Annotated in this window: 106 protein-coding genes and 2 pseudogenes (2 of these 108 cut by a window edge); 31 read left to right on the top strand and 77 right to left on the bottom strand. The window is 46.6% G+C overall.

Going from position 1 to position 115343, the window contains the following annotated elements; genetic code table 11:
* Together EHQ17_RS13050 and EHQ17_RS13055 are read right to left on the bottom strand one after the other, a co-directional pair.
* Window positions 1-105, bottom strand: partial view of a hypothetical protein gene (locus EHQ17_RS13050; RefSeq protein ID WP_135592038.1) — the 5' end (the start) only. The gene continues 723 nt to the left of window position 1, outside the view; the window shows 105 of its 828 coding nt (coding positions 1-105); its start codon is at window positions 103-105; its stop codon lies beyond the left edge, outside the window.
* 3 nt (window positions 106-108) lie between these two features.
* The gene (locus EHQ17_RS13055; RefSeq protein WP_135592040.1) at window positions 109-1173 is read right to left on the bottom strand and encodes an LIC10775 family protein; all 1065 of its coding nucleotides are present in this window, start codon (window positions 1171-1173) and stop codon (window positions 109-111) included.
* A 441-nt stretch (window positions 1174-1614) separates the two neighbouring features.
* Here EHQ17_RS13055 and EHQ17_RS13060 point away from each other — a divergent pair, with 441 nt between their 5' ends.
* A complete protein-coding gene (locus EHQ17_RS13060) occupies window positions 1615-3063 on the top strand; it encodes a lactonase family protein (protein WP_167882480.1) in 1449 nt (482 codons plus the stop codon).
* A 354-nt stretch (window positions 3064-3417) separates the two neighbouring features.
* On the opposite strand, the gene radA is transcribed toward EHQ17_RS13060, so the two are convergent.
* Both radA and EHQ17_RS13070 read right to left on the bottom strand, forming a co-directional pair.
* Window positions 3418-4797, bottom strand: coding sequence for a DNA repair protein RadA (gene radA, locus EHQ17_RS13065; protein WP_135736193.1), 1380 nt, complete (start codon window positions 4795-4797; stop codon window positions 3418-3420).
* Window positions 4794-5432: a ribonuclease D gene (locus EHQ17_RS13070; protein WP_135592046.1), complete on the bottom strand. Its 639-nt coding sequence runs from the start codon at window positions 5430-5432 to the stop codon at window positions 4794-4796. Before EHQ17_RS13070 ends, radA begins: the two co-directional genes overlap by 4 nt.
* Before the next feature lie 117 nt (window positions 5433-5549).
* Here EHQ17_RS13070 and EHQ17_RS13075 point away from each other — a divergent pair, with 117 nt between their 5' ends.
* From EHQ17_RS13075 to EHQ17_RS13085, 3 genes are all read left to right on the top strand, one after another.
* Entirely contained in the window at window positions 5550-7490 is a 1941-nt protein-coding gene (locus EHQ17_RS13075) for a glycoside hydrolase family 36 protein (RefSeq protein ID WP_135592048.1), read from the top strand.
* 60 nt (window positions 7491-7550) lie between these two features.
* Window positions 7551-8036 (top strand): putative lipoprotein, encoded by a 486-nt coding sequence (locus EHQ17_RS13080; protein WP_135592050.1) that lies wholly within the window; start codon window positions 7551-7553, stop codon window positions 8034-8036.
* Window positions 8037-8119: 83 nt separating this feature from the next.
* Window positions 8120-9874 (top strand): hypothetical protein, encoded by a 1755-nt coding sequence (locus EHQ17_RS13085; RefSeq protein ID WP_135592052.1) that lies wholly within the window; start codon window positions 8120-8122, stop codon window positions 9872-9874.
* An 87-nt stretch (window positions 9875-9961) separates the two neighbouring features.
* Here EHQ17_RS13085 and EHQ17_RS13090 read toward each other — a convergent pair whose 3' ends face one another.
* Genes EHQ17_RS13090 through EHQ17_RS13100 form a run of 3 tightly spaced genes read right to left on the bottom strand, consistent with a single transcriptional unit; the run spans window position 9962 to window position 12796 of the window.
* A complete protein-coding gene (locus EHQ17_RS13090) occupies window positions 9962-11071 on the bottom strand; it encodes a SpoIIE family protein phosphatase (RefSeq protein WP_135592054.1) in 1110 nt (369 codons plus the stop codon).
* Between the two features lies 1 nt (window position 11072).
* Window positions 11073-11888, bottom strand: coding sequence for a hypothetical protein (locus EHQ17_RS13095; RefSeq protein WP_135592056.1), 816 nt, complete (start codon window positions 11886-11888; stop codon window positions 11073-11075).
* 2 nt (window positions 11889-11890) lie between these two features.
* Window positions 11891-12796, bottom strand: coding sequence for a histone deacetylase family protein (locus EHQ17_RS13100; protein WP_135592270.1), 906 nt, complete (start codon window positions 12794-12796; stop codon window positions 11891-11893).
* A gap of 102 nt (window positions 12797-12898) precedes the next feature.
* On the opposite strand from EHQ17_RS13100, the gene pyk reads away from it, so the two are divergent.
* Together pyk and EHQ17_RS19980 are read left to right on the top strand one after the other, a co-directional pair.
* Complete coding sequence (pyk, locus tag EHQ17_RS13110; RefSeq protein ID WP_135592058.1) at window positions 12899-14326, top strand: pyruvate kinase; 1428 nt, start codon at window positions 12899-12901, stop codon at window positions 14324-14326.
* 225 nt (window positions 14327-14551) lie between these two features.
* Complete coding sequence (locus EHQ17_RS19980) at window positions 14552-16540, top strand: DUF1554 domain-containing protein (RefSeq protein ID WP_210412906.1); 1989 nt, start codon at window positions 14552-14554, stop codon at window positions 16538-16540.
* Window positions 16541-16763: 223 nt separating this feature from the next.
* Here EHQ17_RS19980 and EHQ17_RS13120 read toward each other — a convergent pair whose 3' ends face one another.
* From EHQ17_RS13120 to EHQ17_RS13180, 12 genes are all read right to left on the bottom strand, one after another.
* Window positions 16764-17582: an Lp29 family lipoprotein gene (locus EHQ17_RS13120; RefSeq protein ID WP_135592060.1), complete on the bottom strand. Its 819-nt coding sequence runs from the start codon at window positions 17580-17582 to the stop codon at window positions 16764-16766.
* 76 nt (window positions 17583-17658) lie between these two features.
* Window positions 17659-18540, bottom strand: a complete 882-nt coding sequence (locus EHQ17_RS13125) for a mechanosensitive ion channel domain-containing protein (RefSeq protein WP_135592062.1) — start codon at window positions 18538-18540, stop codon at window positions 17659-17661.
* A complete protein-coding gene (gene aroB / locus EHQ17_RS13130) occupies window positions 18540-19631 on the bottom strand; it encodes a 3-dehydroquinate synthase (protein ID WP_135592064.1) in 1092 nt (363 codons plus the stop codon). The genes EHQ17_RS13125 and aroB overlap by 1 nt, the downstream gene beginning before the upstream one ends.
* Window positions 19628-20092: an NUDIX hydrolase gene (locus EHQ17_RS13135; protein WP_135592066.1), complete on the bottom strand. Its 465-nt coding sequence runs from the start codon at window positions 20090-20092 to the stop codon at window positions 19628-19630. The genes aroB and EHQ17_RS13135 overlap by 4 nt, the downstream gene beginning before the upstream one ends.
* A 55-nt stretch (window positions 20093-20147) precedes the next feature.
* Entirely contained in the window at window positions 20148-20891 is a 744-nt protein-coding gene (gene rnc / locus EHQ17_RS13140) for a ribonuclease III (protein WP_135592068.1), read from the bottom strand.
* Window positions 20892-20944: 53 nt separating this feature from the next.
* Window positions 20945-21178 carry an acyl carrier protein gene (acpP, locus tag EHQ17_RS13145; protein WP_000753030.1) on the bottom strand — a complete coding sequence of 78 codons (234 nt, stop codon included), beginning with the start codon at window positions 21176-21178 and terminating at the stop codon, window positions 20945-20947.
* 423 nt (window positions 21179-21601) lie between these two features.
* A complete protein-coding gene (gene fabG / locus EHQ17_RS13150; RefSeq protein WP_135592070.1) occupies window positions 21602-22366 on the bottom strand; it encodes a 3-oxoacyl-[acyl-carrier-protein] reductase in 765 nt (254 codons plus the stop codon).
* 240 nt (window positions 22367-22606) lie between these two features.
* On the bottom strand, window positions 22607-23884 hold the full coding sequence (locus EHQ17_RS13160) for a circularly permuted ATPgrasp domain protein (protein ID WP_135592074.1): 1278 nt from the start codon (window positions 23882-23884) through the stop codon (window positions 22607-22609).
* On the bottom strand, window positions 23881-24087 hold the full coding sequence (locus EHQ17_RS13165; RefSeq protein WP_135592076.1) for a hypothetical protein: 207 nt from the start codon (window positions 24085-24087) through the stop codon (window positions 23881-23883). Before EHQ17_RS13165 ends, EHQ17_RS13160 begins: the two co-directional genes overlap by 4 nt.
* Window positions 24084-24461, bottom strand: a complete 378-nt coding sequence (locus tag EHQ17_RS13170) for a hypothetical protein (protein WP_135592078.1) — start codon at window positions 24459-24461, stop codon at window positions 24084-24086. The genes EHQ17_RS13165 and EHQ17_RS13170 overlap by 4 nt, the downstream gene beginning before the upstream one ends.
* 7 nt (window positions 24462-24468) lie before the next feature.
* Window positions 24469-24912: an arsenate reductase ArsC gene (locus EHQ17_RS13175; protein WP_135592080.1), complete on the bottom strand. Its 444-nt coding sequence runs from the start codon at window positions 24910-24912 to the stop codon at window positions 24469-24471.
* On the bottom strand, window positions 24912-25256 hold the full coding sequence (locus tag EHQ17_RS13180) for an ArsR/SmtB family transcription factor (RefSeq protein WP_135592082.1): 345 nt from the start codon (window positions 25254-25256) through the stop codon (window positions 24912-24914). Before EHQ17_RS13180 ends, EHQ17_RS13175 begins: the two co-directional genes overlap by 1 nt.
* Window positions 25257-25373: 117 nt before the next feature.
* Between EHQ17_RS13180 and EHQ17_RS13185 the strand changes: the two genes are divergently transcribed.
* A complete protein-coding gene (locus EHQ17_RS13185) occupies window positions 25374-25691 on the top strand; it encodes a hypothetical protein (protein ID WP_167881208.1) in 318 nt (105 codons plus the stop codon).
* 17 nt (window positions 25692-25708) lie between these two features.
* On the opposite strand, the gene EHQ17_RS13190 is transcribed toward EHQ17_RS13185, so the two are convergent.
* The 25 genes from EHQ17_RS13190 to thrS form a co-directional block, all read right to left on the bottom strand.
* Entirely contained in the window at window positions 25709-26227 is a 519-nt protein-coding gene (locus tag EHQ17_RS13190) for a hypothetical protein (protein ID WP_135592086.1), read from the bottom strand.
* A gap of 171 nt (window positions 26228-26398) precedes the next feature.
* Complete coding sequence (locus EHQ17_RS13195) at window positions 26399-26872, bottom strand: DUF4303 domain-containing protein (protein ID WP_167881209.1); 474 nt, start codon at window positions 26870-26872, stop codon at window positions 26399-26401.
* A gap of 466 nt (window positions 26873-27338) precedes the next feature.
* The gene (locus EHQ17_RS13200) at window positions 27339-28925 is read right to left on the bottom strand and encodes a YceK/YidQ family lipoprotein (protein ID WP_135592090.1); all 1587 of its coding nucleotides are present in this window, start codon (window positions 28923-28925) and stop codon (window positions 27339-27341) included.
* Window positions 28926-29030: 105 nt separating this feature from the next.
* Window positions 29031-30038, bottom strand: coding sequence for a phosphate acyltransferase PlsX (gene plsX / locus EHQ17_RS13205; RefSeq protein WP_135592092.1), 1008 nt, complete (start codon window positions 30036-30038; stop codon window positions 29031-29033).
* Window positions 30039-30043: 5 nt separating this feature from the next.
* Window positions 30044-30244: a 50S ribosomal protein L32 gene (gene rpmF, locus EHQ17_RS13210; protein WP_100765565.1), complete on the bottom strand. Its 201-nt coding sequence runs from the start codon at window positions 30242-30244 to the stop codon at window positions 30044-30046.
* 406 nt (window positions 30245-30650) lie between these two features.
* Window positions 30651-31268: an ATP phosphoribosyltransferase gene (hisG, locus tag EHQ17_RS13215; RefSeq protein WP_135592094.1), complete on the bottom strand. Its 618-nt coding sequence runs from the start codon at window positions 31266-31268 to the stop codon at window positions 30651-30653.
* Entirely contained in the window at window positions 31268-32017 is a 750-nt protein-coding gene (locus EHQ17_RS13220; RefSeq protein WP_135592096.1) for a YfgM family protein, read from the bottom strand. Before EHQ17_RS13220 ends, hisG begins: the two co-directional genes overlap by 1 nt.
* Before the next feature lie 24 nt (window positions 32018-32041).
* On the bottom strand, window positions 32042-33724 hold the full coding sequence (locus tag EHQ17_RS13225; RefSeq protein ID WP_135592098.1) for a 30S ribosomal protein S1: 1683 nt from the start codon (window positions 33722-33724) through the stop codon (window positions 32042-32044).
* Between the two features lie 51 nt (window positions 33725-33775).
* A complete protein-coding gene (gene cmk, locus EHQ17_RS13230; RefSeq protein WP_135592100.1) occupies window positions 33776-34468 on the bottom strand; it encodes a (d)CMP kinase in 693 nt (230 codons plus the stop codon).
* Window positions 34461-35783 carry a 3-phosphoshikimate 1-carboxyvinyltransferase gene (gene aroA, locus EHQ17_RS13235; RefSeq protein ID WP_135592102.1) on the bottom strand — a complete coding sequence of 441 codons (1323 nt, stop codon included), beginning with the start codon at window positions 35781-35783 and terminating at the stop codon, window positions 34461-34463. The genes cmk and aroA overlap by 8 nt, the downstream gene beginning before the upstream one ends.
* Window positions 35764-36681 carry a prephenate dehydrogenase gene (locus EHQ17_RS13240; protein ID WP_135592104.1) on the bottom strand — a complete coding sequence of 306 codons (918 nt, stop codon included), beginning with the start codon at window positions 36679-36681 and terminating at the stop codon, window positions 35764-35766. Before EHQ17_RS13240 ends, aroA begins: the two co-directional genes overlap by 20 nt.
* Window positions 36678-37769, bottom strand: a complete 1092-nt coding sequence (gene pheA / locus EHQ17_RS13245; RefSeq protein ID WP_135592106.1) for a prephenate dehydratase — start codon at window positions 37767-37769, stop codon at window positions 36678-36680. Before pheA ends, EHQ17_RS13240 begins: the two co-directional genes overlap by 4 nt.
* Window positions 37762-38325 (bottom strand): SMC-Scp complex subunit ScpB, encoded by a 564-nt coding sequence (scpB, locus tag EHQ17_RS13250; RefSeq protein WP_135592108.1) that lies wholly within the window; start codon window positions 38323-38325, stop codon window positions 37762-37764. The genes pheA and scpB overlap by 8 nt, the downstream gene beginning before the upstream one ends.
* Complete coding sequence (locus EHQ17_RS13255; protein WP_100746016.1) at window positions 38292-39077, bottom strand: segregation and condensation protein A; 786 nt, start codon at window positions 39075-39077, stop codon at window positions 38292-38294. Before EHQ17_RS13255 ends, scpB begins: the two co-directional genes overlap by 34 nt.
* Before the next feature lie 16 nt (window positions 39078-39093).
* A complete protein-coding gene (locus EHQ17_RS13260; protein WP_100746017.1) occupies window positions 39094-39456 on the bottom strand; it encodes a response regulator in 363 nt (120 codons plus the stop codon).
* A 1-nt stretch (window position 39457) separates the two neighbouring features.
* Window positions 39458-40525, bottom strand: coding sequence for a protein-glutamate methylesterase/protein-glutamine glutaminase (locus EHQ17_RS13265; RefSeq protein ID WP_135592110.1), 1068 nt, complete (start codon window positions 40523-40525; stop codon window positions 39458-39460).
* Between the two features lie 5 nt (window positions 40526-40530).
* Window positions 40531-43833 carry a chemotaxis protein CheW gene (locus EHQ17_RS13270; protein ID WP_135592112.1) on the bottom strand — a complete coding sequence of 1101 codons (3303 nt, stop codon included), beginning with the start codon at window positions 43831-43833 and terminating at the stop codon, window positions 40531-40533.
* A complete protein-coding gene (locus EHQ17_RS13275) occupies window positions 43833-44327 on the bottom strand; it encodes a chemotaxis protein CheW (RefSeq protein WP_135592114.1) in 495 nt (164 codons plus the stop codon). Before EHQ17_RS13275 ends, EHQ17_RS13270 begins: the two co-directional genes overlap by 1 nt.
* 158 nt (window positions 44328-44485) lie before the next feature.
* The gene (locus EHQ17_RS13280) at window positions 44486-45016 is read right to left on the bottom strand and encodes a 5-formyltetrahydrofolate cyclo-ligase (RefSeq protein ID WP_135592115.1); all 531 of its coding nucleotides are present in this window, start codon (window positions 45014-45016) and stop codon (window positions 44486-44488) included.
* A 69-nt stretch (window positions 45017-45085) separates the two neighbouring features.
* The gene (locus EHQ17_RS13285; protein WP_135592117.1) at window positions 45086-45403 is read right to left on the bottom strand and encodes a cell division protein ZapA; all 318 of its coding nucleotides are present in this window, start codon (window positions 45401-45403) and stop codon (window positions 45086-45088) included.
* Window positions 45404-45410: 7 nt separating this feature from the next.
* The gene (locus tag EHQ17_RS13290; RefSeq protein WP_135592119.1) at window positions 45411-46097 is read right to left on the bottom strand and encodes a coiled-coil domain-containing protein; all 687 of its coding nucleotides are present in this window, start codon (window positions 46095-46097) and stop codon (window positions 45411-45413) included.
* An 86-nt stretch (window positions 46098-46183) separates the two neighbouring features.
* Complete coding sequence (gene rplT / locus EHQ17_RS13295) at window positions 46184-46537, bottom strand: 50S ribosomal protein L20 (RefSeq protein ID WP_002726297.1); 354 nt, start codon at window positions 46535-46537, stop codon at window positions 46184-46186.
* Window positions 46537-46740, bottom strand: a complete 204-nt coding sequence (gene rpmI / locus EHQ17_RS13300) for a 50S ribosomal protein L35 (protein ID WP_002765180.1) — start codon at window positions 46738-46740, stop codon at window positions 46537-46539. The genes rplT and rpmI overlap by 1 nt, the downstream gene beginning before the upstream one ends.
* A gap of 33 nt (window positions 46741-46773) precedes the next feature.
* Window positions 46774-47313, bottom strand: a complete 540-nt coding sequence (infC, locus tag EHQ17_RS13305) for a translation initiation factor IF-3 (protein ID WP_135592121.1) — start codon at window positions 47311-47313, stop codon at window positions 46774-46776.
* A gap of 479 nt (window positions 47314-47792) precedes the next feature.
* Window positions 47793-49709 (bottom strand): threonine--tRNA ligase, encoded by a 1917-nt coding sequence (thrS, locus tag EHQ17_RS13310; protein ID WP_135592123.1) that lies wholly within the window; start codon window positions 49707-49709, stop codon window positions 47793-47795.
* A 133-nt stretch (window positions 49710-49842) separates the two neighbouring features.
* On the opposite strand from thrS, the gene carA reads away from it, so the two are divergent.
* From carA to EHQ17_RS13330, 4 genes are all read left to right on the top strand, one after another.
* Window positions 49843-50931, top strand: coding sequence for a glutamine-hydrolyzing carbamoyl-phosphate synthase small subunit (carA, locus tag EHQ17_RS13315; RefSeq protein WP_135592125.1), 1089 nt, complete (start codon window positions 49843-49845; stop codon window positions 50929-50931).
* Between the two features lie 4 nt (window positions 50932-50935).
* Entirely contained in the window at window positions 50936-51124 is a 189-nt protein-coding gene (locus tag EHQ17_RS13320) for a hypothetical protein (RefSeq protein WP_100747064.1), read from the top strand.
* A gap of 399 nt (window positions 51125-51523) precedes the next feature.
* Window positions 51524-53071 (top strand): tetratricopeptide repeat protein, encoded by a 1548-nt coding sequence (locus EHQ17_RS13325; RefSeq protein WP_135592127.1) that lies wholly within the window; start codon window positions 51524-51526, stop codon window positions 53069-53071.
* Between the two features lie 199 nt (window positions 53072-53270).
* Complete coding sequence (locus tag EHQ17_RS13330) at window positions 53271-54131, top strand: hypothetical protein (RefSeq protein WP_135592129.1); 861 nt, start codon at window positions 53271-53273, stop codon at window positions 54129-54131.
* Between the two features lie 324 nt (window positions 54132-54455).
* Here the strand turns inward: EHQ17_RS13330 and EHQ17_RS13335 are convergent, their stop codons facing one another.
* From EHQ17_RS13335 to EHQ17_RS13355, 5 genes are all read right to left on the bottom strand, one after another.
* Entirely contained in the window at window positions 54456-57218 is a 2763-nt protein-coding gene (locus EHQ17_RS13335; RefSeq protein ID WP_135592131.1) for a 2-oxoglutarate dehydrogenase E1 component, read from the bottom strand.
* A gap of 28 nt (window positions 57219-57246) precedes the next feature.
* A complete protein-coding gene (gene lpdA, locus EHQ17_RS13340; RefSeq protein ID WP_135592133.1) occupies window positions 57247-58650 on the bottom strand; it encodes a dihydrolipoyl dehydrogenase in 1404 nt (467 codons plus the stop codon).
* 13 nt (window positions 58651-58663) lie between these two features.
* Window positions 58664-59917, bottom strand: coding sequence for a 2-oxoglutarate dehydrogenase complex dihydrolipoyllysine-residue succinyltransferase (odhB, locus tag EHQ17_RS13345; protein ID WP_135592135.1), 1254 nt, complete (start codon window positions 59915-59917; stop codon window positions 58664-58666).
* Window positions 59918-60020: 103 nt separating this feature from the next.
* On the bottom strand, window positions 60021-62459 hold the full coding sequence (locus tag EHQ17_RS13350; protein WP_135592272.1) for a penicillin-binding protein 1A: 2439 nt from the start codon (window positions 62457-62459) through the stop codon (window positions 60021-60023).
* Window positions 62459-63415 (bottom strand): MBL fold metallo-hydrolase, encoded by a 957-nt coding sequence (locus EHQ17_RS13355; RefSeq protein WP_135592137.1) that lies wholly within the window; start codon window positions 63413-63415, stop codon window positions 62459-62461. The genes EHQ17_RS13350 and EHQ17_RS13355 overlap by 1 nt, the downstream gene beginning before the upstream one ends.
* A gap of 106 nt (window positions 63416-63521) precedes the next feature.
* On the opposite strand from EHQ17_RS13355, the gene EHQ17_RS13360 reads away from it, so the two are divergent.
* The 6 genes from EHQ17_RS13360 (at window position 63522) to glyA (ending at window position 68767) form a co-directional block, all read left to right on the top strand.
* Window positions 63522-64340 (top strand): rhomboid family intramembrane serine protease, encoded by an 819-nt coding sequence (locus EHQ17_RS13360; protein WP_135592139.1) that lies wholly within the window; start codon window positions 63522-63524, stop codon window positions 64338-64340.
* Between the two features lie 194 nt (window positions 64341-64534).
* Window positions 64535-64759 (top strand): hypothetical protein, encoded by a 225-nt coding sequence (locus tag EHQ17_RS13365; protein ID WP_135736195.1) that lies wholly within the window; start codon window positions 64535-64537, stop codon window positions 64757-64759.
* A gap of 14 nt (window positions 64760-64773) precedes the next feature.
* On the top strand, window positions 64774-65373 hold the full coding sequence (locus tag EHQ17_RS13370; RefSeq protein WP_135592274.1) for a GNAT family N-acetyltransferase: 600 nt from the start codon (window positions 64774-64776) through the stop codon (window positions 65371-65373).
* Between the two features lie 53 nt (window positions 65374-65426).
* Complete coding sequence (locus tag EHQ17_RS13375) at window positions 65427-66545, top strand: SH3 domain-containing protein (RefSeq protein WP_167881210.1); 1119 nt, start codon at window positions 65427-65429, stop codon at window positions 66543-66545.
* A gap of 51 nt (window positions 66546-66596) precedes the next feature.
* The gene (locus EHQ17_RS13380; protein ID WP_135592143.1) at window positions 66597-67478 is read left to right on the top strand and encodes a lipoate--protein ligase family protein; all 882 of its coding nucleotides are present in this window, start codon (window positions 66597-66599) and stop codon (window positions 67476-67478) included.
* A gap of 41 nt (window positions 67479-67519) precedes the next feature.
* On the top strand, window positions 67520-68767 hold the full coding sequence (gene glyA / locus EHQ17_RS13385) for a serine hydroxymethyltransferase (protein WP_135592145.1): 1248 nt from the start codon (window positions 67520-67522) through the stop codon (window positions 68765-68767).
* Between the two features lie 179 nt (window positions 68768-68946).
* On the opposite strand, the gene EHQ17_RS13390 is transcribed toward glyA, so the two are convergent.
* Window positions 68947-69726 (bottom strand): hypothetical protein, encoded by a 780-nt coding sequence (locus EHQ17_RS13390; RefSeq protein WP_135592147.1) that lies wholly within the window; start codon window positions 69724-69726, stop codon window positions 68947-68949.
* A 521-nt stretch (window positions 69727-70247) separates the two neighbouring features.
* Window positions 70248-70373 carry a hypothetical protein gene (locus tag EHQ17_RS20280; RefSeq protein WP_281276582.1) on the bottom strand — a complete coding sequence of 42 codons (126 nt, stop codon included), beginning with the start codon at window positions 70371-70373 and terminating at the stop codon, window positions 70248-70250.
* A 102-nt stretch (window positions 70374-70475) separates the two neighbouring features.
* Between EHQ17_RS20280 and EHQ17_RS13395 the strand changes: the two genes are divergently transcribed.
* The 3 genes from EHQ17_RS13395 to EHQ17_RS13405 are packed head-to-tail and all read left to right on the top strand — an operon-like array spanning window position 70476 to window position 73795.
* On the top strand, window positions 70476-71120 hold the full coding sequence (locus EHQ17_RS13395; protein ID WP_135592149.1) for a P-loop NTPase family protein: 645 nt from the start codon (window positions 70476-70478) through the stop codon (window positions 71118-71120).
* A gap of 1 nt (window position 71121) precedes the next feature.
* The gene (locus EHQ17_RS13400; protein WP_135592151.1) at window positions 71122-71391 is read left to right on the top strand and encodes a DUF8156 family protein; all 270 of its coding nucleotides are present in this window, start codon (window positions 71122-71124) and stop codon (window positions 71389-71391) included.
* Entirely contained in the window at window positions 71384-73795 is a 2412-nt protein-coding gene (locus EHQ17_RS13405) for a DNA polymerase domain-containing protein (RefSeq protein WP_135592153.1), read from the top strand. The genes EHQ17_RS13400 and EHQ17_RS13405 overlap by 8 nt, the downstream gene beginning before the upstream one ends.
* A gap of 68 nt (window positions 73796-73863) precedes the next feature.
* On the opposite strand, the gene EHQ17_RS13410 is transcribed toward EHQ17_RS13405, so the two are convergent.
* On the bottom strand, window positions 73864-74400 hold the full coding sequence (locus EHQ17_RS13410; protein WP_246057547.1) for a Pycsar system effector family protein: 537 nt from the start codon (window positions 74398-74400) through the stop codon (window positions 73864-73866).
* Window positions 74401-74955: 555 nt separating this feature from the next.
* Entirely contained in the window at window positions 74956-75657 is a 702-nt protein-coding gene (locus tag EHQ17_RS13415; protein ID WP_135592155.1) for a LytR/AlgR family response regulator transcription factor, read from the bottom strand.
* 412 nt (window positions 75658-76069) lie between these two features.
* Here EHQ17_RS13415 and EHQ17_RS13420 point away from each other — a divergent pair, with 412 nt between their 5' ends.
* The 3 genes from EHQ17_RS13420 (at window position 76070) to EHQ17_RS13430 (ending at window position 79500) form a co-directional block, all read left to right on the top strand.
* A complete protein-coding gene (locus tag EHQ17_RS13420) occupies window positions 76070-77575 on the top strand; it encodes an Lcl domain-containing protein (protein WP_167881091.1) in 1506 nt (501 codons plus the stop codon).
* Between the two features lie 13 nt (window positions 77576-77588).
* The gene (locus EHQ17_RS13425; protein WP_135592159.1) at window positions 77589-78092 is read left to right on the top strand and encodes an Lcl C-terminal domain-containing protein; all 504 of its coding nucleotides are present in this window, start codon (window positions 77589-77591) and stop codon (window positions 78090-78092) included.
* A gap of 223 nt (window positions 78093-78315) precedes the next feature.
* Window positions 78316-79500: an LB_137 family protein gene (locus EHQ17_RS13430; RefSeq protein ID WP_135592161.1), complete on the top strand. Its 1185-nt coding sequence runs from the start codon at window positions 78316-78318 to the stop codon at window positions 79498-79500.
* Window positions 79501-79568: 68 nt separating this feature from the next.
* Here the strand turns inward: EHQ17_RS13430 and EHQ17_RS13435 are convergent, their stop codons facing one another.
* Together EHQ17_RS13435 and EHQ17_RS13440 are read right to left on the bottom strand one after the other, a co-directional pair.
* Window positions 79569-79979: an STAS domain-containing protein gene (locus EHQ17_RS13435; RefSeq protein ID WP_135592163.1), complete on the bottom strand. Its 411-nt coding sequence runs from the start codon at window positions 79977-79979 to the stop codon at window positions 79569-79571.
* Between the two features lie 105 nt (window positions 79980-80084).
* Complete coding sequence (locus tag EHQ17_RS13440; RefSeq protein ID WP_135592165.1) at window positions 80085-81026, bottom strand: sensor histidine kinase; 942 nt, start codon at window positions 81024-81026, stop codon at window positions 80085-80087.
* 197 nt (window positions 81027-81223) lie between these two features.
* Here EHQ17_RS13440 and EHQ17_RS13445 point away from each other — a divergent pair, with 197 nt between their 5' ends.
* The 4 genes from EHQ17_RS13445 to EHQ17_RS13460 all read left to right on the top strand — a co-directional run bounded on the left by EHQ17_RS13445 (window position 81224) and on the right by EHQ17_RS13460 (window position 87321).
* Window positions 81224-83416 carry an EAL domain-containing protein gene (locus EHQ17_RS13445; protein ID WP_167881092.1) on the top strand — a complete coding sequence of 731 codons (2193 nt, stop codon included), beginning with the start codon at window positions 81224-81226 and terminating at the stop codon, window positions 83414-83416.
* On the top strand, window positions 83413-84522 hold the full coding sequence (locus EHQ17_RS13450) for a FecR domain-containing protein (protein ID WP_135592169.1): 1110 nt from the start codon (window positions 83413-83415) through the stop codon (window positions 84520-84522). The genes EHQ17_RS13445 and EHQ17_RS13450 overlap by 4 nt, the downstream gene beginning before the upstream one ends.
* A 128-nt stretch (window positions 84523-84650) precedes the next feature.
* Window positions 84651-85379 carry a sterol desaturase family protein gene (locus EHQ17_RS13455; RefSeq protein WP_135592171.1) on the top strand — a complete coding sequence of 243 codons (729 nt, stop codon included), beginning with the start codon at window positions 84651-84653 and terminating at the stop codon, window positions 85377-85379.
* 256 nt (window positions 85380-85635) lie between these two features.
* Window positions 85636-87321, top strand: a complete 1686-nt coding sequence (locus tag EHQ17_RS13460) for an Ig-like domain-containing domain (protein ID WP_135592173.1) — start codon at window positions 85636-85638, stop codon at window positions 87319-87321.
* A gap of 143 nt (window positions 87322-87464) precedes the next feature.
* On the opposite strand, the gene EHQ17_RS13465 is transcribed toward EHQ17_RS13460, so the two are convergent.
* Complete coding sequence (locus tag EHQ17_RS13465; RefSeq protein ID WP_135592175.1) at window positions 87465-89039, bottom strand: flavin-containing monooxygenase; 1575 nt, start codon at window positions 89037-89039, stop codon at window positions 87465-87467.
* A gap of 393 nt (window positions 89040-89432) precedes the next feature.
* Complete coding sequence (locus EHQ17_RS13470; RefSeq protein WP_246057549.1) at window positions 89433-90638, bottom strand: phospholipase C/P1 nuclease family protein; 1206 nt, start codon at window positions 90636-90638, stop codon at window positions 89433-89435.
* 653 nt (window positions 90639-91291) lie between these two features.
* On the opposite strand from EHQ17_RS13470, the gene EHQ17_RS13475 reads away from it, so the two are divergent.
* Window positions 91292-91843, top strand: coding sequence for a hypothetical protein (locus EHQ17_RS13475; RefSeq protein WP_135592177.1), 552 nt, complete (start codon window positions 91292-91294; stop codon window positions 91841-91843).
* A gap of 480 nt (window positions 91844-92323) precedes the next feature.
* Window positions 92324-92923 (top strand): hypothetical protein, encoded by a 600-nt coding sequence (locus EHQ17_RS13480; RefSeq protein ID WP_135592179.1) that lies wholly within the window; start codon window positions 92324-92326, stop codon window positions 92921-92923.
* Between the two features lie 151 nt (window positions 92924-93074).
* On the opposite strand, the gene EHQ17_RS13485 is transcribed toward EHQ17_RS13480, so the two are convergent.
* From EHQ17_RS13485 to EHQ17_RS13545, 13 genes and pseudogenes are all read right to left on the bottom strand, one after another.
* Entirely contained in the window at window positions 93075-93509 is a 435-nt protein-coding gene (locus tag EHQ17_RS13485) for a DUF4345 domain-containing protein (protein WP_135592181.1), read from the bottom strand.
* A 156-nt stretch (window positions 93510-93665) separates the two neighbouring features.
* Entirely contained in the window at window positions 93666-94760 is a 1095-nt protein-coding gene (locus EHQ17_RS13490) for a helix-turn-helix domain-containing protein (protein WP_135592183.1), read from the bottom strand.
* 4 nt (window positions 94761-94764) lie between these two features.
* A complete protein-coding gene (locus tag EHQ17_RS13495) occupies window positions 94765-95577 on the bottom strand; it encodes an Lp29 family lipoprotein (protein WP_135592185.1) in 813 nt (270 codons plus the stop codon).
* A gap of 197 nt (window positions 95578-95774) precedes the next feature.
* Window positions 95775-98584: pseudogene (locus EHQ17_RS13500) on the bottom strand (TonB-dependent receptor plug domain-containing protein).
* Between the two features lie 699 nt (window positions 98585-99283).
* On the bottom strand, window positions 99284-100117 hold the full coding sequence (locus EHQ17_RS13505; protein ID WP_135736197.1) for a hypothetical protein: 834 nt from the start codon (window positions 100115-100117) through the stop codon (window positions 99284-99286).
* Window positions 100118-100251: 134 nt separating this feature from the next.
* Complete coding sequence (locus EHQ17_RS20430) at window positions 100252-101055, bottom strand: Lp29 family lipoprotein (RefSeq protein ID WP_425460712.1); 804 nt, start codon at window positions 101053-101055, stop codon at window positions 100252-100254.
* Window positions 101056-101168: 113 nt separating this feature from the next.
* Window positions 101169-101648 (bottom strand): E-cadherin-binding lipoprotein adhesin Lsa16, encoded by a 480-nt coding sequence (lsa16, locus tag EHQ17_RS13515; protein WP_135592191.1) that lies wholly within the window; start codon window positions 101646-101648, stop codon window positions 101169-101171.
* An 11-nt stretch (window positions 101649-101659) separates the two neighbouring features.
* Window positions 101660-102883 carry a hypothetical protein gene (locus EHQ17_RS13520; protein ID WP_135592193.1) on the bottom strand — a complete coding sequence of 408 codons (1224 nt, stop codon included), beginning with the start codon at window positions 102881-102883 and terminating at the stop codon, window positions 101660-101662.
* 5 nt (window positions 102884-102888) lie between these two features.
* A complete protein-coding gene (locus EHQ17_RS13525; protein ID WP_246057548.1) occupies window positions 102889-103551 on the bottom strand; it encodes a c-type cytochrome in 663 nt (220 codons plus the stop codon).
* Between the two features lie 14 nt (window positions 103552-103565).
* Window positions 103566-104117: a DUF3341 domain-containing protein gene (locus tag EHQ17_RS13530; protein WP_135592195.1), complete on the bottom strand. Its 552-nt coding sequence runs from the start codon at window positions 104115-104117 to the stop codon at window positions 103566-103568.
* Window positions 104117-105484, bottom strand: coding sequence for an NrfD/PsrC family molybdoenzyme membrane anchor subunit (nrfD, locus tag EHQ17_RS13535; protein WP_135592283.1), 1368 nt, complete (start codon window positions 105482-105484; stop codon window positions 104117-104119). The genes EHQ17_RS13530 and nrfD overlap by 1 nt, the downstream gene beginning before the upstream one ends.
* 25 nt (window positions 105485-105509) lie before the next feature.
* Window positions 105510-108575 carry a TAT-variant-translocated molybdopterin oxidoreductase gene (locus EHQ17_RS13540; protein WP_135592197.1) on the bottom strand — a complete coding sequence of 1022 codons (3066 nt, stop codon included), beginning with the start codon at window positions 108573-108575 and terminating at the stop codon, window positions 105510-105512.
* Window positions 108576-108593: 18 nt separating this feature from the next.
* Entirely contained in the window at window positions 108594-109100 is a 507-nt protein-coding gene (locus EHQ17_RS13545; RefSeq protein WP_100747902.1) for a cytochrome c3 family protein, read from the bottom strand.
* Window positions 109101-109397: 297 nt separating this feature from the next.
* Between EHQ17_RS13545 and EHQ17_RS13555 the strand changes: the two genes are divergently transcribed.
* Window positions 109398-110261, top strand: a complete 864-nt coding sequence (locus tag EHQ17_RS13555) for an endonuclease/exonuclease/phosphatase family protein (protein ID WP_135592199.1) — start codon at window positions 109398-109400, stop codon at window positions 110259-110261.
* Window positions 110262-110440: 179 nt separating this feature from the next.
* Window positions 110441-111121, top strand: coding sequence for a DUF1554 domain-containing protein (locus EHQ17_RS13560; RefSeq protein ID WP_167881221.1), 681 nt, complete (start codon window positions 110441-110443; stop codon window positions 111119-111121).
* Window positions 111122-111198: 77 nt separating this feature from the next.
* Here the strand turns inward: EHQ17_RS13560 and EHQ17_RS13565 are convergent, their stop codons facing one another.
* From EHQ17_RS13565 to EHQ17_RS13595, 7 genes and pseudogenes are all read right to left on the bottom strand, one after another.
* Window positions 111199-112017 (bottom strand): hypothetical protein, encoded by an 819-nt coding sequence (locus tag EHQ17_RS13565; protein ID WP_135592285.1) that lies wholly within the window; start codon window positions 112015-112017, stop codon window positions 111199-111201.
* Window positions 112018-112268: 251 nt separating this feature from the next.
* Window positions 112269-112946, bottom strand: a complete 678-nt coding sequence (locus EHQ17_RS13570) for a M24 family metallopeptidase (RefSeq protein WP_135592202.1) — start codon at window positions 112944-112946, stop codon at window positions 112269-112271.
* A 55-nt stretch (window positions 112947-113001) separates the two neighbouring features.
* The gene (locus EHQ17_RS13575) at window positions 113002-113415 is read right to left on the bottom strand and encodes a hypothetical protein (RefSeq protein WP_135592204.1); all 414 of its coding nucleotides are present in this window, start codon (window positions 113413-113415) and stop codon (window positions 113002-113004) included.
* 195 nt (window positions 113416-113610) lie between these two features.
* A complete protein-coding gene (locus tag EHQ17_RS13580; RefSeq protein WP_135736198.1) occupies window positions 113611-113799 on the bottom strand; it encodes a hypothetical protein in 189 nt (62 codons plus the stop codon).
* A 72-nt stretch (window positions 113800-113871) separates the two neighbouring features.
* A pseudogene (locus EHQ17_RS13585) lies at window positions 113872-114213 on the bottom strand (type II toxin-antitoxin system PemK/MazF family toxin).
* Window positions 114200-114448, bottom strand: a complete 249-nt coding sequence (locus EHQ17_RS13590) for a ChpI protein (protein ID WP_135592206.1) — start codon at window positions 114446-114448, stop codon at window positions 114200-114202. Before EHQ17_RS13590 ends, EHQ17_RS13585 begins: the two are co-directional and overlap by 14 nt.
* 152 nt (window positions 114449-114600) lie before the next feature.
* Window positions 114601-115343 carry the 3' portion of a hypothetical protein gene (locus EHQ17_RS13595; protein WP_135592208.1) on the bottom strand. It continues 391 nt past the right edge of the window, so 743 of the gene's 1134 nt are visible here — the last part of the coding sequence; the start codon falls outside the window, past its right edge; the stop codon is at window positions 114601-114603.

The following is a 115343-nucleotide window of genomic DNA, read 5'->3' on the forward strand; positions in this document are numbered from 1 at the left end:
CCCGTTCATCAACGCGAGTCCTAAAAATAACAACTTCCAAGGAGAATCGGAGGAAAATTCGCCCGGAAATTGACGATCTCCCGTTTTAACCAACGCGATTATCATACGTCACTCTACGATCAACTTACGATTGAGATGAGACCAAAGGTTTTTCAGTTCTTCAATCCGTTTTTCCGGACCGGAAATCGAAAACAAAAGTCCGCGGTTGTCCCGGAGAAAATATTTTTCCAACACGACCATAGGGACCTTGCGACCTTCGGGATGTACGAGAACGAAACGCGACACGTACGAATCCTCTTCTTTTTTCCTCCGGAAGTCGATCTCCCGCATGGTCCGCTGATTGATTCCGCGTTTTAGATCCCAGAGTTGGAAATAATTTTTTGAAGAATAAACCGCCGCGACGGGATGATAGGACATTCCAACCGAAAAGACGATCCGATCCGGACGAAACCGGAGAAGTTTTTCGGAACCGCTCCGATAAACCCTTTCCCATTCGTCGGAGTCCGTTTCGTCGGGAAGGGTTTTATAAAAACGTCTCAATTTCCAAACGTGATCTTCTTCGTTTCCGCTTTCAGGTGCGGAAGGTTCCGGAAAAAGGTGTTTCCAATCCTTTACGGTTTCCAAGGAAAAACGAAACGAAACGCTTTCCAATTTGAGAATATCCTTTTCGGAACATCCGAACGGATCGGTAAGATCCTCGGTCTCTTTGCTTTTATGCGCCATATGACGGATGAGACGGTTCAATGTTTGTGCAGCGACCGTTGCGCTTCCGGGAAGAGATTTTCCGAAACGCATCCGATAACAAAGACCGATCCCTTTTAATAAACGAATCGCGGAAAACGGTTCTCCGTGTTTTGCAAGAGAATCGGCCTCGCTCGTATGTACGTCCAATTCGGAAACGTCCGGAAAAACCTCCGTATAATCCCGGTCGATCAAAAATTCCACACGGCCGTCTTTGTAAAAACGGTAATTCCTTCCGTGAAGGTCCGTCTTCCATGTGAAATGGGGAACCGTTAGAAAAAATCGATTCACTTTATTGTGAAGGATTGCCTCTTTCTCTTCCTGATCGGCAAACCAAGAACCGCGCAACAGAGGATCCGTCGTTTGCGCACGAGCGAAATCGTGGAACGGCGATACTACGAATAAAACGAAAATGAAAAAAAAGACGCACATTAGAATCCCAAGTTTACTCGAAAGGAAAAGGAAGTCACTTCACTTTCCCGCGTTCTCGCCCTCCTCCAAACATCGGAGGATCCCGTAAACGGCGCGGTTTTCCGTACGATCAACCCGACCGAATTCGAAAAACGTTTTCAAAGGACGTCGAAAAAAGGCGCGTCTACGACCACGCTACTTATGTTTTAGAATTTCCTAATTTAGAATCGGGATTCGAATTATAAGTTAAAATTTTTCCTTCCCCGCGGGGAGATTCGATCGTCTTGACTTATCGAAACGAATGAAGATCCTCATACAAGAATGAAACGGGATCGAAAAACTGAATTATACATTCAAAAAATAGAATATAAAACAAACTTAACTCAATTTTTTTCAGTTAAATTTTTTTCCATATTTTTGGTAATTCATAGTTTCTGCATACCATATTTCAATTGTAAACCGTTGGATCTACGCAATTCGTGCGATCCTTTCGGAGAAAGTTTTAAAACCACATTCGCACTGAAGATGGCTCTCGGAGATTCGAGCGGAATCTGCGGGATATCGCGGGGAGTAAGCGTCGATCTCAAAATCATTTCGCAAGTTCCCGAGGACGGACTCGTTTCCGTTTCCAGGGCGAGCGTTTTAGAGTTCACTTTCGGCGAATCGATGAACCCTACCACATTGGTCGCGCAGGAAGTTTCCGGAATTTGTTCGGGTTCGATTCAGGTCAGTTCCGACGATTTTTTATCCTGCGTCGGAGGAAGTTTGGATACGAGCGCGAATCCGAAAGTGGTTTTCACCCCGGCGCGAATTCTTTCCGGCGGAGTCCGTTATAAACTGAGAGTTACACAAAACGCGCTGAACCTACGAAACGAAAGTATGGCTTCGGTTTATACCAGCCCGGTCGGTTTTACGACGGGCGGCTCCTGGGTGTATGTTTCGAATTATACGAACGGTCAAATCTGGGGTTTTACTCTGGATCCGTCTAACGGGACTTTGGCGAGTAACGGGCTTCCGGTGACGAGCAATCTCGGGACCGTTTCTTTGGCGGCCCATCCTTCCGGTAAATTCTTATACGCGGCGAACGAAACCGCGGGAACGATTACCTTTTATTCCATCGATGCCGGGACGGGCCGACTTACGTCGATCGGTTCGATTCCTTCCGCAGGCGCGAGGACCTTATTCGTGGAACCTTCCGGAAAATTCGCCTTTGCGACCGGATCGACAGGGAACGTGATTTTTCAATATAAGATCGATCAGACTTCCGGCGCTCTTTCGTTTAACGTCGTTTCTACGTATGTTCTTTCCGGAACTCCCATCGCGATGACTTTGGATCCTACGGGAACGTTCGCGTTTGTTTCCGCGTTCACCACGGGCACGATTACCTTTTTCGGAATCGATTCCGCCGGATTCTTAAACGCGCGTTCGAATACCCCCTCCACTTCCGGGACCGCTTTTTTAAAGACCGATCCTTCGGGTAGATTTTTGTATTCCGTGAATTCGAGTGCGAGTGTCGTGGATATTTTTCAAATCGATTATACCCTCGGTCTTTTGACTTATATCGGAAATTTTACGACGGGAACAACTCCTTCGAACATGGACTTTGATCCCGCTGGTGTTTACGCGTATATCTCCAACAATGCTTCGGTAACGAATCACGTTTCGATCGCGCGGTTGGATCCGATCACAGGAAGTCTGACCGCCACGGGAGCGAGCCTTATGGCGAGTATGTCCACGAGAAACGTGATCGTGGATCCTTCCGGTAAATATGCGTTTACGACCGAATCTTCCGGTAGTACGGTTTATATGTTTGTCGTAGATCCTACGACCGGGGCGATGCTACCGAACATTCCTTCCTTTATCGGCGCGGGAACGGGAAATCCGGGGCCGTATGCAATCTTGATTTTTTGAGGATGCGTGTGAGTTCCCACATTCGTTGCACGGCCAAACGATTCACTCCGCGTGTGAGTTCCCACATCCGTTGCACGGCCAAACAATCACTCCGCGTGTGAGTTCCCACATTTGTTGCACGGCCAAACAATCACTCCCGCGTGTGAGTTCCCACATTTGTTGCACGGGAAAACGATCACTCCCGCGTGTGAGTTCCCACATTTGTTGCACGGGAAAACGATCACTCCGCGTGTGAGTTCCCACATTTGTTGCACAGGAAAACGATTCACCCCGCGTGTGAGTTCCCACATTTGTTGCACGGGAAAACGATCACTCCCGCGTGTGAGTTCCCTCATTTGTTGCACGGGAAAACAATCACTCCACACCCGGAAACAAAGAATGCAAATCCTGCAAAGAACGAATTCCTTGCACCTGAATCTCCGCGCTTCCATCCAACTCCGCCAAATTACCTTCCGGCAAAAGGACCTTCTTCATACCGACTCCGGCCAATTCCTTGACGCGAAGATTCGCCTGTCCGATAACGCGCACCTCACCGGAAAGACCTACTTCCCCTAAAACGCAGGTCCCCTTCGGCAAAGGTTGATCCAAATAACTGGAAATGATGGAAACACAGATCGCGAGATCCAGCGCCGGCTCGTCCGCATTCAAACCGCCGGCGAGATTGCTGAATATATCACATTCCCCTAATTTAAGTTTTATGAATTTTTCGATCACGGCCGCGAGCAGAATCAACCGTCTCGTATCGGGACCCTCCGCCATTCTCCTCGCCTGGGTAAAGCCGGACTTACTCACCAGCGCCTGCACTTCCACCGTAAGAGCCCGACTTCCTTCCAAAACGGCGCTGATCACCGAACCGCTTCTTTCCTCGGAACCGGCGTTGACGAAAATTCGATTCCTATCCCCGACCTCGCGCAAACCGCCCGCGAACATTTCGAAAATCGCGAGATCGCCCACGGCACCGAAACGATTTTTCACCGCTCGTAACAGACGATAATAGTTGAGTCGATCCCCTTCGAAGTACAAAACCGTATCCACGAGATGTTCCAAAATTTTCGGACCGGCGATCGCACCCTCTTTGGTGATATGGCCCGTCATCAAAATCGGAATCCCGGAACGTTTTGCGGTTTCCAAAAGAATCTGCGTACATTCACGAAGTTGAGTAACGGTGCCCGCTTGATTGGGAAGCGCTTCTCTCGCGATCGTTTGGATCGAGTCCACGAACACGACCGCGGGCCGTTCTCCTTCGATCATCTCCGAAATAGTTTCGGCAAACGTCTCGGAAGTAAGAAACAAATGAGCGGTCTGCAACCGCATCCTCTGCGCCCTCATCCGAATCTGGGAAGGGGATTCTTCTCCCGAAATATACAGAACTTTTTTACCGGCCTGTGACAGATAACGTGCAATTTCCAGAACCAACGTTGATTTGCCCACTCCCGGCTCGCCTCCGATCAACGTGAGAGAACCGGGAACCAAACCACCTCCGAGAACGAGATTCAATTCCTTCAAACCGGTATCGATCCGCGAAAAGGATTCTTCTTGCACCCGATCCAAAGGAGTGGGCTCTTTGTAACCTTTTTGTTTTTGGGAATTTCCGTTCGAAGCGGCAAAACGTTCGGAACCGACCTCTTCCACGATCGTATTCCAGTTCCCGCAGGATTCGCATTTACCGGCCCAACGGGAAAAATCCTGACCGCAGGATTGGCAGACGAACGTTCTGGAAAGTTTTTTCTTCAATGTTCGAAAAGCGCCGGCATCTCGAGCCAATCGATCTGGTTGAAAACGGGAAGACAACGAAACGCGTCTCTCGCCAAGGACTCCCTACCCTCTCTCGCGAGAATTTCGGTGAGTTTCTGTTCGAGCGAAATGAGATACTTCACGTCCCCGCTCGCGTAATCCACTTGATCGTTGGTGAGAATTTTTTTCCCCCAATCGGAGGATTGATTTTTTTTATCCAATACCTCGTCGTAGAACTCCCTAATCAGGTCCTTAAGACCGTGTTTGTCCGTGTATGTCCTCGCGAGTTTACTCGCGATCTTAGTGCAGAACGCGTTTTGCACGGCGATCCCCAGTCGATAACGGAGAAACAGGGTGTCCATCCTTGCGAAATGAAAGATCTTAACTATTTCAGGATTTTCGAATAAAGACTTGAGCAGAGGGGCTTCGGACTGATCCGGAAGAATCTGAACCAGACTCACGTTGTTGGAGGAATCGCAGATTTGCACGACACAAAGTCTGTCCCTTCTGGGATTGAGCCCCATCATTTCGCAGTCCACCGCAAGGCGATCGTCGGTCGAATATTCTTCAAATCTTTTTTGAGTGAGGTCCCCCGGAAAAAGCTCCGGTTTTATAGTTGAACGTTTTGGAGGCATAATTTCATAATAATCCGTACCGCGCGGATTCGGGAACTAAAAATACAAAACAGGCCCTCCCGATTTTTAGAAAAGTTCCCTCCGCAAAAATAAAAACATCGTGAACCAAAGAGAAATATGAGAGCCGTTCTAAATTACAAAATCTACGAGGATTCCTTTACGTCTTACTTTACCGTTTCCGAAAGAGAAACCAAAACCCCGAGCGACTGCGGAAACTTTTCGCTCTCTCTGGGAAAGAAGAAAACGGGAAAGAACGAAACATACAAACCGATCTTGGAATGGATCGGAGAACAAAGACCCAAGGCGGGAACGGAACTTCTCACTTTGGAAATCGAGTTGCCTCCGCATTCCTTAAACGATCCGAAACTATTCCAACACGGATATCAGTCCTGGAGTCTTTCCGCAACACATTCACTCAACGGGATCGATCAATCGCCGGGTTTGGATTTTTTACAATATTCTCAGGAGAATGTTTACACGCGTTCTGCGGGAGAAAACGGAGATTGGCACAGCGAAGGAATGACCCTATTGATTTCGGACGGAACTTCGCCGCATTACTTCGCGGGCGCGATCGGACCGGGGGAACAAGGGGTAAAGTTCCGCGTATTGTCTCGGGAAAGAAAGGAACAACTCTCCGCCTCCAAAAAGAAAACCGAATATCCGGAATCCGGCGTATCCCTGATCTACGACTTCTACCGATATGAGGATTTTCGCGGAAATAAACTTTCGCTGACTCCGATCCTAGTATCCCGATTTACTGCATCGCCCGAAAGTTATCTGAAAAAATACTGGGGAGAATTAGGAAAAGCTCATAAAGTAAAACTCTCCACGACGACCGTCCCGACGGGATGGTGTTCCTGGTATCATTACTACACCAAAATATCGGAAAAAATCATCCTCAAAAATCTGGCCGAGGTAAAGACCAAAAAACTACCGATCCAGTTTTTTCAGATCGACGACGGATATCAGAGGGAAATCGGAGATTGGCTCACGACCAACGATAAGTTCCCCGGAGGAATGCGACTTCTCGCGGAGGAAATCCGAAGGGAAAAACTCACACCGGGAATCTGGCTCGCGCCGTTTTTGGTTCGGAAAAAATCCGAATTCTTCCAAAAATATCCGGAGGCTGTGTTAAAAGATCGGGACGGAAAACCGGTACCCGCGCTTTGGAACCCTCTCTGGGGAATGGACTACACCTATTGTATCGACGTAACACATCCTACGTCCAGGGACTTTCTCGAGAAGGTTTTCAAAACCCTCGTAAAAGAATACGGATATCCCTATCTCAAATTGGATTTTTTATACGCGGGTCTTCTGCCCGGATGGACGTACGATCGGAGCGTCTCGCCTCACAAGCGTTATGCGGATACGATACGATTCATACGGAAGGTAGTGGGAAAAGACGTCTTCCTTTTGGGATGTGGAGCTCCGATTTATCCGTCGATCGGATTGTTCGACGCGATGCGAATCAGCTGCGACGTGGCGCCGTTTTGGGGAAGGGAGAAAAAAAGAATATTGGTTCACGACAAACACGCGTTATGTACGGAGCGCGCCCTGATCAACGACGTTACGCGCGCTTCTATGCACAGAAATCTTTGGTACAACGATCCGGATTGCCTTCTCGTTCGGGAAAGTAAAAACGCAATGAACGCGGAACAGACCAAACTGATGGCCAGCGTAATGGCGGTCAGCGGAGGAATGATTCTAGTAAGCGACGACCTTTCCCTCATATCCGAAGAACGGTTGGAACTCCTCAAAAAAACGCTCGAACTCGCCGGCAAATGTAAAAACAAAACTCCTCTCCCCGTGGGAATCGGCGCCGGAATGTTTCCCAACGCACTTTATAACCCGGCAGGCTTTTTAGGAATTTGGAATCCAAGCGAAGAGGAAAATACGATCGAAATCCAAACTCCGTTCGTAACGAAGGCCAAACGATTTTCGGATTATTGGACGGGAACGGTTCCGGAATCTTTGGATTATTCTCCGAAAACCGGAAGCCTGAGAATACGATTGCCCGCATACGGCTCGGTAATATTACAAACCGGAAAAGTTGTTTGACTTGATTTCGATCCGGAATAAACTTCCAACCCGAATCAAAACAAACGGAGACGTAAGTCGATGAGACGCATTCAAAAACAAATTCTAATTCTCGTAACCGGATTTCTTATCGTGGGACTCAATCACTGTTTCCTGTTCGAGTCGATTTCGGCGGGAGTCAATTCTCTCAGTAAATCTTCGGATTCTTTGGAAAGTCTTTCCGGTTCGGTAAAATCGATCTCCGGATCGGTAAGTTCCCTATTCTCCTCCTCTTCGAGCGACGACGAAAAAAAGGAACGGGCTTATTTCAAAGACGTGCGCGATTTGACCGCGATGCACATGGAAAACGGATTTCAGGAAATAGAATTCAAAAACGATTTATCCACGCTGGCGTTGCAAAACGGAATCACGAACTGGAAGGCGATGCGCGTAACGTATCTAGGAATCGGAAGCGGATTAAAAAAAGCGGGAGTGGACGAAAGTAAATTCACTACGTTCGTAAAACGTCTCGGCGGATCCAGACCGGAAGTGACCGAATCGATCCGCAAAGGATTTTTCCAACTCTGATTTATTTCCTACTCTTCTGGATCACGACCCTGTTCTTCCCGACCGGGTCGTATTCCTCTCCCGCCACGGCGGATTTCATCTACGTGGATTCCAATACGGGACAATCCAGCGGAGGACATACCGGAATCCGGATCGGGAACAAAGTCTACCACTATCAATATTTTCCGGACGACGTATTTCATCTCGTACGGGAATCCTACGACGACTTCGCCTTCAACTACAACGTGTTATCCAATCGAACGAGCGTATTGACACGACTCAAACTGACTTCGAAAGAAATTTCCGTTTTGGAGTCGGAGCTCAATCGATTGTATCTCGTACAATTTCGTCATCTGCAGAATTGGGAGTTCCTCAAAAGGGAAACCAAACTTCTCGAGGAATTGAACTCGCCGGAAAAAAAGATCGGACTCCGCGCGACTGCCTATTTCGAAGCGAACAAAACCTCTCCGATTTCAGGAAATTTAAAATCGGAACTGGCTCGTTCTTTAGGAAAGGGTTATATGGAAAAACTGGAATCGGAATTGAACGAAAGCCTGTTAACCGAAAACAACCTACTCGATAGAATGGAATTCTCCCCTTTGCCCGAAACGATACGAAAAGACCGGTTTCCGTTTTTAAAACCGGGAACATTCCTTCCGCTTCGGGACTCGCTCGAAGGGATTTTATTCTGCAAAATCCTCAGAGAAGAATGGGGACTCGACAATACTTTCATAATTTCGAATATACAAGAATCATTAAGCTCCAAAGAGGAGGAACTTTTCCGGGATTTTTTCCGGGCACAAACCGGACAACTTATCGGCATACTTTCCGAGCGGGATCCCGGCTGGGCCTACGCCGCGTTAGTCGTATTGGGAAGATTACACGCCATCGAGGAAAGCCTACGTATCGGATCTCCCGTGTTCTTATCCAGCTTTCCGGAGGACGCACCGATCGTTTTCAAAAAAAACGAAGACGATGAAAACAACCTAAACCGTCTTTCCGAGGAAAGTTGGGCCGTCGTGTCCTTGGCTCGAAAAAAAATTTCCTCCCTGGAGGAACTTTCGGAGAAGGAATATCAGATCTGGGAGGACGCGACCAACCGCGCTTTCGAACTCGAAACTGGAATCGGAACCGCGATCCCCGTGCGCGTCGCGGTCGGGAAGCTGGTTCCGCAACGGGAAAAAAAATTCCTGATCCCCATGTATTTTCCGGACGAGGGAACGATCGCCTTACGCCTGGAACTCTCCAAAAAAAGAGAACAAGAATATCATAAAATTCTAAAAAACTTATATCCGTTCCATCTTCTGTACGAAAACTGTACGACGGAAATACTCAAAAACGTACAGGACTCATTCGACCGCGGGGAAATCCCCTTTCCGGGAGAAAGGATCGATTTCCCCTTTTCCCTCTCTCTGATACCGTTTTACGCCTCTTACGCGGTGACCAAAAAATGGAACAACGAAGGCGAAACGACGGCGCTTTCCTTTCGTAAAAAAAAGCTCTCGGAACTAAAACGAAAAGATCCCGGGTTTTGGACTTCGCTCCGGGAAATTTCTCCCCTCACTTCCTCTTTTTACAAAAAAAACCGCGAAGATCATTTTTTTCCGTTATATACGGACGACGTATTCTGGCTGAGACCGGTTTACGGAACGATCAACTTAGGCGCGGGTATAGGCGCGACCGCGATCGGAATTTTTTCGGCGCCTTTGGACCGCGGAGAAAAGTTTCAAAAAGGATTTCAGTCGGCCTTTTTCAGCCTACCCGAATTAGTTTTTTTTAATATACGAAAAGGGACGTTTCCCTACGTTTCCGTTTTGGATCTTCCCGAGGAATTGTTCCTTTTCCGGGACGAAGAATAAAAAGACCCGCCGCAAAACGCGGACTGCAAAAAATCCACGTTAGGCGGAATTTCACGACTACCGACTCGGCGATCGTGTTAGTTTCGTTCAACGGATCTGTAGAAGAATATAGGAGGCGTCGTCCCTGTATTCCCTGGAAGGGATAGCGGAACGGATATACTGATCCAAGGATGCCTTCATTTCGTCGATCGGATCGGGACCCTCTTTGTGGATCCGGTTCAGATCCTCTATGAGTGGATGATTGAGGTTGTTTATGATCCCGTCCGAGAACAAAAAGACAACGTCCCCGGGTTTTACGGAAACCTCGTGTCCCGGAAATTCTACGTCCTCCAAAATCCCCATAAGCTGCCCCGACTTCTCCTTCAAAAAGGAAAAACCGTCGTCATGAAAGACCACCGGAAACGGATGACCGCCGCGTGCGTACACGAGTTTGTTTTTTTCCGGAAATAAAACTACACAAGCCGCCGTCATACTGTGTGTTCCGATGCCGAGACAAAGCTCCTGATTCATCCGTTTGAGGATATCCGAAGGGTGGTCGGTATTTTTGAATTCCTCTCTGGCCAGCGCGGTCATCAAAAGGGCGATCAATCCGGAGGTCACACCATGATCCTCCACATCGCCTAACAAAAGTAAGATGGAACGTTCCTTTTTGATAAGCACGTTGAAATCTCCGCTTACAAAAGAAACCGGTGTGACGTCCGCGGCTAACTTATACGGCGAAAGATCCGGAATCGAAAATATTTTTCCCTGCAGTCGGGACGCGAGTCGAAGGTCGCGCATGATCACTTCTTCCCTAAGATCTTTTTCCTTGAGAATCGAATAATAATCGTGGGCCCTTTGGATCGCGATCTGGACAGTCTGGATCGAAAAAGGTTTGAGCAGGAAGTCGCTTGCCTTATGAGTCAAGGAAGTGACCACGCTGTTGATGTCCCGTTCCCCGGTCATCATGATCACTTGGGTTTTTGATTCCAAATTCTTAAAATAAGGAAGAATATCCAAACCGCTCATACCGGGCATATGAATATCCAGAAATACGATCGGGTTGAGTTCTTTTTCGAAATACTGTTTTCCCTGTTCTACGGAATCGAAAAAAACGCTTTGATAACCGAGTTTGGATAGGATCAGCTCGAGTGTCTCTCCGACGTCCCGATCGTCGTCCAAAATGATGATCTCCGGTCTGAGCAAAAATGCCGACATATTAAAATTTCCTAATATAACGGGTTCCTGAAACGATCTTTTTCACTTTTTTGTAATATTCCTCGTCGAAAAGAGCGGACTCGAGATAGGAACTGATACAAGAAACCATTTCTCCGTATTTCCACGAGTAAACTTCTCCAGTTTCCCCGTTTACTATCTTTTCTCCGTGGATATGATCGCTCAATTCCCTGAGATTGTTTCTGCTGAATGACTGAAGGATTGCCCGAAACTTCCCTTCCTTTTCCGGATCCACGAATTGGAACGATTTATGAAAAAGCACAGCGTCGTGAAAGTATTCGGGAATGTTAAACGCTCCGTAGGCGCCCATCTTAGTGGCAAGAACCCTGATAAAACCGGTGATCTCGTTCATCACGCTCAACCCGGGATATTCCTGTCCTTGGTGGAGTTTTTTTTTGGTCTTTAGATTTTTCATCTTTAGATTTTGGGTCAAGAGCCAGTCAATATAAACGAGCTTATAGGATTGATCCAGCTTTTTAAACTGAAAGTCGGAAAATTTTAACCGCATATGGACTAATACACCGCCCGAAGGATCCTTGATATAAATCCGGTTGTCCATATCCGAAATTCCGTCCAAACTCACCTCGAACTCGACGTAACCTCTCGCCTTGAGAATCCGGAACATACCCGCCTCTTCCATCATAGCGTTGACTTCTTCGATGGAAAAACGGTTGAAGAGGCTATTTTCGATCCCGAGGGAAGTTTGAAACTCCCGGGAAATGTCGATCATTCCCAAATCCTGGCCGTCCAAAAATCCGGGATTACCTTTCTTCTTATCCGAATCTGAAAAAATGTTCATACTCAATCAGCCGCAAATATTTTGATCGTATTGTAATGAATCGTGACCGTATCGTGAAAATCCTTCGCATAACCTCCGGCCGGAAGAATCACCGCCCGTGCGTTCGTTTTTAATGCGAAATCACGGATCGCCTTATCGCGTTTCCTCAAACCCTGAAAGGTAAGTTTCAAATCTCCGAGTGAATCTCCTTCGAACGGATCCGCTCCAGCGATATAAACGATTAGATCGGGTCGAAACGAGGAGACGATCCTCTCGAGAGAATTCTCCAAAAGTTGTAGGTAGGTTTGATCGTCCGTACCTTCCTCCAAAGGAACGTCCATTCCCGAGGTTTCCTTTTTCGGATATAAATTCTCCTGGTGCATGGAGAACGTGAATACGTTCGGATCGTTTTGAAACACGACGGAATTTCCGTTTCCCTGATGTAAGTCCAAATCGACGAACAATATCTTTTTTCCGGGATTCCGTAGTTGATACAGTTTTACCGCGATCGCGGCATCGTTGAGATAACAAAAACCTTCGGCTCGGTCCGGCATACTGTGGTGAAAACCACCTCCGATATGATACACGAATCGATACTTCTCGGTGAGTTCCGTCGCCAAAATCGTTCCTCCGACCGCCAAAACGAAACTCTGTACGATCTGCTTCGTCAGCGGAAGTTCGGAATACTGCGTTCTTTCGGTCAATTTGAGTCCGAAAAAATCCCGCAGAAATTCTTCTGTATGCACCAGAGCCAGATCTTTTTCCCGAGCGGACTCGGGTTTATAAATATAAAGAGACGCAAGTTTCGGATCTTGTTTTACAAGATTGTACACCATCTGATATTTCCTCGCAGGAAATACGTGAGGCCCCAAATCCATGTTATAATCTGGGTGATAAACCAAACCGATTCGTTCTAACTGCTTCTCCAAGGAGGGGACGCCTTTTTTTGGTTCATTCTATTTTCCCGTTTCCGTTCGTAAAGAGGAAATATTCGCTGGAACCGTGAAGGGATGTATCTACAATAGCCAGCCATGAAAATTCCAAACGGGAAAAAAACCAAAATCGTATGTACCATCGGTCCTGCCTCCTCTTCCGAAGAGACGATTCTTTCGATCCTAAAATCCGGAATGGACATCGCTCGGATGAATTTTTCCCACGGTTCGCACGAATCGCACAAACGAGTCTACGATACTCTTCGCAAATGCGAACAGATCTCCGGTTCTCCTCTGGGAATTATGGCGGACCTGCAAGGACCGAAGATTCGCACCGGAAAACTGAAACTCAATTCGATCCTGCTGCATAAGGACCAGGAAATAGAAATCGTTCCCGACGCGGAATTCCAAGGAGACGAACACAAAATCGGTTGTACCTACCCCAATCTGATCCAAGACATTCAGGTCGGAGATCGGATTTTGATCGACGATGGAAAACTCGTTCTTCGTGTACTTTCCAAAACGGAACAATCCGCGATTCTTAAAGTAAACGTAGGGGGAATTCTCTGGAGTAACAAAGGGATCAATCTCCCGGGAACTCCGATTTCCGCTCCAGCGCTTTCGGAAAAGGACAAAGAGGATCTGAAATTCGCATTGTCTTTGGGAGTGGATTATATCGCTCTCAGTTTCGTACGATCCGCTGCCGATTTGGAACTCGCAAGAACTATGTTACAGGGAAGCGAGACCGGTCTGATCGCGAAAATCGAAAGACCCGAAGCCCTAGACAACATAGAATCCATCATCGAACGCGCGGACGGAATCATGATCGCAAGAGGCGACTTGGGCGTAGAAATCGAAACCGAAAAGGTTCCGATTTTGCAGAAGGAACTCATCTATAAACTCAACCAAGCCGGGAAACCGGTCATCACCGCGACGCAGATGCTCGAATCGATGATCGAAAATCCTCGACCGACCCGGGCGGAGGCGAGCGACGTCGCCAACGCGGTGATGGACGGAACCGACGCGGTGATGTTGTCTGCGGAATCCGCGAGCGGTCATTATCCCGTGGAATCCGTGGAGATCATGTCCCGCATCATTCAAGAAACGGAAAGTATCGATCATATCTACGAAATCCACTGGAACGTAAAAAAAACGTTTTTAGAATCGGAACGTACCGCACTCGGACACGCGGCACGCGAAATCGCGCACGAGATCAACGCCAAAGCCATCGTTAACTTTACGAGGAGCGGTTACTCTTCGCTGATCACTTCCGAAATGCGCCCCAAGGTTCCGATTTATTCCTTCACTCCGTTTATGGCTACCGCAAGAAAAATGAAACTCTATCGCGGAGTGGTCCCGTTTGTGATGCCTTTTTTTACGAGATTGGAGGATATGCTCGCCCATATGAATCAAAAACTCAAAGAGGATGAACTCCTCTATCCCGGAGACAAGCTGGTGATTTTGTCCGGAGCGCCGGGAGCAAACGTTCGAAGCGTGGATTTTTTACAAATCTACAGGATCCACTGACGGAAAAAAGATCCGTTCCTTTTGTAATATGAAATATTTATTTTATTCTAATATTCAAGCTCAGCTTAGATAGGGAATAGAATTCAGATTCTTTTTTCTAAAATTCAGTCTCGATTCTCCTGTGATATTTTTTTAATGAGCAACATTCAAAATCTAGAATGTTGCTAAGGAACTCCCGAAACCAAACGTTTCGGGGAGTTCAAATTTTTATCCAGGAAAACCATTATGAAACGATTTTGTTTATACCTGACAATACTGTATTCTTTGTTAGGTTGTAATCCAAAGGATCAACGGGGGGATACGTTCGCGCTCGTTGCCGAAGGTGCGGATTCGATTTTGAGTTTGATCACCGATCAACCCAGAACCGATCTACGGATTCCCGATTGTGCGGTTTATGATCCGTCCAAGGGTTACGTTCATATCTTAGAAGCCCACGGAGGCTCGGGATGTATTCCCCTATCCCAACCTTCCGGGACCTCTCTTACCTTACTGTTATATCCGCCGGCAGGCGCGCGGTTCACGGGATACGTACAAATTTGGAAGGATCTCACCGCTCAAGAATTGTCTTATTTTCTCAGTAACCAAAAGGTTCCTCCACAAACGAAACACATGGATTCGGTCGATATTCTCGAAACATCGGATTTGATACCCGAAGACACACAATTTCAGATTGTATTGTCCACCCTCAACTGGGCGCCGGGAACCTATTCGATTTTCGCCGAAGGAACACCCGCGGCCGATTTTCCGAACGTCGTCGATACCGTCACCATCACAGCCCCGGAAAATGCCACTGCTTTAGATAGGGTTCGCGATGAAATGATCGTAAACGGCCGGAGCGTTTATCTTTATAATTCCTATGGAACTCCGATTGTGGACATAGGCAGCCTTTATCGAGGAACCCCGTATATTTTAGCCGTGAACCTAAACCAATTGCAGACGTTGAACAATTCGGTAGAAGTAGATTTAAAAAAATTGAATATAACTCAAACAAGCTCCATTCTTTCTATAAAACTAATCCCTAATACGACGAAACAGAGAATCAGCACGACCTGTTCCACAACGAACGACTACCCCATTTCTCTGTCCAACTACCCGCAGGGAATCCTGACGGTTTGGATCACCACTCCTAGTTCCATTAAATTTCAGCATTCAACGGATGAATCGTTGAACTTTAAAATTTTACACACTCTACCGGGGAATTGTACCAGTTTCGTTCAAACCAAACAACTTTCTAGAAAACTGATCGATACTCTCGCCGCCAGAACCCCGATTCCGACCAACACGAGCGCCCCCGTGGATACCATTAAGGTTCGTCTCGTACGATTTGGGGACACTCAGTTCATTACGACTACTTCCTTGAATTCTTGGGCCAATACGTTTAAGACCGCTTTCAATAGCGGAACGAAGCAGTATTTTAAGTTGGATGTTCAGGGTGTACATCGGTTTTCCATGATACAACCGGAACTGAATCAGTCTCTAGTGACCGATTGGTACAACTCCCTGCCCAAAACACCGGGCAAAACTCCTCTCAACTTGAATAACGCAAACGAACGTTTGCTCGCCACGATGTTGTATTACGAAGAAAACCCAAGTATGATGAAGAATCACTTAAAAGAATTGTATCCGGAACGCCAAAACGGAGAGGATGTGACGATCTATCTCGTAGACCTACTTGGACTCAATGGAGTGGAATCCCAAATACTCGGGAGCGCGAACCCGGTAAACGGAAGCACTTTGTCTTCCATAACGGATCTTTTTCTCGGTTACGCGAATACGAATCTAGACGCGTTTCGAACCGAAACGTCCGGAGGAAACTTCACCTATCACTTCGACGCTTCTCTAGTTTCGAATTGTAACGGCTGCTCTCTTCCGATCGCAAATTCGACGGAATACGTTCAGGCATTGAGACAAAACACTTTGGACAACAGCCAATACAACATAGCCCTTCACGAATTGGGGCACGCCGCTTGGTATCATAAGGCTGGAAGAATCGAAGTCAGAGATTTTTCTTTGGGCGGTCAGCCATTCAACCTGCGTTTTCAGGGAGCACAACTGCAAGGGGCCAGTTATATAGACGGTTCCCAGTCGTATTATAGAAAAAATGAATATATGTCTTACGATCGTGATCGAAAATCATTGACCTTAACCTATGGAGACATACTGATCGAACGATTGCTTGAAAGATATAAGTTCCATCTCCAGGAACAACCCTAAGCGGAAAAATAAATCGTTCTTAAATTCTCGCGGAATATTCGAATCGGCCACCCTTCGAATATTCCGTTTTCCTTATAGAATCTCTCAGCTCCGGAACCCATTCTCGATTCCGGATTCGGCCGATTTCAACCATACAAAAAGTAATCCGGATCCTCCGCCGAATTTAGCGGACATTTCTTTCTATCAAATGTATATACGCAAAACTCGATGAAGATTTCGAAACTCACCAAGTAGGATTTTTTTTCGGATCCGACTTGGCCAAGAAACCGATGAACTCGTTCGTAAAGTCCGCGAGATCCGGAATATAAAACCTTTCCTTCCTTTCGTTTTTGATATCCAGCACTTGGATCGAACCTTCTCCTGTGTTTTTGTTCCACCACGCGAGAGTGCCGTTATACACGCTTTCCCGCTTCCACGTCTTGATCAGATTCAGCTTGCTGTCGAAAACGTAGATCGTGGATTCCACCCTGTTGTCCATCCACCACGGAATCGTAAAAAGAGTGGCCAAACTGATGTGAGCCGTACCCAGAAATTTCAGGATATAAAAATCTCCTCCCGAAAGAAACGGCGGCCCGGGAATTCCCAGCACGTAGTAATCCACATCCCGTTTTTTGAGCGTATAAACCAAGTTAGACGGATCTCCTTTTTTGATCTCTCTGGTTTCGAATACCTGTTTCAGTTCGGGGATTCCGGTCCATTTCACGGAATCCAAATACAATTTCGTAAACGCTTCCACTCTTTCTTTCGGGATCGAAGTATCCACACCTCTCGCCGAAATCGATTCAACCGGAACTCCCACATCCTTAAGATTTTTTCTGTAATCGAGGTCGTAGTTTACGATCGCCTCGTAATGGAGGGTGTTCCCCGTTTGACCTTTAAAGATCGTGGCGAACGGACGAAATCCTACCAAGGCAACGCGTTTCGGATTAAATTTTGCGGGAAGTTTTTCCTTTTCCACGGGCGCCGCGTCCCGGACGTAATAGTTCACACAACCGATTCCGAACCAAACGGAAATCGAACTCAGAATAAGAATTTTTTTCATCGACATATCTATCCATATCCCGCCGCGAATCGGAGTCGGACGTTTATAAACTGGAAAATCGAAGAACGGTAGAATTTTATAAAATTCTTATCCCAGGAAAGTGTTTGAATTCCTTGAGAATCTGATGAGAGATTTTGGTCTTCATATCGCGACGTTCTCGTACGTGGGTGAGATAGCGGAGCGAAAAAAGAATTCCCCCTTCCTCCAGGGACAGATATACGATGGGAGAAGTTTTGCCAAGACGAACGAGATAGTTTTTGGAAAGTTCCTGAAGCGTATAATCGATTTCATCCTGATCGATGATCGCGTTGTTTCGGATGATTCCGTTCAGAAGTTCCTCCGCCTTTTCGAAATCGGAGTCGTACGGAATTTTGATCCTCATCTCGTCCCAGACGTAATTCATCTTATCCTTAACGACGATGAGTTGTTTTAGGATGACGAAGTGATTGGGAAAATGAACGAGACGGTTGGTGGATTGATCCGACTTCGGGTCCGAGGAAATCTCCATCAGAGTAAAACGATTCACACCTATATTGATGACGTCGCCCCGCACTCCGTCGATCTCTATCCTATCCCCGACTTCGAACCCGTTGCTCCCGTGGATAAAAAACCAACCCACGAAATTGAGCGTAATATCCTTGAGAGAAATGACGATACCGGCGCCCGCGAGCCCCATCACCGTGGGAAGATAGGACAAACCCGAAAAAACCACCGGTAAAAGTATGATCAAACCCAGAATGATAAACGACATCCTCGCCATTTTTCTTCTGTTGTAACGGGCGGTTACGTCTAACGTCGGTCGAAAAAAATCGAGGACCAAGATGATAACCTTGTAGGAAACCACCAAAAAAACGATGAAATAGACGATCAAAATCAATTCTTCCGAAAGTCCGCGATCCTTTGCGCGAAGCAGAACGAACGGATTGAGATTTTTTAGGAAATCGATTTCGAAACCCATCAAAGAGCCTTTTGTCTGCGGATATTCCGGACGATTTCCTCTGATTCCACGGGAACGTCGAAAACGGGAGATCCCGGTTTTTCCAAAAGAACGAAACGGATCGAACCTCCCACGTTCTTTTTATCGTGTAACATGTGTTTGGCGAGTTCCTTGGATTTCAGCCGTGTAGTAAACGGAAGCCCGTATCGTTTGAGACAATCCACCGTTTCCAAAGATATCTTAGGATCCAATCCGGCCTTTTCTTCGCTGATAAAAAGCGCCGTGATTAGGCCGACGGCCACCGCCTCCCCGTGGGAAAATTTTTTGTATTTCGTTACGGACTCGATCGCGTGAGCGGTGGTATGCCCCAGGTTGAGGATTTTTCTCAGACCGGTTTCCTTTTCGTCGCTGGAAACGACCGCGGCCTTAAACCGAACGGACTCGGCGATCAGATACGGAAGAATCGGAGCGTTCGCGTTTAAGTCGGAAAGAGAATGTTCCTTTACCTTTTCCCAATATTCCCCTCCGGAAAGAAGCGCGTGTTTTACGATCTCCGCCTGACCGCATCTCCATTCCCGATCGGGAAGAGTGGAAAGGGCGATCAAAGGAGCGAAGACGAACTCCGGTTGATAGAACGAGCCGATCATGTTTTTACCGAGGTCCGCGTTAACCGCAACCTTACCTCCCACGGAGGAATCGACACACGCGAGAAGTGTGGTCGGAATCTGAACGAATCGGATTCCGCGCAGATACGTGGAAGCGATAAAACCGGCGAAGTCCCCTACCACGCCGCCGCCGAACGCAAGGACCAAAGACTTACGATCCGCACCGAACTCGATGAGTTTATTATATACTTCACCGGTACGATCTATGTGTTTGGATTTTTCTCCGCCTTTGACGTAGATCACCCGCACTTCTTTTCGCAAAGAAGACAATTCCTTTTCGAGATATTTGGAATAAAGGGAATGAATCGAACGTTCGGTGATCAAAAAGACGGAAGTGACGCCGGGAAGTTTCGAAATCTCTTCGGATAAACCGGAAAAATCCGTGTGAAGTTGTACGGGAACCGATTTGTGTTCGGTGACTACGTTGATTGTTTCTAAATGACTCATTTTTTTTCGGAGACCCAGACGCTTTTGATGAACGGAGCGGAATGAAACTTTCCCTCCGAAAGAAACGATTTTATATCCGGTCGTAAATCCATTTCCCGGACCGCGGCGGGAGAAAAATATCCGAAACCGGTGATCGCCTTTTCGTTTAAGTTCAATTCGGGAATTTCCTTTTTTACGTTCACCGAAAAGACCAGTTGAATGAGATGCCTTTTCCCACCGGGTTCGATGGATTCGTTTAACAACAAAAAGGTGGCCGACTTCATATCTAGGGAAAGTTCTTCCGCCAATTCGCGGCGTAACGCTTCCTCGGCGCTTTCCCCGAATTCGATTCCGCCTCCTGGCAAAAGCCAATAGTAGGAATCCTTTTTCTTTTGTTGAATGAGAAGAATCTCGTTTCTGGAATTGAAGATCAAGGCCGCGACCCTGACCCGCATTCCTTTCTTTTTAAAGAAAAAATCCATTCTTAATCGATCGTCGTCCTTTCGACGGAGCTTTTGAAGAGGAAAAAAAAATCCTTTAGGATTCCCGTTTGATCCGAAGAAACAATTCTTTGGCGGCGTTTTGTTCCGCCGCTTTTTTGCTGACTCCGGAGCCGACGGCTTCCCATTCGTCCCGGATTTTCACGGAAACACGAAAAATCTTCGCGTGATCCGGACCGGTTTCACCTTTCATCCGATACACGGGAAGCACCTTGAAGTGTTTCTGTGAATATTCCTGAAGCTGCGTTTTATAATCTCTGACAGATTCCACCTTTTCCGGATTTTCCGCAAATTCAATTAGATGTTTGAGGATGAATTTTTCGACGGTTTCAAAACCCAGATCGAGGTAGATGGCTCCGATTAAGGATTCGAAAAGATTGGCCGAAAGTTTACGGCGTCCCTTGCCCTGGGACTTCGATTCTCCTTTTCCCAAAAGAAGAAACTCGGAAAGAGAAAGTTTTTCGCTGATCGAATTTAGGATCGGAGTAGAAACGATCCTGGATTTGATGCGGGATAATTCTCCTTCATTTGCATACGGATGTTTTTTGAAAAGATAACGCGCGGCCACCAGACCGAGAACCGAATCCCCTAAAAATTCGAGACGTTCGTTGTCTTCCTCGATTTCGGGCGTTTCGTTTTTGTAGGAACTATGAATGAAAGCGATATGATAGAATTCGAAATCCGAAAATTGGATTCCTATTTTTCGGGAGAGTTTTTTGAGAGTTTGAACCCGTTCCGGATTCCGAGCGATGAAAGAGGATTGTGTTTTTTTAAAAATCAAAGGAAGAAAAAAGAATTCCGAGTTCCGCGAAGAACCCGGAAAGTCTCAAACGATTAGGACTTGAGGTTGTCGATGAACTTAGTTACATCCCCGACAGTTTGAATTTTCTCAGCGTCTTCGTCGGAGATTTCGATTCCGAATTCCTCTTCGAGAGCCATTACTAATTCTACAGTGTCCAGAGAGTCCGCACCGAGGTCGTCGATGAAGTGCGCCTCAGGTGTAACTTCAGATTCATCCACTCCAAGTTGTTCTACGATGATAGATTTAACTTTTTCAAAGTCTGCCATTGTTTCCTCCGTACCACATTTGGTGGTATGATGATTTTTTGTTAGATTTGGTCAGGCGGATATAAAATCCACCGAATTTTATAGATTTAATTCAGAAAATATTTGGCAAGCCAATATACTTTTTTTCGGGAAAAAAACTCCTTTCGCATCGTATGTTCGTATTCTTTTTTGAATCGTTTTCTGCGTCGAAAAAATTTTTGAAACGAATGAGGTTTGGATCCATAACCGTTTGTCTCATTAGAATCGAAGCGTGAAATTTTTGTTTGGAGTGAATCGGATTCTAAACTTCGAAAACCGAAACGATACGAATCGAAAAAAAAAGACGCGTTGAAAACGGTTCTTTTTTCGAACGAATGAATGGAAATAGAGGGAAAACTTCTTCCACTCCCAAAGAAAGGAGCGAAAGAAGCGGAAGTGAATTGTTTATCCTTGGGCGCCGGGGAGAAATCCTCCGCCGTTCACCTCGATTACCTGACCCGTGATAAAAGAGGAAATATCGGAAGCGAGAAACGCGATCGTATTCGCGATATCTTCCGGAAGTCCAGCTCGTTTCAGTGGAATTGCGGCAACCATGGCGGTTCTAATTTTTTCGGGAATCGCGTCCGTCATTTCGGTGGCGATAAATCCGGGAGCGATCGCATTACAACGAACCTTACGCGAAGCCATTTCCAGAGCGACCGCTTTGGTAAAACCGATCACGCCTGCTTTGGACGCGGAGTAGTTGGTTTGTCCTATGTTTCCGTTTACACCCGCGATAGAGGAAAGATTGATTACCGATCCTCCGTTGGGGTTTTTCATCATAAACTTAGTAGCCGCTTGCGTGCAGTTGAACGTTCCCGTCAAGTTAACGGCAATCACCGCGTCCCACTGTTCTTTTTTCATTCTCATGAGAAGAGTGTCTTTCGTGATTCCTGCGTTGTTCACTAAAATATCGATGGTTCCGAATTCGTCCACACAGGCTTGAATCGCTTTTGCGGCGGATTCAGAATCCGCTACGTTGGTTCCTACGCCGATCGCTTTTACGCCGGTTTGTTTTGCGATTTCTTCCGCGGTAGCTTTGCTGGATTCCTCGTTGAGGTCGGCGATAACGATGTTCGCTCCCGCTTTTGCAAGAGTCAAAGCGGTCGATTTTCCGATTCCGCGCGCGGCTCCGGTTACGACTGCATTTTTACCTTTTAAATCGATCATAATTCTTTCCTATTCGGGTTCTCTGCGGCTAAAGTATTTCGGTCGAACGGAGGGTCAAGGGAGTTTTACGGCGGGAATGGCGATCGAACAGAACGCCCGTTCTGTTTTAATTGTAAGGGAAGTGATTCCCTGCTTTTTTTAGGAATTTAGTAACCAGCAATGAGCGCGGGCAAACCGCGAACACGCGAAACGTGGGAACTCTCACACGCAAACAAGGAGTTCGACGAAAAGAGCCTCAATCTACCGACCCAAACTATAAACCGGTGAAAAGCCGCCGCCGGGAGTTCTAAAATTCGTAGTTTGTCCCTGATACAAACGCGCGGCTAAAAGTAGGATCTCCTCCCTAAAAACGTACGCACGAAGATCCATTTTATAAGGAACCCGTTGCGACTCCGCGTTGAGAAGAATTCTTTCCGAAGGAGGAACGAGTTCCTGAATCAGATAATTCCCGGAAAGAATTTCCTGAAACGTCCCTTTGGTGAGTTTCTCACCTTTATAAACGGCCTTGCTTCCATAACCGGAAATCGGTTTAAAAAAGAATCTTTTTCTTTCGGCCCAAAGTTTATCCGGCTCGACCTCGTTTGCGTAGCCGGTGAAAGGAACGATCTGAGATAACATCTTTCGATCCTCTTCTTGGATGCCGGCGGTTTTCAAAAAAGTTTCTTGATTCCAAAAAATCAAATTCGTTTTCTTCGCATACAGTTCGTAGTCCAGAGGATTGGGAGTTACGACGACCGTTTGTTTTTCCCAAGCGTCTCGGATCGGTTGATTTCCGGGCTCGCTAAGATAAAAATCCGTCATTCGATTGTAGATAAGATCGACCTTCTTTCCGTTCGAAAAAAGAGAACCGTCTTCCATCGTTTGAAACGAATCGGGAGATAAAATTTCGGAATCGATGCCGTGACTCAGAAACAAATCGCGGAATAGAAGAAATTCTGGATAAAGAAATTGTTCCTCGGGATGTTCATCCACGATGGCGATAAAGCGCGGAAAACCGTTTCGGTCGGCGTCCTTCCATTCTTGGAAAAAGGTACGCAAAAAAGAAGGTTCGATTGCGTCGATTTCATCTTTTGTAGGAAGCGCGTCCTTTACTTCTAAACAACATTCCCGCTGAGCTTCCACCAATTTTTTTTGAAGAAAAGCACCTCCCGCGTTCGTATTGATTTCGATCAATTTCGGACCGAAGTCGGTAAGGTGAAAATCAAAACTCAAAAAAACGCCTCCTTCTGAAAATCGCTCCTTCAGCCGTTCCGGAAATTCACGGAGAAGTTCACGGCGAACGGATTCGTTTTTCAGAACTCTTTGAAACGTTGAAACGCTGTTTCGTATAACGTTTAAGTCCTTAGGATCCAAAAATGAGGCACTCTGAGAAAAAAAACGTTCGGACAAAACGGCCGCGTCCAGACGTTCCGCACCTTTCGTATTTAGAATTTTGGAATGAAATACCTCTTCCAAAACCGTTTTTTCCAGGGTAACACACTGGCATTCCCGATTCATAAATTTTGAGATGGTGGTCATAATTCGGCCTCCGAAGACGTGAAAAACCATTTTTTACGAAACATAATTGCGCCCCTGACCAAAAGAATCAGAGCCGGAACTTCGATCAAACGTCCGATCATCCCGAAGAATGTTTGCCCGTTTGCGATTCCGTAAACACTTCGATTGACGGAAACGGTGAGTTCTAGATAATTTCCTGCCGAGGAGAACTCGATCGAAGTCATATTAAATATTCCAGATTCATAATATTCCCGATTTCGAAACTGATCAAAAACGGGATCAAGAAGCAGAAAACCGAAGGAACCGCAACGATGAATGTGTCGGCGGGAGTTATAAAAACCGGTTTTTCTTCGGGAATAAACGTAAAAAAAATCGCGAACGAAAACGTGATCAAGGTCATCGGAAAAACGAACGAAGTCAATTCCTCTTGACTCCATTTTTTTCCTCGATATAGAATCAGGGAAAACCGCGCCGGAATCGACGAAAAAAAAGGATTTCCTAAATAGGGGAGAATTTTTCCGAATACGATCCCGACATCCATGAAAGTAAAAATCCAAAGAGTAAGATAAGGACTTACGAAACCGAATTTCCGTTTCACTCTTGACTCAATCCTGAACCGGATCGGAGATTAAATTCAACTCTCGAAGTAAATTCAAAGAATATTCTCGAATCATTTCTCGAACGGTTCTAAATTCGTTTTCGATTTGCGCTTCCGAACCGACTACTTTGGCCGGATCGGGAAAGTTTCGATGAAATCGCAAGGCTTTGGAAGGGAAATACGGACAATTCTCCCTTGCGTGATCGCAGACGGTAAGAATATAATCGAATTCTAAATTACGATATTCGTTTATATGATTGGAAGTATGACCGGATATATCGATTCCGGCTTCTTTCATCGTGGCAACCGCGCGAGGATTCACCCCGTGTGTTTCGATTCCCGCGCTGTAGATATCCGAGGCTGCACCCGCATAATGCCTAAGCCAACCTTCGGCGATTTGACTTCTACAACTATTGCCCGTACATAGAACTAAAATTTTGGATTTTTTCATCAGCAACAATCCTCGACCAAAGGCTTCTTATAACGTTTTAAATTTTCCAAAAAGGAAAGAAGGGCCGTTTCCAACTCTTGTAAACGAGCCCAACGGACGCAGTAACACGACTTTTTACCTTCGATTTCGCCTTGGATCAAACCGATCTCTTTCAATTCGCGAAGGTGTTGCGAGACCGTAGCTTGCGCCAAGGGCAAAACGTCCACGATCTCCCCGCAGATACATTCGTTCCGTTCCGCAATCGTCTGTAGAATCGCCAAACGAGCCGGATGCGCGAGGGCTTTCGAAAATTCCGCGAGGACTCTTGTGTCTTCCGAAAATTCCGCCTTTTTATTGAGTGCCATATTGTATATCGTAAATATACGATAATAAATGCAACTGTTTTTTAAGCGCTGCCCCTCGTTCCCCTTCTGCTCACGGGAATTGAAATTCGAAAAACGCCTTCAAAAGAGCTGTTTTTCTTGGGATCTTGTAAAAACTGGGGAGAGCGGAATGCGTGGGAACTCACACGAATCCAACCCACTTACAACGAAACGTGGGAACTCACACAAATCCAACCTGCTTACAACGAAATGTGGGAACTCACACGAATCCAACCTGCTTACAACGAAATGTGGGAACTCACACGAATCCAACCTGCTTACAACGAAACGTGGGAACTCACACGAATCCAACCCACTTACAACAAAACGTGGGAACTCACACAAATCCGGCCCACTTACAACAAAACGTGGGAACTCACACAAATCCAACAGGGGCTCCTCAATCCAGGCCAATGACTACAAAACGATTGCAGTCAACGCAAAGAAAAAACGCTCTTAGCCCAAAACCAATTCCAGATAAGACGAATTGCGGTTTTTACGAAAATAAAAACCAAAACGGCCCCCGATAGAATCTGTCGTAATTCCGTTCGAAAGCCTTCCCAGCCAGGTCCCGCCCCCTCTTCTAAACTCTCCGAGGCTCTTTGAAACGTATCCCAAAGAAAAACGATCCACCGGGAAAGACCCGCCAACTCCAAAAAGATTTCGAATAAAACCAAAATTACAACGAGCAAACGAAACGGACGCGGGGCAGGTTTTTCTAAAAGAAGCCAAACATCGACGAAGGTAAAACATAACAAAAGTATAATAGAGATCGGAAGCAACCAAGGCAAACCCAGTCCGTCCTCCGAAACGGAAACGACTCCCCAAAATCGATGAAATAAAGCGATAAACGAAAAGTTAACGTATAAAAAGACAAGGTCTAAACCAAAGATGCGCGTCGAACGGGGAGCGAGTTCGCCCGGGACGGAAACTGGATCGGGTGGTGGGTTCAAAAAAATACCTACATTAGAATTCGATTTTCGTATCCGGCAAAGCCGGCAAACGTCCGTCTTCGAATTAAAACGGCGGATACCGACGGATAAAAAATTCGCTTCGGCAAATGCCGCCTAATAATTGTTAAACGGCATTTTCGAAAATTCGAAATAAAATCGCTGCTGTTTCGTCTAACGGAAAATAAGGGTTTTAGAATCCAATTCCGCTCGTCCGATCTTAAAATCCTTCGTGGTGTTCAATGTGTCGAAAACCCCTCTGCTTTGCAGAATGTTCAGAACCTCATCCATAGCTTTCGCGTATGCGCTCTCCTGACGAGCCCCCTCTTCCAGACGACTGTGTTCTTCGAAAAGAGTATCGTCAAAAGGAGCTTGAAATCCCCTGTTTAAAGAACGGAAGCAGGAAAAACCGTGATAGGCCCAGCGATAGGGATTATTCCGAAGAGTCATGATTTTTTCCGGAGAGTCGTAGTATCGAGGAGACTGCACCGCAAGCTCCTTCAGTGCTTTTTCAAAATGACCCACGGAATTCAGACAAAGCCTGCTTTCATCGATCGCAAACGCGTAAAAAATTTCTCCTTGGTGTTCCTGCGAGAATCTTTCGATTTCCGCTTGTGCAAAGTCCGCCAATTTCTTTACGTCAAACATAGAGCCCATCCTGCTTTCAGTTCTTTTGTTTTCTACAAGTGGCGGTATAATTTTTGATTCTTTTTTACGGAATTTCGAATAACGTGTATTTTATTTTATAATTCACTCGAAACCCTCCCTACTTTTTTTGCAACGCGCAGACGTTAGACGCATCGAACGGTCGCGCCTGAAAAAGGAACGTTATACGTCTTTGACCATTTTTTGCATCGCATAAAAAGGGAAAATTCAACGAGGAACTTCCATCGCGAACAACGTTCGAAAGAACGCCCTACTCGAATCAAAATATAGAATCGGAACTCGCTGAATGAAAAGAGAGACCTCCTTCACTGCGGACCGGAAATGCTCCGAAAAAATCGGAACCGATACGAGAAAGGGCAGAGAATAAATCGTATCCCCGATTCGCCAGAGCCGTTCGTGGACCGACGTTCGGCGCCTGTGAACACAACCAAACCTCGATCCGTTCTACTCACCGCGTAATCGCGGCTTTCCGACCTTCCCAGAGTTTCTGTTTACGCCTCATGATTTTAGAAGGAACGGAAGACGCAGGAAACAAAACATTTCTCGGATAAAAGACGAACTCGTGTCCGTCCCAAGAATCGTATCGGCGCACGCCCAAGTCTAAGTCGGCGCCGTAATTTAATAAAACCCGGAACGATTCGACGGAAGCGTCCTCATCCGCCGTATCGAGAAAGTTAAGAAAAAGCAAAGATTCTTGTTCTTCGAGTTCCGTTTTTTGACCGTCTCTTACCAAAGTTTTTTTTGATTTTAGGATGAGATTCGGGTCCAACCCAACTTGAATCAGTTTTTCCAGAATTTTCGGATACCGCAGAATCAAAACCAAGTCTTCTCTATCGATGATGAATCCTTTGGATTCTCGGATATTTTTTTCGATGAGATTCATCGTAGAAATATCATCGAGACCGGAGGCCTCGCGAAATAAAATGCGAATCGACTTTTGGGTTTCGGAAGGAAAATCCTGAAAAGCCATCCGTAAGGCCGGAAGAGAGTGAACGATCAGACCGGAAGAAATAGCCTTCTTCCAAAGTTCGTTCTTAAATTTTTCTCTCGTCGCGTTTAGATCGGCGGGAATTTTATGATACAATTCCAATAACAGAAGAAGCCGATCCTGCCAGAATTTATGATCCCTGGTTAACGAGTTTTTTTCGAAAATCCTACGATCCAGTAAATCGTAAAACTTTTCCCTGTCGTCGAACCGCTGCGAAAGATTGTGAATCACGGAAGGATCATATGAAATGATCTCGGTAGAAAAAAAAGGCTTCCAGACCTTCTCGTAAAATCGTTTTTCCAAACTCGCTTTTTTTTGAAACTCGCCGTAGAGTAGACTTAAAGTTTCCACTCGATTCGACTGTCTCCGAATATCAGCTTCTTTACTATAAAAGACGCTCGGCGAATATTCAATGATACTAATCTGATTCCAGGAATAGTTTTTCCATCGAGAATCGGGATCCCCTTGCGGAAGGAACCAAGATTCGGGATTTTTCAAGTTAGAATCGATATGCGCGTGCGCACCGGGAAGCGAATTATCTTCCTGCAAACTCTGAATTTTTTCCTCCAAGGAAACTATGTCCGAAGAATCCAAAATTTTTCGTAAAACGATCGGATCGTTATTTCTGATGGCGGATCTCAGATCGTCATACGCCGGATTTTCATTTCTGAAGGTGAATATTTTTTTGTTCCATTTTTCATAACGCGCCTTTTGCGAGCCGGGACTTCCGGAGTGAACGTAAAAATAATAGGGAATGATTCCTGGTAATAACAACGTATCCAACACTAAGGAAAACGGCAAATCGATGAAGACAAAACACCAAATCAGCCAACTTCCTTCCCTACCGGAAAAAACCTTACCCGTAGGTCCGAAGAAAATTATGGCCACATCGGTGAGACTACCTTGATAGGGAAAAATAACGTCGTCCCTTTCGACGGCGTGAAGGACGACGGACGTCGTCATACAACTTGTATGCAGAACGATTAGGATTGTGACCGTTATCTTTAAAAGGAAACGATTCAAAAATGGAAGAATCGAGCGGATCATCGTATCTTACGTTACAATGATTTTACCGAGTATCTCTTCAGATTATAATCTTATTTCGAAAAAGAAAACACGGAAGTTTTCGAACCGATTCGGTTTCGAAATCGATCAGATATTGTATTTTTTAAGATCCGCCGCGATCCGTTCGTTGATCTGGCGTTCGGCGCATTCGATTACGACCCGCACCGCGCTTTGAACAGCGAGCGCGTTGGACGAACCGTGACCGATTAAACAAATTCCGTCTACGCCGAGCAACAAAGCCCCGCCGTATTCGGCGTAATCGAGACGCTTTTTAATCGCACCGAACGTAGGTTTTAAAAGAAGCGCTCCGGTTTGAGCCAGACTGGATTGTTTGATACTTTCCCGAAGAACGTTGAAGATGGATTTGGAAAGACCCTCCGTGGCCTTAAGGACGATATTTCCTACGAAACCGTCGCAGACGACCACGTCCACGTCCTTGCCGCTCCCGTAAAGATCCCTTCCTTCCACGTTTCCGACGAAGTTGATCGGAAGTTTTTTGATCATCTCGAACGCCTTAAGAGAGACGGCGTTTCCCTTTTTATCCTCTTCTCCGTTGGAAAGGACTCCGACTTTAGGATTAGAAATATTGAATATTAGCTTTGAATAAATTTCTCCCATTACGGCGAACTGAGCCAGATAATCGGGTTTACAATCGACGTTTGCCCCGGCGTCCAACAAAAGCATGGGAGGACCGTTTTCTTGCGGAATCGGGGCGGCGATCGGCGGACGCAAAACCCCGGGAATTCTTCCGAGATACAAAAGCGCCGAGGCCATGGTCGCTCCCGTGTTTCCGGGAGAAAACATTCCCACGCAGGTCTTATCCGCTACGAGTTGTGTTGCTTGGACGACGGAAGAATCCTGAAGAGTTCGCACCGCGATCGACGGAGAATCGTTCATATCGATGATTTCCGAAGCGTGCTGGATTCTTATTTTATTTGTGTCGTATTCGAATTTAAGGAGAATTTCCCCGATCTCTTCTTCTTTGCCCACCAGTACGACGTTGGCCCCATCCTGGTTTACGGCATTTACGGCGCCTTCGATGATTTTCTCCGGCCCGTAATCGCCGCTCATTACATCGACGGCGACCCACATCATAAGAATTAATTTTCTTCTTTAGGCTTTTTAACTTTCGGCTCTAAAACGACTCCGGTTTTATAAAATCCGCAAGTTGGGCAGATTCTATGGGGAAGTCTGTAGGATTGACAGTTAGGGCAAGGCACCAAATTCGGCTTACCGATGGCATGATGGGCCCGTTTTGTTCTAACTTTTGATTTCGATTTTCGTCTTTTCGGAACTGCCATTGCTTTCCTCTTGGGAAATTGAATTGTTAGACAATAGTTTTTTGAGGAGGTGAATGCTCAACCATTATTTCGCTGATACGGCAAGAACGGGGAATCTTTTGGACGAAAAGCGAAGTTTCGTTGTATCCGAGCCTCCCTCAAAGAACGAACCCTCCCCGAGAAATCGTTTTTTATTCGGCCGGGCGATCGAGATCGTTTGTCCTTTGGGAAGTTCGTTTTTTCCTGGATCGGAGTCAGTCGTTTCTCTGGTTATTTTTGCGTGAGTTCCCACATTCGTTGTGGTCGATTAGAATCCCCGTTTCAAAAAAAGGGAACTTCCCTCCGATCCGTGTCCCAGGCGGAAGTCTTCTTCCTGGATTGCGCACGAGGAAACCGTCGGCGCAACGCCTCCTCCGATTAGGAGCCGTTAGCCGTTGGACAGAGATTCCATAAAGTTCACCGCTTCCGTTCGTTTTCCGTACAAAGAAGAACGATTCCAGACAAGACGGGCCGAAGATTCTAAAATTATGTCCAACTCTTTGAGCCCGTTTGCCTTCAGAGTTCCGCCGGTGGAAACCAAGTCCACGATACAATCCGAAAGTCCCACGAGCGGCGCCAATTCGATGCTTCCGTAGAGTTTGAAAATCTCACAGGATAATCCCTTATGGAAGAAAAATTCCCGTGCCAAATTGGGATATTTGGTCGCCACGCGTATCTTTCGATGACGGGCTTCGAGCGTATATCCTTCCGGAGCGGCGAGCGAAAGTCTGCATTTTCCGATTTTTAAATCCAAGGGAGTCGCGAGATCGTAACCGCCTTCCTTGAGAACGTCCCAACCGCAAATTCCCGCATCGGCGGCGCATTGTTCCACATACGTGGCCACGTCCTGGGATCTTACGAGAAGAATTCGAATTCTTCCCATCGGATCATTGTAGATGAGTTCTTTGGAATTGTGATCCGGTCTGGAAGACAACCAACCCTTGGAAATCATCAGGTCGATGCTTTCCTCGGCGAGTCTTCCTTTCGGCAAAGCCAGCGTGAGCATCAGCCCTTCTGATTGAGTTGTATGAGGAGGAATGTGGCGTATTGTTTTACGGTGTTGTAATCGCTGGCCGGAGTTTTTATTTCCTGATCCAAAACCTTCTTCAACGATTCGGCTGCCTCGACCTTTTTCCCGTTTTTCATCTGCATCCTTCCGGTTTGATACAAACTCCACGCCAGAAATCCGTTGGCTTCCCTCGTATTCGCAAGCAAAGCGGAAGCGGTTTGAAAATCGGTTTCGGCTAACGTGAAATTCCCTTCTCGCTCGCGCAAATTCCCCGCGAGATAAAAATAATACGCCTTAATGGGAGCCGGTTCGTCGATTTTTTTGCCGGCCCATTCCATCTTGTCGGCCGCTTTTTGGAATTCTCCGTTGCGCGCATACAAATCCGAGAGGATCTTCGCCAAACGAAGTTGCAACTTGTTCGAAGAATACTGCGCCGCAACTTCCTCATAGGATTTGATTTTTTCCTTTAAGTCGATGGTCGGATTGGTTCGAAATTTTTTATCCAACGCTTCCAAGGCGATCGTTCCCGCTTCGAATTGCGATTCCTGGTATTGAACGTAAACGACAAAGGCGAGAACGATTACGAAAATCGCACCCGCTCCGATCAAAACTTCCTTGATCCGGGACGAAATCGCTCTGAAAAATCGAATCAAAGCCAATTCCATTTTACTACCTTGGAAGTCCGCGTACGGATCCACGTTCACTTCTTTGGCCGTCGTCCGAGCTGCTGCGTCGTAGCGTTTCATACCCAATCCTTCGTTCTAAGATTCTTAACGGAGAGAAGTATTCAGGAAACTTCCCAAACTTTCGCGCGAAGGAGCGTCGGAAGTTTTGAGATATTTGGACATTTCCTCTCGTTCCAGAGCCTTATCGAAGTCTTTGATGGACAAAGAGATTTTTTTGTTCTTCACGTCCACTTTGATGACTGCGGTTTTCACGATTTCGTCCGGTTTATAAAGCTCGAGGAGATTGGCTTCTCTTCCGTTCGGAACTTCGGAGATATGGACCAATCCTTCGATTCCGGGTGCGACTTCCACGAAAATTCCGAATTCTTTGATGGACTTGATTTTTCCTTCCACGATGGTTCCGATCGGATGTTCGTTGCGGAAGATTTCATACGGATTTTCGAGGAGCTGCTTGAGCCCGCAGGAAATTCTCTGCGCGTCCAAGTTTACGTCGAGGATCATGTATTTTACGGTGTCGCCTTTTTTGAGTTGAGAAGTAGGATTGCTCGCCTTCTCGTCCCAGGTGATATCGCTGATATGGATCAGACCTTCGATTCCGTTTTCCACTTCAACGAACGCACCGTATTTGGTAATACCTGTAATCACACCTTCGAGAACGTTTCCTCTACGGATTTCGGGACTCAACTGATCCCAAGGGTTCGGTTGAAGTTGTTTTAAGCCGAGAGAAAGTCTTCTGTTTTTGAAGTCGATGTCCAAAACCAGAGCTTCTACTTCTTGCCCTTTTTTTAATATATCTTTTGGTTGAGGAGGTTTTTTGGACCAAGCCAACTCGGAAGTATGGATCAAACCTTCCAGACCTTCTTTCAATTCGACGAATGCTCCGAACTTCGTAAGAGAAGTTACGGTTCCGCGAATGACCATCTCTTTTTCCAGGGAACGTTCTGCCCAAACCCAAGGATCTTCGTAGAGTTGTTTTAGACCCAGAGCGAGTTTGTTGTTTTCCTTATCGAGTTCGAGAACGACTAATTCCACTTCCTGACCGATTTGGAAATACTGTTTAAAAGGAGCGTATTTTTTGTAAGAGATATCTCTTTGACGGAGAAGCCCGGTAACACCGTCCACTTCGCAGAAAACGCCGAACGAAGCGATCTTGCTTACGACGGATTTTACCTTATCTCCGACTTTGATCGTAAGAAGAAGAGCGTCCCATTTCTCTTCGTTGACTTCGTCTAAAAGTTTTTTTCGCGAGACCACTCCGGAACGGGTGCGGTCGTTGAGTTCGATGATCTTGAATTCGAGCTCTTTATTTTTGAAGGTTTCCCCTTCCTTGAATTTATAACTGAGCTGAGAAGCCGGTAGAAACAATTCCACCCCTTCCACATTTACGATATATCCTTTGCCTTTGATCTCATTGACCAAACGGCCGGTGACTTGATAACTATTTTTGAAGGCTTCCTTTACGATTTCCCAACCTTTTCTTTGGTCGGCTTCTTTTTTGGAAAGAATACAGCCTGAATCCTGAGATTCCTTTCTTTTTACGATTGCGGAGACATAATTTCCGCGTTCCGGAGTTTCGTCGAAATCCCCTCTCGGAATACGGCCTTCTTGTTTGAGACCTTCGATTGCCACATAAACGTAGTCGTTGTCTACGGAGACGATTTTTCCTTCAACGACTTGATCTTTCCGGAGTTCCGGTTCTTCGTGTATTGATTGTTCCCACTGTTTGAATACTTCTGCAAAAGTGGACTTCTCTTCCTTGTTTGTCATGGGGCGTAGGTTACTCGGCTAATGTATTGGATCCGTCTGGAAAATTGGGGGTCATCGATCCAGAATTTCGAGGATCTTGCTGATTACACTATTTTTGGAGAGTAGATCAGTGTCAATCAGGAATGCGTCCTTTGCCTGATAGAGAGGTGCGATTTCACGTTCCATGTCCGATTTGTCGCGAAGAATGATCTCCCGTTCGATCTCGTCCCGGTCCGCGGGAATTCCCTGTTCTTGTAATTGTAAAAACCTACGATCCGCCCGCACTCGGGAAGAAGCTGTCAGATAAAATTTAAACTTCGCATCCGGAAAAACTTCGGTGCCGATGTCCCTTCCGTCCATAATCAATTTATGAAGTTTGGCGAGCGAATGAAGTTCCTCGTTTACGAAATCCCGGTAAATCCTTCGGTTTGCGATATGTTTGATTTCCCTCGTAATTTCGGGGGTTCGAATCGACAAGGAAACGTCCTCTCCGTTGAGGAAAATTTTGTTTTCTTTTCCCGCGGAAAACTCGCAGAGGATTTTCACCTCGGAAAGTCCTCGTTCCGCTTCGGGGGTTTTGACCCACTCTTCGAACGAACGATTGTTAGGCGATTTTTGGTAGGATCGAAAAAGAGAAAGAGTTAGGGCCCGATAAAAAGCTCCCGTGTCCAAATAATTGAATCCGATCGTTTCGGCGATTTTACGCGCCACCGTACTTTTGCCCGAACCCGCCGGACCGTCGAGTGCGATCACATTCTCATTCATAAAGACATCCTCGAAGTAAGGTTTCGAATCCGGGAAAAGAAGTTTCGATCCAGGAAGTTTCGTCGATTTCGAGCGAAAACCCCGAAAGGCTCTTAAGAATCAAAAAGCTCATCGCGATCCTATGATCCATGTGGGAAAGAATGGAAATCTTTTTTCCTTTGGAAAGTTCGGCCCAAACGATTTCGGATTTCTTAGAGGTTCCGTCTAACGCGTATCCGTCAGGATATTCCTCCACTTCGATTCCGAGCGCGCGGAAATTGGAAACCATCGTATGAATCCGATCCGATTCCTTGGCGCGCAATTCCTCCGCGTGACGGATTTCAAAACCGCCTTCGGCAAAAAGACCGGCCACGGACAAAATCGGAATCTCGTCGATGATCGACGGGATTAAGGATTCCGGAATATTCGCTTTTTTTAATACGGACGGATACGTTTTGAGATCGCCGACCGGCTCCCCGCATTCGATTCGGCGGTTGAGAATTTCCACCTTCGCTCCCATCAGTTCGAGCGCGGTGAGAATTCCGGTTCTGGCCGGATTGAGTCCTATATTGGAGATAACAAGATTTCCTTCTTTTGCCAACACTCCGAGCACCAAAAAGAAAGCCGCCGAGGAAATATCGCCCGGCACTTTGAATTCTCCCCCGTTCAAAATATACGGAGGTTTGATTTTAAAACGAAGAGGTGTGATCCGTTCGATCTCGTTTCCCAAAAACCGAAACATGTTTTCGGTGTGATCGCGGGATAGTATGTTTTCCGAATATTCCAATTCCGTTTCGGACGCGATCGCCGCGAGCATCAGACAGGATTTGATCTGCGCGCTCGCGATCGGACTTTCGTAACGGAACGCGCTCAATTTTCTCCCTTCGATTTTCAGCGGAGCGGTTTCCTTTTCTCCGAGCCCGACGATCGAGGCGCCCATGGCCGTGAGAGGTTTGATAATTCTTCCCATCGGACGTTTTTTGAGAGAATCGTCGCCTGTCAAAGTCGCGTTCACTCCCCGCAGTCCGCAAATCAGTCCCGCCGAAAGACGGATTCCCGTTCCGGCGTTTCCGAAATCCAATTCCACGTTAGGCGAAACGAGAGATTCCTTTCCCGGACTTTCGAATTCGTATTCTCCGGGTGCGATCTTTTTTGCGTTTAATCCGAGTTTGGTGAACGCGGACATCGTGTTCAACGGATCTTCCGCTTCGAGAAATCCCGTAACTTTGGACCGTCCTTTGGAAAGAGCGGCGAATAAAACGGAACGATGGGATAACGATTTATCTCCGGGAACGGTAATTTCCCGGGATTTGAGTTTAGTGTTTCTTGGAATCATCCTGGTTCTTCAAAATATAATCCCTGGATCTGCGGGAAGTTTCCATAAAACCCTCCCATTCTTTCGGATTCAGAGTGTTTTTCGGATTCAATTTTTCTAATATAATATCGAGACGGTCGCGGTAGTCCAAAAGGGATTTGTAGATTTCCTCCTGATTCGAGGAAAAAATCGCGGCCCACATCTTCGGATTGGAACCCGCGATTCTGGTCATATCCCGGAACCCTCCTCCGTTCAAAGGAATCGGAGAAATGTCCGTATATCGTTTTACGATTTTTTGATTGGCGGCCCAATCGGCCATGATGGAGGAAAGTATATGAGGAGAATGTGATAGATACGAGAGAATGGAGTCGTGTTTATCCGCCGGAATTTCGATCGTTTCCATTCCGATACGTTTCCAAAACGTGTCCAAACTAGACCGCACTTCCGCCCTCGCTCCGTCGGGAGAGGTCAAGATACAAAGCCTTCCTTCGTATAACGAAGCGTTGGCGAACTCGAGCCCCGATTCCTCCGATCCGCACATGGGATGCGAGGAGACGTAATTGTGCGGGCCCGAAAACCTGTCTTCGACCGCGTGAATGATTTGATTTTTCGTGGAACCGAGGTCGGTGATCACTCCGGAATAATCCAGAGGAAGTTGCGCTATGAGTTTGACCGTGAGATCGACAGGAACTCCGAATATGATAAAATCGTAATCTTCCCAACGTTTGGCGGAATGGAATTCTTCCGAGGTAAGAATCTCGTCCGCGGAACCGAGCGTTTCCCCCTTTGCCTTGCTTTTAGAGGAACTGACGACGCCCGTGACGCGTGTGGCGATCCCCTTCTTTTTGAGGGCCAAGGAGAGGGAGGCTCCCATGAGCCCCAATCCATAGATTAGAATATTAGAATATTCGGATTTCACAGGTTTTGCGGAGACATCGGATAAGAACCGAGCACTCTCAGAAAAATGGTATTTTCCTTCAGACTTGCCAGGACGTTACGGATCGATTCGTCCTTTTGATGACCGTTAAAGTCGATGAAGAAGTTGTATTCCCATGAATTCCGTCTCGTGGGTCTGGATTCTATCTTTGTAAGATTGAGTTGATGATCAAAAAAGGGTTTGAGCACGCGATACAAGGCCCCCGGTTTATCCGGACAGGAGAATACGACCGAAGTTTTATCGTTTCCGGTCGGAGGACATTGATTTTTTCCGATGATCAGAAACCGGGTCGTGTTGTCCGCGAGATCCTCGATCGATTCGCGGATCAGATTGAGTCCGTAAATTTCGGCGGCGATGGAGGAAGCGACCGCCGCGCATCCGGTCTTTTTCTCCGCTACGATTTGCGCCGCTTTGGCGGTGGAGGAAGTTTCCACGATTTCCACGTGCGGCAGGTTTGCCGCCAGCCAATTTTTACATTGTGAGTTGGCGATCTTGATCCCGTACAACGTTTTGATTTTGGAAAGATCGTGTTCGAATCCCAAAAGACTGATGTTGATTCTAAGATAATGTTCCGAGTAGATGAGAAGATCCGAAACTAAAAATTGATCGAGTGTGGAATTGACCAAACCCTCGCTCGAATTTTCCACGGGAACCACCCCGTAGTCGATTTTATCCGTCTCCACGGCGCGGAACACGTCCGGAATGGAATTGAATTCCAACGCGTTGATGGAGGATCCGAAACGAGCGCGAACCGCCTGATTGGAAAAGGAACCCGCGGGACCGAGATACCCCACTTCCAATCCTTTTTCCACGGAAATCGATCCCGACATGATCTCGCGATAAATCGCAAGCAGAACCTTGTCTGGCAAAGGGCCTTCGCTCAAAGACTTTATCTTTTCGTAAACTTCCTTTTCCCGATCGGGTCGGAACACCGGCTCGTTTCGTTCCCGTTTGATTTCTCCGATCTTGGAGGCAAATTCGGCGCGGTTTTGGATCGCTTTTACGATATCGCGATCGAGAGAATCGATTTGGTCGCGGAATGTTTTCAGTCTTTGATCTAAGTCACTCATTTTCGAGCAGATCGTCCAGGTTTTCGAATTTCAGCTCTTTCACTTCTACGGGAGCCGGAAGATCCGATAGTTTATTCAATCCGAAATGAATCAAGAATTCTTTCGTGGTTCCGTACAGGGCCGGTCTTCCCGGAACTTCCTTGTTTCCGATCGGTTTGATCAATTTTTTGGAAATGAGAGAAGTGACCATCGCCCTCGAAGAAACGCCTCGAATCTCGTCGATTTCGGGAAGAGTGATGGGTTGTTTGTAGGCGACGATGGCGAGCGTATCCAAACTGGATTTGGAAAGTTGTTCTCTTCTTTTTTCTTTGAAGATATTTCCGAGAAGTTCCGCGAAACTTTCGTTCGTTACGAACTGATAGGCTCCGGCGATTTCCTTTAAAAGAAACCCTCCGCTTTTTTCCGAGTAATCCAGAACGAGTTCGTCCAAAATTTCCCGAGCTTCCGTTTTTTCGATTCCTGCCGACTTGGCGATACTCGCCAATTTTAAGGGTTCACCGGAAACGAAAAGTAAGGCCTCGATCAATCCTTTGAGTGCTGCTCTGTCCCGTTCCACTGTCCCTCTACCAGAAATAAACGGATTTCCCCGAACAGTTTGTGCTGTTTGGCTCGGAGAATCCTCTGCTTACTTAGTTCCAGCAATGCCAGAAAAGTGGCAACGATTTCTGCTTTTTCGGGTTGTTCCTTCTCGAATAATTCCGGAAAAGAGACTTCTTTTTTTTCCCGAAGAGAAGAAAGGATTTTTTCCATTTTTTCCTCTACGGTGAACCGATGCGGCGCGGTGAGTAAGGTGGGAATTTCTGCTTCGGAAGTTTGGGATTCCAAAACTTCATGGAATGCGGAAATCAGATCCAAAAGAGAAACGTCCAACCAGTTGTCTTCCTCGTCCAAGGTGACGTTGGATTCTCTGCGAAAAACGCCCGATTGCGTTTGGTCGATGTCCGAAAGTCGTTTAGCGGTAAGTTGGAATTTTTTATGTTCTAAAAGTTTTTCCACAAGCTCGGGCGGAAGCGGAGGTTCATAGTCCTCCTCTTCAAAACCCGGATCGGGCAACAAAGCCTTGGATTTAAGATAAATGAGATTGGCGGCCATCAGGGCGTATTCCGCGCTGAGTTCCAAAGAGAGAGTTTCGGAAATGCGCAGAAAACTTAGAAAATCCCGGGTGATGCGAGAGAGAGAAACATCAAAGATATCTACTTTGTAACTTTCGATCAAACTCCAGAGAACGGACAAGGGCCCTTCGGTCAAACCGCCTTCGGAATTGTTCCATTGAACTACAAAGGACTTACCGGAATCTTCGTTCTCCATTCAAAAGAAATCTGCCTTAGGAATTGAGCGCTTTGTCCGCCGCTTGTTGCAGTCGTTCCGGAGAAAAGGGTTTTACCACGAAATCTTTCACGCCCATTTTGATCGCCTTAGCGAGTAGATCTTCCTGGCCGAGAGCGGTAACCATGATGATTCTCGCCTTCGCGTCCATTTTGAAAATCTCCTGCGCCGCTTCGATTCCGTCTTTTTCCCGCATCGTAATATCCATCGTGACTAAATCGGGTTTGAGAGACTTGTATTGCTCCACCGCGATATTTCCGTTTTCGGCTTCGCCTACGATCTCGTGACCGGTTTGGGTCAAGGCGTCTTTTACCATGGTTCTCATGAATTTGGCGTCATCCACAACGAGAATTCTGGCCATATTAAATTCCTCTCTCTTTCAAAATAATTTGAATCCTATTGATAATATCGGTAACAGGCTCGATATATTCGACGCCTCCCATTTCAACTGCCTGACGGTTCATTCCATAAATTACGGAAGTTTGTTCGTCCTGAGCGATCGTGGAACCGCCGGCCTCTTTCACTTTCACCATGGCCGCCGAGCCGTCTTTTCCCATCCCGGTCATAATTACGCCGATGATGCCGCTTTTGTATTCTTCAACCGCGCTGTTTAGGAGAACTTCGATGGAAGGTCTGTGTCCATTTACCGGAGCTTCCCTGTTCAGGGCAATCCATTTCCTCCCGCCTCTCGATTGAATCGAAAGATGCAGGTCTCCCGGGGCGACGTAACCCACACCGGATTCGATCGGTTCTCCGTCCTCGGCTTCCTTCACTCTGATTTTCGAATGATCGTTGAGTCTCATCGCGAAGGCCTTGGTAAAACCCGCGGGCATATGTTGAACGACGAGGATCGGAAGAGAAATGTCCTCTGGGATTCTGGAAAAAACTTCCTGAAGCGCGCGCGGACCTCCGGTAGAGGTTCCGATACAAATCACCTGAATCGGAGTCTTTTTGGAGGTAGGCGCGGGAAACGCGGTGACCGGAATTTTTTTACCGCCCGAGATGGAAGGAACGGGGATTTTACTTTCGAAATAGGCGATAATTTTGGACTTGAGAATGTTTCCGATCTCTTCCGGATCGAATTGAAACGCGCTCGAAGGTTTCGGGACGAAGTCGATCGCTCCGTATTCGAGCGCCTTAAACGTGGCTTCCGCTCCGTTTTGGGTCAGAACGGAAAGCATGATCACCGGAATTCCGAGTTTCTTTTTTTGAAGTTCGTGAAGAGCGGTCAAGCCGTCCATCACCGGCATTTCCACGTCCAGAATGATGACATCCGGTTGTAATTTTTGTGCGAGTTCGATACAATCCACGCCGGTTTTACCGGTGGCGACGACCGAAATCTTGGAATCTTTTTGGATCTGATCGGAGATGATGTTTCTCACCAAAAGGGAATCATCCACGATGACCGCTCGAACCGGATGCGGAACCATCGAAATCAGAACCTCGGAATCAACTGCATCAATTCGTCGAAATCCGGAAGAAACAACAACACTCCTAAGAGATCGTTTCCTTCGTGATTGAACTCGGTGAGCATACTGAGGAATTTGGTCCGTTCCGGTTTGACGACGTCCAAAACCTGCATAAAGGTTCCTTCCAAAAATTCCGGAACCGAGGGCATAACGCTGGCTTTCGCCTTGTTGGAGATCGAGTTCATCACGGAAGAACAGACGATGTTGGAAATCTCGCTTAACACCGATTTTGCGTCGTCGGTCAGTTTTTCTCCGGGAATCGTTTCCGAACCGAGGAGTTCTTTGGCGAGGTTTCCCGCGTTCTCTCTCGAAAACATCATCAACAGATTTCCGTTCAATTCCCCGTTCATACGGATTTTCAAACCGTAAAAATGATCTTCGGAAAAACGGATCTCTTGTGCGAGACCTTCGCGGTCGTTCATGATGATTTCGGGTATAAAAAGATCGATGTTCTTTTTCAGAAGTTGGGAAAGCACCATCCCGGCGTTCATCATCCCGGTATTGATGACGTTCTCCAGTTTTTTGAGTTCTTCCTTAGAAAGTGCGCCTTTAAAATCCTTGGAAGGAGCGACCGACATCGTACGTTCCTTCTTTTGGGAAAGAAAACTGTCGATGATCGCCTTGGCGCGTTTTTGTTCGTCGTCGCTCGCGCTTTTATCCAGGGCGATGTCCGTGATATGAGAGCGGTATTCGTCTTCGGAGGAAACGAACGGTTTCCGGAAAGAAGAAGTCGAGGAAGGCTCCGACGAGTACGAGGTGATCGTAGGGTTTTCGATCGGAGAATGAGGAGAATCGGGGGACGCGATTCCGTGATCGGAAGGAAGTTGTCTTTCCGCCGGAGCTTTCATTTCTACGTTGAGCGCCGCGGCCAATTCTTTTTCTTCTCGGAAAACTTCCTCTTTTTCCGCGACGACCCGTTTGGTGTCTCGGGTTCGATCGGTCTTTTTCTTTTTGAGACGTTCGCGATTGGTGATCTCGTGCAGCTTATGATTGTAGACGTTCGTCGGGTTGGTCGTCTTTTGGATATAGAGTTCCTCTTCCCGTTCCGCGGAATGGATCGAACTGATCCTTTGCATCGTTTCGAGATGATAGTGGACGATCGTATCCGAATCTTCGAGTTCGGAAGCGATCTCCACGATTCCCGGAATATCCAAAACCATAATGATCGTGCCGTCTCCCATAATGGAAGCGCCGGTAAGACCGTGGACGTTTTTAAAATTTTTGCCGAGGGATTTGATGACGGTTTCGTGTTTACCCACGAGTTCATCCACCATAAATCCCAGTTTACGACCCTTGTATTGAACGATAACGACCGGAAATTCGTCCCGATCCGTTTTATCCTGAAGACCGATGATACGGTTGAGTCTGTAGATCGGGAGAACCTCGCCGCGGAGATTGATGATTTCGTTCCCTTCGAGAGTGGTGATCTGATCGTTGTGGATTTTGATCGTCTCGTTGACTTCGGAAAGAGGGAAAGCGTATACTTCCTCTTCCATCAAAACGAGAATGGAAGGAATGATCGCGAGCGCCTGCGGGAAGGAAAGAACGAAAGAAGTCCCTTGTCCTTTGACGCTGTTGATGATGATCTTACCTTTGAATTCCTGAATCAGATTGTTGACCACGTTCATGCCCACGCCGCGGCCGGAAATATCGGTGATTTTATCCGCGGTCGAAAAACCGGCTTGAAAGATGAACTGAAAGATTTCCTGTTCGGAAAGGTTGGAAGCCTCGGTCGCGCTCACGAGTCCTTTTTCGATCGCTTTTCTGAGAATTTTCTCCGAATCCAGACCGCGGCCGTCGTCCCGGATTTCGACCATGATATTACTTCCGCCCTGATACGCGTTGAGTTCCACCGTGCCCGTTTCCGATTTTCCCACGGCGGCACGTTCGGCGGGAGGTTCGATTCCGTGATCGACCGAATTGCGGATGAGATGAAGCAAAGGTTCGCCTAACGCGTCTATGACTTTCTTATCCAGCTCCGTGGATTCTCCGCTGAGAATCAGATTCACTTTCTTGTTGGTTTCAAGCGAAAGGTCGCGCACAAGACGGGAAAATCTACGGAACACGGTGGAGATCTGAACCATCCGGATGTTCATGATTCCCGACTGAAGTTCCTTGGAAATACGGTTGATGAGATCGATTCTGGATTTGAGGTCGTTAAAAAGCTGATCCTCGCCGAAGATACGGACCAGATCGTCGTAGATACGTTGAAAGCCTGAGTTGGTGATGATCAATTCCCCGACGTTGTTCATCAACTGATCCAGTTTATCCGAAGAGACTTTGATACTTTTGAGCGTAACCTTGGACTCGGACGACGCCATATCGTCTTCCATCTTAAAATTCGAGGTAACGACTTCCTCGTAAACCACGGGGACGTATTCCTGAACTTCCAGAAATTCCACCATATCCACGTTAGCCGCCGTTCGAATCTGTTCCAAGGACTCGGAGGAAAGAAACAAAAGCGCGATCGAAACAACGTCCGCTCCCTTTTCCAATTCTTCGAGATCGGGAACGGCCTTATAGATGACGCCCAAGTTTTTAAGATTTTGAAGAATCAGGGAAAAGCGCAGACCTTTCATCGGAGAATCCTTCCCCAAGGAAACGGAAATTTTCCAGCAATGACCGGTCTTTTGGATTTCCTCTTCGAGTTCCCGAACCTCTTCCGCCTCGAGACGCACTTCCAGACCGTTACCGTTAGACGAAACCGCCATCGGGGTCGCGGGCGATTTTGAAACCGAAGAAGCAGCGGAAGACCCCGACTCCTCTCCGGAAGGACGGGACGAATGTGGAGCGGAAGAACCGGTGTTCGCCGAAGATTGTGTAGACGCGGAAGGAGAAGCCTGACTCGACGGCGCGGAAGCCATGGAAGAGGAAAAAGATCCCGGATCTTTTTCGTACGCGTCCAACTTTTGGATCATATCCGTAAAGGGAGTATCGATCTTTTTTCCTTGGCTCACGTTTGCGATCACGTATTTGATCAGATCGAAACATTGAAAGAGAAGATTCACAAGAGGAAGTTTGACTTCCAGTTTACCGTCGCGTATGAGTTGGAGAAGATTCTCCATCTTGTGGGCGAGATCGGAAAGATTGTACAAACCCACGAATGCGGCGGAACTTTTTAGGGAATGCGCAGCGCGAAAGATATCGTTGATGATGGAAAGATTCTTATGATCCGATTCCAATCGAAGTAGATTGGCGTTTAGTTCTTCGATCTGGTCTTCGGATTCCTCCAGAAAGAGTTCTGTGTATTCTCCGAGAATTCCGGGCATCAATTTGCCTCCTGTTCGAAGTTGATCAGGACGGAAAGATTCAGGTTGAGAATCAGGGTTTCGTCCGCTTGGCTGACGGATTCGATCAGAGAACTATAGTTTAAGGTCAAATCGTCGGTCGCTTTACTGATTTTATCCTGTTGAACCTTGACCACTTGTTTCACCGTATCCACGAGAATTCCCGCGCGTTTTTCGTCGTGAACGACCACGATAATCCTCGTCGAAGAGATGATCTCGCTGTAGCCGATTCCGAAAACCTGCTTTAGATCTAATATCGGAATGATCTCTCCCCGAAGATTAATCACACCCAAAATATAATCCTCTCCGTTCGGAATTCTCGTAATCGGGACCGGTTTTAGAATTTCGTGAATTTTCAGGATATCGATCCCGAAAATCTCGTCCTCCACACTGAACGTTAGGTATTCCTTCTGAGATTCGGTCGTTTTATCCGCTTCGAGGGATTCGAGATATTGTCTGTTATCGAATGAGGCCATTGTGTTTTCCCTGACGGTTCTCCCTACAAAATCCAGGATCAATATATGAAACAGAGAGCGATTTGTTTTTCAAGAAATTTCGAAGAAACGGAATCCACAATTCCGAAAAATCTACGGATGGATCGTTATTTGAAAATAGACAGTATTTTACGGTATTTTCAGACGATTTGATAGATTTTTTTCTCCGTAATCACTTGGCCCACTCTTATGTCGTGCTCTTCCTTATCGAAACGCGCGGGGAACAATTCCTCGTAGGTAAGCCCGATCAATCGGCTCGGATTCGCGTCGTAGAGGGTGCGATCGTAAAAGCCCGCGCCTCTTCCCAACCTATAACCTTGTTCGTCGTAACCGAGCGCGGGAACAATGATCCAATCCGCTTCCCGAAAGTCCAGCGTTCGAATTCCCTTCGGCTCTAAAATTCCGAACTGTCCCGATTCCCAATCCTCGGGAAGAATGAATTCCAGGGTTTGTTCGGACATCTTCGGGAAATAAATTTCTTTTTCGGCCGAATCCCATCCGAGAAGTTTAGGATCCACTTTGACTTCCCATTTATCCGGAGCATACGCGATGATTTTTCCGGCGCCTTTTGTGACTTCTTTTAAGAATTGCAGGATTTGTTTGTCTTTTGTGTCTCTTTCTTCCAGAAGAGTGAGTAGGGTTCGAAGCGCGTTGCGGGATTGAAGTTTCAAGGAGCGTTTTCTTACGGGGAATTTTGAGAGAAGTTTATTCTTTGGGACGTCGAAACACAAAGTTCAACGTCAAAGATCTCCGATGATTCCCTCTTCCAATAAGGTAATCAGCCTGCGGGTTTTTTCCTCGATTTCTCCGGTACCGGCGACTTCTTTTTGAGAAATCGATTCCCGTTTGGATTCTCGAATTTGATTCAATTCGTCCGCGAAATTGAGAGCGGCTAAGATGGCGAGTTTTTGTTTGGAGGCCCCGGGCATTCCCGCTCCCAGTTCTCTGAGTTTGCGATCTACTTCGTCCGCGAGAGAATAGATATATTCTTCTCCCGTCTCACCCAGGATCGTGTATTCCTCCCCGAGGATTCTGACCTTTACACGACGAGGTTCCATCGGTCGTTTAGGCTTTCGGATCGTCTTCGATGATCAAAAAGTCGTCGTCTTCATCCGCGTCAAAAACGCTGATCGCATCGTCGTCGTCCTCGATGATGATATCGTCTTCTTCGGCTGCAGAAAGAGGACTGAAATCTTCCACCGCTTCGTCTTCGGTGATTTCCAGAGTGTCCTCTTCTTTGTCTGGAATTTCGGTGATGAGGGAAATATCGTCGTCGTCTTCGTCGAGAAGGATGATTTCGTCGTCTTCTCCGAACTCGTCTTCCGCAGATGCGTTTTCTTTGACTACGTTAGACGACGCAGCGGCGGTCGTAGCGGCGGCGGCCGTCGTGGTTGCTGCGGCAGCGATCGGAGCCGCGCTGGAAGAAGAGTTTCCCGATGCGGAAGAAGCGGTCGTGCCTCCGCTCACAGGGAGAGAATCCAATCTGCCCAGAAGCTGGTTGATTTTTCCTTCCAGCTTTTGTTCTCTTTCTTTGAGTTCGCTGAGTTCGTTTGTCGTTTTTTGAAGTTGGGCTCGTAAGGAGGAAAGTTCCTTTTCCTTTTCTTCCATTGCCAGCTTCATCTGGTCGTTTTCCGCACGGAGAGTTTCGTTTTCAGACTCTAAGCGACCATTTTCAGCGCGAAGATCACCGATGAGTTCTAGGGCTTTAATGACCTTGCTTTCTAATTCTTCAATGGTCTCCATCGTGAGCATACCTACTTCTCCTTAAAAAACGTTCTCGGAAAACGCAAAAGCCCTGTAAACATACAGGGCCGACGATTCTGGTCAAGCAGGATTGATTATCCGGCTACTTTGATTTTTTCCACCAGGGCGTTGAACACTTCCCGGTCGTTAAACGCCAGTTCCGCGAGGGATTTGCGATCCATGTTGATTCCTAATTTTTTTAGGGAATTCATAAACACGGAATAAGACAAACCATTTTCTCTGGCAGCAGCGTTAATTCTGATGATCCAGAGTTTACGAAAATCGCGTTTTTTCGCTCTACGATCGCGGTAGGCCCATTGGCCCGCTTTCATCACCGCACTTTTTGCGGTTCTGTAAAGTTTGGAGCGAGCTCCGCGGAAGCCTTTCGCATCCTTAAGGACTCTTCTTCTTCTATTTTTGTGAATAGTTCCGTTAACCGCTCTAGGCATTATCGTACTCCATAAGGCATGAGTCGAACGATGGATTTCCAGTCGGAGTTATTGACCAGGGTCAAACCGCGAAGACGTCTTCTGCGTTTCGGTCCCTTTTTGGTCAAGATGTGACGGGTATTCATACTCTTGCGTTTGATTTTGTTGTTCTTTGTGAACTTGAATCGCTTCGCAGCGGCCCGGTTCGTTTTCAACTTTGGCATCTTCTCTACCTTAGATTCCCTATCTTCCCAAAATTACTTAGGATTAATGATTACTACGATCTGTTTTCCGTCCTGAATCGGATCCCGCTCTGCGGTACCGTGTTCTTTCAGGTCTTCCACCATTCTATAAACTACTTTCATTCCGAGGTCGGAGTGCATCATCTCCCTACCGCGGAAGCGGAGACTGATTTTTACCTTGTCCCCTTTGCCGAGAAATTCCTGCGCGTGTTTCTTTTTAATATCGTAATCGTGACTTTCGATTCGAGGGCGAATCTTAATTTCTTTTACGTTGATTACGTGCTGTTTTTTCTTCGCTTCCTTACTTTTTTTGAGTAATTCGAACTTGTATTTGCCGTAGTCGATGATCTTGCATACGTGCAGCTCTTGATCGGCGGACACTTCCACAAGATCCAGATTTTCCTCTTTCGCCTTTCGAAGCGCTTCTTCAAAAGAAACGATGGCGACTCCGTCGTCCGAAACCAAACGAACCCGGGAAACTCCCGTGATTTTCTCGTTGATTCGGTGATTGAAGAGTTTATCTGTTCCTGATTTTTGACTCGGTTTTCTCTGCATTCATTCTCCGGCTAGATTTCCAAGATTTTATCCGGGAGCTTGTTTTCAAGCGATTTTTGACTCCGCTTCGTTGGAATTTGCCGTGCTTTGCGCGAAACAGCCGCGAAAACTCGAGGATCGGCTTGGGAAATCCTCTTTGGCTTCTCCGATTTGAAAATCCGTCGGAAAACCGGAACGAGGCGGGGTATGATGAGACAGCAGTTTTTATTGTTTCAGTTTTTGGTGTGAGTTCCCGCACCAGTTTGGCTGCCAAAGGAAAGCCGAACCACCGAAGAACGCGTATCTCGTGTGAGTTCCCACGTAGTTCGTGCTCAAAAGGAATACGAAACCGCCCGATGTGTGAGTTCCCACATCACTTTGCTTTCCAAAGGAAGACATTCCTCTTCAGAAAACCTCTTCAGAAAAATCGTTTCGTGTGAGTTCCCACAAACCGAAACGGCGGCCTCTTCCACAAACCGCCGCCGTACCGATCCTACAACTTAGCCGGCTAAGATCTCTTCTTGAAGGTTGGAAATAAACCCGGAACGAGTCAGAGTTTTCGTATCTTCCTGCCCCAATTTTCTCACCGCGAGAGTTCCCGATTCCATCTCCTTTTCCCCGAGTATCAAAAGATAATTCGCCTTTTTCAAAATTCCGTCGCGGATCTTCGCGCCGATCTTTTCATTGCGGACATCCATCTCCACCCGAAAACCGGCGCCGACTAACTCGCGATAGACGTCCTTTGCGTAATCGCCCACCTTTTCGGTCACCGTCAAAATTCTCACTTGGTTGGGAGAAATCCAAAGAGGAAATTTTCCTTCGTAGTGTTCGATGAGAATTCCGATGAAGCGTTCCAAAGAACCGTAGATCGCGCGATGAATCATAACCGGTCTTTTTTTCTGACCGTCACTGTCGGTGTAATCCAACTCGAAACGTTCCGGCATCGAAAAGTCCACCTGGATCGTTCCGCACTGCCAAAGCCTTCCGATCGAATCCTTGATGTTGAACTCGATCTTCGGTCCGTAAAACGCGCCCTCGCCTTCTTTGATTCCGTAGGGAATTCCTTTTTTTTCGAGAGACTTCTTGAGCGTTTCAGTCGCAAACTCCCAGTCCTCGTCGCGGCCCTGCGATTTTTCCGGACGCGTCGCGATGAAGGTTTTGAATTCTGAAAATCCAAATTTCTTATATACGGTAAACGTAAAGTCGATGATGTCCATCACCTCGGACTCGAGATGATCCAACGGAGCGTAGATATGCGAATCATCCTGAGTGAAAGCCCTTACTCTAAAAAGTCCGTGAAGGACTCCGTGCAATTCGTGACGATGTACACTTCCGAACTCCGCGAAGCGAAGCGGCAACTCGCGATACGAATGCAGATGATGTTTGTAAATCAAAGAACATCCGGGGCAGTTCATCGGCTTGAGGGCGTAATCCTCTTCGTCGATGTCCGTGAAATACATGTTCTCGTGGAAGTTATCCCAGTGACCCGACTTCTTCCAAAGTTCGGAGGAAAGAACCGCGGGGGTTTTAATTTCCTGATAACCGCGTTTGTTACATTCGGATCGAAGATAATCCGCGAGAGAATTCCAGAGGATCGTTCCTTTCGGATGCCAAAACGGAAAACCCGGGCCTTCCTTTTGAAAAGAGAAAAGATCCATTTCTTTTCCGATTTTTCTGTGATCTCGTTTTTTGGCTTCTTCGATCTGAAATAGATACGCATCCAATTCCTTTTTGGAGGGAAACGCGACTCCGTAGATACGGGTCAACATCGCGTTGTTTTTATCCGCTTTCCAATACGCTCCCGAGATCGCAGTTAGTTTAAAAGATCTTAATATTCCCGAATTCGGAACGTGAGGGCCCCGACAAAGATCGAACCATTCTCCCATTCCGTAGATGGAAACTTCCTCGCCCGGAATTCCTCCGATGATTTCGATCTTGTATTTTTCTCCGAGTTTTTGGAAGGTCTCGATGGCCTCTTTTTTGGGAACGACCTTTCTCCAAACGGGGTGATCGGCCTTTACGATCTTCTCCATTTCGGCTTCGATCTTGGGAAAGTCTTCGGGTGTGATCACCTCGCCTTGAAAATCGATGTCGTAATAAAAAAATCCCGGACCGTTGTCGATCACGGGACCGACGGTGAGGTTGGCCTTGTTGTATAAGTTCTGCACGGCCATTCCGAGCAAATGCGCCGCGGAATGTTGGAAGGTGTCCCAACCGCCTTTTTCCGCGTACGTCAATACTTCCAAGTTCGCGTTCATCGTCACCGTTCGGGATAAGTCCTGGATATCCGTACCGTTCAGGCGTACGGCGAGAGCCTTGTTCTTTAAAAAGGGTAATTCTTTTTCGATGAATTCGCGGAAGGTGCTTCCTTCGGCGACTTCCTTTACGGATTGATCCGGCAGTGTAAGCCTATACATTCTTCTTCTATTCCAGGAACGAATTTGGGTTTCCCCTTCTCCATTCGCGAAAATCGGACATATTTTTCAACCGATTTGCATTTGCCGGGGAAAAACCTTGACTACGCCTAAGGCCCCTTCGACGCTGTAGGAGATGAAAGCGTTCTTGGTTCTCGACAATGGTACGATCCTAGAGGGAGAATCCTTCGGTTATGAAACGGAATCGGTCGGCGAAGTCGTCTTTAACACTTCGCTCGCGGGTTATCAAGAGATACTAACGGATCCTTCCTACTGCAATCAGATCATCACTCTAACGTATCCGATGATCGGAAATTACGGGATTCATCCGGATAATATGGAATCCTCGAAAATCCAAGCGAGCGGATTGATCGTAAAAGAATACGTCGATCGTCCTTCGAACTTCAAATCCGAAAAAACCCTATCTCAATTCTTAAAAGAATATAAAATTCCTGCGATCCAAGGGATCGATACGCGTAAGCTGACGCGTTATATCCGAACCAACGGCTCACCCAATGGAGGGATTTTCACTGCTCCGGAATATTCTCCAAAGTTTTTGGAAACGGTAAAATCGTTTCCGGGAATCGTGAATTCCGATTTGGCCAAGGTGGTGAGCACGCGCTCCCGGTACGTATTCGGAACACACTCCGGAAAAAAATACAAACTCGCTGTGTACGACTACGGTGTGAAAACGAATATTCTCCGTCTTTTGGACGCGTCCGGTTTTGCGGTGACCGTTTATCCCGCGCAAACTTCCGCGGAAGAAATCATGAAGGAAGGAGCCGATGCGTTTTTCCTTTCCAACGGACCGGGAGATCCGGCACCGCTCGACTACGCGATCGATGCAACTCGCAAAATTATGGAAAGAGGGTATCCTCTTTTCGGAATTTGTCTCGGCCATCAGATCATCGGACTTTCCCTCGGCAAAAAAACGGAGAAGATGAAATTCGGACACCGGGGTGGAAACCAGCCGGTCAAAAATTTATCCACCGGTCAGGTCGAGATCACTTCGCAAAACCACGGTTTTGCGGTCATCGACGATCATAAAACCGACGAGCCGGTTTCCTTCATCAATCTCAACGACGATACCGTGGAAGGAATCTTAAAATCCGGATATCCCTTATTGACGGTCCAGTATCATCCGGAAAGCGCTCCGGGTCCGAACGATTCCCGTTATCTATTTCAAAAATTCTACGATCTGGTAGAAAAAACAAAACGAGGTTAGACTCATGGCAGAATTCCCGCAACTCCCCGATAGACTTTTAGGACTTCCCGTTGGAAAGGATTTTTCGATCGAAGCTCTGGTGAAAGACGTATGGAATCCGGAAACGGACGATCTTTTTCCTCCTAAGAATTTCTTGGGTCTCGGATACGGTGTGAATTTTTACGCGATCGCGAGAAAAACCGGACTTTTGTAAACCGCGAAAAACACCACGATCCTGTCGGAATTCCCGCGGCTCTCAAAAAAAATCTTCTTGAGAATAGTATGATTTTCTGATACGAAAAAATTGCCGGAGGTTTTCCCACCACCTCTCCTCCACCACCCAATCAGGGTGGGGCCGCCGCGTTTCACGGACGGATCGTCGGAATTACGGCGCAATCCCCGTCCTAAAACGGAACATCCTTCCGAGTTCACGCCGGCCACAATCGAAGATTCCGCGTGGATAAATTATAAATCGCTTAGAAATTCTTTCGATCATCGGATATACTTCCCTTCGCATTTTTTGAATCGAATTCGGAGAAATTCGCCGCCTGTCGAAGTCGGTGGAAACCTGAAACCTCGAAGCCGATTGTATCACCGCCAAAACGGAGAAAATATGAAAGAAAATTATAATATTCTAAATCTACCTCGAGACCTTCGGGAGGATTTAATCGGACGAAAAAGAATCGAAACAAGACAAGGTTGGTTTGATCTTGCATCTATCCAAGAAGTCCACTTCAGCTCCGTAAAGATCGGTCCGTTTGCAAATGACGAATTAGGACAATATTACACCAATTCGGTCGGCCTTATAAAAAATTCGGAACACTATGGGGAAGATCCGGAAATTCTTATCTGGCTACCGCGAATCGGGCTCTACGGGACATGGGATTCCAGTCACGACGAACTTCATATTTTTCCGGATGGAAATTGGAACACTATGAAATCGAATCTGACTCCATTCATCGAAGCACAGTGGGGATACGAGGGCGACGACAAGATAGAACACATAACCTTGGAAGACGCAGAGCGATACCCGACGGCCTTCGACTTTATCCCTTACGACCTGGACAAAACAGTACACAACCTTTCCGACGGAGAATTGAACGCTTTTTTGGAACGATACGAAGATGCGATTCTTCGACATCCGGACGTCTCTTCGTTGGACGACGCCTATTTCGCGTTAGCCGAAACTTATTATCGTCTCGGAAAAAAAGAATCGGATCGGATCGATTTCTGGAGGAAAAAACTTCTGCGAATTTTGGATTACTATCCCGAGGGTGAATTTCATCGGGAACGGGAAGGAGCCGAAATCTGTGTATGGGCTTCCTCCGATCTGGGACTTTCCCTGTTTCGCAATCTATTGGATAAGGACGAAAAACAACCGGAATACGCGGGAGGCGCCAGCCTGCTTTCCGCGTTTTTGATTCACTTTGCGGATCGATCGGAATCTATTTTAGAAATTTCTAAATCGCCGAAATATACGACCGCCGTACTTCGTTCTCTGGAGACCGCCAAACGATGGGCGCTTACGGTCGTAAACGACGAACTTGCCGCCAAACTCAAACAAAACTCCGCCGCAATGGAAACGATATCCACACTCGTTGACAGGATCGGCGAAATCATACTTACAAACCCGGAAAACTATTCCAAAGAGGAAGTCCACTCGATTCGACACAAAAAGGTGGTGGATAGATTGGTGAAAGGCTGGGAGCACTTAAAGAAAAAGGAATATACCCAAACGGAAGAATTACTTCGTTCCATATTCTCCGAGTATGCGGAAGACGCGGAAGCCTTATTTTTAGACGCAAGACTACATTGGTTGAAAACGGGATCCCCGGAAGAAGGAATCAAACGTGCGGAAAAAAACCTACTAACGGCCGCGGAAGGCGATTTTGCCGGACGAGGAAGGCTTTACAATCTAGTAGGATGCGCGTTAGACGAAATGGGAAAGCTGAAACAATCCTTGGACGCCTTCGGAAAAGCCGCGGAACTTTGTCCTAGGGAATCCATGTACGCAGCCAACCTCGCCGAAATCTATTGGAAAATGGGGGACCAAAAGCAAGCCGCCCAATACGCCAAAAAAGCCAAAAGTATGGGGGACAAATCCTCGATCGTGGAGGAAATATTTCAATCGACCCGAAGCGGCTCGAAACAATCGGAATAAGAAGACGGACATTTTAGAAATTATGAATGCGGATCGATTCCATCCGGAGATCGAAAATCCTGAGCACAAATCGAGGCGTCACTCTTAAAAGAAATTTCCATTCGATTTCCAATCAAACTTGTTTGAAGTTATAATTTGGACGGAATAAAGTTTACAATCCTTTACTGTTTGTTTGAAACAGATGAAGAGGAGATGACCGATGAAAATTAAAAAATCGATTTTTTTCGCCGTAATTTTATTGGGAAATATGTGTGTTTCCGTTCCCCGGCAAACGCTTTCTACGGAGAATCCCGAAGTAAATCGACATAGAAGCGCAAAGTTGCTCTCCGCATTTTTCGGATTGGACAATGCACTTCCGTTCCGATCCGTCGCTCTTTGGCGAAGCGCACCGGGTCAGGATGGAATGCCTTTGGTATTTTCGCACGAGATCGATCCGAAAACTTTGGACATTTCCGACTTTCAAATCCTGACGTCAAAAGGGGAAATCCATTTTCCCTCGTTCGCTACGTTTGCTCCCGCATTGGAAGCGTTCGAACTAAGAACCGTTCTTTTGATCGGCGAATTCGGAAATTTTCCAGAAAACGAACCGAAGGAAATAACGATCGTCGGGGAACTCAAAAGTCGGGACGGACAAAATTTTATCGGACAAAAAATCCGAATAACACCCCTGAACGAAGGACCCTATATTAGTTATGCTGAATATTTCGATTTTGGTCGTTCGTATCCTTACAACGAATCGGAACGAGGAAACGATTGTCCTCGTTCCCGGACCGCTCTCGTTGTCCGAATCGTTTGGGCCGGAGGAGTAAGAGCTTTGGACGGTCGGGAACTGGGGAACAACGATCTGAAAAAATTTCGAATCCAAATGACTTCCGGCAAAAAAAACTGGGTCACTTCCCCGTTCCAAATCGCCGACACAGACGACAACGATAATAACGTGGATCTGTGTATTTCGGAAAATGGAATTCCTAAATCCGTGGAAGTGGATGCAAACACCGCAATCGATCCGAGAGGAGACGCAAACCCGTTCACCAAAAAGGAAATTTTAAGCCGCTGGTAAATTTGGATCGGGAATCCGAATCCATAAAAACACGTTTCGTCGAATCGATACGACACAACCCGAGTCGTCCTTTAAATAAGAACCCGCATCTTAACCCGGGTTTTTATTTTTAAGAGCGAACGTTCGAATCCAAGAACGGCCTCGTGCGTCTTTTATTGTTAAATTAGAAAATTCTAAAATACAAAATCTGAACCGCTTTTCAAAAACAAAAAAGCCCAGGACACACCCCCAGGCTTTTTATGATTTTCCGGGCTCTCAACAAAACCGCGGAAACTTTTTCTTTTAGAGAGAATTCCTCAATCGAAGGATTCTCTCCGTAAGATCTTACGCCTGAAACGCGTCCAGAACGAGTTGATCCTGTTCCTGCAAATGCAGCTTCATATGGCCTGCCGCTGGACTAGGAGATTCGTGTCTTCCCGCATATGTAAGTCTTACGTTGGAAGGAATCAAATCCTCGATCCTTTCGCGAACGAAAAACCAAGCCCCTTGGTTTTTCGGTTCTTCCTGACACCACACGAAGGATTTAGCGTTCTTGAATTTTTTGAGAGCCGCCTCGATTTCCTTCGCGGGAAACGGATAAATCTGTTCCACTCGAACAAGCGCCGTATTCTGGATCTTATTTTCGTCGCGGTATTTCATTAAATCATAATATACTTTACCTGCGGAAAAAATCACTTTTTCGATCTTGTCGGGCTTGGAACCGCCGTCGTCTACGAGAATTTCGCGGAACGCGCCTTGCAGAATATCCTCCACGGGAGAAAGAGAAGCCGGAAAACGGAGCAAACTTTTCGGGGTTACGATCACGAGAGGTTTACGGTAATTCCTGAGCATTTGTCTTCTCAAAAGATGAAAATACTGGGCCGCGGTCGTAAGGTTACAAACCTGCATGTTGTTGAGGGCGCAGAGCTGTAAAAATCTTTCGAGTCTTGCGGATGAATGTTCCGGTCCTTGACCTTCGTATCCGTGCGGAAGAAGCATAATCAAACCGGAAAGTCTTTGCCACTTCACTTCCGAACTGGAAATAAATTGATCGAAGATCACCTGCGCGCTGTTCGCAAAGTCTCCGAACTGAGCTTCCCACATCACGAGGGCGTTCGGGTCGGCGAGAGAATATCCGTATTCAAAGCCCAACACCGAAAACTCGGAAAGCGAAGAGTTGATGATCTCCGCCTTCGCCTGCTTAGGCGAAATGTGGTTGAGGGGAATGTATTTCTCGTTGGTGTTCGTATCGACCAACACCGCGTGACGATGCGAGAACGTTCCTCTCTGAGAATCCTGTCCGGAAAGACGGATTCTAAATCCGCTTTCGAGAATCGATCCGAAGGAAAGCGCTTCCGCAAATCCCCAATCCACGGGAATTTTTCCTTCCGCCATTTCCTTTCTGCTCTGGAGAAGTTTTACGAGTTTTGAATTCGGAGTAAATCCTTGCGGAACGCTCGTCAAAGCCTGAACGATTCCGTGCATCTGCTCCGCGAGAAGTTTGGTAGCGGGTTCGGAATCCAAAGAAACCTTGGAGAACTTGGACCAAACTCCCTGCATGGTATCGACGCGGATCTTTACGTCCTGTTCCTTGGCTCTTTGGAAAGAATCCTCCAGCCCGTGCATGGACCCGTTTTTGATGAAGTCCAAATCTTCCTGAGCAATGTCGCCTTCTTCCACGAGACGTTTCTCGTAGAGATTGACGGTCGGAGGATGGCTTTTGATCGTCGCATACATCTTCGGCTGCGTGAACGCAGGTTCGTCGGTTTCGTTGTGACCGAGTCTTCTATAACATACGAGGTCGATGATAAAATCTTTTTTGAACTTCTGACGGTATTCCATCCCGAGTTTAACCACTCGATATACGGCTTCGGGATCGTCCCCGTTTACGTGGATGATCGGGATTTGGAATCCTTTCGCGAGATCGGTTGCATACAACGTGGATCTGGATTCGTCCGGAAGTGTGGTGAATCCGATCTGATTGTTGACCACGATATGGAAGGTTCCACCGGTTGTATAACCTTCGAGGTTCATCAGGTTGAGAGTTTCCGCGACCACACCTTGACCCGCAAACGCCGCATCTCCGTGAATCAGGACCGGCATGTATTTCGCACGATCCTTGTCTCCGATCAGAGTTTGACGCGCACGCACCGAACCGGTTACGACAGGATCCACACACTCCAAGTGACTCGGGTTGAACGCCAGAGAAAGTTTCACTTCTTTTCCGGCTGCGGTCATTCTGCTGTTCGAATAGCCGAGGTGATACTTCACGTCCGCATAACTCAGGTTATCCTTGTCGGTTTTTTCTTCGAACTCGGCAAAGATGAGAGACGCGGGTTTTTCGATGATGTTCACGAGAACGTTGAGTCGTCCTCTGTGCGCCATTCCGATCACAAGTCCGTCCATTTGGTGATGTCCGGCTTCTTCTACGATCGTATCCAAAAGAGGAATGAAGGATTCTCCTCCTTCGAGAGAGAATCTTTTTTTACCCACGTATTTTTTCGCGAGAAACGTTTCGAAGTAATCCGCTTGGAATAATTTTTCGAAAAGTCTCAGCTTTGTATTTTTAGAAAGCGGCGCTAAAAATTCGGGAGATTCCATTTGTTTTTGAAGCCATTCGCGTTCTTCGTCGTTTACGAGATAAAAGTGTTCGGCTCCGATCGTGTTACAATAAACCTTTTCGAAAAGATCCACGATCTCCGCGAGTTTCACTCTTCCGAGCGTATCGCTGTCCACGACGGTTTCCAAATCCGAAGGTGAGATGCTATGCAATTTGGAATCGATGAACGTTCGGTTCGGTTGTTGAATTCCCAACGGATCGAGTTTTGCCGCAAGGTGACCTTGTCTTCTGTAAGCGTTCAGAAGATTGATGACTCCCATTTCTCGAATCGAACCCGCCTGTGCGTCGGTAAAGGAAGTGGCGACCGCGGACTTACCGTTGCCGTTCGAATATCCGTTTCCGTTGGCAAGACCGTTGGAATCCACTTCTTGAAAGAAGGATTTCCATTCTTTGTCCACCGCTTCGGGGTTGAGTTTGTACTGATTGTAAAGTTCTTCGAGGAGTGCGCCGTTCTCCCCGTAAAGCGCCATGAGTTTTTCGATCTTCATTGTTGAAACCTACCTAATACGACCGCGCTCACGCGTGGATCGCCCACTTATCCACCGCCATCGCCGCTTCTTTGATTACTTCCGCCAAGGTCGGATGTGCGTGGAAACTTCTTGCGATGTCTTCCGCGGAAGCTCCGAATTCCATCGCCACCGCCAATTCCGCAACCATGTCCGAAGCCCTCGGTCCGAACACGAACGCACCGAGAATTTTATCCGTTTTTTTATCCGCTAAGATTTTGACTTGTCCTTCGGCTTCGTTCATCGCTTTTGCGCGTGCGTTCGGTCGAAAGAGTGATTTTCCGGTTTTGTATTCGATTCCTGCCGCTTTTAATTCTTCTTCGCCCTTTCCTACCCAAGCCATTTCCGGCCAAGTATAGATGACGTAAGGAACCGCGTCGTAGTTGACGTGACCGGATTGTCCCGCGAGAAGTTCGGCGAGGGCTACTCCCTCTTCTTCCGCTTTGTGCGCGAGCATCGGTCCGTCCACCGCGTCCCCGATCGCGTAGATTCCGGGAACGGACGTTTTAAAATGTCCGTCTATTTGAATTCGTTTGCGAGGTGTCAATGCGACACCCGCTTCTTCCAAACCCACACCTTCGAGAAAGGGTCTACGACCGACCGCAACGAGCACGACGTCCGCTTCGAGTTCCTTGGCCACACCTTTGGAATCTTCGATCTGAACTTTGACTCCGCCCTTAGTCGTACTCGCGCCTTTGACCTTGTGTTCGAATAAGAATTCCATTCCCTGCGCGGTCAAAGAACGTTCTAACAACGAGCCCATCTGACGATCCACGTTGGATATGAGTCCCGGCATAAATTCGACCACGGTGACCGCGGCTCCGAGTCTGGACCAAACCGATCCGAGTTCTAGTCCGATCACTCCGGCTCCGATGATGATCATCTTTTTGGGAAGTTTGCGGATATCGATCGCGTGATCGGAGGTGATGACGTTTTTTCCGTCCACGGTCAACCCGGGAATATCGATCGGAACCGATCCGGTCGCCACTACGATATGTTTTGCGTTGAGGGTTTCCTTGCTTCCGTCGTTTAATGCGACTTCCACTTTTCCAGCGGATAAGACCTTGCCGAAACCTTCGTAACGTTTGATCTTATTTTTATTCATCAGAAAGTCCACTCCGTCGGTGACTTCCTTTACGATCTGATCTTTGCGGTTCATCAGTTTGTTCAGATCGAGATCGACCTTGCCGACGGTGATTCCGTGGACGTCGAGTTTATGGAGCGTTTTGTGATATTCTTCGGAAGAATCCAAAAGCGCCTTGGAAGGGATACAACCCACGTTGAGGCAAGTGCCTCCGAGGGTTTTTCTTTTTTCGATGATTGCGGTTTTTAAACCGAGTTGTGCGGAGCGGATGGCGCAAACGTAGCCCCCCGGTCCCGCACCGATCACGACTACGTCATATTCTGCTGACATGATTCCTTTTTCCTTAAAGTTCCAGTAAAAGACGGCTCGGATCCTCGATCGCTTCCTTGACCTTCACGAGGAATGTAACAGCCTCTTTTCCGTCCACGATTCTGTGGTCGTAGGAAAGCGCGAGATACATCATCGGACGGATCACGATCTGATCGTTGACCACCACCGCACGTTTTACTATATTATGAAGTCCTAAAATTCCACTCTGAGGAGGATTGAGGATCGGAGTGGACATCATCGAACCGTAGATTCCCCCGTTGGAGATCGTAAAGGTTCCGCCTTCCATTTCGGCGAGTTCGATCTTTCCGTCTTTGACACGATTTGCCAATCTGAGAATTTCCTGCTCCACTCCCGCAAAACTCAAAAGGTCCGCGTCCCGTACGATCGGAACCACGAGCCCCTTCGGTCCTCCGACCGCGACTCCTACGTCGTAGTAATTTTTATATACGATGTCACTTCCTCGAATTTCTGCGTTGATGGCGGGAATCGTCTTAAGAGCGTGAATGGCGGCCTTCGTGAAAAAGCTCATAAAACCGAGACCCACGTTATGCGCTTCTTTGAACTTATCCTTATAACGGTTCCTGAGTTCCATCACGGCGCTCATATCGACTTCGTTGAACGTGGTCAAAATAGCCGCGTTGTGTTGTGCGGACACGAGTCGTTCCGCGATCACCTTGCGAAGACGGGTCATAGGAACCGTAGTTTCTCTCGGAAGATCCGTTCTTCTCGAGACCGGAATCGCTTTCGGAATTTCGGGAGAAGGCGTAGAAGTCGGAGCCGCTTTGGCCGTAGTAGCAGTTCCTACGTTTGCGGAAGATTTGGATTCGATCGCTTTGAGTACGTCTTCTTTTGTGATTTGTCCGTTTTTACCGGTGCCGGATATCGAAGTCGCACTCAGTCCGTTGTCCTCGATCAATTTGCGGACCGCGGGAGGAAGTGTTTCGTTGCTGGTTCCGTTGTTAGAAGATTGTGTAGCTTGAGTCGAAGTTGCGGAGGGAGAAGAGGAAGGGGACGGTGCGGAAGCGGTGGCCGCCGCGTCGATGAGCCCGATGATTTCCTTCACCTTCACCGTTTCTCCGGCCTTTTTGTGTATTTTTTGAAGGACTCCGGAAGAAGGGGCTGGAACTTCCATGGTCGCCTTGTCGGTTTCCAACTCCAGCAGGATCTCGTCTTGTTTTACCGCTTCTCCTTCTTTTTTGACCCAGTTTGCTATGGTCGCTTCCGTAATCGATTCTCCCATTTCGGGAACCTTGATTTCTACAGACATGAATGATTCCTTTTCAAAGCCTTAGGATGCGCGTTTTGCGCCGACTTCGGTTTCAATCCTTATAAACGAAAAAATTCTGTAAACGAAATTCTCCAAAACGCGATTATTCCGTTCTAGGTTTAAACTTTCGATCGGTTTTGCCTAATTCTTCATCACTAATCTGATATTCTTTTTGTAGGAACTCCCTAAAATCCATGGACTTAAAGTGATCCCTTTCTCCGTCGCATTGACGATTTCCCATGACGGCTTTCGTAACTCCCGCAACCGTGATCGGTTTCAAGGTCAGATTTTGTGTGACGGGACATACTCCCGGTTTCGGAGACAATCCGTTGTAGGCGCAGGTTCCTCCGCCTTGGACTTCCTCGGGCATTGTGTCCTCTCCAAAGGAAGGATAATTCTGACCGCCGTAAAAACGATTGTACATCCTACCCCAGATCGGAACCGCAAGAACCGAAGCCGCCTGTCCTCTTCCTAAGGAGATGGAACTTTTATCAAAACCGAGCCAGATCACGGTCGTATAATTCGGATCGAATCCGCAATACCAGGCATTCGTAAAGGAAGACGTAGAACCGGTTTTTCCGGCGGCGGTTCCTCTGTAGTTTCCCTTGTCCGGATCGCGAAGTCCCATGGCGGCGGTCCCCGCCATCGCCACGTTGGTGAGCATTTTTTTGAGAATGTAGGCGGTCCCTTCCGAGATCACCTGAATGCTTCCGTCCTTGGCCTGTCTTTGTAATTCTTCTTGAACCTTGATTTCTTCGTTATAGATGACATTCCCACTCTGATCGATGACGTAACGCACGGAAAACGGGATCACCCTTCTTCCGTTATTGGCGATCGTTGCATAACCGAGCGCCATTTCCAAAGGAGTGAGTTCCGCGATCCCGAGCGCAAGCGCCGGACTCGGTGGAAAACGGGTCGGATTGACCCCGAGTAAACGGGAAGAGAAATCGATGACCGCATCCGGACCGGTGCGTAGGAACACCTGCACCGAAACGATATTGAGGGAAAGAGAAAGTGCGCGGGAAAGCGGAACCATTCCCAAAAAGTCTCCGTCGAAATCCTGAGGCGACCACCCTTCTCCTTCTTCCGTCAAAGTGGTCAAAGGAGCGTCCATAATTCCGGTTCCGCTTCCTACGACTCGCTCCTGAATGGCGGCTCCGTAGACGAACGGTTTGAACGCGGATCCGGTTTGTCGTCTCGCCATCGTCGCGCGGTTGAATTGGTTTTTCGGAGTGAATTCGTATCCTCCTACCATCGTCTGAATGTAACCGGTCGAAGGTTCGATCGTAATCGCCGCCCCTTCTACGTGTAAATTTTTACCGAAAACCGCCGATTGTTTTTGAAATTCGGAAATCGCCGCGGATTCGTTTTCTCCCGGAGTCAAAATGGTAAGAATATCCGCCGCATCGATGAGCTCACGTTCCAGAGCAACTCGGAAGTTCGCCTTCTCATCCAGCTTACTGACGAAAGGCATTCCCACCGGAAAGATGGAGCCCATAAGATAATACAAACCCACGAGACCGCGATCCGCTCCCCCGGAATAATTGACCGTAACTCCGGAAACGAGATCGTCGTGTTTTTTGATCGCCTTGGACAATTCCTCCTGAGCGATCTCCTGTTTACGCGCATCCAAAGTTGTATAAACCTTCAAACCGCCGGTATAAACCTTGTCTTCTCCGAGTTCCTTTTCCAATTTTTGACGGACGTATTCGGTGAAGTGGGGAGCCTTGTTCAAACGGTTTCCCCAAGTGGATTGGGAAGGAGATTGAGTGATGACCACCGGCCAGTATTTATTCCAAAAATCGTCGTGGATGATCTGCACTTGATCGGAGGGAATATAACCCTGCTCCGCCATCAGACGTAGAACTCCGAGATGTGCGTTTTTGGAAATCGCCGGATTTTTAAAAGGGGAATACTTAACCGGAGCCTTGGGAAGTCTGGCGAGGAGCGCAGCCTCAGCCACGTCCAAATCGCTTACGTCTTTTTGGAAATAAACGTCCGCCGCGGAAGCGAGCCCCGTGGTTCCGTGACCGAGATAAATTAGATTAAAATAAATTTCTAATATTTCTTCTTTTGAATATTCCTGTTCGATCTGAAGCGTAAAAAGGGCTTCGATGAATTTTCTGGCAAAGGAACGTTTTCTGTTTTGAAGGACGGTTTTTGCGAGCTGTTGGGTCAGCGTAGAACCGCCCTGTTTGATTCTTCCCGAAACGACGTTTACGATTCCCGCGCGGAGAATGGCCATAAAATCGATTCCGAAGTGGTTAAAAAAGTTATTGTCCTCCACGGAAAGAAACGCCTGAACCACGTGCGGGGGAATGTCCTGATATTTCAGAAGTTGTTGTTTGTGTTTGTAAAGTTCCGCGAAAACGACCCCGTTGATATCGTAGAGCCGCGTCGGAGTGGTTGGTTGGTAGGAAGCGAGCATCGCGAGTTCCCCTCCTTCGTCCACTTCCGAAAGAATGTAACCGAAAAACAGACCTCCCAAAAGCGCGATGACGAGCAGGGCTTTCGAAGTTCTATGTAGTCCTATACTTTTTATCATAACAGTTTATATTGGCTCCCTTCCAAGGCGAGTTCGATCTTTAAGGCGGAATTCCCGAGAGCTTCCGCGTGCGCTTTCGCTTCCTGGAGAATGATGTCCAAAACGTCGTCCGCGTATGCGGGTTCGTGATGTGTCAAAACCAGAGTTTTGACGTTCCAGGCTACGGCGCAATTTACGGCCATTGTGTACGAGGTATGTCCCCAGTCAAATTTTTGAAAGGATTCGTCCAACGTGTATTGCGCGTCCAACACGAGAAGGTCCGCATCGGCAAAAAAGGGTTTCATCTCCGAAATCGAGGCGAAATCCTCTCCCGTAAATTCCGCGTCCGTGGCGAAGATGAAGGTCTTTCCTTTTTCCCGGAACCGATACGCAAAGGATCCTCCCGGGTGTTTGAGCGGAAACGCGTCCACCTTACAATCCCCTTCCAAAACCAACGTTTCGCCGGGAAGAAGACAGGTAAAGAGTTTCGTAGAAGCCAGTTTGGAAAACGGAATCGGAAAAAAGGAAGCTCCTTGTTGTAATTCCAACCGTTGTTCAAGATCGGGAAACGGAGAATAAAAGTGCGCCGTATTGCCGGGGATATACAGAGGTTTAAAAAAGGGAATTCCCTGGATATGATCCCAGTGCGTGTGAGTGAAGAAAAACACGACGCTTCCCCGGCCTTTTCCGAATTCCTCCCGCATCCATTCGTCCCCCGCGACGCGAAGCCCGGTTCCTCCGTCGATCAAGATCTTTTGTCCCGACGAGGAAATCACGGAAACACAGGTGGTATTTCCGCCCACGACGTGCGTAAGATATTCTGGAAGTTCGGAAATAAATTTCTGAATGTCGGAAAGAACGCCTTCCCCGCGGTCTCGGACGATTTCTAAGACCTGGGAAAGTTTTTGAACGTATTCTGGAGTACGAAGAGGGGCCGCAATCGAGCCTCGGGTCCCGTAGAGTTGGATGATCACCTTGGACCCAGGATTTTCCGAAACCTGCTTTCTGTCAAAGAGAAGAGAGGAAAGAAAAATCGTTTTACGGTTGTCTTTGGATTCAAAAAGAGAATCATGTTCCCCTATGACAGGCGCCTATAATCGGATCGGTCCGGAACTGACTCCCGTTGTCCGCGTTTTACTGATCGTAAACGCGGCGATTTTCGGAATTCAACTGCTTTTATCTTGGACGGTGGGAGATTGGCTCACCGTATATTTGGGAATGACCCCGGATTCGGTGACACATCGATTCTATGTCTGGCAGCTGCTTACGTATTCCTTTTTGCACTCCACCCAGAATTTTTTTCATATCCTATTCAACCTGTTTTCGCTTTGGATGTTCGGCTCAATTTTGGAGAATCATTGGGGCGGAAGAAACTTTCTGAAGTTTTATCTTTTTTCCTGTTTTATGGGAGGGTTGTTTCCGTGGATCCTTCACAATGTGGGTTTTCACCAAGGTACGATTATCGGTGCCTCCGGCGGAATTTACGGTCTTCTCATCGCCTTCGCCTTGATTTGGCCCAACCAGGAACTTCTGTTTATGGGATTTTTTCCCCTTAAGGCGAAGTATATGGTCGTCATTTTGATGCTCGTCATCGCCCTTTCGGGGCCGGGCGGAAACATCGCGCACATGGCGCATCTCGGCGGCGCGATCGGCGGTGGTCTTTATTTCTTTTATTATAATAAACTAAAGCCTAAACTTCCCGCTTCCTTTTCTCTCAGCCGTTATCTTCAAAAACGTAAGATGAAAAAATGGCAAGAAGAGATGAACCGCAAAATTCACGTACGGGAGGAAGTGGATTTGCTTCTGGACAAGATCTCCAAACGGGGAATGGATTCCCTTTCCCGAAAAGAGAAAAAATTCCTGAAAGAGGCCTCCAGCCGTTATTATTCGGAGGAATGAATCTTTTGTGTGGGAACTCTCACACCGATCGCAGTCTATCGCAGAGCCGTTCCCTGGGAACACCGGAACCGTGGGAACTCTCACATCGATCGCAGTCTACCGCAGAGCCGTTCCTCTGGGAACACCGGAACTGTGGGAACTCTCACACCGATCGCAGCCTACCGCAGAGCCGTTCCCCTGGGAACACCGGAATCGTGGGAACTCTCACACCGATCGCAGCCTACCGCAGAGCCGTTCCTCTGGGAACACCGGAATCGTGGGAACTCTCACACCGATCGCAGCCTATCGCAGAGCCGTTCCTCTGGGAACACGGAATCGTGGGAACTCTCACACCGATCGCAGTCTACCGCAGAGCCGTTCCCACTCAAACGGAAAAACTCATTTCGACTTTCCCGCAAAAACGAAAAGCAAGAAATTGACAAAGACGATGGAAATAAAATCCTCTTACCCACCCGAACCCCTAGTTCTTGTCGGAGAAACGATAGAACTGCATCCCCTAAAAAAAGACCACGCAGAAGCCTTGGCGCAGGCGGTATTGGACGGAGAACTCTGGAAACTTTGGTTCACCACGGTGCCTTCTCCGGAAAAAATAAAACCGTGGATCGAAACAGCACTCGACGAGGAAATCCAACAGCGCTCCCTTCCCTTTGCGGTGTATCACAAAAAAGATCGTAAATTCATCGGAAGCACGCGTTACATGAATCTCGAAAAGGGAGAAAGACGACTCGAAATCGGCTCGACGTGGTATTCCAAAAGTTATCAAAAAACTTCGGTGAACACGGAATGCAAATACCTTCTACTGGAACACGCCTTCGAACGATTGGAATGTATCGCGGTCGAATTCAGAACACACAGACTCAACGAAACTTCTCGAAAGGCGATCGAAAGACTGGGGGCGGTTCTGGACGGAATCCTGCGCAACCATAGAACGATGTCCAACGGAACGTTACGCGACACTGCAGTATATAGCATCATTCGAAACGAATGGCCGACGATCAAAAGCCACCTAACGTTCAAGTTACAACGCACGTAAAAACCGAAACCCACCGCACAAACGAAAGGGACGAAAAAAACGGAAAATCTTCCATGCGAATAAGAAAAACGATTACACCGATTCTAATATTCGTTTTTTTGAATTCGCCGCGAGCGGACCAAACGAAACTAAACGTGGAAACGGATCCGAAAACCTCCTTCGCAAAGGACGAAACACCCGCACATAAATTCTACAAAGTGATCACGAAAACCGGTCTGCATCTACGGGAAACACCGAGCGTCAAGGCGAAATCGCTCGGAATCGTGGAATACCGCCGATCGGGCGAAATCCTGGAAAAGACGAAAACCCTGGAAACTATCTCCGGAAAAAACGGATATTGGATCCGAGCGACCCGAAACGATACAACCGGATGGATGTTTTCCGGATATCTTCTCTTATCACAAACCGCGGAGTTTCCGATTTTAACCTACGATTCCAAAGACATCGGTTTGGAAATCACCGGCGTAGAGGAAATAACGCCGGAAGACCAAAGCCGCCTAAAAAACTATCGAGACGCCCGAACCTTAAGGATAGGATCCTATCAAATACAAGAAAAATCGAATATTCAAAATCCATCACAGAAGCTGGTCCTTTTTTCCAAAAACGGAAAATTCCATAAAAACGGATTCGCGGAAGCGGAATGGATCCAAAAACACAAAATCCCCGTAGCGAATCTGCTCGTAACCGGACAAACGGATTGTTTCGAATGTTGCGGAATGTACGAGGAGTATTACAATTTGTATTTCGTCAAGGATACGATTCAAAGAATCGCGTTTCCCTTAAAGGATCGTGAAGCGTTCTGCGGAGAAGAGATGGAAAGCCTCACAGCGGAAGTCCGAAACAGAATCGACGTAAAAAACGGGATCATCTATCACTACTACAGAATTCCGAACTGCGAATACAAAGACGACAAAAACAACGTCATCGACTTGGTTGAGGGGGCAGAATCTCTCCATGAGATTCGTTACGGAAACGACGGAGCTCTCGTGGAAATCCGCAAGATAACGCTCGAACGACGGAACGGACCGAAAGAAAAACGATCCTCCGCGACGAACGGACCTTGCGGTTCTACAGAATGGAAAAAGGAAGCCGTAACCGCTGACCAAAAAAACTGCGAACGAGTTTGGAACGGCGAGGGAGGCTGGAAAAAGTTGGAATCCTATCTCCGTTAAAATCAGCATTCTCATTGCGCGGCCGGGAATAGGATCCGAATCTGTAAACCGATGCGCACATTCCTCTTTACACAAAATTCGGAACGATCCTCCGCTTACAATCTTGCGATCGAAGAATCGATCGGCATAAATCTCGTCTCCTCCGGATACGGAGCGGGGCTCAGAATTTGGAAAAACCCCTTCTCCATCGTACTGGGTCTTTCCGAAAAAGCGGAGGATACGATCCTTCCGGAAATCATACGAGGAAACGAGACCTCCTACTTTTCCATCGATCACGACGAAAAAATCGCAAACCGATTTACGGGAAAACCCGCGTCGAAACGCGGAGAAGAAAAAAATTTCAATAGGGAGTTTCCGGAAATCGTACGAAGAGCCAGCGGAGGCGGGACCGTAGTTCATCACCCCGAAGAGAATCTGAACTTCACCTTCTTCGTATCCTTGGACGTAAAACCGGAACTCTACAAAGTGAAGGAATCCTACGAATACTTTCTCGATCTCGTAAAGAGGGCTCTCGCCAAACAGACGTTAGATGCAATGTTCCGAGGAAAATCCGACCTGGCGGTGATCGAAACCGGACTCGAAAAAAAAATATCCGGCAACGCGCAGTTCCGAAAAAAAGGCGCGGTCGTCCACCACGGAACTCTGATTCTAAAACCTTCTCTCATAAAACGTGTCGCGGGGCTTCTCAAACATCCGCCCGAAGAACCGGAATATAGAAAGAATCGAAATCATTCCGATTTCGTAACCTCTCTTCCGGCCGATTTTTCCCCCGCAAAATTTGGACAGGACTTATCTCATGTATTTGCCGAATCTCTGGGTCTTTCCAGAATGGACACAGAGAGGGATCTCCGATTTTCAAAAACGGTTCTTCGGGAAGCGCAACGGCTTTTTACGGAGAAATACTCTAGGATGGATTTCATCTTCAGGGATTGATCGGGTTTCTTCTACTTCGATCCATACAAGAAGGGCCAGGAATGCAGTTTCTTCCGAAAGCAGATCCAGAGATATTCGCAGCTTTAAAAAAAGAGGACGAACGACAGGAAAACAACCTGGAGATGATCGCGTCCGAAAATTTCGTTTCCAGATCCGTTCTGGAAGCCTATACTTCCACGCTTACGAACAAATACGCGGAAGGTTATCCGGGAAAACGTTATTATAACGGCTGTCACAACGCCGACGTCGTGGAAACGCTCGCGATCGAAAGGGCGAAAAAACTTTTCGGCGCACAATACGCGAACGTTCAACCTCATTCCGGCGCGCAGGCGAACATGGCGGTATTTCTGGCTTGTCTAGAACCGGGAGATTCGTTTTTGGGAATGAACCTCGCGCACGGTGGACATTTGACTCACGGTTCTCCGGTGAACGTCAGCGGAAAAATCTACAAACCGATTCCGTACGGAGTCGATCGCAAAACGGAGACGATCGATTATTCCGAGATCGCAAAACTCGCCCGCGAACACAAACCGAAACTCATCGTAGCCGGAGCGTCCGCGTATGCGAGAACGATCGACTTCTCCAAATTCGCGGAAATCGCGAAAGAAGTCGGCGCGAAATTGATGGCGGACATCGCGCATATTTCCGGACTCGTTTCCACGGGTTATCATCCTTCTCCGGTAGGTTTGTTCGACTTCGTGACGACCACCACACACAAAACCCTACGCGGACCCCGGGGCGGGTTGATTCTTTCTACATTAGAAAATGAGAAAGTACTAAACTCCCGCGTTTTTCCCGGCATACAAGGCGGACCGTTGATGCACGTGATCGCAGCCAAGGCGGTGGCCTTCCAAGAGGCGCTTCAACCGGAATACAAAACCTATATCGAGACGGTTCTTGCGAACGCGAAAACCCTCGCCGAAGTGTTCGTAAAACGCGGCTACAGAGTGGTCAGCGGGGGAACCGACAATCATCTAGTACTTTTGGACGTTTCCGTAAAGGGCCTTACGGGAGCGCAGGCGGCAGACGGATTGGACGAAATCGGAGTGACCGTGAACAAGAACACGATTCCTTTCGACGAAAATCCTCCCGCGGTCGCCTCGGGAATCCGCTTGGGAACACCCGCGTTGACCACGCGGGGACTAAAACCGGCGGATATAGAAATCGTAGGAAATCTGATCTGCGATTTTCTCGATCATCCAAACGACGAAAAAAATAAAACCAAGGTCAAAGGCGGCGTCAAGGAAGTGACTCAGAGATTTCCGATGGATCGTTTCCGTTTGGATTGATTTAAATCGTTCTCCGTGTCGGCCTTTCCGAAACGATCCTCGTTTCGGAAAGGCCGTAAGAGGCGCGGCGTTCCGCCGCGCCTCTTACGGCAACTAGATCCCGCATAACACAGAAAATACGAATCGGGGTTCCCCGTTTATCTTTTCCGTGTTCCTTCCCAAACAACCTCGTAAAAAATCTACAGAACCGACGCGGTATCGGTCGCTTTCGGTTCGAACTTATGCGACTGAATCGATTGTGCGGAAGGTTTGGCCGTTTTGATAAACGCAAGATCCTGAGCGATCGTTCCCTTAAGAAGAACCAATCCCTTCAACAGATAAAAGTAATACGTAGGCACTTCCAGATAGGACATTTCCACTTTGTCGAACCTGAGCGCGTAATTCTTATGAAAAAGTTTTAAACCGGACTTATCGTAGAGGATGAGTTGGTACGCGACGGAAAGACTGAAGTTCATAAGATTAAAGATCGTAGGTTGATTGGCCTCTTCGATCGAAGAAACGAGAACAAGATAATAATCCCCTTTGAAGTTGGAATTAAGCACCTCGAGCGTCATCGGATCCATCTGTTTCGGATTATCGATCGTATCGAACACGTGCGGAAATCCGTCAAGACGATGATAATCACCCGACATTCCCGATTCCTTCAACTTGACGTCCAGTTGTTGGGAAGCCGCTGGAATCGGCGACGGATATTCAATCTTGGATCCGATATCCGAAGGAAGAATCTGTGCAAACTGTGGAGTTACGATATGCGGTCTTCGTACATGAAGCGTATAACGCATTCTACCCGAACTAAAATACAAAGGCGACGCAGGCAGTAACGTTCCGGCGAACACCACCTTACCTTGCAACGTCTTCGGAGGGATCGGTTCCGTTGGAAGTTTTAAAATTTTTCTCGGGGTCGAGCAAGTCACCGTAAACAAGATCAACCCGAGTAAGACGAATCGTTTCTTTTTCATTCCAGAATCCTTTTGTGTTTTTCTTTCCTATCCCGCGCGTCTTGTATGTTTAGGAACTTTATTAGGAGATATTCGGATCGGAATTCATATCGGACAGAGAGAACTGAAAAAAATTTAAATGGGCTGGAAAAGAAATTTAGGATTTCATGAAGTTTAGAATTTCTTTCGCCGAATTTATAATTCGAACGTCACAGGAAGCATGACTAACGCGAAAAATTATGCGATCGAGACTATGGAAGCTGAGAGCTGATTTTTCGAAAAAAACTCCGGAAAATTCTTCTTTTGCGATATAAAACCGAAGACGTCGGCAATTCGGCAATCGCGACGGATGCACGATTTTTTCGGAGACGGTGTGAGTTCCCGCATTTCTCCTAAAAGAACGTTTTTCTTTTTCCAACGGGAGGTGTGAGAGTTCCCACAGTTCCGACCGCTCGTTTCTCCGTGCGACAACTGTTGTGTCGGAGGACCGCATCCGTTCCTGTGACTTTGCATTTTAAACAAATACAGGGAAAGAGGAGTTCCTACCCACCCACCATAAAACTTCTGGAAACGAAACACATTTCCCCGGGATACAAAATTCCTTCCTTCCACAAACCTGTGAGAGTTCCCACGCTGGATCCGATATGGACGGCTTCCCTCCCGCTCAAACTTCTTCCACACATCGGATCCAAGAAACAAAATCCACGACCATTTTCCCAAATGATAAAAAAATACTTTACATTTATATACATATCATATAGTAAGTATTTATGGATTTACCCACCTTTCCGACCGCAGTCAGCGACCACCTGTATCATCCGATTCTCAGTTGGGAACGGAGTGGTATAGGAATTCTCACCGGAAAGTCAGGGATTTATCGACTCGCATTACAATGGGAATACGCGTTCGCCGTATCGGGATTCAAGATTTTCAACCTCGACTGCGCGATCCGATTCAACCCTTTCGTAATCACCGCAGAGACGAGAAAACGAAACGTACCTCCAGAGTCCCTGCTCGAAAACATTCTCGTACAAAGAGCCTTTACCCCGTATCAGATATTGGATTCGTTACGCGCGATCTCCGCGCAAAATCCGAAAAACACGATCTACTTTCTTCTCGCTCCCTGCAAACAGTTCTTCGACGGAGACGTTCAAGAGGACGAAGGAAGGTTTTTATTACAGCGTATGCTTTCGATTTTACAGGAACTACAATCCGAACGATTCCCGATCCTCGTCGTGGAATCCCTACACTACCCTCATCCGACTTTCGAAAATTTTTTTCCGCAACTGATACAAACGGCTTCCGATCTTTGGGAACTAAGGACCGAAGACAAACTTTCCTATCTTAAAACCAGAAAGCGATCGGTTTCGGATAACGTATCGGTTTCACAGGAACGAAAGGGCGTAACGCAATAATATGGGCAGAACCGTAACGCCTTATTCCAGACAAATGCAACAGGTGGAATCCGAACTTCTCGAATTCAGAAGAGGACTTCGCAAACCGGATCAGGAAATCTTCGACGACCTGATCCGAATCGCGAAACTACAGGTTCAGGCGGGAGTTATGGCCTCCGGCCCATACCCGATCGACATTATGCTACTTACGATGATGATCGATCTGAAAAAGGAAATACACAAACTCAAAAAGGAATTCGGAGAATATAAGGTTTCTAAAGGAGATGAATAATTCGGAAATCGTCAAGGGAAGTTTATTCGATATCTATCACATAGAAGACAAGATCCACCTTTGGATCAAAGACGAAGACGGAAACGCGCGTCTTTTCTACGATTTCTATCAACCGATCGTCTACGCAAGAGGCGAAGAATCCGTTCTCAAAAAACTCGTACACCGCTTTTATCAACTGGACGCTCTCGCGGAAATCCCCGTCTACACGAGTAAAAAACTTTTTTACGAAAACGAAAAAGTCGAAGTTCTACAACTTACTATCTCCCGACCGTCCGTACTTTCCCGGGTTTCCCGAAAACTATACGCACTTTACGGAAAATTCGACATATATCATTCCGACATAGAAGTTCCTACGAGTTACATGGTTTCTAAAGGCCTTTTCCCCTTGTGTGAATTAAAACTCACCTATTCGGAGGAGAAATTCGGGAGAAGAGTACGCGACGTCGAAGTTCACAATCGTATCGAAGATATGGAATATTCCGTTCCGAAACTCAAAACGATGTATATGAGCCTTTCGCGAAGTCATCGCATCGACATGAAACACAACTCGATCGTATTACGATGCGAGGATAACTTCCACGAGCTTTCGGGTAAAAATCCCAAAGAACTTTTACAAGAAATCGACCGTATATTCAAAACGGAAGATCCGGACATCGTATTATCGACGTTTGGCGATCATACCATCTTTCCGTATTTATTCTCCCAATCTCAGAAATTGAGGATTTTTCCCGCCTTCGACAGGGACAAAACCGCGCCGATCCGAAGACACGTTCAAACAAAAGGTACTAGTTACAACACATACGGAACCATAGTCTATCGCGCGCCTTCTTATCCTTTATTCGGAAGATGGCATATAGATTCTCAAAACAGTTTCGTACATAGGGAAGCCGATCTACTGGGGATAATAGAATTGGCGCGCCTTTCCAGACTACCGATACAAAAGATGTCCAGGGCATCCACCGGCAAAGCGCTTACGAGCATCGAAGTTGACGTCGCCTTGAGAAAAGGTTATCTCGTTCCCTGGCAAAAAAGCGCGGTAGAATCCCCCAAAACCGCCTTACAGCTGTTAGAGGCGGACAAAGGAGGACTCGTATTCCAACCCGATATCTCCGACGGATCCGTTTTCGAAAACGTAGCTCAGCTCGACTTCGCACAGATGTATCCCAGTATCATGGTGAACCACAACATCTCGCCCGAATGCGTCAACTGCGTATGTTGCGAAAAAAACCGGAAAGCGAAGATCGTACCCGGACTCGGATACAGGATCTGCGTACGAAGACGCGGAATCGTCTCACAAGCCCTGAAACACGTATTAAAAAGAAGAGAATATTATAAAATAGGAATAAAGGAGCGCAAGGAAACATCGAAACTCGGAGAATACGAACAAAAACAAAACAGCCTTAAATGGATGTTGGTGACTTCGTTCGGATATCTCGGATATAGAAACGCCAAATTCGGACGTCTGGAAAGCCATGAAAGCGTGAACGCCTTCGCCCGGGAAAAACTTCTTACCGCCAAAGAATGTGCGGAAGAGAGAGGTTACGGATTCGTACACGCGATCACCGACAGCATCTTTATCCGAAAAACGGACTCGTCCACTTTTTCCCGAGAGGAGTTGAATTCTCTCTGCGAAGAAATACAATCGAAAACGGGAATCAGAATAGACGTCGATGGGGTTTACACCTGGTTGTTGTTCCCTTCCTCTTCCCAGGACCACAAAATGCCCGTGGCAAACCGTTATATGGGAAGATTCGAAAACGGAAAACTGAAATTTAGGGGAATCGGATCCAGAAGAAAAGATCTTCCCTCAATCGTCAAAACCGCGCAAAACGAAATGTTGGAATGGATGTGCGGAAAAGTCCGGGTCGAAGAACTTAAAAATTCAGAAACCGAAATATTAGAAATTTATAATAGATATGATCTCAAACTTAAAAAAGGAACCGTCGAGACCGAAGATCTACTGGTCAGAAGATCGACTTCCAAAACCTTGGAGGAATACGAAGTGGACGGAGCCTCTTCCCTTTCCCTACTCCGCCTCAAAGAATTGGGAATCGACGTTCAAGCCGGCGAAAAGATCCGTTATTTGGTCCTAAATAGGAAAGGAAAACGTAAGGATCGATGGTATCTTCCGGAAGAAGCGCTACAGATGATGAAAAAAAAGGAACGAACCTCCGCAAAACCTTCCGTCGTACCTAAAAAATCCGAAACCGCATCCGAAGAAATCCATTGGGATCGAACGTATTACAGAAAACTTCTCGTCGCATCGTTTCGGGAAGTATGGGCACCCTTCGCCTCTTTTTCCGATTTCGAATCTTTGTTAGACGATCAAAGATGGCTTCCTTTCGGTAAGGAGTTTACGGGTGCGTTGAGAAGTTATTACGGATCGGGACTCGCCGGAATTTGAAATACATATACGGAAAAATTTTTCGGCAGGATTACTATATTCAAAAATAACAATATACTAAAGCGCTATCAAAGCGCCAGGGACGGAACCCAACCGAGGATTTCGAACACGATCAGCGTGCCTCCGCTAAAAAAACCGGATAAAAAAAATCGGTAACTCCAACGGAGATATCTATACTTCGTATAATAAATCGTCCTTCCCATCTGATAAATATCCCTGGAAATCGCCCGATACAAAGACGCATCCGTTTCCAAAGTCGATTCCAAATTCGCAAAAAACGTATCCTCGTCGGTCGAAGCGAAGTTGCCGAAAAAAAGAGGATTCTCGCGTTTGACCTTATCCGGACTGGAAAGAGGCATAACCGCAAAAATCGCCAGCGAAGCGGCGACCGCGATAAAAGCCATCAAGATCACGATACCGGTCACGTAGGTCCCTCTTTGAAGAAACCCGAGAGCCAAGGACAAAATAACGAAAGAGGCGGCGATCAGAATATTGGCCTTCTGATCCGCCATAAGACTCAGCTGGACGTGATGCTGATGAACGGTCCGTAAAAGATAATCGACCGAGGAACGGGAGCGTATATTGGAAAAGTATTCAGTCTGCATAGAGTCTTTATCGTGGCCAGATTCGAATCGTGCACGAAAATAGAAAATCAGTTTTAAAGCGAAAACGATCGGATTCGACCTAAAAAGGCAAGAAAAGTCGCCCTGCCGATTTCTTAAGACTACGACAGGGCGGACGAATGAAGAAGTTTAGAATGAAAAATGATACCGCAAAACGTCCGTTAAACCGAAAACAGGTTCGCACTTTCGTTTTCGGAAACACCGATAGGGCCTCGCCCTATCCCCAAAATTGCAAAACTACTACCGGCGTTTCGGTGCTTTCAAGATCGGATTCTTAATACGGAGAAATTCATCCTTCTTTGCGAACTCCACTCCCCGCGAAGTTGTTTGCGAGGAAACGGAAACCCGACCGGAAATTTGAAAACGCATTAAATATCGACTCAAGTCGCTTACCATAGGATAACACGAAGCCGCAAAAAACGAAAACGCCTTGGCTCCCGTAGGAGACCAGGTCGTTCCCCGGACAAGAGGTTTGGTTCCAAAAAAAGGAAAGAAAAGTAAGAGCGCGGACGATACAAGAATCATCCGCTTCGATTTTTAAATTCCGGAAAGATATATTCTGCTGACGGGAACCTGACTTTTTTCTTCGTCTTTCATGTAGGCGACGTGCGAACCGCCGCTGAAATATTCGATGTGCGCCAAATATTCCATATTTATAATATATTGTTTGTGAACCCTTCTGAATTTTCCCATGGACAATTTGGGTTCCAGATCCTTCAGGGTACCGATCACTTCGATCCCGTCGTCAACGGTATGCAGAATCGAATGTTTACCGTTAGACGAAATATAAACTATGTTGGAATACGTCACGAAAACGTTCCTGTCCACGCCCTTAAATTTGGTTCCATAGTTGTGGATCGAAACCCCTTTCATGGAAGAAACCTTTTCGTAGGCCCTGTCCAAAGCCTTGTAAAGCCTCTCCGGAACGATCGGTTTCGTAACGTAATCGATGTTTCCGTAATCGTAAGCCGTTTTCGCGTTTCCTTCGTATCCGGTCACGGATATCGTCAAAGGAGGCTCGTCCAACTCTTTCAGAATATCGAAACCGTTAAAATCGGGAAGTTCGATGTCCAGAAGAAGCAAATCCACCTTGTTTTCGATCAGAAAACGCAACGCATCCGAACCCCGATCAAACGTTCCGACCACGTCGAATTTACCGTGATTTTCGACTTCTTTTTTTATAAAATCACTGATGCTCGAATCGTCCTCGATGATTACCGTTTTATACAACTTATCCATACTTCCAACCCTAGAAACTCAAGGCTTGAGATAAACCTTTCGACCTATATTTGAAAAAAAACATACGCTGTCTATTCGTATTAACGGGAATGCCTTGCGTTTCATTCCCCAAAACAAGCGCTTCATTCCGCTTTATTGAAGAATCCGACGAAAATAAGCGTCCTATAATGCAGCATATTACTTCGAAAATAAATTACATAAACCTTAACCTCGTTTCGCAGTTAAGTCAATTTTTTATTCCCAAAAATGAGGCGTATATTCCCGTGGAACAAGCGCTTCTTCTTTGGGCGTAAAAAGTAGTCAAATAGTACTTTTCATTCATAATTTTTATGAAAGGTTTCACGTCATAAATAAACAGAACTTTCAAATACATTAAGTTTTTATAATGTATTCATTTCGGGGGAAACGCTGGATGAGAAAAGATATTTGCGATAAAAGAAAATTCAGAAGTTCGAACGAAGGATTTCGATCAAAAACGGCGAAGTTGATCCTCATCCTTTTTGCCTCGACTTTTTCACAATTTTGCCTTACTGAAAACCCGAACGGGGAAACCCTTTTTTTTTCACTGCTTCACCCGAGTAAACAGTCGGAAACCGTCGATCAACAGGGCGGTGGTGCTCCCCCTTCCCCTCCTACAACACCCGGTCCCGCTCCGGTTCAAAGTATCGTGATCGATCCGAGTTCCCCGACCGGATACGCGGACGGAAATACGATGCAGTTCAGAGCCTTTCATTATACGGACGGCGTACTTCAGTCGGAGGTTACCGACAGAGTGGATTGGAGTTCGTCCGACGCGGCAATACTTTCTATTTCGAACACGGCGGGAAGCAAAGGACTGGCGACCAGATTGGCGATCGGGTCCGCGAGCGTTGTCGCACAACCTTCGGATCCTACGTTAGTCGCCTTGTTACCCGGCGGCTTCACGAATCCGAATACCACAGCTACGATATCCGCCGTTCCGGATACGACTGCGCCCACCATCGTCACCTTCAATCCGGTCAATGGAAGCTCCGGCTACAGCACCGGAACGTTTACCTTGTATTTCGAGTTCGACGAACCGATGGATACTTCCAGGACGCCTACGGTTACGTTCGAGGATCGGATCGCAAGCGCGACGTTTGTTCCGTTTCCCGCCTTTAACTTCACTCATACTTGGGATTCCGATCGGGAGCTTACGATCAATCTTCGATATTTACCGGACAATTTTTCGTTCCGATGGACTCTCGTAGCGTCCAGTGTGACCGACGTAGCGGGAAACTTTCTCAACGCGAACAAAGTGGCGACCAGCGGGACGCTCGCGGATTTGGGAACGTCCCTGATCTCCGACACGGGACAAACCGGTTGTTGGGATACGACAGGAGCGCCGGTCAGTTGTGTAGGCAAGGGAATGGACGGATCGATTGTCGGAAATTCTCCAAGCGCAACGATGGTCGGTCCGATCACGAGCGGCTCGTATCCTTCCGATCCGATCACAAGACATGGATTGACCGGATTGACATGGGCCTCTTGTGTGCACGGACAGGTTTGGTCTCCCGGTTCCGGAAATTGTCAAGGAGCAGGCGGTGCGGCGCCTTACGGAGCACTCCAAGCCACTTGGTCGCAAGCGATCCAAAGATGTAAAGCGTACGATACCATGAACGGCGGAGCCGGATACGCGGGAAAACAGGGATGGAGAGTTCCTACGATCCGCGAAATGTTGTCTATCTTGGATTATTCCTTCGTGGGCGATTATATGATCCCCGTAGCTTTCTTTCCGGATAACATAAGAACCGGAAGTTTTTACTGGTCCTCCACGACCAGATCCAGAGCGAGCAACAAAGACAATGCGTTTAAGATCAGCATCTTCGCCGGCAAAACGCAAAATCAAACCAAAACGTTGAATACGAATTATTACCACCTTTGTGTAACGAGTCTTTAAGGAGAAGGAACCGATGAAACAAATGAAATACACATACGCGCTTTTAATCGCATCCCTTCTTTTGCTTGTAGTTGCGGAACGTCCTTCTATCGGTCCGTTTAATCCGGGAGTGGGAACCGTATTCGATTCAACGACGGGATTGACATGGACCCAGTGTAGCCTTGGTCAGGATCCGGCAACAGCCTGTTCCGGAACGGCTACCACCGTCAACTGGCAGGCGGCATTGGATTATTGTAATACTCTTACGACGAACGGGCTCGTTTGGAGACTTCCCAATATCAAGGAACTCTATTCGATCGTAAACTTCGGCGCGGAAGCTCCCGCAATCACGGCGTCTTCCTTTCCGAACACACCCGGAGCCGATGATTCCTTTTATTGGACCTCGACCACTCACCCGAACGACGGAGGAGCGGATGGAGGAAGACATATCGCCCTCATCATCGACTTCGATATGGGGGGAAGCGACGGAGAAACGAAAACCAATCTTCATTATGTCCGTTGTGTCTCCGGACCCTGATATAAAAACGAACGAACGGCCGATAAAAACGAATGCGGGAGAAAAATTTCGATCCCGCGACGTTTAAATTCGATTGTTAAGCGGAGCGGCGGAATAAAACTGGAAAGCGGGTCGGAATTTCGAAACTGTTTTCCGTCGATTTCAATCGACGGAAAAAAACCTCGCCCAGAACGAGTCGGGCGCGTTTCGACCGAAATTCGACGCCGTTTTCGCGTATCGTTTCATGTTCCAGAATCCGGTTGCTCGCGGCTTACGAAACCGCATCCTATTTCTCTTCCGCGTAGCGACGTTTACGTATCCTACGTTTGAAACATCCCGAAAACGATATGCTCCCGTTCTTCCCGCAAAATACGCGTTCTTGGTCCTGACGACCTTCGTCTTCCCTCTCGCCGCCGACACGATTTTACTCAAAGACAGAAGCGCCGTGATCGGCAAGGTCATCGAATATAAGAAAAACGGAATCCTCATTTCAACACCGGACGGAATCTCGGAACTTCGATCGGATCAGATATACAACATCGAAATCGGATTCAACGGAATACCTACAAAAATAAAAACGACCGAACATCCCGAGGAAAACGAATGCATCTTTTTAGGAACGGACTCGAAAAAGAGATTCATCTACTACGACGAAAAAAGTTCGGAACTTCGATCCGTCGAATTGCAGAATCTGCTTTCCGCAGAACACGGCTTCCCTCCCGCAAAAAAAAAGTATAAGAACGTTTTCGTCGAATATCCGGTACAAATTTTTCTCAAAGACGGAACGACCAAATCCGGAATTCTTTCGGAAATAGACGCTCAGAAAACTACGTTTTTAGAAAACGGAGCCAGGACAAAAATTCCGAATTCAAAGATCGTTAAAGTCCAATATCAAAACCGAAACGAACCGGAAACGCAACCGGCCGAAACACCGACACGGATCTGGGACCAAACCGACGAACTCCGTCCTCGATCCCCGCGCGCAAAACTTTACGAATATTTCGTCCCCGGAAGTTATCAAATACGAACCGGAAGAAAAAAAATGGGAGTCTCCCTTCTGGCTTCCACCGTCGTCGCCGCACTCGGAGCGGAATACGAATACGAACGCGGAAAAAAAGAACTTCATAAACAGAAAGCGTACAATGAAAAATGTATATTGTTGGGGGGAGATTACGGATTGATTCAGGCCGACTTCAGTTACGAAGCGTACTACCAACACAAAAACAACAATCGTTCTCTTTTGATTCTTACCTCCTTGTTTTACGTCTTTAATTTTTTGGATCTATGGTTTTTAAATTCTTTTTTGGCGAACCGAAACGAATCCGCGTTCAGCGTAATTCCGACGTTTCGTTTTCCGTTGGGAACTACGAATCGAGTTTATCCTAATTCGGAAACTGCGGCTCAGATCCGGTTTCAGTTGCGGTTTTAGATTTAGTAGCGGATGTAGTTTCGCTTAAGGTTGTGATCGTAGTCGCGATTTCCGTTTAAAAAAACGAATCAAAGTTTTCCCGCCGCCTTTCGCGTCGCCTCATCCGCGTTAGCTGCGATCTTAAACAAAGGTTTCAAGCGGGTCATTTCGAAGATACGATCGATCTGCGGCGCGATGGAAAAAAGGATCAGATCGGAATTTATTCTCCTCAACAACGCGTAAGCACCGATGAGAACCGCGATTCCGGAGGAATCCAGATAACGAAGATCCGCGAAATCCAGACATATCTTACGATTCCCTTCTTTCGCGATATCTTCTATCAACGTCTTGAGGTTCTTGGCGGAAAAAATATTCACTTCCCCGATTACCTTGACGATGAAACACTTCGAGCCGTCGTCCGATTGGAAACCGGAAAATTCCTCGATCGAAATCTTCATTTCGTTCGTAGAATAGTCTATTTCGCCGTTTTCAAAAGTCATGTCTTACTCCGAACAATAGTTTAGACGGTTCGTCGCGGAGAATTCCACCGATAGAAACGCACACATCCTAAATCGATCAAACAAGGATCGTGAATCGGAGTAGGATTAGAAAGAAATTTCCTTTCCGGAAACGGGGCTTTTTTTCATTTCCCGTGTCGAATGTGCGTTATGAAAGGAAATTTCCGTTTTAAAACCTTCACCGGGAGAACTCTCGATTTTCAAATCGGATTGGGAACAGATTTCGTTCAGTCTTCTCTTGAGAAAAAAGAACGTTCCCGAAGAGAACGCTCCCGCGATTTTCGCTCCCGGCCCGTCGTCGCGCACTACGATGCAGATTCGATCCGCGGAAGATTTTTGAATCAGGATTTCTATCGTCACCGTGGAATTGGATTTTAACACGGCGTGTTTGATGGAATTTTCCACCAAGGTTTGGATCAGAAACGGAGGGATAAAAACTTCTCCCAATTCCAGATCTTCCCCTTTTTTCAAAAGGATCCGAAACGGACGTTTCGCCTTTTCTTTGATAAGATCGAAGTAAGAAAGAGTGAAATCCAATTCCTCGCTGATGGAAACCCGTTCCCTGTCCACGAAACGAAACGAATAGCGGAGCATATTGGACAAACTATCCAAGTAATCGATCGCGTCGGCTCGTTCCCCTTCCATGTAAATCCGAAGCGTCATCAACGAATTGAAAAGAAAGTGCGGAGTCATTCTCAAATTATAAATCCGAGATCCGAGAAAGGAACGTTCCGAGGCGGAATTTTCCGTTTCTTCGAACGATTCCACTTCTTTATTTTTCCGATTCAACGCGAGATATAAAATGAAAATTAGTAAAAACGAAAAAGGAAGGAAAAAACATAAAATGAGAAAATAAAAAACGGGGGTGGGAGAGGAAGATTCTCGCAGAGAAAAATAAATCCCCGAACCGGAAAGAAGACACAAAGTTCCGTTCCATACGAAGGTTCCTTTTTTATCGAAGAACAAAGAAAATAAAGTTCCTCTTTTTCCCATCTTGTCCATATTCCAAACCGGGTTCGTTACGATCACTGAGAAAAAAAACGCTTTCTCAAAAAGAAAGAAACGTACATTCCCATTTTAGAGTCGTTCATTCCTTTTGTGTGGCAATTCAATCTTCGAAAAATCGAGTAAAATTCCGCGGAAGTTTTTAATACTTGGCTTTTCAAGGACTCGGTATAAATTCACATCAATCGACGTCTAAAAGAATGTCCAATCACGAGTTAGAAATGCAAATCGCCACTTATACGGATAACGACGTCGCACCGGATACTTTCGCTCCCTTTTTAGGGGAAGAATTCGACTCCTTTTCGATCCGTATCGATCCTTGGGAGGATGAGACCTCCAAACGATTTCTTTATTTCCTCGATCTCGAAGGAAACCCGATCGATCGGATTCGTTTTATCGAAAGCGGATCGAGCTGCAGGGCGACCTTACTTTCTCAAAATGGAATCGCCCTCACCGGCGCGCTTTCTTCCGTCTCACATTCCTCCGTTCGCGAAATCGTATTCGAAAGCGATTTTGAAATTCATCCCGATCCCAACGGAGTCGATTTTATCGTTTGGGATTACGAGTACAGAAAAAACAGAAACGTCCTCGATATAGATCGTGAAACTTCCAGGAATTTTTTTCCTAGGGAGTTTCGTTTCGATCGGGAACAGACACAACTCTACGAGGAGACCCTGGACTCGCTTCGTCTTTTTGCGAATCGTTACGAACTTCCGATCGAGCGAATCCAACTTTTACTACGGATCGGTCGGAAGAATTTCGTTCTCTCCGAATCCTTTTCCGGAGACGAATCCGCACCGAAACGAAAACGCGCGGAGATTTTTCCTTTGTCCGCCCACCTTCTGGAAATATTTTTGGGATTACGGAGAGGAACCGCGGATCATTTTTTACTGACGAAAAACGGCGAATCGCTGTTAGCCGGTTCCCATCGAGACAATCAAAAACCTTCCCTATTCTTATCCAACAGAATCTGCATGATCGCAAACGGCGCGGCTTCCTATGCGAGATTCTCGCGTTTGTTTATGGACGGTCCGGAAGCGATCGGATCGGAAATCATATCCGTCAAAAAAATCTACAACGCGTTCGGACTGCAGGAAGTATTTCATACGATTCGAAAGATCAAAAACGAAATTCCCGTAGCAAATATTCCGTTTTTTGAATCTTTTGAAACGGGCCCGATCTCGGAGCGGATCCGTTCTTCCCTACTTTCCAAGGGCAAGTTCGAAAACCCGTATATTCTTTTACTCAAACTCTGGTCCTCCAAGGAGGAATGGGACACGAAAAAAATCGTGAACCTCGTTGGGGCGGTGATCTACAGGGCTTCGTCTTCGAAAAACCTGGTGTTCTCGGAACTCGCCAAGGACACATTCGTTTTCGTTTTCGATTTCGAAAACGATAGGAATCAAATCGATCGGATCAAGGATCGAATCGGAAAAACTCTTTCTAAAAAACATAGGATCGGACGGGACGAAGTTTCGTTTTTGGTTTCTATGGGAATCGCTTCGATCGAATCGGAAAAAAAATCGGATCTCGAAACTTCGATACGACTCGCTTTGGAAATTCTGGAACGAAAACCCATTCGCGGAAAATTCACCTTCGACGCGAACGACGATTTACGACGCAAAAAGAGTTTTGCGGATTTTCTTTCGAATCCACCCAAAACGGAATCCGATCAAAAACTTTTTTTTCAATATCAACCGATCATCGACGTACGCACCGGTGAAATTCCACTTTTGGAATCCCTGGCGCGTTTGGAATCCGAGGGTCGCATCTTTTTTCCGAACGATTTTTTGGGGAAAAATCCGGACTTGGATTCCCTTTTGGAATTAGGAAGACGTTCCTTTCTCGACGCGCTTCGACTCATCTCCGAACTGCAATCCAACGGAAACTTAAGAACCAAGGTTGCGATCAATATTTCTCCGGAACAACTTTCTCGTTTGGAGTTTTCGGAATCGTTGTTGAATATCGCAAAGGAATTTTCCGAAGACTGGAAGCGGATCGTTTCCAGAGTCGTGATCGAAATCACCGAAAATTCGGAAATGATCGACGGCGAAATCTGTAGATATACGATCCAGGTTCTGCAGAATATCGGAATCTCCTTTTCGTTGGACGACTTCGGTACTGGTTATTCGTCCTTCAATCTTCTGAAATCGGTTCCGGTCGAATTCGTCAAAATCGACAAGGCCTTCATCAAAGGGGTTACCGAAAATTCCTTGGATCGACTGATCGTAAATTCGATTTTGGAAATCGCTTCTTTGATGGAACTAAAGGTGATCGCGGAAGGAGTGGAAAACGAAAAACAGTTTCTCTACCTTCTTTCCATCGGCGTGGAGTTGATCCAAGGGTTTCACGTTTTCAAACCCTTGTCCCGGGATTCTCTTCCGGAAATCCTTTTTCCGGAGCGCATCCGATGAATTCGGAAGAATTCAAAAAATATCTGGAACACCGGGCCTTTCGGGAATCCCTTTGTCCTTCCGAGGATTATTCGAACGTTTCCGAAAACGAAGCCCTTATCTCACAACACAAAGCGGAACTGGCGCCTTACGCCGCTTATACGGAATACTCCTCTTTTTATCGTTACGTTTCGGATAAAACCCCGAACCTTTCCTTATATACGATCTACGATATTCCCGATACTTCTATTGTTACGAAGAAAAAATCCAGGTTCGCCGATTTTTTCCGATTCAATAGTAAGGAATTGTTATGGAGTTTCGCGTTTCTGATTTTAGTCGTTTGTTTCTCTTCCTGGTTGAAGGAGCGCAGTTTCATCGGGAACGAAAACCGGGTCTCCGCAACCACCGGAGTCATTCTATCCGCGGACGATTGTATGTTTCGCGAGAGAACCGCTGAATCCTGGAGGATCGCGGATTTATCGAGGAAGTGCAGACTTTTTTATTCCTCCTCTTTCGGAAGAACTGAGTTTTGGGTTTTTCCGAACACGGACCTGACGATCAAGGTCGCGGGAGCGGATCGTTCCGATTTGGAAACGGAAATTTTAAAAGGAAAAGTATACCTCAAAGAAACGTCCACGAAAAAGAACGGAACCAAACTCAAAGTCGGTTCTTGGAACGTACAATTGACCGGAACGCATATCCTTCTTGATTACCGAAATCAAAAGGCATACTTCACTCTGTTGGAAGGTTCCGCGGAATCGGAATACATCGTTCCGGAGACGGGCAAACAAATTCGAGAAACTCTTTCCCGACCCGGTGAAACGATGGAATTCGAATCCAAACTTCCGCAAGTAAGAAAGATTTCACTGACGGAAACCCAGCTGAAACGTCTCGTCCAAAACCTGGAAAAACGGAATACGGAAAATGAGGCTGAAACCGACGCGTCTCGCTATTTCAGAAACGAAACCAAAACCGATCCGTCCGCTAAAGACGCTTGGGTGATTCATCTTAAGGACGGAAGAGTCGTCAAAGGTAGAATCGAAACGGAATATAAGAAAATCATTGTATATACGAAAACCGGTAGAGAAGTTTTCGACGAAGAAGAAGTAGTTTCCGTATCCAAGTAGGAATCCCGTCCCCTCGGGAATCAAACCTTCCGCAAAGGAACCAATCACGCCGCTCCACGGCTTTTTTCTTCTTTAATATGTCGATGAATTGATAGAACTCTAAAATCAATTCACTCGGAGAATCACGTATGGATCTTTGGTATATTCGACTTATAGTCGTTGTCTACGTATGTTTCGCATTATTGGAAGAAGCCGTTAAGGCGAACGAATACCCCAAAACAAAATTCTGGAAGTTGAGAGGAGCGGTATCCACACTTTGTTATCTGACTGTGGCCGTATATGCTCCCTTGTTCTGGGACGAGTGGCTCGCCGAAAATTCCGTTTTGGATCTGACCTCGTTTCCGATTTGGGTTTCGCTTCCCATCGCGTTCCTTTCCTTCGAACTCTGTCAATACGTTTGGCACCGAACGATGCACACGTTTTCGCCGATCTGGAGGGTGTTCCACCAAATGCATCATTCCGCGGAAAGTTTCGACGTACACGGAGCGTTTTACTTCAGTTTAGCGGACATGATCGGCTTCACATTTTTGGCGAGTTTCTCCCTCGTATTTCTTATCGGAGTTCCGGCTAACGTAGCGATTTGGGCGGGCCTACTCCATAGTTTTCTTTCCATTTTCCAACACGCGAACCTAAAAACGCCCCGTTGGCTCGGTTTTTTGATACATAGACCGGAAAACCACGCGCTTCATCACGCAAAAGGAGTTCATTCCTTCAACTACGGGAACACGCCTATTTTCGATTTTTTATTCGGAACCTTCAAAAACCCGGATTCCTTTCCCAAAGAAGTGGGATTTTACGAAGGAGCGTCTTTGAAAGTTTTGGATATGCACCTGGCAAAAGACGTCACTAAACCCTGAAATCGGAACGGATCGGCTCCGAATAGAGACGCGTTCCTATTCAGAATTTATGATTTTATAAATTCTGATGCCGAATTCCCGGAAAATCTTTTTCGAATCTTTTTTTATAACTCGAAATTCGGAATGAACGACGCCTTCCGGGGAATGAAATCCGATTCCAAAATGCAAAAGCTCAAGGTCTGAATGCTTATTAGAATGTGAGTCCGCGCTCGGAAATAAAAACCGAAGGAGAACCCGGACTCACGGAGTATTTGTTATGTTGCAGACTATGAATAAAAATTTTTGGAGGGTGGCGCGGCTTTCCTGGATCGCCTTATTTTTGTTAGTCGCTTCTTGCGAGGATAAAAAACAATCCGATCCTGTGACGTCCACGCTTCCTCTGTTGACGTTCGCGAGTGATGGAAACGGACAACTTCCCCAAGACGGAGAAAACGACGGAAATCCTTCCTTCCCCGGCTCCCCCACGTTTCCAGGAACACCGACTCCTCCGAACGTATCTTCGACTACGCCGAGTCACGCATCGAACAACGTACCCATCAACGCCAAAATCACGGTGAATTTTTCGAAAACCGTGAGCGCCGCTTCCGTAACTACGAACTCGGCCGATACCAACTGTTCTGGAACGATTCAGGTTTCATCGAACGATTTCGCAACCTGCGTAAGAATGAACTCGGCACCGGTTAGTCCGAACGGAGGAAACCATTCCATTTTTCAACTTACACCCGCGGCGCTACTCGCTACGGACACTCCGTATAAGTTGCGTATCGATAAATTGATCACGGACGAGTCCGGTCAGGCTTTGACCGAAACGGTGGTCAGAAATTTCAGAACGTCGAATAGCGCGGATATCGCTTCACCTTTCGTACAAACCACCTTACCTACGCAAGGCGATGCTCTCGTCGGAACGGGAACCTCCGTCGCATTCCAGTTTAACGAACCGATGGATCCGAGTTCTCTGACCGTGAACACGGTAGACGGAGCGTGTACGGGGACGATCCATTTTACCGAAGCCAATAGCGGCGTATGTAAACGGATGATCGCACAACCAGTTTTCTTCAACGGCAACCGAGGATTCTCGATCAAACCTGCGGTCGCGCTTCTTCCAACGAGAGAATATACCGTGAAAATCACGACCGGTGCAAAAGACGCCGCGGGTAATCCGTTAAACGCGAATTATACGCTGCATTTCTTTCCGCAGAACAACGATTCAACTCCGCCGTTGTTGAATCTCATTTTTCCGGATGAAAACAAAGTAAACATCGCGAGAAACCGAGTGATCACTCTTGACTTCACGGAAAAGATAGATCCTAAATCGATCGTTCTGAATTCCACGAACAACAACTGTAGCGGAAGCGTTCAGATTTCATCGGACAACTTCACCTCCTGCATACGTTTTCGGGAAAATTTCCGTTACGACAATCCGAGCTCTGCTGGTCTCAGACATACTCTGTTATTGCAGGACGTATTGGCTCCGCAGACCGTCTACAAGATCCGGATCACCAATGCGCTCAAGGATATGTCCGGTAACTCGTTCGGCGGTTATACGCAGACCAACGGATTTACGACCGGAAACGACGTGGATAACACAGCTCCTTCGGTCCAAACGATCACTCCCGCGGACGGTGCGACGAACGTTTCCACCACGTTAAACGTGGATATACGATTCAACGAAGAGATGAATCCGAACCTTCTAACGGGATTCTCTTCCGGAAATCAATGCACCGCGAACATCCAGGTTTCGAAAGACGACTTTGCGACCTGCGTCAATATCAGCGGAATGACGATCTACTTGTCCAACGATCGGGTTCGACTGAGCGCCAACTCGACGGCGCTTACGAGTAATACGACCTATAAGATTCGTATCATGGCGGCAGTGCGCGACGCCGCGGACAACGGACTTTCCGGAGGGGATTATATCACCGAGTTTACAACGGCTCCGTAAACGTCCGTAAAACAAAAAACCCGGTCCGTCAACGGATCGGGTTTTTTCGGAATATTTTCGCCTAACAACAATTAGTTCTTTTACGCGAATTTGAATCTCAACCACACTTTGGAGAATCGTCCGAAACGGCGGTTCTTTTTTTTTTATCGGAAACTTCCTAAAAGAAAAAGGGCGATCCTGGAAACCAGACCGACCGACTTCTCGGTTTCGTCCGAAAGAACCGTATCGTAGTGAGAAAGATCGACCGCTCTGGTTTTTAAACGGAATTCGAAAGTGAATCCGGGCCACAAGGTCGTGTTCTTTCCGGATTTGGTTCGATACCAACTAACGCATCCACCCGTATTCCAGATCGACTTTTCCAGACGGGCTTGTATCCTCCTGTTGTAAAAATCCTGCACCTCCTTGCGAACATTGATGTATTTCAGACGTTTTTTGCGGAGGGAACGGATACAGGCGATCGCGTAATTCGCCTGAGACTCGATCATCAAAACCATGGAGCTGTGTCCTAATCCAGTGTTCGGACCAACGATCAAAAAGAAGTTCGGAAAACCCGAAACGGTCGTACCTAAATACGCTTCCGGGCCGTTTTTCCATGTTTCGTTCAGGTCGATTCCTCCCAGTCCTTTGACGGTAAACGGAGCGGTCGCGTCGGCCGCCTGAAACCCGGTCGCCAAAATCAAAACGTCCGCGGAATGTTGTTCGCCGTCTTTCGTCACGATTCCCTTCTCGCCAATTTCGGAAATTCCTTCTGTGATTACAATTACATTCGATTTTTGTAATGCTCCATAGTAGTCGTTGGATATCAGAACCCGTTTGCATCCTATCGTAAAATTCGGCGTTACCTTGTTTCGAAGCGCCGGATCCTTAACTTGTCTATTTAGATAAGACATCGCGAATATTTCCAATACCTTCATAAGACCGGGATGGATCGTGAATGCGATAACTCTGAATTCCAACATCCAATAGATCGTTAGGCGAAACAGCCATTGCACGGGCGGAAATATTCGGAACAAACCGCGTTCGAATCGAGAAATCGCACGGTCCGGTTTGGAGATCACCCAAGGGGCGGTTCTCTGGAAAACAATCAGGCGCTTCACCGCGGATTGAATCGCCGGTACGATCTGGATCGAGCTCGCTCCGGTTCCGATGACGGCGACGGTTTTATCTTTCAGATCGTACGTATGATCCCAACGAGCGGAGTGAAACAGTTTCCCTTTGAATTTTTTTAACCCGGGAATATCGGGAATCGAAGGCCGACTCAAACCGCCCGAACCGTTGATCACGGTTTTCGTCTTAAACGAAAGTCCGTTCCCCGTCTTTACGGTCCACAAACCGGAGCGTTCGTCGAAAACCGCGGATTCCGCGGAAGCGTTAAACCGAATGTGCGGACGAAGAGCGTACTTGTCCGTACAATGATTGAGGTATTCCAAAATTTCCGATTGAAGACCGTACATCCTCGACCAGTTCGGATTCCTTTCGAACGAAAAAGAGTAGAGATGCGATTGAACGTCGCAAGCGGCGCCGGGATAATGATTGTCCCTCCAAGTTCCGCCCACGTCGCCCGCTTGTTCGAGTATTACGAAAGAATGGATTCCTTCTTTTTTTAAACGGACACCCATACAAAGTCCGGCGAAACCGGTTCCTACGATCACCGCGTCCAAAGTTGAATCGTCGATCGATTCACCGAATTGGTTTCTCCCTTTCGATTTCAGAGCCATATCCCGTTCTCTCCCGCAAATTCGAATTTCGAAAAAGCCCAAGGATAAACCTTTCGCTTTTCGAATTCGATTATACTCCGATCGGAAACCGAGAGCGACCAGACTTATGATTTTTGACTGATCGATTTTGAAATCGGAGGACGTTTTTACCGATCTAATTCGGGACGAAATCTAAGAAAAAGAATTCGTAGAATTCCAGGATTCTACCGAATCGAATTTTGTGTCGCGATTCGATACGATCCGAAGGATCCTCGACGAATAATCGTTTCGATACGGAAGACGAAACTCCGTCCGGAAGAATTCTAAAACGCTGCTTGCCTAACGCGGACCACGATCTTTGATCGAAAGAGCGAAAATCCGCGAAAGACGGCGCAGAAAGCCGACTAATGCGCGTTAGTCTTTCAAAAGGGAATTAAGAATCGATCTCGTCGCAGAGCCGGTAAGAGCGAAATCCTTACCCGTTTCCTGAAGCAAATGCTTCGATTTTTCCGGATCTAGTTTCGGAAAGATTTCCTTCATCTTAGTACCCAGCTCCTTTTCCAAATCGTAGTTCGGGTTCATCGTATATTCCGCGGGAAACGTAGAAACGATGGATCGATTGATTTCGAACGCATGCGAAGACGCGTTTTCTCCCACGAAAGAAACCAAATCACGAAAGGAAACGTTCACAGGAAACGAATCGAACTCGCTCGTCAAAAAACCGATCAGGGATCGGTTAGCGTCTCCGGGTTGAACATAGGATTGTATCAAACCGAAGGAAACGAAATCCTCGTATAAGAAATGTCTGTTTGCCACCAACTGCGTAGCGCGGGCCTTCTTTTCCTTTTTAGTTTCTTTTGAGGAAAAAACGTAATCGATGTAATAGAATATCCCTGCATCGGGCACGGCTTTCGAATGATACGGTTGTCCGATGTCCTGAACGTAGTGAGCCGCCCAGGAAGCAAAACGCGCACTCCAGTACGGATGACCCGTTTTTTTCGCCAAATCGGAAAGACGGGAACAAAGTTCGATTCGATCCAGGATCATTCCGCCTTCGACGACTTCCGGAGCAAACAAACGTAGAATCCAACTTTCATTCTGGAATTGCATATGAAACGGAGCCTTACTTCCTTCGCCTTCCGGTTTTCCATACGCCTGTTTTCCGTAACCGTATTCCTCGAAACCCCAGAGGCTATGATCCATACCCCAATCTGGTTCATCGACAAACGTGCGTAAGACGGAACGGATCCTCACTTTTTTTCCTTTAGAAGAGCGAAACTTCGCAGGCAATTCGGTAGTGTCTAAAAGATACGGAGAAACATCCTTTGCGGAAACGTTGCCGGAACGCAAATCCTGTCCCGGAAGAATACGCTCTACTTCGGAAAAGTTCGTCTTAGGATTGAGTCTTGCCGCGCGTAAAAATTCCAAAACGGAAGCCTGTTCCGGACGAAATTCGATTTTACGAAACCGTTTCGAATTACGTCCTTCCTCCCACTTTGCGAAGTCGTCGAATAGGATTTTTAAACCGTGTTTCTCCCGAACTACGAAAGATTCCAAAGATTCGGACATAACCTCGGCCGAAACGTAATTCATACTCGGGTGTTCGAGAGAACGATCCATGACGAGATAATGGGTTCCCCAAGAGAAAACCGCGTCTGGCAAAAGAAACAAACCCGCCGAAAGTAAAAACGTCGCTTTAAACACGCTCCTGCGCGTTTTACCGTCTTTCGCAGACTTGTAAAAAAGAAGTTTCTTAAACTGAAAAAGGAAAAATTGCGTTGGTCCCATAGTGTTTCGAATGATCTCCATTTTTTTCCTCCAAGAATCGTTAATAAGAAAACGAACGCAACGAAAGAACGGAATTTTAAACCCCCATTTCACTTCCAAAAAAAAACGTTTTCGAAGTTTCGTTAGGAAAAAACGAGGCGCTGAGACCTGACTTATAAAACGGCTTTTCCATTCTTCAAAATCAGTTTTCGGATTTCGAGTTCCAAACGAATCCCGACGAAAAACAAAACTAAAACCGTCCGATAACGGAAACTTACGAAGCCTAAACATTCTATTTTTCTAATATAATCCGCTTAAATCCATACCACGACGAAAATCCTATCTACAAAGGACCAAAAACGGAATGAAATACATAAATCGGGGAATGAAATAAGGACCCCTCTTGAAAATGTCGATTCCGACAAGGGTTGACTTAAACAAACGATCACGATTCGAACGGAGATAATTCGAGAAAAATGATACGTTTTAATTTAGGAGATACCATAATGACAGTACGAAAAAAAATAAGATATGTTCTTGCGTTGGCCCTTGTATCAATCGCATTCAATTTTACGAATTGTGCGGAAGACAAAAAAGACGACATTCTTCCCCTTGCTTTAGTGTTCGCTCTAACGGGAACTAGCGGTCCGGCGGACCTTCCGCAGCCTGCGGACGGAACCATGATTTACAATCTGGGAGAAAACACTCAGATATTGATCAATCAAAACGTCTGCCAGGAAGATTTCATCTCCATTAGCGCGGGCCCTTTCGTGAACCCGAATTTAGACATTCATAATCTTTCTTTCGCGGATACCAATCCGAATCCTGTACTGATGGCAATGGGAGGCGCGAACAATGCCTCCTTAGTGATCGACGAAGTGGCAGGACAGTACGCTCCTGGTACTGATAACGTTCCGGGTTCCTGCCAAGCGTCCGTAAAAGAAAATTCTGCGACCGTGTTCGACTTACAAGTGTTAAACTGTCCCGTGACGAGAACGAATGCAGCCGCTCCGATTACCGATACTACTCTTTCCTTCCGCCTCCGTTGTACGAAGTGATTTGAGTTCTTCCTAGGGTAATCGGACACGATCGAGATACCAATAGGACCTAAAATCCGATCCCGTTTTGAAATCGATTTCAAAGCGGGATTTTTTTTAAACGAATCGAAAAACGCCGCTTCCTCAATTTCGGGCGAATCAAAAATCAAACACCGCGACGTGCGACGACAGCCGAAAGATTCGGCAAGAAAACCCGCACGAGTTCCGTGAAAACAAAAGTAAATCGAAATAAAAACGGGATTATTTAAAATTATTAAAAAATATAATAAATTATAATTTTATAATTTATTAAACTATTTAACAAAAAAATTAGATAGGAACAAAATGCACTTAAAGCGGAACAAAATGGCAATCAGAGGAAATGAAAATTCGATCGATTATGGGAACTATACTCCGAACAAGGGTTGGTAAAAACAAAAGGAAGTAGTTCCGCGGAATAAAAACCCGCGACAAACGATTCCCTACGATATAGGAGTTACCATGAAAACATCGGATAAAAGAATAAGATACGTTTTAGCGGCGGGTTTTCTTGCCATCGTGTTTAACGTTATCAATTGTTCTGAAAACAAAAAGGAGGATCTACTACCGCTTGCCCTTGTGTTCGCATTGACGGGAAGCAACACCTTGGCGGACCTTCCTCAACCGGTTGACGGAACCGCTACGGTTCGTTTGGGGGAAGATAACTTAGTATTCACGAAACAATTCGAATGCGAATCCGGGAATATCAACAATCCAGATCCCAATAACGGTCTGATCGGTGGATTCATAACGGTCGGAACTCCCGATCCGAACGATCCTAACGGATTTCCGATCGTACCGATGTTGATGATTCATAACATCGACTTTTCGATCGACACACAAACGTTAGGCGACAATGGAGTGGCGGTCAACGTGGACATGGCGCAAGGATCGTACGGAATCGGGACTAACTTCACGCCTGGAAATTGTGTCGGCACCGTGAAGGAAAACTCGGCGACCGTTTTCGATTTGCAAGCCATCGATTGTCCTGCGACGAGACAAACCCCGCAGAGCACGCTTCCCGATACGACTTTTTCCTTTAGAGTACGGTGTACTAAATAAGAGTGTTTGTTGATCCGTAAAAGACAAAAAATGTAATCCGGCCAAGCCGGATTACAACCCCGTTTCGACTTTTTCCGAAACGGGGTTTCGTTTTAATACGAACGAACCCGGGGACTCACACTTCGCGATTTTCCGAAAAAGAGAATTCGAATTAACGAGTAGTCCTTTGCAAAAGCCAAACACCGATCGCAACCGCTCCGATTTCCGTGCCCATACTTACGTAGATGTAAACGTTTCCGGGACCGTCGAGAAACAGAGTGCACAACCTTCCGAACAAAAGCCCTCCCGCAGTCGTAACCGATAGAAAAATCGCGAACCTTCTCCATTCCTCCCTGAGAAAACCGAAAAACAAAACGATCTCGATCCCCAGACATAATCCTCCGTACATCGCGCGGAAATCGGCGAGCGCCGCTGAACCTTCGACTGTAATGCCGATCAACGAAGCGAGTCGGAGCGGAAAAATCATAAACGCGATTCCGAAGCCCAAATATACGACGACGTTCAACAGAATGTAAACTTTTGAAAGGAAAGGTCGGATTCCCTCCTGTTCCGCAGACAGATCCTTGGCGATACGATTCGTGTTCATTTTTACCTTCCTTGTAGTCAAACGACTGAAGATAGTATGCCGGTTCGAATCGATTCTGTCGCCCGGAGTTATAACGGCTTACATATTTTTTGAAAGCGACAAAGCCAAATCGGAAAAAAGATCAATACGAGTCCGATTCGTACATACGATCAAAAGTCAGTTACGGGAAAACGAAGGAGAGGATGCGCGGGCTCTTCTGCGAAATTCAACCGGAGTGGTGCCGGCGAATTTTAAAAACGCTTCGTTAAACGAAGAACGATTGTTGAAACCTACTTCCATCGCGACTTCCAAGACGTTTTTTTCCGTACGTTCCAGAAGAAACTTTGCTTCTTCCACACGATGTCGATTTAACCAAGAAAAGAAACTTGAATTCAGCTTTTGATTGATCAACTCCGAAAGTTGATGGCTACTCAGGGAAAGTTTTTCGGCGACGAGACCGAGCGTGACGTTCTCCTCTTGAAAGAGTTTGTCCACCTTCATCATTCGCTCCAGCTCCGCGAGAATCGAATCCACGGGTAAACCCGCCAACCTGGAACGTGCGTACCGGGTTCGAACCAATTCGGTATAAATCGTTTCCTCCAAATCTCCGTATTTTTTCAGCACGTAATAGACGAGGGATAGAGCGAGCGATACCGTTACACCGGAAATTCGAAGAGCCGTCTCTCCGTAGATTGGAGAGGCTCCCGCGAATCCGGAAGCGATTATAAAATCCAAAGCACTGATCCAAATTAGGATCCGAAGTTTCGTATCCTGGACTCCGGCCAAAATTCCGAATATCAAAACTCCGAATCCGAACGAATATAGGATTCCCGCTAAAAATGCAATTAATTGAATATTCGAAAAAACATATCCGCTCTGCAGGCCGCCTTTCCACGGAAAATCCCCCGAGAACAATTCCGCCGAAGGCGAAAAAATCAATACCAAAGAAGACAAAAAAGGAATCAGCAACAGAATCCTTTTTCCGAAACGAAAATCTTCCTCCACGAGAGAACACAAAGCGAAGTAGGAAATAGGACCGATTAGAAATAACACCGGCAATGTTAGGCGCGCGTACGTGGAGCTTTCGAGTCCTGTTTTTTGTAGACCCAGAATATTCAAAAGTTGTAAAATTCCGATCAGGACCAGCGTAATGCCGAAAAAAATCCGAAAGCGAGTCGTTCGAGCCGAAACGGATTCCGTTATCGCCAGCAGAACGGCCAAAAAACCGCCGAATCCGGCGAACGTATCCGCAAGCCACTCGGCGAGGTTCATCGTTTTACTTACGGGTCGAACCCGAGGATAGGATAAATTGAACGATTCCCGATTCGAATTCGGGTCCGAAATCCTTATACACGAATGCCGGCGGAGATACGATCTGCTTTTTAAAATCGCAACCCATTCTTCCGCATTCCTCCGGATAGGAGGAAGCCCAAAGAGCGCCTAACACGGAATAGGCATTGTCGTATGTTTGTGTCGTGAGTAGATTCAAATTCTTATCGTAGATACGAATCGTCGTTTCCGCTTCCAAAGAAGCGTAACTAGGAATCAAACCGAAAGTTAAAACAGAAAAAACACTCGAAAAAAGCTGAACGAATCCGCTTATCGCTCCGGAATTCTTCTGAAAGGCCGGAGAATGAACGCCGACGACGTAGTAGTCGGCGCCCAGATCCTTCAGTTTGAAAATCCTTTCCGACCCTTTTTTCTCCACCGCGGTCACGTACGTTAATTCCAAAACGCCGCTTTCCTTTACGTCGTTGAGAAAATCCTGTGCGAACTTCTTCACCTTTTCCGAAGATACGTCTTTTCTAAAACCGAAGGCCTTCAGATCCGACGCGTAAAATCCGTTTTGAAATTTCGGAATCGTACGCTCCGGATAAACCAGATTCGCGGTATAAACTCTTCCTTCTCCGTTCGAAACGGTCGTTTCCGCTTGGTAAGAGCGAAAGCCCATATAGACGATACGAAGTTTTAAGAGATCGGGGATGGACGCAAAACCCGAAGAAGGTTTTTGCAGATAATAGTGATAATTGCATGCGTTTAAGATCGAAGCAAGAATCGAAACAAACAATACCGTGGAATTATATTTCATAGGTTTACCGAGGACATTTTACGGGGAATACCTTGTTTTTTTCAACTTGGATTCCGGACCTCGGAGGAAACGGGACTCGTCCAAATCGCGTCGAAGATTCGGATAGGCCTTTGTGATCGCGCGTCCGCTCATAAACAGGGACGACAAAGACCTCTTTGTGTTTCGAATTTCCGTTCGAATCGCGTTCGAATTTCCGATCAGAACCTGAATTCGATTCCGAAATTGAGATAAGGAATCCGATTTTTATCCGTCTTCAGGGAAGTTTGTCCGTTCAAATACATATACTGCAATTCGGGATTCACTCCGGGAATATAAGGAATAAACGGCATCATCGCCGATTCGCCGACCGCCATCCGATTTCCGGTGACATTGACCAGTTCCAGGTAAGCGGTGATTCTACCCCATTGTGTAGGTATAAAACGGTCGAAACGAATGTCGATCTGTCTATAATCCGGAAGCCTAGCAGAACGACGCATATCGGAATAAACCGGATCATAGACGTAAAACGAACTCGGAGTATTTCCGGAACCGGAAGGCGCAGGCGGTAGCTCCGGAAACATCTCACGCAATTTATCGTTTAAATTCGTCGTTTTGGAACCCGCGACGGGAGTATATGCAAAATTCGTTAAATAAAGAAAACGAAATCCTATTCTGGCGATTTCACCGAATTTCCATCCTATCACCATATTAAAAACGTGAGTGCGGTCGAAATCGTAGAGTTCGTCCTTCGAATTTTTCCAAAGGAACTCCGAAGTTCCGTCGCTGTATACGTTGGCATAATAGTGTTTCGAGTTTTCCTGATAAACCAGATCTTTAGAGGCGTTTTTCGCCGACCAAGCGGCGTATTCCGCGTCGGTCATCTCCGGAAGATTCCGATTTCTTTTCGTGACCGATTTGGTATAAGACAACCAACCGTAAAAGCCCGATTCCGCGGGCGCTTCCTTTTTGATGAAAAGTTCTATTCCTTGTGAGAAACCGGTCATCGAGTTCGAATAATTCATGTTTTGCGACCGCAGAAGGGAAACGTTCGCGTTAGGATCCATGGCTTCTCGGACTATATCCCGATTTCTAGAATACGGGTCCCTGATAAACGGATCGGCTACGGAGAGGTTGGAAAACGTATTACGATATCCTTCTATTTTTATATTCCAATCGGCTCCGATCTTCTGGTCCAATCCGATTTCGGAATGATCCGATTCCTCCATTTTTAAACCGGGATTTCCGGTTTTGGATGAATAACGACTAACGTCGCTCGGCGCCTGCAAATGTTTTCCGTATCCTGCAAAAATTCTGGAACGGGTATAAGGAATTTCCTGACTGACCGAAATACGAGGAGAGGTTTTCCATTCCCCGGACTTATCGTAATAATCCCTTCTCAGACCCAGGTTAACGCTCGTGTTTTGAAAGCGGAAACGGTTTTCGAAAAAATATCCTATTTGCCTCGTACGGACAAGGTCTCCTTCCAAGACTGCCATCGATTCGGGCGAAGCCAAAGTCTGTAATTGTAGAAAGGAAAAACTCGGATCCGGATCGTATTTCGTAACCTTACCCTTAAAGCCCGCCTCCGTCTCCCTATATTGCCCTCCTAAAAGAATCTTCCAATTTTTTCGAGTGGGCTCGAATTCGGTGACGTTCTCTATCTGGCGCAGATCGCTCGAATAATCGTTCTGAACCGTGTGGACCCTTCGATATAAGGAAGGCGGATATCCGATTTTGGAAATATCCAAATTGATCGCATCCAGTCCGTTTTCCGTGGTCTCTTGAAAATAATTTCTCGATACGTTCCAAGTCGTTTTGAATTTTTCGTTCGGTTTCCATACGTATTGGAACGCGTCCGTTCGAAAGATACGATTGAGTCTTGCCGAATCCATATCCGCGGGTGACTTAAAAAAGGCTTGTGCGCTTTCTTTCGGATTGTATTCGCTCAATTCCTTAAACGGATATCGTTTATCCCTCGCTCCGAAAGTCTGGAACGAAACGGAATGATCTTTGCTGATATCCCAACCTATTCTGGCTTGAAAATCCTGATAATCCGCAAGAAAGGTCTCCGCAGGGATCAAACCCGGAGAACTTCCTAAGACGACGTTAGGATAATATTTTCTTCCCGACACGGAAACGTTTAAGTTTTTCGTAATATTATGGAACGTATACGCGTCCGTAAGAAAAGCGCTGAGATGAAGAGCGGTAATATTTTCGCGTTTCTCGTATCCTTCCACGTTGATGATTCCCCCGTGGCAAAACCGTATCTCGCAGAATACGAACCCGAATACAACTCCAACGAACGGATCGCGTTATTGTTGATAACCGAAGTCAAACCGTCCGCGTGAAAAGGATAACTCATCGGCATTCCGTTGAAGTAAAACTGATTCGCGCGACTTCCCGCGCCGCGCATCACCAAAAACCCGCTTTCTCCGTTGGGCTTATCGATACGTAATCTTTGGTTCGCTTTTTGTGAGTAAGTTTGAATCGAAGATTGAAAGCTGGAACCGGTGTACGTCTGATACAAAGGTGTAACACCGGGCAATGTTTGCACCGCCTTCAACGCGTCACCGAACCCTCCCGGCATACGCACCGCATCCTCCTTGCTCAAAACGTAATTCGGAAGAACCTCCTGCTTTTTTCCGACAACGTTGATTCCCGCTACGTATTTAGGACGAACGACAAATTGCATTTCTTGTATTTCGGAATCGATTCGAATCGAACGTTGTTCCATCGCACCGCTTCTTAAGGTAATCAGAATATCGTATTCTCCTTTTCCCGAATCGGAAAGATCCACAAACACTTCCGGCTTCCCTACAAACGGTAAGATTCGGGAAAGACCGTTTCCTCGGATCCATACCTCTGTGGGTGGATCGGAATGGGCGTCCGTGTTGACCTTGATACGAAGCGCAGTCTTCGCATGAACCGTTTGCGCCCAAACGAAAGAAACGAGAACCGAAAAAAGAAGAAACAGTTTTCGTGGCGGAGAATTTCGGACGCAAAGTTCTATAGGATTTAGGATGAACATGGCCCCTAGGACCAGAAAGGTTCCGTTTCCGATCCGCATCCGGATCTTTCGTTTGGTTCAAAATATAATTCGGCATCGTTTAGAATTCTAATTTTCGATCCAAACGAAGGAATCCTCAAAAAGAGGGACCGAATTTTTCGGACAGACACATTCCAAATTTTTTATATTAAAATAATATAGTATACGAAATTAAAAAAATAAAACCAGGAATATACGAACAGAAAATCCGGACTCTTCTTTCCGAAAAAACGAAACATCCGCTAGGCAAAAACGAAAACGGACAAACGACCTCCGCCCCATCGGAATCGAATTTTAAGATAGATCCGACTTCCGAAACATACCTACATATGCTAGGCATTCCATAAAAATCCATTGTAACATTATATATTTTGAATATTTTTAAAAAGAATATTACCGCCGCTCCTCCGTCAAACCGAGCCGATAAATTTCCAACGGAGCCCCACCCCCGGACGCAATTTTCATCGATACGAACGGAATGCTGGATCGCGCTCGATGTTTTTTGACCGATTCGTTTTTAGAATCGTTTCAGAAGCGGATATTTTTCAAAGGAATCGAGCGGTATACGAAGGATCGAGTTTGAATGACTTGTATAGGAAGACCGCCGGAAGTCGTTCCATGAATACGGCATTCATACGTTCGAAGTATATCGAAACTCGCAAACGATGATGGGCACTCAATTCACCGAGCTTTTTCCATACTTTTTTCGATGAGAAGTGCGCAGAATTCGGTATCGATGGTTGCGCGATTTATTTCTGGATTTTCGTTTGCTTTCGTTTTTTGCGAATATAAATCCATTAGTTCTTGAACCTGGGATTCTTGCAGCGGAAACGCAAGCGGCCTCCATTTGTTCTTCAATTTTTCGGGGCATATTAGGTAGGTTTCTCCGGCTTTAAAGAACACATCCCTGCGAACGGGCCAAAAAACGTAACCCGAATTTGTCAAATGACCGAACTTGATCCTTCGAGTTCCGGATTCGACGAAAAAATCATTCAACTCATTGAAGTATGAAGTCGGGATAAAATCGATTTCACTTACATACATATAAGCATGGAGTAATAGACGCGCCCTGCGAATTGGCGGAGGTTGAAGTCCGAAAGCGTTCCACTCAGGCGGAACGGAATCAGAGGAATTTTTTATTTTTCTGTACTGCTCCGCGCAAAATTCTTCATCGTCAAACTCTTTAAAATCAAGCTCTCCGCTTGGAAGAATCGAGAAGGCTTTATTCACGTCCTCCGAAGGGACCCGAACAAAAAACGGCGACTTACTCTTAAAACGATACTTGTTTCTTTCGGCTTCCTTTTCGACGCCGTAACAGATTATATAGGATTCTCCCGAAAGCATATCGAATCTTACTCGCGCAGAATTCTTTACAAGACCGTTCAAAAAATATTTCCAAGGAGTAAAGTCGCCCGAGACTTCTAATTCATGTTCCCCGGGAGTAAGTTTGAGATATTGTTTTTTAACGGAGAAGTCGTGAGAATCGACTCTATCAATGACCGAATTTTTCATCATACGAACACGAGCGTAATTCGAGTCCTTCTTAGACAGATCATAAACGTTTGCCGACATACAAGCCATCAACGGTATAACAAGAATCTGTATAATTATTAAAAACGTCGTTTTTCGAACGAATGGTAGGAATGATTTCACTGCGTTTGCCCCGGATTTGAATCCGTTAAATTCGCTTGTAAGTAGCTTTCGATTTCCGGTCCGTTCATTTCGTACACCAATCCTTGCGGAGAATCCCAAAAAAGACAATCGCCGCTCGCGTTGCAATCAGCGGGATTGTTGGATATCCAAATACTCGAAATCGTCGAAAACGAATGATCGAATTTCTTCTCCTTTATAAAATTTAGATTTCTATCATAAATTTTGATTATCGTGTTAGCTTCATAAACGCCGACCGCCGGAAAAAAACCCAATGTAAAAAAAGAAATAGTGTGCGTTAAGTAAGACAGCGCCTTATATGCGAAGTTTCGATATTCGGTGGAACGAGGAAGATGAATACCTACGACTATATAATCGACCGGAACGTCTTTCAGTTTATAGGTGAATACTTTCTCTTCTTTTTTCTCCAATTTAAAGAGGGTCAAAATTTCCGGAAAACCGGAAGGACCTACGATTCTTAAATAATCGATTACGAAGTTTTCACATTTTTTTTCGTCCACGTCGTTCCGAAATTGTTCTTCATCAAAATCTCGCGTATATTTACCCAATCGAAAATTTGGGATCGTACGTGAAGTGTAATCGATAATCGTATCACGGCCGTTTCTTTTATAGGTGTAAAACCCCAAATATGCAATCCTTCGCGGGCTTTGAATCCTACCTAAAGTTTGATGTTCGTTGCCACGGAAGTAATACGTAGAACATTCAAATATTGCGAATGTACTCAAGAATAATAGCAGGTTAGTAATTTTCTTTATTCTAAAAAATCTTTCATTCATAAACATATCCGATTGTTGTCTACATAGACATCAAATATGGAAAGGGTTCGACGGTAAAAAAAATCCATGCCCCCCTTACGGAGAAACATGGAACTTTCTAATGGTTGTAACGGTTGCGTTTACTGTTTCAATTCCGGAGCCAATTCCGTAAGCGGAACCTTGTCTTTCGGAAGAGACGCGTAATCCGGAAACTCATATCCGTTCGGATAGTGTTCGTGATCTTCCGGATTGTAAAAGTGTACGTAATCTTTTTGATATCCCCAAGAGAAAACCGATTTCGACGGATCCTGACCAACCACCAAACAACGAGGATTGATCCAGCCTTCGGTTTTTTCGGTTTTTACGCGCACGAAAAGTTTCGGATTCGCTTCATGATTTCTGTAATCGTAAACTCTTACTACCGAACCCGGAGCGATCCTTTCTTTTACCGCAGAAGTCGCATCCGCTTCCGAAAAAATCGGAACGGTCGGGTTCAGGGAAGGATTCACCAAAGAGGGATCGCAGTTTTTATGATCGGTGACCTGCGCCAGTTTGGAACAAGCTCCTAAAAATAGCGAAGCCGCGGTCAACAGAACGACGAGTGTGATATTTCTTTTCATTCTTCTTCCTCTCATTGGTGATGATGTAGGGCTTGATCCAATCTCGGATCTCCGACCGGAATCAGAGGAGCGGATTCATATCTTTTTAACACTACGAAACCGAACAGACCGATAAACCCGATCACGGCTCCGAAAGTTAAAATCAATCCCGACAAGTGGAAATGTTCGAAATTAGCGGGGAATACCAGCCAGTAAATTTCGATCACTTGTGTAAACACGATCCACAGCGCGATCTTTACGAGAACGTTGATGTCCCGTTTGTTCGGACGATTGAGCAACAATAGAAACGGAAGAATGAACTTGATAAACGGAAGTGCAAACGTGAGGACTTCCCAACCGCCGGTCAATCTCTGCTCGTAGAAAAAAGTTTCTTCCGGAATGTTCGCATACCAGATCAACATAAACTGGGAAAATCCCACGTAAGCCCAGAACGTGCAAAATCCGAGCATAAACTTTCCGATATCATGGATATGGTTTTCGTTCACAAGATTTCCTAGATATCCTTTCTTTTTGAGAAAGTAGATCATGATCACCAAACTGGACAAACCAGTTTGATACGCTCCGGCGAAACAATACACTCCGAACATGGTCGAAAACCAGTGCGGGGTCAAAGACATGATCAAATCGAAGGATGCAAGCGAGAACGAAAGCGCGAAAAATACGAGAAAGCCCCCCGCCAAACGCGCGTTAAACTGCGTATGAGCCACTTCCTTATCCTGATCTTGTTTGGTGGAACGTTTGTGGAATAACCATCCGAATACGGACCAAGCCGCTCCGAAAAGAATCATCCGCGCCACGAAAAACGGAGTGTTCAACAAAGGTTTTTTGTGCTGAAGAAGGTGATCGTTTGCGACCACTTCCGCGTGACTCCACTCATACAAGTCGTGAATTCCCACAGTGGTGATCAAAAGTAAAACTCCGACCACCGGAAGAAACAATCCGTATCCTTCGGCGATTCTTCTTACCGTAACGGACCAATGAGATCCGGTGATATGACTCACCGCGGTAAAGAAAACTCCCGCGAGGGAAATTCCCGTAATAAAAAAGGTTCCGATCAAAAACGCGGACCAAGCAGGATTGGAATGTCCTCCCTCGTGTCTCGGTGGCGTATGAGAAAGGGTAAAATACCCGATGAGTAAACTTAAGATCCCGATCCCGATCATCCCGAAAAGGGCACTGCGGGTTTTGGAATCGAGTTTAAAATTAATCAGATTTTGTTCGACTTTGACTTCCATGATTCTTAATTCCTAGCCACGTCTTTTTTTGTTCTGTTCTCGTATTCCTGGAGCTTTCTCACGTAGAGAACGATCTTCCAGCGATCTTCGGGAGAAATTTGAGAAGCGTAACTTTTCATCCTTCCCCATCCCGCCGTGATCACGTGATAAATCTGTCCGTCGGAATATCCTTGGATCTTAGGAGAAATCACCGCCGGAACCGGAAATCCGATTCTCGGAGCGGGTCCTACGATGGTTCCGTTTCCCGCCCCTCTTACACCGTGGCAAGGAGAACAATATGTCTGATACTTTGCCTCTCCTTTTTGGAGGTTGGCTAAGTCGCTTTTATATGTGTTGTTTAGTCCTTTGTTGGGCAATTGGGTTACATCCAATCCGAGATATTCGTAAGGATAATATCCGACCGGAACCGCTCCTTTCGGAGGAATTCTGGACGCCGCACCGTCGCGTGCGATCGGATCCGCTTCTTGTGCCTCTCTCGCAGGAGAATCCGCCATATCCGGAAAATACTCCAAAGGAGGAGTTTTGGACTCGCAGTTCCAGAAAAGAACGGCGGCCAAAAGGAAAATTTGAGATTTACAGCGAGTTTTTAAGCCTACGTTTTCTATAACCGAAAAACCCAAAGCTGCAAGGTTCTGTCCCGCGAGGGACAGGTTCTTATAATATTTCATTTTTGTCCCTGCTCCTATTTCACTACCTCGACGTTTTTTCCGCCGAGTCCCTTGATGAAATTCACGACCTCGTCTTCCTTATACCCCTTGGAAGAGGAAGGGATCCAAAGCGCGAATTTGTCAGTGGTGATATCCGGATGAAGAACCTTACGATTCAACTTCGGAAGTCTCGTTAAGAAGAACATCGCCGCTGCGGTTCCCACACCGGCCATAAACACGGTGAATTCGAACGTGATCGGAATGTATGCAAACCAGGCGTTCAGATTTTTACCGGAGATGTTGATCGGCCAATCGAACTTGTGAGTGAGATACTGCATTCCGAAACCGACGGTGCATCCGAAAAGTCCCATGAAAAAAGTGACCCAAGGAAGACCGGAACGGGGAACTCCCATCGCGTCATCCAATCCGTGAACCGGATACGGAGTGAAACAGTCGAAGTTCGTATAATTCTTTTCTTTGGTCTTTGCCGCCGCGGCAATGATTTCTGCGGGGGAATCGAAAAGTCCGAATACTCCGGAGTTCGTTTCTTCGAACGTATGAAATTGTTCTTTATGAGGTCTATACATCAGTGATGTCCTCCGTCTTTGTGAGGCATAACGGTTTTAACTTCCGCAACCGCGATGACAGGCATGATTCTGCAGAACAACAGGAACAACGTGAAGAAGATTCCGAAGGTTCCGATGAGCATCATGAAGTCGTAAACGGTCGGGATATACATATCCCAGCTGGAAGGAAGGAAGTCCGCGTGAGTCGTCATAACGATCACGTATCTTTCGAACCACATCCCTATGTTTACGATGATGGAAATCACGAACATAACCGGAATGCTGGTTCTGAGTTTTTTCCACCAGAAAACCTGTGGAGAAAAAACGTTACAGCTGAACATGATGAAGTAAGCCCAACCGTAAGGACCGAAGGCTCTGTTTACGAAAGTAAACCCTTCGTATTCGTTACCGGAATACCAAGCCATGAAGAACTCGGTGGAGTAAGCGAGACCTACGATCAAACCGGTCACCATGATGACCTTGTTCATGTTTTCCAAGTGTTTCATGGTGATATAATCTTTCAGATTGAACACTTCTCTCGCGATCACCATCAGAGTTACGACCATTGCGAACCCGGAGAAAATCGCCCCTGCCACGAAGTATGGAGGGAAGATCGTCGTGTGCCATCCTGGAAGAATGGAAACCGCGAAGTCGAAGGATACGATCGTGTGAACCGAAAGAACGAGTGGAGTGGAAAGAGCCGCGAGAATCATCGCCACCATTTCGAGGTGGGACCACGCTTTGTTGGAACCGACCCAACCCAGAGCGAGAGCGTCGTAGATCTTACGTTTCATTTCTCCTTGGGAACGGTCTCTTACCGCCGCGATATCCGGAATCAAACCGATATACCAGAACACGAGAGAAATCGTTAAGTAAGTCGAAACCGCGAACGTATCCCAAATCAGAGGAGAACGGAAGTTGACCCAAAGAGGTCCTCGTTCGTTCGGATAAGGGAACAACCAAAATCCCACCCAAGGTCTTCCGATGTGGATGATCAGGTTGGAAGCGGCGGTTAATACGGCGAAGATGGTCATCGCTTCTGCGGCGCGGTTGATCCCGGTTCTCCATTCTTGGCGGAACAGATAAAGAACGGCCGAGATCAGGGTTCCGGCGTGGCCGATCCCGATCCAGAATACGAAGTTTACGATGAAAAATCCCCAAGCCACGGGATTGTTGATCCCGAGGATGTAGAGACCTTCCCACATAAGATATCCGATGATACCTAAGTCGATGACTGTAATGGTAAGAACCAGAAGAAAAGCCTTCCACCACAAAGAAGTGGGGAACGCTTCAACCGGTCTTAAGATATCCTCTGTAACGTCCCGAACCGACTTACCGCCGGTTACGAGAGGCTGGATATCCAGGGCTTCTTTGACTGCGTTGGACATTGACATAGCTTTTTACGTTACTCCATTAAATTGAGCTTCTGACCCGGGTCAGGTACGCAACCTGAGGACCGACATTCAGATATTCGAGGACACGATACGATCTCGGACCGGAGGAAAGTTTCGCTACTTCGGAAGTTTTATCGTTCGTATTTCCGAAGCTGATCGCATCCGCGGCACAACTTTGTTGGCAAGCGGTTTTGACTTCTCCGTCCTTCAGAACGCGACCTTCGTTTTTCGCGGCGATCTTCGCTTCCGCGATTTTGTGAGAACAGAAGTTACATTTTTCCATCACACCGCGACCGCGAACCGCAACCTCGGGATTGAGTCCGAGATAACGAGGCGCTTTTGAACCTTCCGCTCCGTTGTACCAGTGTTGCATCCAGTTAAAACGTCTGACTTTGTAAGGACAGTTGTTCGAACAATAACGGGTTCCCACACAACGGTTGTAAACCATGTCGTTGATCCCTTCGGAACTGTGAACGGTAGCCAAAACCGGACAAACCGTCTCACAAGGAGCGTTGTCGCAATGTTGACAAAGCATCGGTTGGTGCGCCACTTGAAGCGTTTCCGGTTCGTCGGGATTTCCGATGTAATAACGGTCGATTCGGAGCCAGTGCATCTCCCGTCCCACACGAACCTCGTCCCGTCCTACGACCGGAACGTTATTTTCCACTTGGCAAGCGATCACACAGGATCCGCAACCGGTGCAAGCGGAAAGGTCGATGCTCATTCCCCATTTGTAACCGGGATACGGATACGTAGGGTTGGCGCCGACCGCATCCACAAGTTTTCCGTCCTTGAGAATTTTAGGAATTTCGGAAGGAGCCTTGCCTGCTGCGGGATTTTTACGATATTCTTCGATGGAAGCGGATTGAACCAGCGGACGATCCGGGTAATTGAAACCGGGGGACAACATATGGTGGTGTTGTGTGGTCGCCAGTTTGTATTTTTTTCCCGTCTTTTCGAGCGAGGTCACCGCGATACCGGAATAAACTCCGCCTTCGGAAAGAACATACGCGTTTTTACCGACTCCGGTTCCTACCGCACCCGCGGAAGTTCTTCCGTAACCCACTGCGATTCCGATCGAATCCTTGTGCATTCCGGGTTGGATCTGCGCGGGAAGTTCGATGGATTGATTTCCTGTTTTCAAAATCAAAACGTCGTTGGAAGAAATTCCCTTTTCTTTAGCCAAAGCAGGGGAAAGGAGAATACAATTGTCCCAAGTCAGTTTTGTGACCGGATCCGGAAGTTCTTGTAGTTGTGCGTTATTCGCCGCTCTACCGTCTCCGATCGCGGTGGTTTCATACAACGCGAGTTTGAGTCCCGGAGTGGAAGCGCCGATTTTTTTCAACGCGGAACGGTTGAAGTTCCGGGAAGGGCCCGTCGTCTTTTTACGCTCGGAAGCTCGGACGGTAGTTCCTACGCGGAGTAGTTCCTCCCACTTTTGTTTGGAGCCGAGTTTTTTGACCCAGGAGTTTTTTACGTATTCGTAAAAACTCGTTTCTCCTCCGAGAGAGCCGCCCGCAAACGCGATCAAACTATCTTCGAACGAACGGGAGTTGAACAAAGGACGGATCGCAGGTTGTTGGATCGAGAAAATTCCTTTTGTAACTTCCGCGTCTCCCCAGGACTCGAGGAAGTGCGTCGTCGTCGCAAGAACGTTAGACGCAAGCGCGGTCTCGTCCGGACGATCACTCAAAGAAACCACGAGGGCGGCTTGGTGCAGAAGATTCTTCCACTCCTCGCCCGCTTGGTAAACCAGGTTTACGTCGTTTACAAACAGAACCCCTACTTTCGTAGTTTTCAGTTCCGCGGCTAAAGATTTAAGATTTCCCGAATAATCCGCAGCGCCTTCTTTTTTCGGGTTGGAATGATCCACGGTTTTACCGTCGTTTTCCAAAACGCTGTTGAGAAGGTTTACGAGAATCTGAAGATCCACCGCATCCTTGGTCGTCGCAGCCAAACTTCCGGCAACCACGAGGGATTTGCCTTTGTTGGACCAAAGCGCCTTAGCGGTTTTACGGATGTTTTCTTCGCTCACTCCGAGTTCGGAGGAAAGACTTGCAACTGTGGCTCCATTTAACGCGTCTTTGGTGTTGGCTCCGAGTTCACCGAGAGCGGCCGCGATCGCAAGTGCGAGTTTGGTTTGATCGCCGGGGCGAATCGGAAGACGCAATTCCGCGTTGGAACCGGACATGGTCGGAACGGATTCCGCGGCGATGTAAAGGTTTACGTCTTGCGCTCCATTGCGAAGATTTCTTCTTTTAGAAAAATCCTTTTGGTGTTCTTCGCCGGAAAGCCAATTGCCCATAAAGTCGCAATCGATGGAAAGAATTACGTTTGCGAGATCGAAGTGATAATTAGGAACCAACGCCTTTCCGTAAGAAGCGGCTTGTCCCTTGGAAACGATTTCTTCGGCCGAAGTCAGGGAAATCTCGTAGTGTTTTCCTCCGCCGACCGTTCTTAAAAAATCGCCTATGACGGATTTGGTGGAAGGAGAATCCAAAGGTTTCGTAACTACGACCGTCTTTCCTTTGTTAGCCGCTAACGCCGCTTTGACTTTTGCATCGACCGCGGACCAATCGGAGTTAACCGGAATTCCGCCTTCGATCAGCGCCGGGTTTTGGGAACGATCCGGATCGTAAAGATCGAAAATGGAAGCCTGACCTGCCGCGCCGAGCGCTCCTTGGGAAACTGGATGCTCCGGATTTCCTTCGAGTTTCAAAGGACGACCGTCTCTCGCTTTTACGAGAATCCCGGTTCCCGCATAAACGGAGGCGTAGTAGTAGGAATGTCCGTGTTTCACGAAATCGTATTGGGCGTTTTCGTCGGTTTTATTTAAGTCCACATACGGAACGATTTTTTCTACGGGTTTGCGGATACAGTTGAGAGAAGTCATCGCGACTCCCGCACCCATCAGTTTTAGAAAGGACTTACGATCGAATTCTCCCGATTTGATTCTCGCGATGAGAGGATCCGGAGAAGTGAAGAATTCCGCTTTCTGCATTTCTTTGACTTCTTCGTCTTTGTCGCGAAGATCGTAGGAAATCCAGTGAGCTTTCTTTTCTTTTTGGAAATTTTTTTGATCCATATTCAGTATTACTCCCGGTTATCTGTGGCAGGTCGAACAGTCGGTCGGTGCGTTGTTCTCTCTATGACAATCCACGCAGTATCCCATGTTTAAGGATGCGACTTGTTTTACTTTTACCATCTCCGCTACGTTGCCGTGGCACTGAGAACAATCCACTCCTCTCGAAATGTGACGAGAGTGATTGAATTGAACGTGATCCGGCATATCGTGAACCTTGATCCATTCGAGCGGCTTATTTTCGTTGTACGAAGCGGCGAGTTTTTTGATCAAAGGTTTGGAGGTTGCTACGAGAGAGTGGCAGTTCATGCAAGTGGAGGTGGAGGGGACTGTGGCGTGTGCTGAGGTTTCTACCCCGGTATGACAGTACTTACAGTCTATCTTATTGTCTCCGGCATGTATCTTGTGATTAAAGGGTATAGGCTGATCGGGCGCATACCCAACATACTTGGAGGGAGAGAAAATCAGATACGCTACGGCCGCGATGGCAATGAGCGGTACCGAAAGTTTCAGTGCTCTGTTATTCATTCGTATGAAGTCCCTATGAATCCAATATTGGTATTGGAAACAGGATTTTTGGTTATGTGAAAAATTGCAAGTAAACGAAGAATTGAGGGCTTCCGTTTGTGTTTATTTTGAATTCTATTTGAGATCAAGTATCAATTAAAAAATTTGTAGGAACTCGAACGGAAGTTTCCCGAATTCGGAAAAAAAAATCCGAAACCAAAAAAAGATCGCACCGAAAAAGAACCGTTTTTTCGGGAAAAGGAAGAATTCGGAACGGAGATTTTCGCAACCGAACCCGTCTAAGGAGACTTTGAATCGATGAAACAAAAGAAGAGCGTCTTGTTCGGAAAAATTCTTCCCCCCGTTTGGCTCTTTTTTGCGTCGCTCCTACCGCGAACACCGCTCCAGGCACAAGAACTCTCTCTCAAACTCGTCAGCTTTAACGCGATGTTTTTGTATGATGAAATCGGAGACGAAACTGCGTTTCCTCGCGGAAGAATTCCTAGAAAAGAAATCGATTTCGAACGGATACGAACGCATCTGCAAAGGATCGATCCGGATTGGATCGCCCTACAGGAAGTAGAAAACGAAAACGCCGTGCGAAAAATCCTTCCCAACTCGTACGATTGTGCGGTCACACGCACACGCGGCTACGATCAAGAGATCGGAGTCTGTTGGAAGAAAAAGTTTCGGCCCGTTTTCATCTCGGAACGTTCCGAAATCGCCGTGTTCCCGGGCGCGAGAAAGGGCCTCGAAATAGAGTTTGTCGTAGGAAATCGACGGATTTCCGTCTTGAATATACACCTAAAAGCCGGATCCGACGAACGATCCATACGTATTCGAAAGGAACAACTCCGGGCTCTCAACCGGATTCTGCGCGAAAAACGGAATTTTTTTCTATTAGGAGATTTTAATATTGCTCTGGCAAAGGATTCCGCATCTTGGAAATTACTTTCGGAAGGTGTCGCGTTAAAAAATCCGGGACGTTTCACGAAACCAAACTGCTGGGGACACAAACGGCGGATCGATTTCATTCTTACCGACCTGCCCGTTGCGAAAAATGCGCTCGAATCGGTGCCGTTCCCCGAAGACGACGGCGACTTCGACGGCGATCCTCTTTCGGAAAAAACCCTTTCCGACCATTGCCCCATCGTTTTGAACTATCAAATCCAAGGCGAATAACGCACATCACCGAAATTTTCCGATGAGAAAGCCATCGTCCCGTCCGTACATCGGACCACAAAGATCGTCGCGAACGATTTTATATGAGTCATTCATAATAGATGAATCCACTTATAACTTAGGTTTCGAAATTCATCCCGTAAATGAAAATCCCCGAAACGTTTTCGGTTTTTCGAAGTATGAAAAAGATCACAATCTACACACTCTCCCTTTTACTCTTTGTATTCGCTCTCTCCTGTTCGGACCGTAAGGATTCGAACGAGTCCGACCTTTTTACGCTTCTACTTCTGAATCCGAGCGGCTCCCTTTTTTCGCCGGGATACAAGGTCGTGTTCGTCACCGAAGACGCTCACGACGGAAACTTCGGCGGCATCTCCGGAGCCGACGCGTTTTGTAACGTTCAAAAACCAGCAAACGCTCCGATCGGATCGACGTTTAAGGCATTGTTGGTTTCGGAACACGGAGGGCCGGGAAATACGAGACTTGCTTCCAGAAACACGGATGCCGACTTCAACGGATTAGGCGACGGTCAAGTGGATTGGGTCCTCGCTGCGGATACGGAATACAGAAGGATGGACGGAACCACGGTGGTGTTTAAAAGCAATTCGAAACGTCTTTTCGACTTTAACCCGTTTAACGAATTCCAGAATTCGTTTACGAACGTCAACGGACTCGAAATCTGGACCGGGCTCAATCCGGATTGGAGCGTCACCAATTCCTGCGCGGATTGGATTTCCAACAACGGAGCGGGAGGGGATACCGGTGAGATAGGATTCCCCGACGGGAAGGACATTTCCTCCATTCACGTAGGAGGCAAAAACTGCGACGAAACGGCCCGACTTCTCTGTGTCCAGCAGTAAACGTTTTTTGAATATTCGTATATAAAAATATACGCAAATTCTGGACGGCGACTGAAAAATCACCGTCCAGAACGAAGTTAACGGTATTTCGGTTTCGGAGCCGGATCCTTACCCTGAAAATCCAACGTCTCTGAATCGAATTCCCGATAAAGGGTGATCATATACGTGTCCGTGGATTTTATGTTTAGATGAAGACTAGCGGGACCGAACTCCAACCAAACGTAACGGTGATAGGCTTCCAAAGCGATCGAAATGTCCCAGAAGTTCAATTTGATTCCCGCAAAAGGGCTGATGTTGTAGGAGGTGCAGCTTTCCCGAATCGCACAAACTCCGATTCCTCCGTCCACGCCGCCGATCAGATCGAGTCCGTTGAACGTTTTGAATTCGTATTTAATACCGAGATCTATACTGTTCGTTTCGTAACGGACTCCGTTCCTCATTTCCGTGGAGATATAAGGAACGACGTATTGAAGCGAAAAAAGAAGAAACGCGTTTTGAAGACCGTCGATGACCGGTCTCGGTTCGATGAGAATATATTTGTTCGTGTATAAGGCGTTCAGATAGGAATCGTATGGTCTGGCCGAATATACGCTGTTGGTGAAACCCAAACGGTAAAACGTCGAAGGCAGTTCGCCCGGAATTTCGATTCCGAAAGAAGTGTGTTTCGAGTTGAGAGAATAGGTTCTGTCCTGCAAACCGATGAGGATCGCTTCTATCTGCCTGGGATCCAAAACGGGATATTCGAAAATGGAAAGAAATACGATCCCCGTATTTATATACGTATCTTTGATCGGAAGCGCCCCTTCTCCCCTTCGTATATAGATCTTTTTCTTTTCCGAAAAAAGCAAAGAAGGTAAAAACGCGAGAATTAAAATAAAAATCGTAAGTTTACGCAAAAAACCCCCAAACGAATGCACGTTAGTCGCTCTTTCAAGGGAATATTAAGACGCACAACGTGAATCCGAGTTCAATCGTTATATCCGTTTAGGAATCGTTTTAAGACAGCATGAAAAATAAAACCGAAGGGCGAATTTTCTATATTTTAAACCGGAAGACGAAAAATCGCGGAAAAAACGTTCTAAAAAGGAAATCGTATTTCGCAGAGCGGGTCTTCGATCCACAAACGAAACGATCGAGTTCTAAAAAACTAAATTAGCAATTCCTCATAAAATGCTCCGAAGTTTTTTTCCGGAAGAACGAGATGGGTCTCCAAAATCCAAAACCGGTCTTTACCGTCCGGCTTTTCGTTTAACGGAACTTCGTTGCCTTCCCGGATATAATGGATCCGATCTTTGGAATGGATTTTATGATGGGAAAAACGATCGATCAGATGTCCCGCGATTTCGCCTCCGAAACGATAACCGAATTTTTCCGCGGTAGAACGCGCAAAGGAATACAATTCGGAACCGGTGACATCCCGTCGATCGATATAATAATTTCTGCATATACTCCAAACTTTGGCCGCGTCTTCCTTTAATTTGAGTTTGATCGGATCGCTCCCGAGGACGTAGGTCCTTCCGAAGTCGGCCTCGTATTCGTCGAAGATGGGACCGTAATCCACCCAGAGTATGTCGTCTTCGAGAATCATCGAATCCGGGGGATTAAAATCGTAGGGCAAAACCGTATTCGCCCCCGCCCTTACGATCCTCTTGTGCCAGTATTTGCGGATTCCAAAAAGCGATTCCGCTAAACGAAAGATCGAATCGCTTAACTCCGATTCGGCGAGACCGGGACGTATCAAACCGTCCCGCTCGATACGGTCGAATAGGATCTCCGCCTTGGTTTGCGCCTGTATTAAACGTTCTAACGTTTGTTCCGAATTCACTCAAAGTCGTCCTTTAACAAAGAAAAGTCGGCCGCATACGAAGCTGCGGTGCCGCCTAACGTTTTTTGATCGCGAGAATTCCAGCGAGATATGCGACGGGCAGATAAGCGCCCAAAAGATCCAAAACAGTAAACCAAACCGGAGAAGGCAACAGGATCGTATTCGCGATTCCTCCGATTAGAAACAGGATTCCGATTCCGGCCGCCAACAAAAGCCGACGGGTCGCCGCTATCTTTGCAGTCACGAATGCACCGAAAAACGTTCCGAGCGCGTGGGCCAAAAAAGGAAAGAAAAAATGTTTCGGCTCGAACAAATGCAGAGACGCCTTTAGTCCCTCCATCGTGGTCACATCGGCTCCGTTAGGCGGAGGAATGATATGACCGCTGACCGTTACGATCGCCATGTTCACGGCGCTACCCACAACGGCGCCCGCCAAAAAAGCCAGAATATTTCGAAAGATGGGATTCACTTTGTCCGTCCTTGTTTCGTATTGTGAGAATCAGCTTTGTCGATTCGAAAGCGGTTTTTCTACGACGACGAAACACCGTCTCCGGGAAAGTCAGTTCCCACGGAGGAAAGAATGAATCGGAAACCGATACGAACGTCAAGTAATTGTTTAGAATTTCGTTCTTCTGCGGAAGGATTTGTTTTGTTCGTTTCGCTTTTAAGCCGCCGCATTTTTAGATTCGGGTCGTTTTAAAAAAGGTATCTTTCCCTGAAAAGCCATCACGACCCGGTCCTTCGGATCGATCAGTTCGTGCATCACTAACCTGAAATTGGATTTCAATTTATTTTTTTCTAATATACTAAATCGACCCCGTAACGTCTCCCTCACAGCAGAACGTCGTAACATTTCGTGGTCTTTCCATCCTTCTATCCGCCCCAAGCGACCAGGCAGCGATAAACCGCAGTTATGCGAAGTATCTTAAATTAAGCCTGTCACTAACCTAAGCCCTGCTTCAATTTTGTCGAACTTATTTGATTTAAGTTTTCCCGCCCGCTCGATGAATCTCTCTTTATCTAAAGTCGCGATCTGAGACACATTCACTACCGAATCTTTTTATAAGCCCGATTCTTTCCTACTAACCAGAACATTGCCGAGAGCTTCAGACAAATTTAAGTTCGATGTAATCGCAATCGACACTACCGTACCGATATTACTTTCGTTAAAGGAATCATCTTGAATAATCGAAACGGGTCGCCTAAATCCAAACTCACTTCCGAATGGAATTCCTAAGTCTACCCACCAGATATCACCACGAATCATTTTCTAAACTCTTACGCCGTGACTCTACAGATACGTCTGCGAGATTACTTTTAAACTCTTCGGATTTACTGCCGTAAATTTTATTTAACTTCTCAGTTACGGATTCCTTACTATGCGATCGAATAAATTCTTCTAACGCCTTTGCAAAAGGCTGGCTTCGAGGTATTCCAAGTTTTTTTGCCGTTTTCTCGGCGACTTTAAATAACTCATCCGGAATTGAAATTGCAGTTTTCATATCGGAGGTATAACCCCGGTAATACCAATGCCAACTTCGAAAAACGTGATTTTTATTAGCCTAAACTCTGAAAATGGATTTTTCTTTTAACGCGTACCGCGCTTCAAAATCGAATTAGGCCTAAGGGCAGTTTGACGAACGAAGCGAGGAGGTTAGGCGAAGTTTTGCATTAATTCCATAGTGAATTGATCAAATTGGTTTTCATATTTTCTGTCCAACGTAAAAGTATGATTGTTTAATTTATTAAAACCTAATTCGAAGGAAGTTTTCCTAAACTTTATAAAATCTTGAGCCCAATTTTCTTCATCAGTTAAAGTCTGAAAATTAAATTTAATTGGATATTGAAACTTAGTCGCTATCTTTTCCAATTCAAGTGCAAGGCCCTTTTTTTCCCAAAAATAAAATAGACTTTCTATTCCATAGAGACTAAGAATATACTGATCAAACTTTTTGGAGTATTTATTTTTTTTCTTGATTTTTTCGAAAATTCTATCCGCTGTTTTATCCGATTGAATCCAGCCTGTTCTTTGATTGAACGAAAGTGAGTTACATTTACATAAATCAGAAAATTCTTGATCACTAAATTCGTACTTAGATTCAGAAATTAATACGATATAGTCCGTTTGAATCGTAAAACCACCCTTCGTTGAATAAATTCCGTCATCAATATGGACCAACAATTGTTCTAATTCGGACTTTTCTGGACGTCGTAAAAATTTAAATGCCAAATGAATCCTACCTTCATTAAATTTTGCATTAATTTTATTTAAACACTCTGAAACAAATCGATCTTCTTTCGATGCTTCTAAGCGCGTTATCTCAATAATAATGTCTCCATATTTTTTCGATTTAATTAGGATATCCGGATTTTCTCCGGTCACAAATTTTGGATCTA

This window comes from Leptospira gomenensis (genome assembly GCF_004770155.1).
GTDB classification, from domain to species: domain Bacteria; phylum Spirochaetota; class Leptospiria; order Leptospirales; family Leptospiraceae; genus Leptospira; species Leptospira gomenensis.

Excerpts from the sequence above, each read along its gene's own strand:
- EHQ17_RS19980 (WP_210412906.1), top strand. The coding sequence starts at position 14,552 with ATGAAACGATTTTGTTTATACCTGACAATACTGTATTCTTTGTTAGGT.
- pheA (WP_135592106.1), bottom strand. The coding sequence starts at position 37,769 with ATGAGTGACTTAGATCAAAGACTGAAAACATTCCGCGACCAAATCGAT.
- EHQ17_RS13090 (WP_135592054.1), bottom strand. The coding sequence starts at position 11,071 with ATGTCGGCATTTTTGCTCAGACCGGAGATCATCATTTTGGACGACGAT.
- EHQ17_RS13180 (WP_135592082.1), bottom strand. The coding sequence starts at position 25,256 with ATGGCACTCAATAAAAAGGCGGAATTTTCGGAAGACACAAGAGTCCTC.
- EHQ17_RS13390 (WP_135592147.1), bottom strand. The coding sequence starts at position 69,726 with ATGAAAAAGAAACGATTCGTCTTACTCGGGTTGATCTTGTTTACGGTG.
- EHQ17_RS13540 (WP_135592197.1), bottom strand. The coding sequence starts at position 108,575 with ATGGATCAAAAAAATTTCCAAAAAGAAAAGAAAGCTCACTGGATTTCC.
- EHQ17_RS13055 (WP_135592040.1), bottom strand. The coding sequence starts at position 1,173 with ATGTGCGTCTTTTTTTTCATTTTCGTTTTATTCGTAGTATCGCCGTTC.
- EHQ17_RS13375 (WP_167881210.1), top strand. The coding sequence starts at position 65,427 with ATGCGAATAAGAAAAACGATTACACCGATTCTAATATTCGTTTTTTTG.
- EHQ17_RS13415 (WP_135592155.1), bottom strand. The coding sequence starts at position 75,657 with ATGGATAAGTTGTATAAAACGGTAATCATCGAGGACGATTCGAGCATC.
- EHQ17_RS13075 (WP_135592048.1), top strand. The coding sequence starts at position 5,550 with ATGAGAGCCGTTCTAAATTACAAAATCTACGAGGATTCCTTTACGTCT.
- EHQ17_RS13270 (WP_135592112.1), bottom strand. The coding sequence starts at position 43,833 with ATGCCCGGAATTCTCGGAGAATACACAGAACTCTTTCTGGAGGAATCC.
- rpmI (WP_002765180.1), bottom strand. The coding sequence starts at position 46,740 with ATGCCAAAGTTGAAAACGAACCGGGCCGCTGCGAAGCGATTCAAGTTC.
- EHQ17_RS20430 (WP_425460712.1), bottom strand. The coding sequence starts at position 101,055 with ATGTTTATGAATGAAAGATTTTTTAGAATAAAGAAAATTACTAACCTG.
- EHQ17_RS13590 (WP_135592206.1), bottom strand. The coding sequence starts at position 114,448 with ATGAAAACTGCAATTTCAATTCCGGATGAGTTATTTAAAGTCGCCGAG.
- lpdA (WP_135592133.1), bottom strand. The coding sequence starts at position 58,650 with ATGTCAGCAGAATATGACGTAGTCGTGATCGGTGCGGGACCGGGGGGC.
- EHQ17_RS13530 (WP_135592195.1), bottom strand. The coding sequence starts at position 104,117 with ATGTATAGACCTCATAAAGAACAATTTCATACGTTCGAAGAAACGAAC.
- EHQ17_RS13260 (WP_100746017.1), bottom strand. The coding sequence starts at position 39,456 with ATGGCCAGAATTCTCGTTGTGGATGACGCCAAATTCATGAGAACCATG.
- EHQ17_RS13470 (WP_246057549.1), bottom strand. The coding sequence starts at position 90,638 with ATGGATCGTTCTCTCGAACACCCGAGTATGAATTACGTTTCGGCCGAG.
- rpmF (WP_100765565.1), bottom strand. The coding sequence starts at position 30,244 with ATGGCAGTTCCGAAAAGACGAAAATCGAAATCAAAAGTTAGAACAAAA.
- nrfD (WP_135592283.1), bottom strand. The coding sequence starts at position 105,484 with ATGTCCAACGCAGTCAAAGAAGCCCTGGATATCCAGCCTCTCGTAACC.
- EHQ17_RS13430 (WP_135592161.1), top strand. The coding sequence starts at position 78,316 with ATGTTCCAGAATCCGGTTGCTCGCGGCTTACGAAACCGCATCCTATTT.
- lsa16 (WP_135592191.1), bottom strand. The coding sequence starts at position 101,648 with ATGAAAAGAAATATCACACTCGTCGTTCTGTTGACCGCGGCTTCGCTA.
- EHQ17_RS13285 (WP_135592117.1), bottom strand. The coding sequence starts at position 45,403 with ATGGAACCTCGTCGTGTAAAGGTCAGAATCCTCGGGGAGGAATACACG.
- EHQ17_RS13455 (WP_135592171.1), top strand. The coding sequence starts at position 84,651 with ATGGATCTTTGGTATATTCGACTTATAGTCGTTGTCTACGTATGTTTC.
- EHQ17_RS13490 (WP_135592183.1), bottom strand. The coding sequence starts at position 94,760 with ATGAACCTCGCCGAGTGGCTTGCGGATACGTTCGCCGGATTCGGCGGT.
- EHQ17_RS13165 (WP_135592076.1), bottom strand. The coding sequence starts at position 24,087 with ATGACTTCGATCGAGTTCTCCTCGGCAGGAAATTATCTAGAACTCACC.
- EHQ17_RS13220 (WP_135592096.1), bottom strand. The coding sequence starts at position 32,017 with ATGAAACGCTACGACGCAGCAGCTCGGACGACGGCCAAAGAAGTGAAC.
- EHQ17_RS13320 (WP_100747064.1), top strand. The coding sequence starts at position 50,936 with ATGGCAGAATTCCCGCAACTCCCCGATAGACTTTTAGGACTTCCCGTT.
- EHQ17_RS13420 (WP_167881091.1), top strand. The coding sequence starts at position 76,070 with ATGAGAAAAGATATTTGCGATAAAAGAAAATTCAGAAGTTCGAACGAA.
- thrS (WP_135592123.1), bottom strand. The coding sequence starts at position 49,709 with ATGTATAGGCTTACACTGCCGGATCAATCCGTAAAGGAAGTCGCCGAA.
- EHQ17_RS13465 (WP_135592175.1), bottom strand. The coding sequence starts at position 89,039 with ATGGCTCTGAAATCGAAAGGGAGAAACCAATTCGGTGAATCGATCGAC.
- EHQ17_RS13330 (WP_135592129.1), top strand. The coding sequence starts at position 53,271 with ATGAAAATTAAAAAATCGATTTTTTTCGCCGTAATTTTATTGGGAAAT.
- infC (WP_135592121.1), bottom strand. The coding sequence starts at position 47,313 with ATGCAGAGAAAACCGAGTCAAAAATCAGGAACAGATAAACTCTTCAAT.
- EHQ17_RS13520 (WP_135592193.1), bottom strand. The coding sequence starts at position 102,883 with ATGGAAGTCAAAGTCGAACAAAATCTGATTAATTTTAAACTCGATTCC.
- EHQ17_RS13545 (WP_100747902.1), bottom strand. The coding sequence starts at position 109,100 with ATGAATAACAGAGCACTGAAACTTTCGGTACCGCTCATTGCCATCGCG.
- EHQ17_RS13560 (WP_167881221.1), top strand. The coding sequence starts at position 110,441 with ATGAAAAAGATCACAATCTACACACTCTCCCTTTTACTCTTTGTATTC.
- EHQ17_RS13445 (WP_167881092.1), top strand. The coding sequence starts at position 81,224 with ATGCAAATCGCCACTTATACGGATAACGACGTCGCACCGGATACTTTC.
- EHQ17_RS13475 (WP_135592177.1), top strand. The coding sequence starts at position 91,292 with ATGACAGTACGAAAAAAAATAAGATATGTTCTTGCGTTGGCCCTTGTA.
- aroA (WP_135592102.1), bottom strand. The coding sequence starts at position 35,783 with ATGATTCCAAGAAACACTAAACTCAAATCCCGGGAAATTACCGTTCCC.
- EHQ17_RS13495 (WP_135592185.1), bottom strand. The coding sequence starts at position 95,577 with ATGAAATATAATTCCACGGTATTGTTTGTTTCGATTCTTGCTTCGATC.
- EHQ17_RS13425 (WP_135592159.1), top strand. The coding sequence starts at position 77,589 with ATGAAACAAATGAAATACACATACGCGCTTTTAATCGCATCCCTTCTT.
- EHQ17_RS13525 (WP_246057548.1), bottom strand. The coding sequence starts at position 103,551 with ATGAAATATTATAAGAACCTGTCCCTCGCGGGACAGAACCTTGCAGCT.
- EHQ17_RS13435 (WP_135592163.1), bottom strand. The coding sequence starts at position 79,979 with ATGACTTTTGAAAACGGCGAAATAGACTATTCTACGAACGAAATGAAG.
- EHQ17_RS13255 (WP_100746016.1), bottom strand. The coding sequence starts at position 39,077 with ATGGAGAACGAAGATTCCGGTAAGTCCTTTGTAGTTCAATGGAACAAT.
- glyA (WP_135592145.1), top strand. The coding sequence starts at position 67,520 with ATGCAGTTTCTTCCGAAAGCAGATCCAGAGATATTCGCAGCTTTAAAA.
- EHQ17_RS13120 (WP_135592060.1), bottom strand. The coding sequence starts at position 17,582 with ATGAAAAAAATTCTTATTCTGAGTTCGATTTCCGTTTGGTTCGGAATC.
- EHQ17_RS13410 (WP_246057547.1), bottom strand. The coding sequence starts at position 74,400 with ATGCAGACTGAATACTTTTCCAATATACGCTCCCGTTCCTCGGTCGAT.
- rplT (WP_002726297.1), bottom strand. The coding sequence starts at position 46,537 with ATGCCTAGAGCGGTTAACGGAACTATTCACAAAAATAGAAGAAGAAGA.
- EHQ17_RS13335 (WP_135592131.1), bottom strand. The coding sequence starts at position 57,218 with ATGAAGATCGAAAAACTCATGGCGCTTTACGGGGAGAACGGCGCACTC.
- EHQ17_RS13135 (WP_135592066.1), bottom strand. The coding sequence starts at position 20,092 with ATGGATTTTTTCTTTAAAAAGAAAGGAATGCGGGTCAGGGTCGCGGCC.
- EHQ17_RS13460 (WP_135592173.1), top strand. The coding sequence starts at position 85,636 with ATGTTGCAGACTATGAATAAAAATTTTTGGAGGGTGGCGCGGCTTTCC.
- EHQ17_RS13505 (WP_135736197.1), bottom strand. The coding sequence starts at position 100,117 with ATGATGAAAAATTCGGTCATTGATAGAGTCGATTCTCACGACTTCTCC.
- EHQ17_RS13405 (WP_135592153.1), top strand. The coding sequence starts at position 71,384 with ATGAATAATTCGGAAATCGTCAAGGGAAGTTTATTCGATATCTATCAC.
- EHQ17_RS13580 (WP_135736198.1), bottom strand. The coding sequence starts at position 113,799 with ATGTTACGACGTTCTGCTGTGAGGGAGACGTTACGGGGTCGATTTAGT.
- EHQ17_RS13325 (WP_135592127.1), top strand. The coding sequence starts at position 51,524 with ATGAAAGAAAATTATAATATTCTAAATCTACCTCGAGACCTTCGGGAG.
- EHQ17_RS13175 (WP_135592080.1), bottom strand. The coding sequence starts at position 24,912 with ATGAAAAAATCCAAAATTTTAGTTCTATGTACGGGCAATAGTTGTAGA.
- acpP (WP_000753030.1), bottom strand. The coding sequence starts at position 21,178 with ATGGCAGACTTTGAAAAAGTTAAATCTATCATCGTAGAACAACTTGGA.
- EHQ17_RS13265 (WP_135592110.1), bottom strand. The coding sequence starts at position 40,525 with ATGGTTCCGCATCCGGTTCGAGCGGTCATCGTGGATGATTCCCTTTTG.
- EHQ17_RS13125 (WP_135592062.1), bottom strand. The coding sequence starts at position 18,540 with ATGGGTTTCGAAATCGATTTCCTAAAAAATCTCAATCCGTTCGTTCTG.
- EHQ17_RS13360 (WP_135592139.1), top strand. The coding sequence starts at position 63,522 with ATGACAGGCGCCTATAATCGGATCGGTCCGGAACTGACTCCCGTTGTC.
- EHQ17_RS13450 (WP_135592169.1), top strand. The coding sequence starts at position 83,413 with ATGAATTCGGAAGAATTCAAAAAATATCTGGAACACCGGGCCTTTCGG.
- EHQ17_RS13275 (WP_135592114.1), bottom strand. The coding sequence starts at position 44,327 with ATGGCCTCATTCGATAACAGACAATATCTCGAATCCCTCGAAGCGGAT.
- EHQ17_RS13555 (WP_135592199.1), top strand. The coding sequence starts at position 109,398 with ATGAAACAAAAGAAGAGCGTCTTGTTCGGAAAAATTCTTCCCCCCGTT.
- aroB (WP_135592064.1), bottom strand. The coding sequence starts at position 19,631 with ATGAGTCATTTAGAAACAATCAACGTAGTCACCGAACACAAATCGGTT.
- EHQ17_RS13200 (WP_135592090.1), bottom strand. The coding sequence starts at position 28,925 with ATGATCCGCTCGATTCTTCCATTTTTGAATCGTTTCCTTTTAAAGATA.
- hisG (WP_135592094.1), bottom strand. The coding sequence starts at position 31,268 with ATGCTCACGCTGGCTTTGCCGAAAGGAAGACTCGCCGAGGAAAGCATC.
- EHQ17_RS13195 (WP_167881209.1), bottom strand. The coding sequence starts at position 26,872 with ATGTTTGACGTAAAGAAATTGGCGGACTTTGCACAAGCGGAAATCGAA.
- EHQ17_RS13380 (WP_135592143.1), top strand. The coding sequence starts at position 66,597 with ATGCGCACATTCCTCTTTACACAAAATTCGGAACGATCCTCCGCTTAC.
- EHQ17_RS13395 (WP_135592149.1), top strand. The coding sequence starts at position 70,476 with ATGGATTTACCCACCTTTCCGACCGCAGTCAGCGACCACCTGTATCAT.
- EHQ17_RS13480 (WP_135592179.1), top strand. The coding sequence starts at position 92,324 with ATGAAAACATCGGATAAAAGAATAAGATACGTTTTAGCGGCGGGTTTT.
- EHQ17_RS13225 (WP_135592098.1), bottom strand. The coding sequence starts at position 33,724 with ATGACAAACAAGGAAGAGAAGTCCACTTTTGCAGAAGTATTCAAACAG.
- plsX (WP_135592092.1), bottom strand. The coding sequence starts at position 30,038 with ATGATGTGGGTCGCCGTCGATGTAATGAGCGGCGATTACGGGCCGGAG.
- EHQ17_RS13070 (WP_135592046.1), bottom strand. The coding sequence starts at position 5,432 with ATGCCTCCAAAACGTTCAACTATAAAACCGGAGCTTTTTCCGGGGGAC.
- cmk (WP_135592100.1), bottom strand. The coding sequence starts at position 34,468 with ATGAATGAGAATGTGATCGCACTCGACGGTCCGGCGGGTTCGGGCAAA.
- EHQ17_RS13095 (WP_135592056.1), bottom strand. The coding sequence starts at position 11,888 with ATGAACATTTTTTCAGATTCGGATAAGAAGAAAGGTAATCCCGGATTT.
- pyk (WP_135592058.1), top strand. The coding sequence starts at position 12,899 with ATGAAAATTCCAAACGGGAAAAAAACCAAAATCGTATGTACCATCGGT.
- EHQ17_RS13160 (WP_135592074.1), bottom strand. The coding sequence starts at position 23,884 with ATGACCACCATCTCAAAATTTATGAATCGGGAATGCCAGTGTGTTACC.
- EHQ17_RS13485 (WP_135592181.1), bottom strand. The coding sequence starts at position 93,509 with ATGAACACGAATCGTATCGCCAAGGATCTGTCTGCGGAACAGGAGGGA.
- fabG (WP_135592070.1), bottom strand. The coding sequence starts at position 22,366 with ATGATCGATTTAAAAGGTAAAAATGCAGTCGTAACCGGAGCCGCGCGC.
- EHQ17_RS13400 (WP_135592151.1), top strand. The coding sequence starts at position 71,122 with ATGGGCAGAACCGTAACGCCTTATTCCAGACAAATGCAACAGGTGGAA.
- EHQ17_RS13290 (WP_135592119.1), bottom strand. The coding sequence starts at position 46,097 with ATGCTCACGATGGAGACCATTGAAGAATTAGAAAGCAAGGTCATTAAA.
- odhB (WP_135592135.1), bottom strand. The coding sequence starts at position 59,917 with ATGTCTGTAGAAATCAAGGTTCCCGAAATGGGAGAATCGATTACGGAA.
- carA (WP_135592125.1), top strand. The coding sequence starts at position 49,843 with ATGAAAGCGTTCTTGGTTCTCGACAATGGTACGATCCTAGAGGGAGAA.
- EHQ17_RS13080 (WP_135592050.1), top strand. The coding sequence starts at position 7,551 with ATGAGACGCATTCAAAAACAAATTCTAATTCTCGTAACCGGATTTCTT.